Annotated in this window: 82 protein-coding genes and 1 tRNA gene (1 of these 83 cut by a window edge); 37 read left to right on the forward strand and 46 right to left on the reverse strand. The window is 66.2% G+C overall.

Annotated elements, in window-relative coordinates:
• From EB836_RS07690 to EB836_RS07710, 5 genes are all read right to left on the reverse strand, one after another.
• A protein-coding gene (locus tag EB836_RS07690) for a DUF456 domain-containing protein (RefSeq protein WP_135539113.1) crosses the window boundary here: on the reverse strand, positions 1–208 show its 5' end (the start). The gene continues 290 nt to the left of window position 1, outside the view; the window shows 208 of its 498 coding nt (coding positions 1–208); the start codon lies at positions 206–208; the stop codon falls past the left edge of the window.
• A gap of 141 nt (positions 209–349) precedes the next feature.
• Complete coding sequence (locus tag EB836_RS07695) at positions 350–1609, reverse strand: MFS transporter (RefSeq protein WP_135539115.1); 1260 nt, start codon at positions 1607–1609, stop codon at positions 350–352.
• 8 nt (positions 1610–1617) lie between these two features.
• A complete protein-coding gene (locus tag EB836_RS07700; RefSeq protein ID WP_135539117.1) occupies positions 1618–2538 on the reverse strand; it encodes a DUF3027 domain-containing protein in 921 nt (306 codons plus the stop codon).
• Positions 2538–2918: a cold shock domain-containing protein gene (locus EB836_RS07705; RefSeq protein WP_135539119.1), complete on the reverse strand. Its 381-nt coding sequence runs from the start codon at positions 2916–2918 to the stop codon at positions 2538–2540. The genes EB836_RS07700 and EB836_RS07705 overlap by 1 nt, the downstream gene beginning before the upstream one ends.
• 568 nt (positions 2919–3486) lie before the next feature.
• Complete coding sequence (locus EB836_RS07710) at positions 3487–3717, reverse strand: hypothetical protein (RefSeq protein WP_135539121.1); 231 nt, start codon at positions 3715–3717, stop codon at positions 3487–3489.
• A gap of 84 nt (positions 3718–3801) precedes the next feature.
• Between EB836_RS07710 and EB836_RS18645 the strand changes: the two genes are divergently transcribed.
• Both EB836_RS18645 and EB836_RS07720 read left to right on the forward strand, forming a co-directional pair.
• Positions 3802–5931: a helicase-associated domain-containing protein gene (locus EB836_RS18645; protein ID WP_276606432.1), complete on the forward strand. Its 2130-nt coding sequence runs from the start codon at positions 3802–3804 to the stop codon at positions 5929–5931.
• A 135-nt stretch (positions 5932–6066) separates the two neighbouring features.
• Positions 6067–7701 (forward strand): DNA repair helicase XPB, encoded by a 1635-nt coding sequence (locus EB836_RS07720; protein ID WP_135539122.1) that lies wholly within the window; start codon positions 6067–6069, stop codon positions 7699–7701.
• Between the two features lie 108 nt (positions 7702–7809).
• Here the strand turns inward: EB836_RS07720 and EB836_RS07725 are convergent, their stop codons facing one another.
• Positions 7810–8790 (reverse strand): DMT family transporter, encoded by a 981-nt coding sequence (locus EB836_RS07725; protein ID WP_135539124.1) that lies wholly within the window; start codon positions 8788–8790, stop codon positions 7810–7812.
• A 255-nt stretch (positions 8791–9045) separates the two neighbouring features.
• Here EB836_RS07725 and EB836_RS07730 point away from each other — a divergent pair, with 255 nt between their 5' ends.
• The 10 genes from EB836_RS07730 to EB836_RS07775 all read left to right on the forward strand — a co-directional run bounded on the left by EB836_RS07730 (position 9046) and on the right by EB836_RS07775 (position 18597).
• Positions 9046–9636, forward strand: coding sequence for a CGNR zinc finger domain-containing protein (locus tag EB836_RS07730; protein ID WP_135539126.1), 591 nt, complete (start codon positions 9046–9048; stop codon positions 9634–9636).
• A gap of 11 nt (positions 9637–9647) precedes the next feature.
• Positions 9648–10337 carry a hypothetical protein gene (locus EB836_RS07735; protein WP_135539128.1) on the forward strand — a complete coding sequence of 230 codons (690 nt, stop codon included), beginning with the start codon at positions 9648–9650 and terminating at the stop codon, positions 10335–10337.
• 210 nt (positions 10338–10547) lie between these two features.
• Positions 10548–11306 (forward strand): response regulator transcription factor, encoded by a 759-nt coding sequence (locus EB836_RS07740; RefSeq protein WP_135539130.1) that lies wholly within the window; start codon positions 10548–10550, stop codon positions 11304–11306.
• A 30-nt stretch (positions 11307–11336) separates the two neighbouring features.
• Entirely contained in the window at positions 11337–13298 is a 1962-nt protein-coding gene (locus EB836_RS07745; RefSeq protein ID WP_135539132.1) for a HAMP domain-containing sensor histidine kinase, read from the forward strand.
• Positions 13295–15187: a trypsin-like peptidase domain-containing protein gene (locus EB836_RS07750; RefSeq protein ID WP_135539134.1), complete on the forward strand. Its 1893-nt coding sequence runs from the start codon at positions 13295–13297 to the stop codon at positions 15185–15187. The genes EB836_RS07745 and EB836_RS07750 overlap by 4 nt, the downstream gene beginning before the upstream one ends.
• Before the next feature lie 199 nt (positions 15188–15386).
• Positions 15387–15674 (forward strand): WXG100 family type VII secretion target, encoded by a 288-nt coding sequence (locus EB836_RS07755; protein WP_135539135.1) that lies wholly within the window; start codon positions 15387–15389, stop codon positions 15672–15674.
• 247 nt (positions 15675–15921) lie between these two features.
• Entirely contained in the window at positions 15922–16668 is a 747-nt protein-coding gene (locus tag EB836_RS07760) for a PspA/IM30 family protein (RefSeq protein WP_135539137.1), read from the forward strand.
• Complete coding sequence (locus tag EB836_RS07765; RefSeq protein ID WP_135539139.1) at positions 16665–16949, forward strand: hypothetical protein; 285 nt, start codon at positions 16665–16667, stop codon at positions 16947–16949. The genes EB836_RS07760 and EB836_RS07765 overlap by 4 nt, the downstream gene beginning before the upstream one ends.
• A gap of 87 nt (positions 16950–17036) precedes the next feature.
• Entirely contained in the window at positions 17037–17948 is a 912-nt protein-coding gene (gene htpX, locus EB836_RS07770) for a zinc metalloprotease HtpX (protein ID WP_135539141.1), read from the forward strand.
• Between the two features lie 49 nt (positions 17949–17997).
• The gene (locus tag EB836_RS07775) at positions 17998–18597 is read left to right on the forward strand and encodes a hypothetical protein (protein WP_135539143.1); all 600 of its coding nucleotides are present in this window, start codon (positions 17998–18000) and stop codon (positions 18595–18597) included.
• A 266-nt stretch (positions 18598–18863) separates the two neighbouring features.
• Here the strand turns inward: EB836_RS07775 and EB836_RS07780 are convergent, their stop codons facing one another.
• The 3 genes from EB836_RS07780 to EB836_RS07790 all read right to left on the reverse strand — a co-directional run bounded on the left by EB836_RS07780 (position 18864) and on the right by EB836_RS07790 (position 20776).
• On the reverse strand, positions 18864–19082 hold the full coding sequence (locus EB836_RS07780; protein WP_135539144.1) for an RNA-binding S4 domain-containing protein: 219 nt from the start codon (positions 19080–19082) through the stop codon (positions 18864–18866).
• On the reverse strand, positions 19082–19912 hold the full coding sequence (locus EB836_RS07785) for a hypothetical protein (RefSeq protein ID WP_135539145.1): 831 nt from the start codon (positions 19910–19912) through the stop codon (positions 19082–19084). The genes EB836_RS07780 and EB836_RS07785 overlap by 1 nt, the downstream gene beginning before the upstream one ends.
• A gap of 114 nt (positions 19913–20026) precedes the next feature.
• Positions 20027–20776 carry a TSUP family transporter gene (locus EB836_RS07790; protein WP_135539147.1) on the reverse strand — a complete coding sequence of 250 codons (750 nt, stop codon included), beginning with the start codon at positions 20774–20776 and terminating at the stop codon, positions 20027–20029.
• A gap of 76 nt (positions 20777–20852) precedes the next feature.
• Between EB836_RS07790 and EB836_RS07795 the strand changes: the two genes are divergently transcribed.
• On the forward strand, positions 20853–21620 hold the full coding sequence (locus tag EB836_RS07795) for a DUF1707 domain-containing protein (RefSeq protein ID WP_135539149.1): 768 nt from the start codon (positions 20853–20855) through the stop codon (positions 21618–21620).
• Positions 21621–21708: 88 nt separating this feature from the next.
• On the opposite strand, the gene EB836_RS07800 is transcribed toward EB836_RS07795, so the two are convergent.
• The 6 genes from EB836_RS07800 to EB836_RS07825 all read right to left on the reverse strand — a co-directional run bounded on the left by EB836_RS07800 (position 21709) and on the right by EB836_RS07825 (position 27379).
• Entirely contained in the window at positions 21709–22092 is a 384-nt protein-coding gene (locus EB836_RS07800; RefSeq protein ID WP_135539150.1) for a hypothetical protein, read from the reverse strand.
• 107 nt (positions 22093–22199) lie between these two features.
• Complete coding sequence (gene groL / locus EB836_RS07805) at positions 22200–23843, reverse strand: chaperonin GroEL (protein WP_135539152.1); 1644 nt, start codon at positions 23841–23843, stop codon at positions 22200–22202.
• A gap of 527 nt (positions 23844–24370) precedes the next feature.
• Positions 24371–24574: a cold-shock protein gene (locus EB836_RS07810; RefSeq protein ID WP_025780447.1), complete on the reverse strand. Its 204-nt coding sequence runs from the start codon at positions 24572–24574 to the stop codon at positions 24371–24373.
• 307 nt (positions 24575–24881) lie between these two features.
• On the reverse strand, positions 24882–25445 hold the full coding sequence (locus EB836_RS07815) for a LytR C-terminal domain-containing protein (RefSeq protein ID WP_135539154.1): 564 nt from the start codon (positions 25443–25445) through the stop codon (positions 24882–24884).
• A gap of 2 nt (positions 25446–25447) precedes the next feature.
• On the reverse strand, positions 25448–25714 hold the full coding sequence (locus tag EB836_RS07820) for a DUF3263 domain-containing protein (RefSeq protein ID WP_135539156.1): 267 nt from the start codon (positions 25712–25714) through the stop codon (positions 25448–25450).
• A 198-nt stretch (positions 25715–25912) separates the two neighbouring features.
• Positions 25913–27379 carry an aldehyde dehydrogenase family protein gene (locus EB836_RS07825; RefSeq protein WP_135539158.1) on the reverse strand — a complete coding sequence of 489 codons (1467 nt, stop codon included), beginning with the start codon at positions 27377–27379 and terminating at the stop codon, positions 25913–25915.
• A 238-nt stretch (positions 27380–27617) separates the two neighbouring features.
• Between EB836_RS07825 and EB836_RS07830 the strand changes: the two genes are divergently transcribed.
• Entirely contained in the window at positions 27618–28319 is a 702-nt protein-coding gene (locus EB836_RS07830) for a uracil-DNA glycosylase (RefSeq protein ID WP_135539160.1), read from the forward strand.
• On the opposite strand, the gene EB836_RS07835 is transcribed toward EB836_RS07830, so the two are convergent.
• Together EB836_RS07835 and EB836_RS07840 are read right to left on the reverse strand one after the other, a co-directional pair.
• Positions 28310–30160 carry a threonine/serine exporter family protein gene (locus EB836_RS07835; RefSeq protein WP_135539162.1) on the reverse strand — a complete coding sequence of 617 codons (1851 nt, stop codon included), beginning with the start codon at positions 30158–30160 and terminating at the stop codon, positions 28310–28312. The two genes, EB836_RS07830 and EB836_RS07835, sit on opposite strands and share 10 nt — an antisense overlap.
• Complete coding sequence (locus tag EB836_RS07840; RefSeq protein ID WP_135539164.1) at positions 30157–31437, reverse strand: amidohydrolase; 1281 nt, start codon at positions 31435–31437, stop codon at positions 30157–30159. Before EB836_RS07840 ends, EB836_RS07835 begins: the two co-directional genes overlap by 4 nt.
• A 158-nt stretch (positions 31438–31595) precedes the next feature.
• Here EB836_RS07840 and EB836_RS07845 point away from each other — a divergent pair, with 158 nt between their 5' ends.
• Complete coding sequence (locus EB836_RS07845; RefSeq protein ID WP_135539166.1) at positions 31596–32459, forward strand: SGNH/GDSL hydrolase family protein; 864 nt, start codon at positions 31596–31598, stop codon at positions 32457–32459.
• Entirely contained in the window at positions 32456–33292 is an 837-nt protein-coding gene (locus EB836_RS07850; RefSeq protein WP_135539168.1) for an alpha/beta hydrolase, read from the forward strand. Before EB836_RS07845 ends, EB836_RS07850 begins: the two co-directional genes overlap by 4 nt.
• Positions 33293–33302: 10 nt before the next feature.
• On the opposite strand, the gene EB836_RS07855 is transcribed toward EB836_RS07850, so the two are convergent.
• From EB836_RS07855 to EB836_RS07865, 3 genes are read right to left on the reverse strand one after another with little or no spacing between them, the layout of a single operon-like run.
• Positions 33303–34283, reverse strand: a complete 981-nt coding sequence (locus EB836_RS07855) for a tryptophan 2,3-dioxygenase family protein (RefSeq protein ID WP_135539170.1) — start codon at positions 34281–34283, stop codon at positions 33303–33305.
• Positions 34284–34300: 17 nt separating this feature from the next.
• Positions 34301–34684 (reverse strand): protealysin inhibitor emfourin, encoded by a 384-nt coding sequence (locus tag EB836_RS07860; RefSeq protein WP_346763082.1) that lies wholly within the window; start codon positions 34682–34684, stop codon positions 34301–34303.
• Positions 34684–35808: a M4 family metallopeptidase gene (locus tag EB836_RS07865; protein ID WP_135539174.1), complete on the reverse strand. Its 1125-nt coding sequence runs from the start codon at positions 35806–35808 to the stop codon at positions 34684–34686. The genes EB836_RS07860 and EB836_RS07865 overlap by 1 nt, the downstream gene beginning before the upstream one ends.
• 165 nt (positions 35809–35973) lie before the next feature.
• Here EB836_RS07865 and EB836_RS07870 point away from each other — a divergent pair, with 165 nt between their 5' ends.
• Both EB836_RS07870 and EB836_RS07875 read left to right on the forward strand, forming a co-directional pair.
• Positions 35974–36585, forward strand: a complete 612-nt coding sequence (locus tag EB836_RS07870; protein ID WP_135539176.1) for a helix-turn-helix domain-containing protein — start codon at positions 35974–35976, stop codon at positions 36583–36585.
• Positions 36582–36866, forward strand: a complete 285-nt coding sequence (locus EB836_RS07875; protein ID WP_135539178.1) for a hypothetical protein — start codon at positions 36582–36584, stop codon at positions 36864–36866. Before EB836_RS07870 ends, EB836_RS07875 begins: the two co-directional genes overlap by 4 nt.
• A gap of 48 nt (positions 36867–36914) precedes the next feature.
• On the opposite strand, the gene EB836_RS07880 is transcribed toward EB836_RS07875, so the two are convergent.
• Positions 36915–38201: a low temperature requirement protein A gene (locus tag EB836_RS07880; protein WP_205683334.1), complete on the reverse strand. Its 1287-nt coding sequence runs from the start codon at positions 38199–38201 to the stop codon at positions 36915–36917.
• A gap of 102 nt (positions 38202–38303) precedes the next feature.
• Between EB836_RS07880 and EB836_RS07885 the strand changes: the two genes are divergently transcribed.
• Positions 38304–39653 (forward strand): MFS transporter, encoded by a 1350-nt coding sequence (locus EB836_RS07885; RefSeq protein ID WP_135539180.1) that lies wholly within the window; start codon positions 38304–38306, stop codon positions 39651–39653.
• Positions 39654–39792: 139 nt separating this feature from the next.
• Positions 39793–41805 carry an AarF/UbiB family protein gene (locus EB836_RS07890; protein ID WP_135539182.1) on the forward strand — a complete coding sequence of 671 codons (2013 nt, stop codon included), beginning with the start codon at positions 39793–39795 and terminating at the stop codon, positions 41803–41805.
• 122 nt (positions 41806–41927) lie between these two features.
• Here the strand turns inward: EB836_RS07890 and EB836_RS07895 are convergent.
• From EB836_RS07895 to EB836_RS07905, 3 genes are all read right to left on the reverse strand, one after another.
• Positions 41928–42003 (reverse strand) — tRNA-Thr (locus EB836_RS07895).
• Positions 42004–42188: 185 nt separating this feature from the next.
• On the reverse strand, positions 42189–43049 hold the full coding sequence (locus EB836_RS07900; protein ID WP_135539184.1) for a thioredoxin domain-containing protein: 861 nt from the start codon (positions 43047–43049) through the stop codon (positions 42189–42191).
• A gap of 233 nt (positions 43050–43282) precedes the next feature.
• The gene (locus EB836_RS07905) at positions 43283–45289 is read right to left on the reverse strand and encodes a serine/threonine-protein kinase (RefSeq protein ID WP_135539185.1); all 2007 of its coding nucleotides are present in this window, start codon (positions 45287–45289) and stop codon (positions 43283–43285) included.
• Between the two features lie 65 nt (positions 45290–45354).
• Between EB836_RS07905 and EB836_RS07910 the strand changes: the two genes are divergently transcribed.
• Together EB836_RS07910 and EB836_RS07915 are read left to right on the forward strand one after the other, a co-directional pair.
• Entirely contained in the window at positions 45355–46944 is a 1590-nt protein-coding gene (locus tag EB836_RS07910; protein ID WP_135539187.1) for a trehalose-6-phosphate synthase, read from the forward strand.
• Positions 46945–46960: 16 nt separating this feature from the next.
• Positions 46961–47923: a trehalose-phosphatase gene (locus tag EB836_RS07915; protein WP_167854396.1), complete on the forward strand. Its 963-nt coding sequence runs from the start codon at positions 46961–46963 to the stop codon at positions 47921–47923.
• An 85-nt stretch (positions 47924–48008) separates the two neighbouring features.
• Here EB836_RS07915 and EB836_RS07920 read toward each other — a convergent pair whose 3' ends face one another.
• Positions 48009–49100 (reverse strand): LacI family DNA-binding transcriptional regulator, encoded by a 1092-nt coding sequence (locus tag EB836_RS07920; protein ID WP_135539190.1) that lies wholly within the window; start codon positions 49098–49100, stop codon positions 48009–48011.
• A complete protein-coding gene (locus EB836_RS07925; RefSeq protein WP_135539192.1) occupies positions 49097–50110 on the reverse strand; it encodes a LacI family DNA-binding transcriptional regulator in 1014 nt (337 codons plus the stop codon). Before EB836_RS07925 ends, EB836_RS07920 begins: the two co-directional genes overlap by 4 nt.
• A gap of 117 nt (positions 50111–50227) precedes the next feature.
• Here EB836_RS07925 and EB836_RS07930 point away from each other — a divergent pair, with 117 nt between their 5' ends.
• The 4 genes from EB836_RS07930 (at position 50228) to EB836_RS07945 (ending at position 54977) form a co-directional block, all read left to right on the forward strand.
• The gene (locus EB836_RS07930) at positions 50228–51001 is read left to right on the forward strand and encodes an ABC transporter ATP-binding protein (RefSeq protein ID WP_135539194.1); all 774 of its coding nucleotides are present in this window, start codon (positions 50228–50230) and stop codon (positions 50999–51001) included.
• Between the two features lie 3 nt (positions 51002–51004).
• On the forward strand, positions 51005–52300 hold the full coding sequence (locus tag EB836_RS07935) for a DUF4032 domain-containing protein (protein ID WP_240689706.1): 1296 nt from the start codon (positions 51005–51007) through the stop codon (positions 52298–52300).
• Between the two features lie 122 nt (positions 52301–52422).
• Positions 52423–53244, forward strand: coding sequence for an SDR family NAD(P)-dependent oxidoreductase (locus tag EB836_RS07940; protein WP_240689708.1), 822 nt, complete (start codon positions 52423–52425; stop codon positions 53242–53244).
• A gap of 227 nt (positions 53245–53471) precedes the next feature.
• Positions 53472–54977: an amino acid permease gene (locus EB836_RS07945; protein ID WP_135539196.1), complete on the forward strand. Its 1506-nt coding sequence runs from the start codon at positions 53472–53474 to the stop codon at positions 54975–54977.
• A gap of 71 nt (positions 54978–55048) precedes the next feature.
• Here the strand turns inward: EB836_RS07945 and rlmB are convergent, their stop codons facing one another.
• Together rlmB and cysS are read right to left on the reverse strand one after the other, a co-directional pair.
• Positions 55049–55987 carry a 23S rRNA (guanosine(2251)-2'-O)-methyltransferase RlmB gene (gene rlmB, locus EB836_RS07950; RefSeq protein WP_135539198.1) on the reverse strand — a complete coding sequence of 313 codons (939 nt, stop codon included), beginning with the start codon at positions 55985–55987 and terminating at the stop codon, positions 55049–55051.
• A gap of 62 nt (positions 55988–56049) precedes the next feature.
• The gene (gene cysS, locus EB836_RS07955) at positions 56050–57501 is read right to left on the reverse strand and encodes a cysteine--tRNA ligase (protein WP_135539200.1); all 1452 of its coding nucleotides are present in this window, start codon (positions 57499–57501) and stop codon (positions 56050–56052) included.
• Positions 57502–57749: 248 nt separating this feature from the next.
• On the opposite strand from cysS, the gene EB836_RS07960 reads away from it, so the two are divergent.
• The 5 genes from EB836_RS07960 to EB836_RS07980 all read left to right on the forward strand — a co-directional run bounded on the left by EB836_RS07960 (position 57750) and on the right by EB836_RS07980 (position 63100).
• Entirely contained in the window at positions 57750–59309 is a 1560-nt protein-coding gene (locus EB836_RS07960) for a sodium-dependent transporter (protein WP_135539202.1), read from the forward strand.
• Complete coding sequence (locus tag EB836_RS07965) at positions 59309–59413, forward strand: methionine/alanine import family NSS transporter small subunit (protein ID WP_135539204.1); 105 nt, start codon at positions 59309–59311, stop codon at positions 59411–59413. Before EB836_RS07960 ends, EB836_RS07965 begins: the two co-directional genes overlap by 1 nt.
• A gap of 338 nt (positions 59414–59751) precedes the next feature.
• On the forward strand, positions 59752–60843 hold the full coding sequence (locus tag EB836_RS07970; RefSeq protein ID WP_135539206.1) for an S-(hydroxymethyl)mycothiol dehydrogenase: 1092 nt from the start codon (positions 59752–59754) through the stop codon (positions 60841–60843).
• Positions 60843–61514, forward strand: coding sequence for an MBL fold metallo-hydrolase (locus EB836_RS07975; RefSeq protein ID WP_135539208.1), 672 nt, complete (start codon positions 60843–60845; stop codon positions 61512–61514). The genes EB836_RS07970 and EB836_RS07975 overlap by 1 nt, the downstream gene beginning before the upstream one ends.
• A gap of 182 nt (positions 61515–61696) precedes the next feature.
• Positions 61697–63100 carry an amino acid permease gene (locus tag EB836_RS07980; RefSeq protein ID WP_240689709.1) on the forward strand — a complete coding sequence of 468 codons (1404 nt, stop codon included), beginning with the start codon at positions 61697–61699 and terminating at the stop codon, positions 63098–63100.
• Positions 63101–63184: 84 nt separating this feature from the next.
• Here the strand turns inward: EB836_RS07980 and EB836_RS07985 are convergent, their stop codons facing one another.
• Genes EB836_RS07985 through EB836_RS08000 form a run of 4 tightly spaced genes read right to left on the reverse strand, consistent with a single transcriptional unit; the run spans position 63185 to position 65824 of the window.
• On the reverse strand, positions 63185–64123 hold the full coding sequence (locus EB836_RS07985) for a hypothetical protein (RefSeq protein ID WP_135539210.1): 939 nt from the start codon (positions 64121–64123) through the stop codon (positions 63185–63187).
• On the reverse strand, positions 64120–64605 hold the full coding sequence (ispF, locus tag EB836_RS07990; protein ID WP_135539211.1) for a 2-C-methyl-D-erythritol 2,4-cyclodiphosphate synthase: 486 nt from the start codon (positions 64603–64605) through the stop codon (positions 64120–64122). The genes EB836_RS07985 and ispF overlap by 4 nt, the downstream gene beginning before the upstream one ends.
• On the reverse strand, positions 64602–65348 hold the full coding sequence (ispD, locus tag EB836_RS07995; protein ID WP_135539213.1) for a 2-C-methyl-D-erythritol 4-phosphate cytidylyltransferase: 747 nt from the start codon (positions 65346–65348) through the stop codon (positions 64602–64604). Before ispD ends, ispF begins: the two co-directional genes overlap by 4 nt.
• Positions 65342–65824, reverse strand: coding sequence for a CarD family transcriptional regulator (locus tag EB836_RS08000; protein ID WP_135539215.1), 483 nt, complete (start codon positions 65822–65824; stop codon positions 65342–65344). The genes ispD and EB836_RS08000 overlap by 7 nt, the downstream gene beginning before the upstream one ends.
• A gap of 354 nt (positions 65825–66178) precedes the next feature.
• Between EB836_RS08000 and EB836_RS08005 the strand changes: the two genes are divergently transcribed.
• A complete protein-coding gene (locus EB836_RS08005) occupies positions 66179–66730 on the forward strand; it encodes a hypothetical protein (RefSeq protein ID WP_205683335.1) in 552 nt (183 codons plus the stop codon).
• A 163-nt stretch (positions 66731–66893) separates the two neighbouring features.
• Here EB836_RS08005 and EB836_RS08010 read toward each other — a convergent pair whose 3' ends face one another.
• Together EB836_RS08010 and EB836_RS08015 are read right to left on the reverse strand one after the other, a co-directional pair.
• Positions 66894–67577 (reverse strand): response regulator transcription factor, encoded by a 684-nt coding sequence (locus tag EB836_RS08010; protein WP_135539217.1) that lies wholly within the window; start codon positions 67575–67577, stop codon positions 66894–66896.
• The gene (locus EB836_RS08015; RefSeq protein WP_135539219.1) at positions 67574–68983 is read right to left on the reverse strand and encodes an ATP-binding protein; all 1410 of its coding nucleotides are present in this window, start codon (positions 68981–68983) and stop codon (positions 67574–67576) included. The genes EB836_RS08010 and EB836_RS08015 overlap by 4 nt, the downstream gene beginning before the upstream one ends.
• A gap of 313 nt (positions 68984–69296) precedes the next feature.
• Between EB836_RS08015 and phoU the strand changes: the two genes are divergently transcribed.
• Positions 69297–69959 carry a phosphate signaling complex protein PhoU gene (gene phoU, locus EB836_RS08020; RefSeq protein ID WP_135539221.1) on the forward strand — a complete coding sequence of 221 codons (663 nt, stop codon included), beginning with the start codon at positions 69297–69299 and terminating at the stop codon, positions 69957–69959.
• 98 nt (positions 69960–70057) lie between these two features.
• On the opposite strand, the gene EB836_RS08025 is transcribed toward phoU, so the two are convergent.
• Entirely contained in the window at positions 70058–70801 is a 744-nt protein-coding gene (locus EB836_RS08025; protein ID WP_135539222.1) for a phosphoglyceromutase, read from the reverse strand.
• A 155-nt stretch (positions 70802–70956) separates the two neighbouring features.
• Between EB836_RS08025 and EB836_RS08030 the strand changes: the two genes are divergently transcribed.
• Positions 70957–72000: a bile acid:sodium symporter family protein gene (locus EB836_RS08030; RefSeq protein ID WP_135539223.1), complete on the forward strand. Its 1044-nt coding sequence runs from the start codon at positions 70957–70959 to the stop codon at positions 71998–72000.
• Positions 71997–72524 carry a GNAT family N-acetyltransferase gene (locus EB836_RS08035; RefSeq protein WP_240689711.1) on the forward strand — a complete coding sequence of 176 codons (528 nt, stop codon included), beginning with the start codon at positions 71997–71999 and terminating at the stop codon, positions 72522–72524. Before EB836_RS08030 ends, EB836_RS08035 begins: the two co-directional genes overlap by 4 nt.
• Positions 72525–72563: 39 nt before the next feature.
• Here EB836_RS08035 and EB836_RS08040 read toward each other — a convergent pair whose 3' ends face one another.
• The 6 genes from EB836_RS08040 to EB836_RS08065 form a co-directional block, all read right to left on the reverse strand.
• Entirely contained in the window at positions 72564–73217 is a 654-nt protein-coding gene (locus EB836_RS08040) for a YbjN domain-containing protein (protein ID WP_135539225.1), read from the reverse strand.
• A gap of 50 nt (positions 73218–73267) precedes the next feature.
• On the reverse strand, positions 73268–74758 hold the full coding sequence (locus EB836_RS08045) for a glycosyltransferase (RefSeq protein ID WP_240689713.1): 1491 nt from the start codon (positions 74756–74758) through the stop codon (positions 73268–73270).
• 34 nt (positions 74759–74792) lie between these two features.
• Positions 74793–75602, reverse strand: coding sequence for an alpha/beta hydrolase (locus EB836_RS08050; protein WP_135539227.1), 810 nt, complete (start codon positions 75600–75602; stop codon positions 74793–74795).
• Positions 75603–75615: 13 nt separating this feature from the next.
• Complete coding sequence (locus EB836_RS08055) at positions 75616–75927, reverse strand: DUF2516 family protein (RefSeq protein ID WP_092010787.1); 312 nt, start codon at positions 75925–75927, stop codon at positions 75616–75618.
• 184 nt (positions 75928–76111) lie between these two features.
• A complete protein-coding gene (locus EB836_RS08060; protein ID WP_135539229.1) occupies positions 76112–76585 on the reverse strand; it encodes an AzlD domain-containing protein in 474 nt (157 codons plus the stop codon).
• Positions 76582–77499: an AzlC family ABC transporter permease gene (locus EB836_RS08065; protein WP_135539231.1), complete on the reverse strand. Its 918-nt coding sequence runs from the start codon at positions 77497–77499 to the stop codon at positions 76582–76584. The genes EB836_RS08060 and EB836_RS08065 overlap by 4 nt, the downstream gene beginning before the upstream one ends.
• 66 nt (positions 77500–77565) lie before the next feature.
• Here EB836_RS08065 and EB836_RS08070 point away from each other — a divergent pair, with 66 nt between their 5' ends.
• A complete protein-coding gene (locus EB836_RS08070) occupies positions 77566–78309 on the forward strand; it encodes an XRE family transcriptional regulator (protein WP_240689714.1) in 744 nt (247 codons plus the stop codon).
• 77 nt (positions 78310–78386) lie between these two features.
• Here EB836_RS08070 and EB836_RS08075 read toward each other — a convergent pair whose 3' ends face one another.
• Positions 78387–79538: an FUSC family protein gene (locus tag EB836_RS08075; protein WP_135539233.1), complete on the reverse strand. Its 1152-nt coding sequence runs from the start codon at positions 79536–79538 to the stop codon at positions 78387–78389.
• A gap of 85 nt (positions 79539–79623) precedes the next feature.
• On the opposite strand from EB836_RS08075, the gene pepN reads away from it, so the two are divergent.
• Complete coding sequence (pepN, locus tag EB836_RS08080) at positions 79624–82683, forward strand: aminopeptidase N (protein ID WP_135539234.1); 3060 nt, start codon at positions 79624–79626, stop codon at positions 82681–82683.
• A gap of 33 nt (positions 82684–82716) precedes the next feature.
• On the opposite strand, the gene EB836_RS18160 is transcribed toward pepN, so the two are convergent.
• The 4 genes from EB836_RS18160 to EB836_RS08095 all read right to left on the reverse strand — a co-directional run bounded on the left by EB836_RS18160 (position 82717) and on the right by EB836_RS08095 (position 88226).
• Positions 82717–82890 (reverse strand): hypothetical protein, encoded by a 174-nt coding sequence (locus tag EB836_RS18160; RefSeq protein ID WP_167854397.1) that lies wholly within the window; start codon positions 82888–82890, stop codon positions 82717–82719.
• A 159-nt stretch (positions 82891–83049) separates the two neighbouring features.
• Positions 83050–84141: a C40 family peptidase gene (locus EB836_RS08085; protein WP_240689716.1), complete on the reverse strand. Its 1092-nt coding sequence runs from the start codon at positions 84139–84141 to the stop codon at positions 83050–83052.
• A 470-nt stretch (positions 84142–84611) separates the two neighbouring features.
• Positions 84612–85700, reverse strand: a complete 1089-nt coding sequence (locus EB836_RS08090) for an MsnO8 family LLM class oxidoreductase (RefSeq protein WP_135539236.1) — start codon at positions 85698–85700, stop codon at positions 84612–84614.
• Positions 85701–85901: 201 nt separating this feature from the next.
• Complete coding sequence (locus EB836_RS08095; RefSeq protein ID WP_135539238.1) at positions 85902–88226, reverse strand: HNH endonuclease signature motif containing protein; 2325 nt, start codon at positions 88224–88226, stop codon at positions 85902–85904.
• Between the last annotated feature and the right edge of the window lie 691 nt (positions 88227–88917).

Here is an 88917-nt window from a genome sequence, read left to right on the forward strand (position 1 = left end):
GAACGAGCGACGAGCTCATTCCCGCCGCGACGAGGACGGCGACGATGGCGAAGATGATCCAGGCGGTGGGCCCGCCGATGATGATCGCCCAGATGAGGACCGCGATGCCGATGAGGATCGAGCCGGGCAGCACGGGCACGATGATGCCGAGGCAGCCGACGAGGATCGCCAAGCCGACCAGCACCGAGGTGATGATGTCAGTGTTCACAAACCGTCCGTTTCCTGCGCCGAGGTGGTCCCCGGACTGCTCCGAGGTGCCCCTCGGACCGTGCCGAGGTGTCCCCGAACCGCGCCGAGGTGGTCCCCGAAATTCTATGCGACGGACCTCCGTGCCCGCCCAGAGAGTCCCTCAGGGTCGGCCGTGGTAGCTGAGATGAAGGCGGATCCGCGACTGCGGATCGCGGTGGAGCCGCAGATCCTTGGCCGTGATCATCCACAGCAGGCCCACGGCGAAGGCGATGATCCCCGAGGCCGCTCCGACGACGAGCGCCATCCGCGGCCCGAAGACGTCCGCAACCCAGCCGGCCAGGGGCGCGCCGATCGGGGTGCCGCCCATGACGACCGCCGCGTAGATCGCCATCACCCGGCCCCGGTAGTTCGCGGCCGTGGTTGTCTGCACGTAGGCGTTGGCCGAGGTCATCATCGTCAGTGAGGCGAACCCGACGAACACGAGCGAGGCGGCGAACAGGTAGTAGTTCGGCATCAGCGAGGCGACTCCGACGGCCAGGCCGAAACCTCCGGCGGCACCGAAGATGAACCGCAGTCGGGGTTTCTCCCGCCGCGCCGAGGCAAGCGCCCCGGTGACCGAACCGATCGCCATAACCGAGTTGAGCAGACCGAATCCGGACGCGTCCTTGCCGAACTCGATCTTCGCCATGGTCGCGGTGTAGATGTTGAAGTTGAATCCGAAGGTCGCGATGATGAACAGCACGACGAGCACGACCGTGATGTCCGGCCGTCGACGCAGATATTTCAGTCCCCCGAGCACACCGCCCTTGCCGCGACGCCCCGAGGGGTGCAGCCGGGATTTGTCGAGCCGGATGAGCACCGTGAGTGTTGCGGCGAATCCGAGGCCGCTGATGAGGAACACGGGGCCGGCGCCGATGACGGCGGTGAGCACTCCGGCCACGGCCGGGCCGATCATGCGGGCACCGTTGAACGAGGCCGAGTTCAGGCTCACCGCGTTCGGCAGCAGCTTCTCACCGACGAGTTCGGAGACGAAGGCCTGCCGGGCCGGGTTGTCCAGAGTCGTGAGCATGCCGAGGGTGAACGCGAGCACGTAGACATGCCAGAGCACGATGACATCGGTGATGACGAGGGCGAAGAGGATGAGGCCGATGGTGCCCAGCAGCGCTTGGGTGACCATGAGCAGACGCCGTTTGTCGAACTTGTCGACGAGGTTGCCCGCGAACGGGAACATGATGAGCTGCGGGCCCAGCTGCAGAGCCATCGTCAGTCCCAGCGCCGAGGCGTTGTTGTCGGTGAGCATGGTCAGGACGATCCAGTCCTGCGCCGTGCGCTGCATCCACGTTCCGGTGTTGGAGATCAGGGCACCGGCGAACCAGTGCCGGTAGTTCGGCTCCGACAGCGACCGGAACGTCTGGGACATCGAGTGGTTCAGCCCTCCTGGAACTCGAGTTCGCCGGAGTAGTCGTCGACGACGGCTGCCGCGGGTTCGTGGTTGGGTCTGCGCACATCGGTCTCCGAGTGGGCACCGCAGCCGGATTCGAGTCCGACCACGCGACCGTCGAAGGGCGACCAGGCATTGGCGCAGACGCCGAAGGACTTGCGCAGCGAGCCGGCGATCGGCATGAGGTAGCCGCAGCTGCCGCAGTTCGCCGATGCTCGGGAGGCGAATTCGCCTTCGGGTCCGGCGTCCGAATCCGCCCAGCGGCTGGCCGCCGCGGAGAGCCCGTCAGAGGAGAGGACGCGCTCTCGGCCGAGGCCGAACTCGAAGTTCGCGATCTGGTCGACATTGTCGGCCGAATTGTCCTCGGTCTGTTGGAAGCCCGGCTGCAGATTCGGGTCCTGGTCGAGCTTGGGCAGGGTGTCCCGCGGGCTGAGGTCTCCGGGCTCGAGGCGCTCTTCCCACGGCACCCATTCGGGGGCCGTGAGGGCATCGGGTCCTGGCAGCAGCGCGGTCTCGCAGACCGTGACCTTCTTCGCGCGCGGGGCGCGGGCGAGCACGGCCACCCACCGCCATCCGCGGTAGGTCGGTTCGGTGCACACGAAGTAGTGCGTGACCAGGCGGGTGCCCTCGGCCACGGTTCCCAGGTGTTCGCCGACGGCGGCACTGCCGGCCACCTCGGTGATGGCCGACCGAGCGATGTCGATCGCCGCGGCCAGCTGGGTGTCGAGGACGATCTTCTCCTGGCCCGACCGCGCGCGGCCGGTCTTCGCAGCGTTCGTTCCCTTACCTGCGGCGGGTGCGGCAGCGGCCGCGGTCGTCTCTGCCGCCTGTGCGGTGGCCTGTTCGACGTCGCTTTCGGCGGGCGCGGCGGTCTGCCGGGCCAGCCAATCACTGAACAGTGATGACATCAGGACTCCAAATCGTCGGCAATCGCCCGCAGCAGGCTGGCCACCTTGTTCCCGTGCGTCGGGTCCGGGTAACGGCCGTGCTGCAGTCCGTTGTTGAGGTCATCCAATACTTTGATGACATCTTCAACCATAACTGCCATGTCCACGGCCGGACGTCGGCGGGCCTTGGCAACCTTGCCGGGAGTGCTCAGCGGGCGGGCCTTGAGCACCTGTGCTCCGCGGCGGGACTCGACGACGTCGTATTCGAGGCGAGTGCCCTTCGTGACCTCGGCTCCCTCGGGAAGCACGGAGGAGTGGAGGAAGGCCTGGGAGCCGTCCTCGGCGATGACGAAGCCGAAGCCCTTTTCGGCGTCGAACCATTTCACGCGTCCGGTAGGCATGATGTCCTTTCTTCTCATCTGCCCGCTTGACTCAGCGGGCGGTGTCCCGGCTGAGGCGGGCGAGTCTGTTCTCGTCGGTACTGGTCTGGTCGGTATGGGGCGGTGCTGGTCGGTATGAGTCGGTGCCGCAGTGGCTGCGGCGGGTGTGGCAAGTGCGGCGGGGCGGTGTGCATCGGTGACCTCACATGCCGCCGCGGTGGCGGGTGCGGGACCGGGCGGGTCCACGGGTGGGGGCGGCCGCCTCGGCGAGGGTGTCAACCGCGGTGTCTGCTGCTGTGCGGGTGTCGGGCCGGTGCGGGGTTCGGAGCCGAGTTCACGGTTCCGAACTGCCCGGTCGAGTTCCTCGACCGCACCGTCCTCGCCAGGGTGTTGGCGAGCGCCGGGCGAGGTGATCGCCGCAGTCGCAGGTGAGCTGCGAGGGTGTCTCCGTCGTTCTGTGCGGTTCCCGGCCGGCCGGTCCCTGCTGCGCGATTCCTGCTGGGCGGTGACCGGTCGGGCAGGTCAGTCGACGTGTGCGCGGCTCATGCCCGGCCCCGCCTCGTCCGCGGCTTGGGGATGAGCGGTGAAATCAGCTGTGGCCCACCTCGGTCTGTCTGCGTCGGTACGCCGCTCGGACCATGGCCACACAGGCCAGAGCGATGGCGATGGGCACGAGGATCATGGGCAGGAATGTGAGGAACGAACTCGGGGTCAGCCCCATCCACGCCTGTCCGAGGACACCGATGAGGCCGAGCGCCCCGACGGCTGCGGCGACAACCGCGGCGACGACTATGGTCGTGTCGACTCGAGTGGCTGACAATGCGCGTCCTTCCTGACGGTCCGTGGGCTCAGCCCAGTTCCTGTTCTGCCCTCCATTGTACCCCTCGCGATAGACTGATCTGCGATGTCAATGACCTTCAGCCAGTGGCTGTCCCACACTGCAGATGCCGAGTTCGAGTCCTTCGTCCGGACCCGACGCGACCTCCTCCAACCCGAGTCACCGACGATCCCTGCGCTGGCCGCGGCCGCATCCTCCCGCATCGGGGTCTCCCGCGGCATCGAGGCCCTCGACGCCGAGACCCTCGAAATCTTCATTGCCCTGGCCAAGGCGGCCCGAACGGCACCGGAGATCCCGGTCGCGGACAACCCCCACTTCGACCCCGTCCGCACCGAGGCGGCTCTGCCCCGACTGCGCGACCTCGGGCTGGCCTGGCCGACCACTGAGACCGGCGCTTCGGGCGGGGACGGATCCCTGCTGGAGAAGCACCCTGTCTGGAAGATCCAGTCCGAGGCGATCACTCTGCTGCCGACCTCGGCGGCGGAATCCGCCCGCACCCACCCGTGGCAGATCGACCCGGCCACGATCGATGCGAGCACGGCTGCGATCAGCCAACCGCTCATCCACAACAGCGAACAGGCCGCCGTCGCCGAGGTGATCTCGTCCCTGCGCGGCCTCGTCGACGAGCTCGCCGCCGCCCCCATCTCCCGGCTGACCAGCGGCGGAATCTCGAAACGGGATGTGTCCCGGCTCGCCCGCACCCTCGACCTGGGGCTCGAGCAGACGATCACGCTGCTGCTGGCCGCGAAGTCTCTGCACCTCATCGGGGTCCTCGACGATGCGCTCGACCCGCAGTGGACGGCCGCCGACGATGCCGACTCCGTTCTCGCCGGCGACCGGGCCGAACTGTGGGCGGGGCTGGTCTCCGCGTGGCTTCGTGAGTCCCTCGACGTCACGCAGCTGGCGGCCGGGGCGAGTGAGAACGAACGCCTCACGGTGCTCGCGACTCCGAAGAAGGCGCTGTTCAAGGGCTACGCCCAGTCCGTGCCGGCGATGCCGCTGCTGCGCGTGACCGTCCTCTCCGTCCTCCACGACATCGGTCTGGGCATGACCCGGTCGGCGCAGTGGATCCACGCGGAGGTGCTGCGTCGGCGCCCGCTGCTGCAGGCACATGGGTCCGCCATGACCGAGGCGGTGCTCCACACATGTGTGAACCTGGGCCTGGCGACGACTCCCCTGCAGCAGCCCGACCATTTCGGGCCGAGCCGATTCGGTCTGCGCCTGGCCGCGGGGCTCGAGCGGGCGATGGTCGAGCATGCGAAGCAGGATCCCTCGATCGCGCCGCTGGGCGTCGCCGTCGAGGCTCTCGAGGTGCCCGGAGACGTCATCGCTGCGGTCACCGAGGGGCTCGGGCGGGAGGTCGATACGGTGCTCATCCAGTCCGACCTCACGGCGGTGGCGACGGGGCCGATCGAACCCCGAGTCCACCACATCCTGCGCAGGTACGCCGTCGTCGAGGCGCGTGGTCAGGGCACGGTGTACCGCATCGATGCCGAGACGATCGAAGACACGATGCAGGCGGGGCTCACCCCGGAGGAGGCGCTGAGCGAGCTCGCCGAGATCAGCGCAGAGGAGCTGCCGTCGACCTTGGACTTCCTCGTGAAGAACACCGCCTCGAAGCTGCGGCGGGTCCGAGTGGCGGGTGCCCGCGCCGTGCTCGTCGTCGATGATCCGGTCGACCTCGACGTCATCGTCTCCGATCAGACGATGCTGCCGGCCGGTCTCGAACGGCTGGCCCCGACGGTCGCGATCTCTCAGCTCGGACCGGAGCGGACGATGCACCTGCTCGAGGCCGGGGGTCATCATGCGCTGCTGCATTCGGCGGCCGGACCGGTGCGCAAGCGGAGGGTGATCACTCAGTCGGAGCCCGACGTGAGCGTGCGGCGACGTCCGCGCGTCACGGACGGCCACCTCGGCGAATACATGCGGATTCTGCGTTCGGCGCCGGCGGGGGTGCCGGAGTCGGTGAGCACCGATGAACCGCTGGGGCACATGGATCTGCTGCGGGAGGCGGCCGAGGCGAAGGAGCGGGTGCTCATCCGGATCGCGGATTCGCAGGGCCGCGAGCGCAGCATCGAGATGCTGCCGGCCACGCTCAACGCCGGGCGAGTGCGCGGAACGGTGACGTCGACGGGCGCCGAGGCGTCCCTGTCGATCGCCCGCATCGTCTCCGTCACCCCCGCAACCACCCCCTAATTGCTACCCGACGGCGGCCCAGCAACTTGGCGCGAGGTTGCTGGGCCGCCGTCGAGTAGTTCTGGGAGGGAACAATCGGGGCGGGGGACGTGTTGTCCTCTCTGGTGTCATGGCACTTCGGGAATGGGAGTTTGAATGAATGGTCCGCTGATCGTGCAGTCCGATCGGACTGTGCTGCTGGAATCGGGGCACCCCCTCGCCGTCGAGGCGGCCGTGGCGATCGCCCCGTTCGCGCAGCTGTCACGGACCCCCGAATACATCCACACCTATACGATCACCCCGCTGGGCCTGTGGAACGCCCGAGCCAGCGGTCACGACGCGGAATCCGTCGTCGACGTGCTCCTCGAGTTCGCAAAGTACCCGGTCCCGCATGAGCTCCTCGTCGATATCGTCGACATCATGGACCGCTTCGGCGTGCTCACCCTCATCGACCATCCGATCCACGGGCTCACGCTGACCTCGACGGAGACGGGGCTGCTCGACGAGCTGCACGGCCAACCCGATCTCGTCGGAAAATTCGGCAAACGCATCGATGACGAGTCTGTCCTCGTCCACCCCTCGGAGCGTGGTGAGCTCAAGCATGCGCTGCTGCAACTGGGTCATCCGGTCTCCGACCACGCCGGCTACGTCGACGGCGAAGCCCACGAGATCGCGCTCTCCGATGACGCCCACGGCGGGCAGTGGCATCTGCGCGATTATCAGAAGCAGGCCATCGACCAGTCCCTGTCCGGTGAGTCCGGCGTCGTCGTACTGCCGTGCGGAGCGGGTAAGACGATCGTCGGGGTGGCCACGATGTCCCGGGTGCAGACGACGACGCTCATCCTCGTGACGAACTCGGTCTCGGCCAGGCAGTGGAAGGATGAGATCCTGCGGCGGACGACGCTGACCGAAGACGAGGTCGGCGAATACTCGGGTTCGACGAAGGAGATCCGCCCGATCACCATTGCCACCTACCAGGTGCTCACCACGCGACGGAAGGGCTCCTACCTCCACCTCGAGCTGCTCGACGCGAAGGACTGGGGGCTGGTCATCTACGACGAGGTGCACCTGCTGCCGGCACCGATCTTCCGACTCACCGCGAGCCTGCAGGCCCGCCGTCGTCTCGGCCTGACCGCGACCCTCGTGCGCGAGGACGGTCGGGAGGATGAGGTGTTCTCCCTCATCGGTCCCAAGCAGTACGAAGTGCCGTGGAAGGAACTCGAACGGCTGGGCTACATCGCCTCGGCGGCCTGCCATGAGGTGCGTGTGCGTCTCGACGGGGGAACCCGCACCGCCTACGCCCGCGCCGACGGCGAAGACCGGTACCGGCTGGCCGCGACCTCGGACGCGAAGCTGCCGATCGTGTCCGAACTCGTCGCCGACCACCCCGGTGCGCAGATCCTCGTCATCGGCCAGTACCTTGATCAGCTCGAGGAGATCGGCGCCGAGCTCGGCGCGCCCGTCCTCACCGGGCACACCCCGGAGTCCCAGCGCCAGGAGCTGTTCCGCGAGTTCCGGTCCGGGGACATCCCCGTCCTCGTGGTGTCGAAGGTCGCGAACTTCTCCGTGGATCTGCCGGCCGCCTCGGTGGCGATCCAGGTCTCCGGAGCCTTCGGCTCACGGCAGGAGGAGGCTCAGCGGCTCGGACGGATCCTGCGCCCGAAGGAAGATCAGGGTTCGGCGACGTTCTACACCGTGGTGGCCGCCGACACCGTCGACGAACACTTCGCCGCCCAGCGCCGCCGCTTCCTCACCGAGCAGGGCTACAGCTACAGCATCGAGGTCCGCTGAGCGACGCACGCGCACCCGACCCGCCTCCGACCCCAGAACTACTTGACGACGGCCCAGCAACCTCGCGCAAGGTTGCTGGGCCGTCGTCGGGTAGCAATTGGTGGGGTCTCAGACGTGCAGTAGGTCGGTGTCCGCTGCGGTGCCTGCCTCGGACTTCGCGACGATCTGGCGGCGGGCGACGCGGCGGGCCAAGCGGGCCTCGCCCCATTTGATGAAGCCGACGCCGCCGAGGATGAACACACCGCCGAAGAGCTGGATCGGCGCCGGCATCTCGAAGAGCACAAGCCAGGCGACGATGACCGAGAACGGCACCTCGACGAGGTTGACGAACGACCCGACGGTCGCGCCGACATAGCGCAGACCGAGGATTCCGGTGACGTAGGCCCCGACGGTGAAGACAACGATCATCGCCATCGGCACGACCCACGACATCGACACTCCGCCGAAGTCCACGTCGCCGGTCACCGCGCCCCACGGCATGACGCCGACGGCCACGATGAGCGACATCGCCAGGGATCCGATGCCCATGCCCAGCCCGGTCAGCGCGACCGGCGGAATCGTGATCGTATCCTTCGCGGAGACGAGGAAATAGCTGGCCAGACACACAGCCGCGGCCATGGCCATGACGGCGCCGATGATGCTGATCGACGATCCGCGCAGGTTGAGCACGAGCAGCAGACCGACCATCGAGACGAGGACTCCGATGAACGTCACGGTCGCCGGACGGGTCCGCGTCCGCGCCCAGATCCAGAAGACGATGAGCATCGGAGCCGTCATCTCAAGCAGCAGCGCCACGGCCACGGTGAGGTGCTCGACGGCGATGAAGTAGAACCCCTGCACGCCGGCCATCGACACCAGACCGTAGGTGACGACGGTGCGCCAGTGCGTGAGCACCTCGCCCCACCGTCCGTGCAGTGCGATGAGGCTGGGGATGAGCAGCAGGACCGCGGAGCCGGCCAAGCGGATGAGCACGACCGCGCCCGGGGTCCACCCGATCGCGTACATCGTCTTTGCGATCGGCCCGGACACCGCGAAGAAGAACGCGGAGGCAAGCGTGAGCAGGAACCCTACGACGACGGTGCGACTCATTCTTGACCTCCTGAAGGGACGAAACGTTTGTGGATCGGTTGGTTCGGACGGCGGGGTTCCCCACCGAGGTGGTGCGTTGGACGAGCATCCCCTCGCCGAGGCGGCTCGACGTGGGCGTCGCCGTGCCCGTGCGATGCCCGGCCGTGCGCGTCGTTGTCGGGCACCGATGATCGTGTGGTTTCAGTATCGGCCCCGAATTTGAAATGAGTCAAATGCATTTTGGTGCTTACATGGTGTGGCAGAATGGTTCCCGCTATGGCCTTCATCTACGACATTCGCGCGAATCTCACGATGCTCGTCGACCTCCTCAACACCTCCGGGGACGTCGCCGTCGACGGCGACGAGCTGACGACAGCCGCACAACTCCGCGAATTCGCGGCTCGCCACGACTTCTCCGGGCCCCTGACGGCCACGAGGAGCGACGTCGAGGAGACGCTGCGACTGCGAGCGCGGTTCGCCGCCGCACTGGACTCGAGCATCGACGCGGAGGGCGAAGACGCGGTCGAAACGGCGACTTCGGCGGTCGTCGATGAGATCAATCTCACACTGAGCGACTCGGGTTCCGTGCCGCAATTGGTCAAACACGACAACTGGGACTGGCACCTGCACGCCACGGGCGCGCAGGCTAGTCTCGCCGACCGGGTCGCCGCCGATGTCGCCCTCGTCCTCATCGACCTCATCCGCTCCGGAGACCTCGATCGGCTGGGCCGCTGCGCCGCCGAGGACTGCCGCGCCTATCTGGCCGACTTCAGCCGCAATCGCTCGAAGCGCTTCTGCGACACCGGCAACTGCGCCAATCGCACCCATGTCGCAGCGTTTCGCGCCCGGCAGACCGAATCAGACTGAGGCACACAGCCATGTCACTGCAGCCCCTGCCGATCACCGGCCTCCGGAAACTGGCCTGCGGCTTGGCCGGCATCATCGCCACGACGAGCATGGCGGTCGGCTTCGCCCTCTCACCAATGACCGTTCTGCTGACCATCCCCGGCGAGAAGCTCAGCGCGAACCTTCCCCTCTTCGGCATCACTCTCGCGGCGACGCTCGCGTTCATCCTCATCGGGCAGGTGCTCATCCGCGCCGCGCTCGGTCGGTTCCGCACCGGGGGCAGCCTCGCACGATTCTTCCGCTATCAGCTGGCGGCCATCGGCTTCGGCGCCGGACTGGGCCTCTGCTTCACCCCTGCCACGCTGTCGGCACCACCCGGGTGGTGGGTCGCCTCCATCATCGCGGGCGTCGCACTCTGCCTTCTGTCGCTGCTGGCGTTTCGCGGCACCCGTCGCTCAGTCCTGCACAGCCCAACTCATCCGAACATCACGTTGACCGAAGGCATCGTGGTCGACCACTGGTGGGGCGCGCCCCCTCTAAGCGCGACCGCGCAGTTGGCAACCGTCCGGTTCGTCGACGAGTCCGGCCACGCGAGGTTCACCCGACACCTCATCCAGCAGAGCCCGACGGTGCTCGGCACCATGGGTCAGGTGCAGTACGACCGCCGCTTCCCCCGCCGCGTTCGGCGCTTCAGCATCCCGACCAGGCGTTCTCCCGGATAGAGTCGCACTCCCTCCGGACCGCGGCGAAGATTTCTGACCTCGAGCTGACCGCAGCCATCTTTTTCGCTGAAATCATCCCATGATTCCTGAGAACGACGACTCCGATCGGGATCGAAATCGACTTTTCTGAGAGTTTTCTTGTGAGGCAGTTCACATTCACGTTCAGGATACCTCCAGCCGACTCCCAGAAATGGCCCTCAGACTGGTCACATGACTACAGCACAGAACGATGCCGACATCGAAGCCACCCTGCTCGTTGTCGATGATGAGCCCAATATCCGCGAACTCCTGTCGACCAGTCTCCGCTTCGCCGGCTTCGACGTCGTCTCCGCCGCAAACGGCGCCGAGGCACTGCGTCTGGCCGAGCAGACCGACGTCGACCTCCTCGTCCTCGATGTCATGCTCCCGGACATGGACGGCTTCACCGTGACCCGCCGTCTGCGCCAGATCGGCATGAACGCTCCCGTCGTGTTCCTCACCGCCCGTGACGACACCTCGGACAAGATCACCGGTCTGACCGTCGGCGGTGACGACTATGTGACGAAGCCCTTCAGCCTCGAAGAGGTCGTGGCCCGCATCCGCGCCGTCCTCCGCCGCACCCGCAACCTCGAGGACGAAGAGAACGCCGTCATCGTGGCAGGCGACCTCGAACTCGACGACGACACGCATGAGGTCCGCCGATCCGGCATCCTCATCGACCTCTCCCCCACCGAGTTCAAGCTGCTGCGCTATCTCATGCTCAACACGAACCGCGTGCTGTCGAAGTCGCAGATCCTCGACCATGTGTGGGAGTACGACTTCGGCGGGGACACCGGAATCGTCGAGTCCTACATCTCCTACCTGCGTCGCAAGATCGACATCACCCCGGAGACCGACGCCGCCGGCCACCCGGTCGAGATGGAATGGACTCCGATGATCCAGACCAAGCGCGGGGTCGGCTACATGCTGCGCACACCGGAATCCAAGTAGTCGTCCAAGCAAGGACGATAGATTACATACGTGGCAAAAGAATCCCGTCCCACCCGTCCCGGCTTCTGGGAAGAATGGTCTCTGACCACCAAGCTGCTGGCCATCATGATGCTGCTCATGCTGCTCGTCCTCACGGGGACGAGCGCGTGGGTGTTGGAGAACCTGCGCGACAGCCTCGTCCAACGCACCGATGAACGTCTCATCAGCGCGTCCGAGACCCTGGCGAAGCAGGCCTACCGTGATGTGTTCCAGCCGGCCGAACTCCAGTCCGGTTCGGGCGATGACAGCGCCGAGGATGCGCCGTCGTCGACGACGATCGATTCGAATTCCTGGGATCAGCTCAAGAGCCTCCTGCCGGGAGGCTTCTATGTGCAGTTCTACAACACGGACGGCGATCCGATCCGGGATCCCGTCGCCCCGGAGCCGCAGAATCAACCGATCCTTCCGAAGATCGACGAGAAGGAAGTCTATGCCCGGGCCGGCGAGCCCTTCACCGTGGCCGGGACGAGTTCGCAGTGGCGGGCTCGGGCGATGAAGGTGAAGAACACCGACGTGCTCGTGTCCATCGCCGTGCCCTTCGACCGCGAGGTCGACAACATCAACGAACGCGCCCGCAACACGATGATCGGCATCGGGCTGCTGGCTCTGGCGATGGTCGCCGGCGTCGGCTATTGGGCGATCAACAACACGTTCCGGCCGCTGCGCGACATCGAGAAGACCGCGTCGCGGATCGCCGCCGGTGATCTCTCGCAGCGGGTGCCCAGCTATCCGCGCAACACGGAGCTCGGGCGCCTGTCGGCGGCGCTGAACACGATGCTCGGACGCATCGAGGACTCCTTCGACGGGCAGACGCGGTCGGAGAAGCGCATCCGCCAGTTCGTCTCCGACGCCTCACACGAGCTGCGCACTCCTCTGGTGACCATCCGCGGCTATGCGGAGCTGTACCGACAGGGCGCGATCACGAAGTCCGAGGACGTCGCGAATGCGATGGAGCGGATGGAGTCCGAGGCCAAGCGCATGGGTGTGCTCGTCGACGATCTCGTCGTGCTCGCCCGTCTCGATGAGCAGCGTCCCGCCGAGATCGGTCCCATCGACCTGCACAAGGTCGTCCGTGATGCCGCTGCCGATGCGGCCGCACAGGCCCCGGATCGCGACATCAGCTTCATCGGACTCGATGGTGAGGATGCGCGTCCGGTGCCGATGATCCGCGGTTCCGAATCGAAGATCCGCCAGGTCATCGTCAACCTCGCCGGCAACGCGGTGCGCCACACCCCCGAGCACGCCGCGATCGAGTTCGCCGTCGGCGTCGTCGGCCTCCCCGAGACCACCGATACCGGCGGTGCGGACAGCGGAGAGATCCGAGAAGGCGCGGCCAAGGGCCAGAACGGTCGCAGCGGGGCAAAGGAGAAACCGCGTGAGCGCGGTTTCGTCACCGGCGGGGTCCGCATCTTCCGCCGAGGCGACTCCACCGGCAGCGACCAAGCAGACACCCAACCCACCCCACAGACCGATCCGCAATCGGCCCCGCAGACCGGACCCCAGCAGGCCGCCCGACCGACAACGCCGTCCGGCGCCCAAGCGGGAGACCAGCCCGGCGCGCAGACGGGTGAACCGTCGACGGCGCAGACAGGTGCGTCGGAGCCGGCGGGCATCGTGCCCGATGTCACGGCGGCCGGCTCGATCACGGTCGATGATTCGCTGCGCGGGTTCCCCAACGGTCGGGTCCGCTTCGAGGTCCGCGACCACGGAGACGGCATCGACCCCGAGGCGGTGCCGCGGATCTTCGAACGCTTCTACCGTCTCGACGTCTCCCGGACCCGGGACACCGGCGGTTCAGGTCTGGGCCTGTCGATCGTCAAGGCGATCGTCGAGAACCATCACGGCGCGATCTCCGTGCACGAAACTCCGGGCGGCGGTGCGACCTTCCGCATCGACCTGCCCATCTCCGAATCCGGCGGCCCCACTGCGGATACACGAAAGGACGAGCGATGAGCGACAACAGCAATCCCCAGAATCCGGATGAGGGATCCACCGAGGGCCGTCGTGGGCCGAGCGCCGGCGGCCACCGGGGATCGTCTGCGGAGGTTCCGCGCACCTTTCCCAACGCGTCGCAGTCCTCCGGACCGGCCCGGGTCAGCCCACCGGTGACCCCGCCGGAACGTCGCTCCGACTACGCCCCCACTCAGGCGCAGAACCCTGTGGACGACGCTTCTCGCCGAGGCGGCTCTTCGTCCCAGCCGCCCGCCGGCCCCCAGTACGGCCCCACTCATCAGCAGGGCTCTGCGCAGCAGCAGAACTCGCCCTACCCGCAGCAGTCAATGCCCTACGGTCAGGACGAACGGCGGCCCGCCACCGGGCATCAGCCCGGCACTCAGCAGCCCGGCTATCCGCAGCCCGGCACTCAGCAGCCCGGCTATCCGCAGCCCGGCACTCAGCAGCCGGGCTATCCGCAGTCCGGCACCTATCAGCAGGCGTCCTCCCCGCAGCCGAGTTCCCCGCAGCCGAACTATCAGGAGCAGGGCGGCGGGCAGCCCCACCCCCACAGTCCTCAGTACGGGGGTGCTCAGTACGGGGATGCTCAGTACGGCGGATCGCAGCATGGTGGAGTCCCGCAGCCCGACGAACCGGGAGCCACGCAGACGAACCACGTCTACGCCGCCCCAGGAACTCTGCAGACAGGCGTCGGCTCCCAGCCGATGAACCCCTCCGGGCAGCCGGGATTCTACGGTGGACCGGGAGGCTCGGGGCCGTACGGGCCCGAGCAGCCGCCTCGGCGAGAGAAGAGGGGCCCCGGCTGGGGTGCGACGATCGCGATCGCGGCCATCGCCGCCCTCCTCGGTGGCGGTGCCGCGTTCGGCGGCAACTATGCGCTCTCGGCGCTGCAGGGCGAGGAGCCGCGCAAGGTCGCCGAACAGACGATCGAAACGCCGGACTGGACCCAGGTGGCCGAGCAGACTTCGGAGAGCGTGATGTCGATCCAGGTCGGCGCAGGCGGCCAGGTGGAGGGTCTGGGTTCGGGTGCCCTCTATGACGATCAGGGCCACGTCATCACGAACAATCACGTCGTCGCTCCTGCGGACACCCCGAACGGAGAGATCGCCGTGACGATGAAGAACGGTGAGACGACGAAGGCGAAGATCGTCGGCCGCGATCCGTCGACGGATATCGCCATCATCAAACTCGAACAGGTCCCCGACGGCGTGAAACCGTTGGACGTCGGTGATTCGAAGAAGCTGTCCGTGGGCGATCCGGTGATGGCGCTGGGCAACCCGCTCGGGCTCGCCGATACGGTGACCACGGGCATCGTCTCTGCCCTCGACCGGCCCGTGTCGACGGAGAACATCGGCGAGGATGCGACCTCGCAGGAGAAGGAGCTGACGATCACGAATGCCATCCAGACGGATGCGGCGATCAACCCGGGCAACTCGGGTGGTCCGCTCGTCAACGGCGATGGTGAGTTCATCGGGGTGAACTCGGCCGCGGCGTCGCTGAGCCAGGCCGGCGAAGGACAGCAGTCGGGGTCCATCGGCATCGGCTTCGCGATCCCCGCCAACCAGTCAGTGATGATCGCCGACCAGCTCATCGCCAACGGCAAGGCTTTGCACCCGTTCCTCGGCATCACACTGACAGACGGGCACATCAACAGCGGGGGCATCACCCGCGGCAGCGCCAAGGTGCAGTCCGTCCAGGGCGGATCACCCGCGGCCAAGGCCGGCATCAAGGACGGCGACGACATCGTCGAGGTGGCCGGAACCAAAGCGAACAACGCCATCGCCCTGCGCGCGCTCGTCCGCGCCCAGCCGGTGAACTCGCCCGTCGAGGTCACCGTGGTGCGCGGCGGTCAGGAGCAGAAGCTCGATGTGACGCTCGTGTTGAAGTAGTCGCGATCGGGTCGGGGCGGGCCGCGACTCGGGCACACGGACCTGAGGATCGCGCCGCGACTCGACCACGACGAGGGTGTGGACAGCGGTCGGCTGTCCACACCCTCTTCCTGTGCCCTTGGCGCCCGTTGACCGCGTGATGACACTGGTCTCATCCCTGCCGACCGCCGCGGGGCATCACTGACCATGAGGAGTCATCATGAGCTTCGAAGTCGACGCCGAACGCGTCCAATCCGCCGCCACCGCCACGGCAGGCACCTCCCGCAACCTCGTCTCCGAATCCGACACGATGCTGCGCAACCTGCTGGCACTGCAGGAATGCTGGCGCGGCAGCGCTGCCCAGAACTTCCAGGCCGTGATCAACCAGTGGGAATCCGCGCAGAAGCAGCTGATGGAGTCACTGAACTCCATCCACGGTGCACTCAACACCGCGGCCCGCCAATACTCCGAAGTGGAAGCCGCGAACTCGCGCCTCTTCGCTCCGTGAGAAACGACTGTTTCGCTGCGTGAGAAGCGGCTGCGCTCCCGCAGCTGAGGCCACCGCACGTCTGGTGCAGATCCCTGCCATCACGCGGTCGAAGTCTCCTTGTACTCGTGACCGGCATCTGGCAAACTATCAGCCTTTCTTAGTAGGCTGAGAGCGATAGTTCGCGGCGGTGTTGGCCAAGAATCTCCGGATGGGAGTGGATCGGCTCGGCAGCGTCGGGTCAAACCAATGCAGGAGTCGACTACGGATGAGCATCTTCCAACGGATCGCGACGATCTTCGGCGCCAAGGCCAACAAGGCTCTGGACAAGGCCGAGAACCCCAACGAAACCCTTGACTATTCGTACCAGAAGCAGCTCGAATTGCTGCAGAAGGTGCGTCGCGGCGTCGCCGACGTCGCGACCAGTCGCAAACGTCTCGAACTTCAGATCAACCAGCTCGAACAGCAGCAGGACAAGCTCTCCGGCCAGGCGCAGAAGGCCATGGAGATCGGGCGTGAGGACCTTGCTCGCGAGGCACTGACCCGCAAGTCCGGACTCACCCAGCAGATCACCGATCTGCAGTCCCAGCACGAAGGCCTCCAGGGCGAGGAGCAGAAGCTCACGCTCGCCTCCCAGCGCCTCCAGGCCAAGGTCGACGCCTTCCGGACGAAGAAGGAGACCCTCAAGGCGACCTACAACGCCGCCGAGGCGCAGTCGAAGATCGGTGAGGCCTTCTCCGGCATCTCCGAGGAGCTCGGAGACGTCGGCATGGCCGTCCAGCGTGCCGAGGACAAGACCGCCTCGCTTCAGGCTCGCGCCGGTGCCGTCGATGAGCTGCTCGCCTCGGGCGCCCTCGAAGATGTCACGGGCACGGCCAAGGACGACATCACCTCTCAGCTCGACGCGCTGTCGAGCGACAGCGATGTCGAGATGGAACTCCAGCGGATGCGCGAGTCCCTGCCGGCCGGTTCCGAGAAGGAGCAGAAGTCGCTCGAGGGTGAGGAACAGCAATGATCATCCGCATCATGGGCGAGGGTCAGTACGACGTCAACAATGTCGACCAGGACCTGCTCCAGAAGTACGACAACCAAGTCGAAGCCGCCGTGGCTGCCGGTGATGAACAGGCCGCTCGGACCGCGCTTTCGGCCCTGCACGACTACGTGACCGGCAACGGTCAGCCGGTCGCCGATGACTACCTCGGTTCGTCCGAGGCCGTCATCCCCTTCGTCGACGCCACACTGGCCGAGATCGCCGAGCTGCTCACCGGTGAGGGCTTCATCCCCGATCCGGCCTGAACAGCAGAATCGTCCACCGATGCACCCGGCCCATCGTCTTCGATTGAGATGATGGGCCGGTTCTGACATACCCAGAGAGGAACTACGATGAAGAGTCGCTTCGTCAAAGACAACGGACTGACCATGCGGATGGGATGGACGATCTTCCTCAACGGGCTCATCTATGTCATCCTCATCCTCGCCATCTGGTGGATGTTCGGCGGAAGCGTCTCCGGCGTCATCATCGCCGTGCTCATCAGCGCCGGCGCCTTCTTCTTCCAGTGGTACTTCTCCGACTCGATCGCGATGAGAGCGATGGGTGCCAAGGAGGTCAGCCCCGAAGAGGCACCCGAACTGCACACGCTCGTCGATCGGCTCTGCCAACTCTCCGACGCGACCAAACCGCGAGTGGCGGTGTCGAACTCGGCCATCCCCAACGCCTTCGCCACCGGCCGCTCACCGGAGCGCTCGGTCGTGTGCGTCACCCGCGGCCTGTTGGAGAAGCTCAACCGCGAAGAGGTCGAAGTCGTGTTGGCCCATGAGCTCTCCCACGTCGCTCACCGCGACGTCACAGTGATGACGGTTGCCGGAGTCACCGGAGTCGTCGCCGCTCTGATGATGCGCGCCGGGTACTACATGAGCTTCGGGCGCTCGAACAACAACAGCAACGGCGTTCCCATCCAACTGCTGTTCATCCTCGTCGGTGCCGTTGTCTACGGTCTGTCCTTCGTCCTCATCCGCAGCCTCTCACGCTACCGCGAGCTCGCCGCCGACCGCGCCGCTGCCATCCTCACGGGTGCCCCCTCGACGCTGGCCTCGGCGCTGACGAAGCTCAGCGGAGACATGAGCAAGATCCCGGAGAAGGACCTGCGCTCTTCCGCCTCGGCGAACCACTTGGCGCTCATTCCGGCCATCAGCGGCAAGGCCGCGTTCGGTCAGCTCTTCTCCACCCACCCGTCGCTCGAAAAGCGTCTGGAACAGCTGTCGAAGATCTCCGCGCAGCTCTCCCGCCCTGAGTGACCCTCCACCGCACCACTCGCGACCACACCACCCCCGAACTAGGAGTTCCATGGGCTTCTTCGACGCACTGCTCGGCCGCACCAAACCGAAGCGCGCCAACCTCGACGACCTCTTCGCACTGCCGCCTGCCGCGCTGACCCTGCAAGCGGCCACCGGCTTCACCCCGACCGGAGTCGGCGCTGTTGCCTTCCGCCAGGTCGAAGGAGCCGCGTTCCAGTCGGCGGAGTCCGAAAGCGTCGCCCTCATCGGTTCCGACCCGGCCGCCTCGGTGCGACAGGAGAACGACGGCTATGGGTTCACCTGGCAGGTCGTGTCGGATGAGAACGCCGAGGTGGTCAACCTCGTGACGAACATCCACGCCGTGAACTCGGCGCTGGTCAGCCAGGGCTTCGACACGATGCTGCTGTGCACCACCGCGTACTTCGTCCACCCCGACGGACGCCGGATGGCACTGGTCTACCAGTACAAGCGCGGCACCTTCTACCCCTTCGTGCAGTTGGGGCCGAAGCAGCGGGACAACCCCTTGGAGATCCAGGTCAAGGGGGTCCTCTCCGGCGAGCTGCCCTTCGAAGAGGATACGTCGAACTGGTCGGCACTGTGGGACGCCCCGGGTATGAACGACACTCCAGGCGCTCCCGAGCTGCAGTAGGCATTTCAGCTGCAGTAGGCAGTCCCAGTCCGAAGGCAGGGTCCCGTCCGAGCGCTGGGTCCAGTCCGAAGGCAGGGTCCCGTCCGAGCGCAGGGTCCCTAAGGACAGACAGTTGGAGGGCGTCCCCGCGGGGACGCCCTCCATTCACATCAGAAACTAGTCTTCAGACAGGTTCGTCGGGTCCGGCTGTCTGCTCGTCAAACCGGTTCGTCGGGTCCGGCTGTCCGCTCGTCGAACAGGTTCGTCCGGCTCGTCAGGCGAGTTCGTCAGTCCTGTTCGGCACTGATCTCGATGACTTCGCCGAGAGCTTCGACGCGGTCGCCGGGGCGGATAATCGCACCGCGGCGGGTCTCGACCTCACCGTTGACGGTGACCTCACCGTCGGCGATCATGTCCTTGGCCATGGCACCGTGTTCGGCCACACCGTGGAGTTTGAGCAGCTGACCGAGCTTGATGGACTCGCCGCGGATCTCGATCGTATCCATCAGAAGTCGAATCCTCCGGAGTCGAAGCCGCCGCCGTCGCCGCCGAACAGGCCGCCGCCATCACCACCGTCGCCCCCGAAGAAGCCACCGCCGTCACCGCCGCCCATGTCTCCTCCGGCGTCGCCCATGTCTCCTCCGTAGGCACCGTCCCAGCCGCCGCCCATTCCGCCGAAGAGCATGGCGCCCATGAGAACGCCCGGCAGCAGACCGGAACCGGCATAGGAGTTGAAATAGCCGCGGTTGTATTCGGCATAGGCCGGACCGGCCTCCCAATAGGCGCGGCGGGTGTGTCCGTCACCGGTGACGACCTTGCGCACCATCGGTTCGGCACCGACAGCCACGCGTTCGGCGTCTGCGGCGCACACGGGCACGGGGCGCAGCTGGCCTCCGGCCGGAGCCCAGTCGATGTCCTCGACCGAGGGTCCGTGCTGCGGATTGAAGAAGCAGGGCGGTCGACGCACGGGAAGGGGTTCGCCTTCGACCCGGGCCCGCACGCACTTCGCGGCATAGCGGCCGTCCTCGAGCGCCTCGGTGACGTGCCGGATATCGGTGGGCTCGTCGACCTTCGCGAGAGTCTCCTTGGCGATGTCGTAGGAATCCAGCGCCTGCTTGTAGTCCTGTGCCCCACCCGTGTCGAGGTCGACTCCCGCGGTGATGAGATCGAGTTCTGCGACCTCTTCCCCGAAGGAGGTGACGTCCTCTTCGGCGGTCTTCTTCACCTGCTGAAGTTCGGCGGCGTGCAGTTCCCGCTGACGCTGCTTCTCCTTACGGTGACCGACGAAGAATACTGCCCCGAGAACCACGAGCAGCAATAGGAATACCGTACTCACGATCTATGCCTCCCCCTATGCCTCCCCGGCTGTCTATGTCCTCGAACAGTATGCCTGACTAATCTGACAGGCGTCTGAGCCTGGGCCTGACATCCACTCAGTCCCGAACCGCGCTCAGACCAGCGCGAACACACCTTTGACCAGGGCGGCGACTCCCCCGCCGAAAGCCAACACGAGCATGCCGATCCGTGCGATCGACACGTCGATGTGCCGGGCGAGCCGATCGCCGCCGACCAGTCCTGCCACGAGCACGACCCCCAATGCGATCCAGGTGAACGGCTCCAGGTGCGGCCACACCCCACCGTGGACGATCAACTTCATCACCACCGCCGAGGCGGTTCCCACGACGAGGAACGGCTGCAGAGTCGCCGCGAAGGACCGCTGCTCCCATTTCGTCAGCACCGCATAGGCGCTGACTGCCGGTCCCCCGGCTCCGGCAGCCGCCGACATCGCACCCGAGAGCAGGCCGGCTCCCATGCGGGTGCCGATGTTCGCGGGAATCCGGCGCCCGAACCTCCCCAGAGTCAGAGAGCTGATGAGGGAGACGATGATGAGCAGACCGATGAGGATCTGCAGCGGTGGGGTGGGCAGGACCGAGGCGAGGAGCGCCCCGGGGATCGTTCCGATCACCGCGCCCAGGGCCAGGTGGCGGAAGGACGGCCAATCCACCTCGGCGAAGGTCCGGGTGAAGACCGAGAACGCGGCGACGATCCCGCAGATGTTGACGAGGATGATCCCGCTGAACGGATCGAGGAGAAGAACGAGAAACGGGCCGCTGACCAGGCCGAACCCCATCCCGGTGACACGTTGGGACAGGGCACCGAGGAAGACTGCGAAGAGGATGAGCACGACCACGGGTTCCACTCGGTCGAGTCTAGTCCAGCCCGATTCCCGGCTGATCCTCAGTCTCACCGCTGACCGCGGGGTTAGAGTATTCACCATGAATGCCAGTCCCCTCTGGTCGCGATTCAGCGCAGATCCGCGATCGTATGGGCAGGTCCGAGCCTCCGATGCCGATCGCGCGGTCGTCAGTGATGTCCTCTCGGAGGGTTATGCCCTCGGTCAGCTCGATGTCGAGGAATTCGATGAGCGCACCGAGGCGGCTGCGAAGATCAAAACGCTCGGTGAAGTCCCCGCGCTGATCGAGGACCTCGTCCTCACCGACCCTGCCGAAGTCGAACCGGGCACGCTCGACGAGACGGGACGGGCGCAGGCCCTGGCGCGTCTCGAAGAGGACCGGGTGCCGATCACGCCGGAGCAGATCGATGCAGCGGCGCAGAAGTACTATCGGGATCGGGTGCGCCGGGCCCTGCTCGGCGCCGTCGCGGGTCCCGTTGGGATCGTGCTGGCGATCTGGGCGTTCTCATCGATCGTCTCGGGGCAGGTCATCTTCTTCTGGCCGATCTTCGTCATCGTCCCCATGCTGTTGGGCGGATTGGGCCGGATCGCGCACAAGGACGAGATCATCCGCAATCGGAAGAAGGAGCTCACGCGCCGGGCCCGAGCCCACCTCGGTGACGCCGAGGCCCGACGGAAGCTCGAGCAGAGTGAGACGCCCGAGCGAGACTATGAAGCCGAGTTCGGCAGGGGGCTGCAACCGCCGCATCCGCCCCACCCGCCGTACTCCCCCGGTCAGATCTCACGTCGGGATGAGAGGCGCCGGCGCAGGTCGCGGCACCGGCATCACCGCGACAACCCTTGGGACTGAACTCAGGCAGTTCGAGGGCGACCGGCTGCGGCAACGGCGGCTGATCGCCCGATGGCCGAGGGACCTTCGCTGGAGGATCAGGTGCGTCCTAGGTCTGGAAGATTCGGATCTGCGCAAAGGCCTCCGCCTTGTGCGTGGTGAACCACATGGTGTGCGAGAAGTGACGCAGATCGTTGCTGTCGGCCTCGGTCTGCCAGTAGCCCCAGGCGGCTGCGGCTTTGCCGTGGGTGATCGCCGCTTCGAGATGACCGGTCTCGGGCACATGAGCGGACAGGGCCAGCAGCGCATCGACGACTTCGGCCCGGCCGGTGGCGGTCTCCACCGTGCCCATCCGCATGATCTGGAGGACGCAGTCGTCGGCGACCACCTCGGCGAGGGGATCCCGTGCGCCGGCGAACAGGTGCTCTTCGAAGCGGGCGACAAAAGTGTTCTTCGGGCTGTTTCCGCAGGAATCGGTGCCGGTGAAGGTCATGGGCCCAGCCTAGGCGTGCCGCGCGGGGGTGACAATGCTGCGGGCATGAAAAAGCCGTGCCGGCGCCCCTGGGGGCACCGGCACGGCCGATCGAGCAGCGGGGGCTATCAGAAGCCCATGCCGCCCATTCCACCCATGCCGTCCATGCCGGCAGCTGCGTCTGCACCTGCTCCGGCCTTTTCGGGCTTGTCGGCGACGACCGACTCGGTGGTGAGGAACAGACCGGCGATCGAGGCGGCGTTCTGCAGAGCAGAGCGGGTCACCTTGACCGGGTCGTTGATGCCGGCGGCCAGCAGGTCCTCGTAGCCACCGGTTGCGGCGTTGAGACCGAATCCGGGTTCGAGGTTGGCGACCTTGTCGGCAACCACACCGGCTTCGAGGCCGGCGTTCGTGGCGATCTGCTTGAGCGGGGCTTCGATGGCAACCTTGACGATGTTGGCACCGGTGGCCTCGTCTCCCTCGAGTGAGAGGTCGGCGAAAGCGGCCTTGCCCGCCTGGATCAGGGACACGCCGCCACCGGCGACGATTCCCTCTTCCACAGCAGCCTTGGCGTTGCGCACGGCATCTTCAATGCGGTGCTTCGTTTCCTTGAGCTCGACCTCGGTCGCGGCTCCGGCCTTGATGACTGCAACACCGCCGGCCAGCTTGGCCAGACGTTCCTGCAGCTTCTCACGGTCGTAGTCGGAGTCCGAGTTCTCGATCTCCGCGCGGATCTGAGCGACCCGACCGGCGATCTCCTCGGCGTCTCCTGCGCCCTCAACGATGGTGGTCTCGTCCTTGGTGATGACGACCTTGCGGGCGGTGCCCAGCAGATCGGTGGTCACGCCGTCGAGCTTGAGCCCGACTTCCTCGGACACGACCTGGCCGCCGGTGAGGATGGCGATGTCGGCGAGCTGAGCCTTGCGGCGGTCACCGAAGCCCGGAGCCTTGACGGCCACGGACTTGAAGGTGCCCTTGAGCTTGTTCAGCACCAGGACGGCCAGGGCTTCGCCCTCGACGTCTTCGGCGATGATGAACAGGGGCTTGTTGGACTGCTGGACCTTCTCGAGGACCGGCAGCAGATCCTTCACATTCGAGATCTTGGAGTTGACGATGAGGATGTAGGGATCCTCAAGGACAGCTTCCTGACGATCGGTGTCGGTGACGAAGTAACCGGAGATGTAGCCCTTGTCGAAGCGCATACCCTCGGTCAGTTCGAGCTCGAGTCCGAAGGTGTTGGACTCTTCGACGGTGACGACGCCTTCCTTGCCGACCTTATCGATGGCCTCGGCGATCAGTTCGCCGATCGCAGGATCTCCGGCGGAGATGCCGGCGGTCGCGGCGATCTGTTCCTTGGTCTCGATGTCGATGGCGTTCTTCAGCAGCACACCGGTGACAGCTTCCACTGCCTTTTCGATGCCGCGCTTGAGGCTGAGCGGATCAGCACCGGCTGCCACGTTGCGCAGGCCTTCGCGGACGAGAGCCTGAGCGAGCACGGTAGCGGTGGTGGTTCCGTCGCCTGCGACGTCGTCAGTCTTCTTAGCGACTTCCTTGACGAGCTCGGCGCCGATCTTCTCGTAGGGATCCTCGAGTTCGATCTCCTTGGCGATGGAGACACCATCGTTGGTGATGGTCGGTGCGCCCCACTGCTTTTCGAGCACGACGTTGCGACCGCGGGGTCCAAGGGTCACCTTGACCGCGTCCGCAAGCTGGTTGAGTCCAGCTTCGAGTCCTCGACGAGCTTCTTCGTCGAATGCAATCATCTTTGCCATAGCGGCTTAGATCCTCCCTGATGGAGTGGAGTGGGAAACCAGAGCAGTCGTCAGCGCCCGCGACGGCAGAGAGTGTGCCCGCATGTTCCATTCCACATAAGGACCACGCTCTCGAGACAACTGATGGGAACCCATCGGTTTTCACCACTACTAGATTTAGCACTCTCACCATGCGAGTGCAAATATTCGTCGCCCGCCAAGATGGACGAGAACAGTTGAGATCCGCGAGTTGTCGGCCCACGGTGAAGGCACAGAGGGCAGTTCGGCCCAGCGCGAAACGGTGGCGCGGGCCGATTGCGAGAGGCCCACTCAAAGTCGAGCAGCACGGTTTCAAACATGTGCTGTTCAACCCGAACCGTGCCGAATCGAATCTCCCGCCCTGGAGGACCCTTCCCACGCGGGCACTGAAAAGCGCCGAGCAGTTGCCTGCTCGGCGCTTTCCCCGTGCGATTGGTGCCGGTCGACCCGAAAGCCGTTCCGACGCCCCGCCGCAGCGGATCAGAAGACTGTGTTGATAGCAGTCAGTCTCAGAGGAGGGTGACGGACTCCGCCTGAGGACCCTTTTGTCCTTCTCCGACTTCGAACTGAACCTGCTGGCCCTCTTCGAGAGAGCGGTAGCCGTCCATCTGGATTGCGCTCCAGTGAACGAACACGTCCTGGTTGTCGCCTTCAAGGGTGATGAAGCCGTAGCCCTTTTCAGCGTTGAACCACTTGACGGTACCTTGTGCCATTACTTCTCCATACAGTGCAGTGCCATTGAAATCCCGTACTTCAGCCGCGATCGGGCGACCGCATCTGGAATACGGAAGCTGGCAAAACTCAACCGACCCCGCGACTTCTCTCATTGACCTCGGGAGAATAATCTCGGTGAAGCACGAATAGAACACAAGGTGCTGTGCTTGCCTAGCTGGTGCAACTCTACCGCAGGCATGCACCCCACCCCGGGCCGCTCAACACTGTTATAGATTCGTTACATAAGAGTTTTCGCCCAGTTCACACCAGGGGTTGCGGTCAAAGGACCCGACCGACCGGCTCGGACTATTCCGAGTCCCCGCCTTCGCTGGGCTCGGGGCCGCGATCGGCGATGTCCGAACAGATCACGACAGTGACATCGGCGTCGAAGTCCTCAGAGGCCTCCGTGGCCGAAACGCCCAGCGATTCGGCGACGAGCTTCGCCTGCGAGGCGTTCTCCTCGCCCTTGTAGTACACGGTCGAATCGGTGAGGTTCGTCGAATAGTTGCCGACCTGGCCGAGCTTCCAGCCCTTCTCCTCGACCGCTTCGGAGAACTTCTTCGCAGCGCCCGAGACGCCGGAGCCGTTGAGGACATCGACGGTGATCGAGTCGTCGGCGACGCTGACTTCGCTTTCGCTCGGTGAGGGTTCGGCAGAGGTCGACTCCGATGCCGCGGGGTCCTCGACCTTGGATTCGGGGTTGCCCATCGACGAAACGATGATGTTGATGGCAGCCACGACGAGCAGGACCGCGACCAGCGCGAGCACGATGACCAGCGAGATGGCACCGATGTTCGACGACGCCGCGGACTCCTGTCGATGGGCACCGCTGCGCCGGCCGGGCTCGATCTCGTCGAATTCGTCGGTCATGTCTACCTCGAGACGCGGGCTTGGGCGCGCTCGCTCTGCCGCGTGCTGCGGATCCGGCGAAGGCGCTTGACCAGCATGGGGTCGCTGGCCAGAGCTGCAGGGTTGTCGAGAAGCGAGTTCAGGATCTGGAAGTAGCTGGTGGCAGACATGTCGAAGCGCTCACGGATCGCGTGGTCCTTGGCACCGCCGTATTTCCACCACCGCCGCTCGAACTCCAAAACGGCCACCTCGAGCTCGCTCAGTTCTGAGGTGTCGTTGTTCGACGGCATAGAGGGTGTGCTCCTTCGAGAGATGTCTGTGCTTCTATATTATCGCCCGATCGACGGGACTGAAATTCCCGGCGCGCCGATCGGGCTGTGACCTCGCTCCCCACCGGGGTGAAAACGGCGTCACCCCGCCGCCCGGCATCTGTGCGATGACCGTTGCGACGGGGTGAGGAACCGGACCTTCGCGCCGATGGAGGCGAATCAGCGGATGCGGATGTTGACCTGCTTGATCTGGGTGAAGCCCTCGAGCATGCCCTCCAGCGATGCCTCGCGGCCGAAGCCGGAGGTCTTCATGCCGCCGTAGGACTGGCCGGCCAGCTGGCCGCCGCCCTGGTTGACCTGGACCCAGCCGGACTCGATGCGGTTGGCCATGGTCAGCGCCGCATCGACATCCTTGGTGAAGACGAAGGCCGCGAGCCCGAAGTCCGAGTCGTTGGCCATGTCGATGACCTCGTCGATGTCCTTCCACGGGATGACCGAGAGGACGGGGCCGAAGATCTCTTCGCGGCTGGTCTGCCAGTCGTTCTTCGCCTTCGAGAAGATCACCGGGGCGTGGTAGAAGCCGGGCTCGCCGACCTCGAGGGAATCGGAGCCGTCGTAGGCGATCTCCACGCCGTCCATCGACTTGCCCATCTCGATGTAGCTGGAGACCTGGTCGTACTGCTTCTGGTTGATGATGCAGCCGATGTCGGTGTCCTCATCGCGGGGGTCACCGACCTTCATCTTCGACACGGCATCGACGAGCTTGGACAGGAAGTCGTCGTAGATGTCCTCGTGGAGGAACAGGCGCGAACCCATCGTGCAGGACTGGCCCTGGCGGGCGAAGCGCGTCGACAGGAGCACCTGGTCGAGGGTGTCCTGGTCGTTCGAGTCGGGGAAGATGATATTCGGGCTCTTGCCGCCGAGCTCCATCGACGAATGTGCGAGACGACTGCCGGCCACCTCGGCGACGTGACGGCCGACGCTCGTCGAACCGGTGAACGAGACCTTGTCGACATCGGGGTGGACGTTGAGCGCCTCACCGATGACCGAACCCTTGCCCGTGACGACGTTGAGCACACCGGCGGGCAGGATGTCGGCGATGATTTCGGCCATCTTGAGGATCGTCAGGGGTGCGTCTTCGGCGCACTTGAGCACGATCGTGTTGCCGGCGGCGAGCGCGGCAGGGGTCTTGAAGGCGGCGATCATCAGCGGCGAGTTCCACGGCAGGATGCCGGCCACGACGCCCAGCGGCACACGCTTGGTGTACTGCAGCTGCTTGTCTCCGGCGGGCAGGGTGTTGCCCTTGATCTCACCGGCGACTCCGCCCATGTAGCGGAACAGGTCGGCCAGGGTGATCGTCTCCGGCCGAGCCTGGGTGCGGATCGCGTTGCCGGTGTCGATGGCAGTCAGCTGAGCGAGTTCCTCCGATGCCGCTTCGAGAGCATCGGCGCAGGCCAGAAGCTTCTTCTGGCGTTCCTTGAACGGTACGGCGGCCCACTCGGGGAAGGCCTTCCGCGCGGCCTTGACGGCACGATCCGCGTCGGCCTCCTTGCCGTTGGGCACCTTGGCGATGACGACGTTGCGGTCGATCGGGGTGATGACATCGGTGGTGTCACCGTCAGCGGCGTCGACCCACTCGCCGCCGATGAGCATCTTCCAGTTCCTGGCCTCTGGGAATTCCGGCATTTCGGTCCTTTCGTTCAACGATGAACTTCTTAGGGCGAGCATAACGTGTGCGCTCGGCGAGCAATACACCGGCTCAATAGGCGATCGTGCACACCCGATCTGCGCTTCGTGCACACTCGCGCACCTTCACCGAGGCGGGGCCGGCGACCCCGGCCCCTCCCCGAGGCGGCCCGACCTCTCCCACCTTCGCCGAGGCGGCACGTCCGTTCTCGTCACTGTCCTCGTTACACTCGTGCCCATGACGTCGACACCTCCGATGACCGAGATCATGTCCCCCGATTGGGCTCAGGCCCTGGCCGGAGTGGAGGAGCGCATCCATGAGATGGGCGACTTCCTCCGCGCCGAGCTCGCCGCCGGCCGCGAGTATCTGCCGTCCGGGGATGCCGTCTTCCGCGCCTTCGCCGAACCGCTGTCCCAGGTCAAGGTCCTCATCGTCGGTCAGGACCCCTATCCGACGGTCGGACATCCCATCGGCCTGTCCTTCGCCGTCGACCCCGATGTCCGGCCGCTGCCGAGATCGCTGGGCAATATCTACAAGGAGCTCGAGGCCGACCTCGGCATCGCGCCGGCACCGCATGGAGACCTGCGGGCGTGGTCCCGGCAGGGGGTGATGCTGCTCAACCGTGCGCTCACCGTCGCTCCCGGGCAGCCGGCTTCCCACCGCGGCAAGGGGTGGGAGGAGATCACGGAGCGGGCGATCGTGGCCCTGACGGAACGGGAGCAGCCGCTCGTCGCGATCCTCTGGGGTCGGGACGCTCGCAACCTTGCGCCGCTGCTGACTTCGGGCACCGCCGAGGTGGCCATCATCGAATCCCCGCACCCCTCGCCGCTGTCGGCCAGCCGCGGGTTCTTCGGTTCCCGCCCGTTCTCACGCACGAATGATCTGCTCGCGCAGAAGGGGATCGCGCCCATCGACTGGGCGCTGCCGCCTCAGGACTGATCCGCCCCGGGCTCGGGCTGTGCCTTCGTCGACACGGTCGGGATCTTCCCGGTCGTCGGGGTCTTCGCCGCACCCGGCTGGACCGAATCCATCACGGCCGTCGACGGCTCATTGCTGCGCACCGAGGCGACGGTCTTCTCCGCCGAGCTGCGGCTCTTGAGGTTCTTCAGCGGCAGCGCCAGGTAGCTGCCGAGCACGGCGCCGACGGCCAGGGCGGCATTCGCGAGGATCGCGGTGAACAGTGAGGACAGTCCCACGGCGAAGGACACGTTCTCCGAATCCGAGGCGATCTGGTAGACGGCGGTGAAGATCGACAGACCCTGGAGCAGGGTGTAGATGCCGGGAATCATGAGCACGATGGCCGGTGCCCCCAGCCGCAGAGCCAAGGGCCTCGAGAGGAATCCGGTGACGGTGGCGGCGAGGAGACTCGCGAGCACATTGTCGATGTGCAGCAGCGTCAGCGTCATCATCGTGATGTGCGAGGCCAGACCGACCAGGGCGGCGGGCAGGATGAACCGACGCCGGGCCGACATCGCCACGGCACCGGACATCGACACCACGGCGGCGGCGACCATCGACAGGATCGCCGTGACCACGTGCGGACTCGTCTTCGGCACGAGGACTTCGATATGGCTGAGCCCGATCGCCTGTCCGCACACGACGCCCAAGGCGATGCCGGAGACGATGCCGGCCAAGGCCATGAACACGCCGACCACCCGCCCGGCCGCGGTGAGAGGGAAGTTCGTCAGCGCGTCTTGGACCGCCGAATACAGCGATTGGGTCGGCAGGAGCAGGACGATGCCGGCGGCCACGAGGTACTGCGGCGAGTTGATGATGCCGATGTCGCCGGCGATCGTGGCGATGAGCGTCGCCGAGGCGGCCTGCGCCGCGGTGATGAAGAACGAGGGCAGATGGGTCCGGCCGAGCAGTTTGCCGAGCTGGAAGACGACGATGGCCATGACGATGCCCAAGGGCACCGCGACCGGTCCTCCTCCGAGCAGCAGGACGAGCGCACCGACCATGAGTCCCCAGGCGCCGGTGACGAACCATTGGGGAAACGGTCGCCGCTGAGACCGGATCGCGTCGAGGCGGCTGCGGGCCTCTTGGAATTCGAGACGACCGTCGACGAGGTCGGTGACGAGCTTGTGCACCGAGGCGAGCTTCGCGAAATGCGTGGACTCGCTCCGGTTGACCCGCATCACGGTCATGAGTCGGCCGTCGGAGGTCGAATAGTGCACGACCAGGGTGTTCGAGGTCAGGTCCACCTCGACGGTGGCCAGGCCGCACGCGGTGCAGGCGGCGATCACGGAGACTTCGACATCGCTGGTGCCGGCGCCGGCGCGCATCATCATCGCCGCGATGTCGGCGGCGAGGTCGAGGACCATCCTCGCTTCGTCCTCGCTCGGTTCGGTCGCCTGCACCGGTGCCTGGTACGGGGTGCCTTTGAGCGCGGTGACGATCGGCACCGGCTGCGTATTCGTCGTGGTGCCGGAGACGAGTTTGCCGACCGTGCGCCGGGCGACTCGCTGGGCGATCCGCTGAGACGCACCGAGGTGGTCGGTGCGCGGCTTGGACCGTCCACTGCTGCGGTTCGATTTCGCGGCTTTCGCGGCCGCGGCCTTCGCAATGTCCTCGGGCAGGGGTTCCGGCGAGGATTCCCGCAGTTCGGCCAGGCGCTGCAGGCGGGTGCGTTCGAGCAGCTCCCGCAGGGCATGGGATCCGGCCTCCGGGTTGCCGGCGACTACCGGGGACGGCGACGACCCGCGGACGGGACCGGGCGCGGTCGGTTCATCGACCCGCACCTCGGCGGTGGTGGCGTCTTCGAGATTCTCGTCGCTCACGGCTCGCAGATGAGTGTCGGGCCGTGTGAGTCGGCGACGTTCGCGGTTCCCGTCCCGGCGTCGAAGTCGAAGACTCGGCGTCCGGAGACGAACACGGTCTCGGCACGCGAGTCGAGGTCGAGCGGGTCGCCCGACCAGATGACGATATCGGCGTCGCGGCCGACGGCCAGGGACCCGAGGCGGTCCTCGAGTCCGAACATCGCGGCCGGGTTGATCGTCAGGGCTTCGATGGCGACGACCGGGTCGAGTCCTTCCTTCACGGCCAGCGCGGCCTCGTGGATGAGGAAGTTGATCGGGATGACCGGGTGGTCGGTGGTCAGGGCGATACGCACCCCGGCCCTGGCCAGGGCCGCTGCGGTGGCCAGGGTGCGGTCGCGCAGTTCGACCTTCGAACGCGAGGTCATCAGGGGGCCGAGGATGACGTCGATGCCCTTGGCGGCGATGTAGTCGGCGATCTTGTGGCCTTCGGTGCCGTGGTTGATGATCAGCCGGTACCCGAATTCCTCGGACAGGCGGATGGCCGTGGCGATGTCGTCGGCACGGTGGCAGTGCTGGTCCAGGGCGAGCTTTCCGTCGAGGATGTCGGCCAGGGTCTCCTTGACCAGGTCACGGTCGAACGGTGTGCCCTCCGCTTCGGCGTGGGCGCGTTTGGCCTGGTAGTTGCGGGCGTCGACGAAGGCGTCGCGGAGGATCTTCGCGGTGCCCATCCTCGTCGAGGGGGTCGTCTTCTTCTCTCCGTAGACGCGTTTCGGGTTCTCCCCGAGTGCGGACTTCACGGACAGGTCTTCGCTGATGAGCATCTCGTCGACGATGCGTCCCCAGGTCTTGACGAAGGCGGTGCGGCCGCCGATGGGGTTGCCGGACCCGGGTTTGATGAGGGCGGAGGTGACGCCGCCGCGCAGGGCGTCCTTGAACCCGAGTTCGGTGGGATCGATCCCGTCGAGTGCACGCAGACCGGCCCCGTTGGGATCGGTCATCTCGTTCGTGTCATCACCGGACCAGCCTTCGCCGTCCTCATGCACGCCGAGGTGGCCGTGGGCTTCGATGAAACCGGGCAGGACCCAGCGTCCTCCGGCATCGATGACCTCGGTGTCCGACGGCAGGTCGGCGGTGTCGACGGAACCGGCGACCACCTCGGCGATGCGGCCGTCGGTGACGGTGAGCGTACCCGATTCGATCGCCTCGGCGCGGTGCCCGTGCGCATCGGCGACGGGCACGATCCGTGCGTTGGTGATCACGAGATCTGTGGCGGCGGGGACCGGAACCGAACGGTACATTGTGCTCCTAGCAATGGGGACGGCGGCGTCGTCTGGCTGCGGAAACGAGTCTACGCCACTTGACGTTTCGCTCGGGTCACTCCGCCGCCCTCGTGAGTGCCCCGCGTCAGCTCCGGCGTATAGTCTTGGACAATCGTTCGAAGAGAGAAGGTTCCCTGATGCTCGAGACCATCACCTCATACGTCGCTGTCGGAGATTCGTTCAGTGAAGGGCTGATGGATCCCGACCCGCGCGGGGATGATCGGTACCGCGGTTGGGCCGACCGTCTGGCGCTCATGCTCACCGAATCGTCGATCGGCAGCCCCGATGTCTCCTATGCCAATCTCGCGATCCGCGGTCGCCTGCTCGACCGCATCCTCGACGAGCAGGTGCCGCGTGCGCTCGAGATGAAACCCGACCTGGTCAGTCTGTGCGGAGGCGGCAACGACTGCCTGCGCCCGAAGGCCGATATCGATGCTCTGGCGGCGAAGTACGAACGCGCGGTCATCGCCCTGCGGGAGGCCGGCATCGAGGTGCTCATGTGCAATGGCTTCGACACCGAGTTCAGCACCCCGCTCATCCGCGCGGTGCGCCCTCGCGTGGGCATCTACAACGCTCACCTGTGGTCGATCGCGCAGCGCCACGGCTGCCATATGGTCGACCTGTGGGGTCTGCGCTCGCTCTATGCTGTGGAGATGTGGGCCGACGACCGCATCCACCTCTCCCCCAAGGGGCATCACCTCGTGGCCGAGCAGGCCCTGGCCACACTCGAATCCGGACATTCGCTGCCGACCGAGGGCTTCGGCATTCCGGCCCGCCCGACACGGGCGATCCGCGAGGTCATGAGCGAAGAGTCCCGGTGGGCGCGGCAGTATCTGGGCCCGTGGGTCGGTCGGCGTCTGCGCGGAGAGTCCTCCGGTGACAAGCTCGACCCGAAGCTGGCCGAACTCACCCGCGTCGCCGATCTCATCGAGCGGGCACGCGACTCTGCCCGGACCGACGACGTCGACGGGGCGAACGGGCCCGGCCACGCACAGGGATGAGCAGCGAAGGCGAACGGATTCCCGCACTCGCGTCCGCCGGAGCCGAGCTCGCGGGCGCCGTGCGTGATTCGGGACCCGGCAGGACCGGCGCAGAGGCGGGCGCGGTCGAGTCGGAGATGAGCGTGCCGGCGTTCCGGTACTCCTATGGGGACTCCCCCGAACAGTTCGTCGAGGTCTACGGTGATCCGGCGACCGCCTCGGCGACGGTGATCTTCGTCCACGGCGGCTACTTCCGCCCCCGCACGGATCTCGCCCACGCCCGCCCTCTGGCCCGTGCGCTGGCCGAGTCCGGGGTGCTCGTCGCCGCCGTCGAATACCGTCGGATCGGCGAGCAGCCGCACCTGCTCGACGATGTCACCGCGGCCATCGACTCGGTGTGTGCCGCACTGCCGCGCTGGGGTGCCGGCGAGCAGGTGCGGGAGAACCTCATCGTGTCGGGCCATTCGGCCGGAGGCTGCCTCGTGCTGGCGTGGGCGTCGCACCTGCCCGCGACGGGACCGCAGATCCGTCTGCGGCCCCTGGCACCGGTGACCGATCTGCTGCGAGAGGTCGCCGGCCACCTCGGTGATGGAGCCGTGCTCGACTATATGGGGGTGCGGCCGGAAGAGGATCTCGAGGCGTATCTGCGTCACGATCCGCGGTCTCGGGTCGCACTCATCCCGACCCGGGTGAACGTGCATTCGATCCACGGGGATGCCGATGGGATCGTCGATGTCGAGTTCTCTCGCGTCTTCCCTGCCGCCCTGACCGAGCTGCCCGGAGCCAACCATGCCGATGTCATCGACCCCGAGTCACCCTACTTCGCGCAGGTGAGGGACCTTCTCCTCGAGTGAGGCCCGGCCCTCAGACCCCTTCGGGGCTGATTCCGGGGCCGTTCTCGATGCCGGTGCGGATCTCGAAGAGTTCGGGGAAGAAGGTGAGGTCGAGCGCCTTCTGCAGGAAGCCCACTCCGCTCGACCCGCCGGTTCCGCGTTTCATGCCGATGATCCTCAGCACCGTGCGCATGTGCCGGTAGCGCCAGAGTTGGAAGTTCTCCTCGAGGTCGACGAGTTCTTCGCAGCTTTCGTATTCCTGCCAGTACTTCTGCGGGTTCTCATAGATGACCCGGAAGGTCTCGAGCAGCTCTTCGTCGAAGGTGTGCGCCACCGATGTGTCCCGGTCGAGCAGTCGCTGCGGGACCGGGAGTCCGCGACGGGCGAGGCAGGCGAGGAACTCATCGTAGATGCTCGGCTCCTCAAGGTACCGCTCGAGCGTCGCACGCGCTTCGGGTTCGCCGTCGAAGACCGGCAGCATGGCTCGGTTCTTGTTGCCGAGCAGGAATTCCACTGCCCGGTACTGCCAGGATTGGAAACCGGAGGCCCGACCGAGGTGGTCGCGGAACCCGATGTACTCGCTGGGGGTGAGAGTCGCGAGGACCGACCACTGTTCGGTCAGGGTCTTCTGGATGTGTTTGACGCGGGCAATGCGCTTGAGCGCGGTCTGCAGCTCATCGGCGGCGATGAGCCGTCGGGCGTCGAGGAGTTCGTGGATGACGAGGCGGAACCACAGTTCGGCCGTCTGATGCTGGATGATGAAGAGCATCTCGTCGTGATGCTCGGGGCTGCTGACGGGGTGCTGAGCGCCGAGCAGACGATCGAGGTCGAGATAGGACCCGTAGGTCATCGTCTCCTTGAGGTCGGTGTGGACCCCGGCTTCGAGATCGCGGACGTTCTTCTCCGCCGTCGACCCGGCGGTGGGAGACTCGTTCGCTTCTGTCTGTGTGCGGGTGCGATCGTCAGTGGTCGTCCGGGCCTCGTCGCCCGGAGCGGAATTCGAATCGGTCATGGGTTCCAGCATAGGGCTCAGCCGGGTCGCCGCCTCTGCGGTTCGGTGACCTCGCGGACCTCGTCGATGAGTCGCTGCCATTCCTGCGGCATCTGCCCTTCGCCGAATCGGACGGAACCGTACCGGCTCTCGATGAGGTAGGCGAAGCGGTCGGCTCCGGCCGGTGGCGCACCGGACTCAGCTTGCGACCACGGCAGTTCGGCGACCGTGCGGCCGAGGTCCTCTCGACGACTGCTCGCATCGATATCGACCTCCCACACGAGCAGCATGCCGCCGATCCCGCCCGTGCGTTCGACGAGCAGGCGACCATAACCGTCGTCTCGCCCGTGCACAGGTTCGCTCGCGTCCCCGCGGTCGCCCCCTGCCGGGCCTCCGGCCGCGGCATCGGCCTCGCTGTCCATCACCAGCTGCTCCCTTGGTTTCCCCTGGCCGAGGCCGCGTGGGAGATGCCGACTGCTTCCCATCCGGCAACGACCGCATCGTGTACGTCGGATCCGGCACCGAACTGGTCGGCCGCCTCGGCGATGGTGAGCTGGGCGAAACCGGCGAAATCGGTCTGCTTCGTGATCTCGGACCCCGTGAGGACCGAGTACCAGACCTGTCCGGCGCTCTCCCAGGCGGAACCGCCGATGCTCGTCGCCGCGAGCGCGAAGGCACGGTTCGGGATGCCGGAGTTGAGGTGGACCCCGCCGTTGTCGGAATCGGTGGTGACGAAGTCGTCCATGTGCGCGGGCTGCGGATCCCTGCCGAGGACATCGTCGTCATAGGCCGTGCCGGGTTCGATCATCGATCGCAGGGCTCGACCGGTCACCTCGGCGGTGAAGATCCCAGCGCCGATGAGCCAATCCGCGTCCTCGGCGTTCTGCCCGGCCGCATGCTGCTGGGTGAGGGCCCCGAAGACATCGGCGCAGTGTTCGTTGAGCGCTCCCGGCTGGCCGGAGTATTCGAGGTCGGCGGTGTGGCTGATGACCCCGTGGGAGAGCTCGTGGCCGATGATCGACACGGATCCGGTGAAACCGGTGAACACCTCGTCGTCGCCGTCGCCGAAGACCATGAGGCGGCCGTCGAAGAAGGCGTTGTCGTAGTCCTTGCCGTAGTGGACGCTGGCCATGAGGGGCATCCCCTGACCGTCGAGGGAGTCGCGGGAGAACGCTTCGGAGAACAGCGCATAGGCGGCGCCGAGGCCGTCGTAGGCCTCATTGACCGGCTCATCGCTCACCGGCGCTTCGCCTTCGGAGAGGACGAGGGTGCCGGGCAGGACCTCGGTGTTCTCGGCATCGTGGATGAGGCGCTGCAGCCCGGCCCGAGCCGGAGCGGCGAGCGCGGCCTCATCCTTGTCGAGGTCGGCCGGAGGGGTGTAGCGCAGACCGGCCAGGCGGAGGTTCCGGCAGCTCTCGTCGGACATCCGGCAGCTGCGGGCTGCGGCGGCGGCCCTCGGGAAGCGCTGGGTTCCACGCTCGGCGATGGCGTCGAGGAGGTAGGGCGGGATCACGCTGCGGATGTTGACGGCACTGTGAGAGATCATGATTCCAGCGTCCCACGTTCGGCACGGATTCGGTAGGGCACGGTCCGCTCTGAGGACGGGGCGAATGCATCGTGCGTGGGAGCTCTCCGCACAGGGCGGGAATCCGTCGGAAACGAATGCAAACAAAGTATTGCAAAGCTTTCTTTGCAAGAGTATCTTTGCATTATGAGCGAGGAGATCACCCACCCCAACGGCGTCCGCGAGATCAGCACCTCAGCCCTCAAGGGCCTGGCGCATCCCCTGCGGATGGCGATCTACGATGCCCTGTCGGCGCTGGGACCGCAGACGGCGACGACCCTGGCCAAGCGCCTCGGCGAATCATCCGGCTCGACGAGCTATCACCTGCGTCAGCTCGCTCGGCATCGCCTCATCCGTGAGGTCGAAGACGAGGCGAGCGGCCGCGAGAAGTGGTGGGAGAGGATTCCCGGAGCCATGCGGGTCCCCGGTCCCGAAAGCGATTTGGATCCCTCGACCCGGACCGCTTCCCAGTACGTCAATCGGGAGCTCGTGCGCAATATGCACCGCAATTTCGAGGCCTTCGTCGACGCCGCCTACGACCAGCAGCGGATGCCGACGGCATGGGTCGAAGCCGCCGTCAGCGACACGAGCAACCTGCGCCTGACGAAGGAGCAGCTGTCGGAGATCGCCGCCGAATTCGAGAAGACCACCATGGCGCTCATCAATCGCTATCGCGGCCGCAATGATCCCGGCTCCCGCCCGGTGCAGGTCCAGTTCAACGCCTTCCCCCTGATCGATGGAGAGGAATCCCCATCATGAGCACGCTCACCGCCCCCAACCGCCCAACATTTGCCACACACCACCGCCGCATCGTCGAACGCACGGTCACCGTGACCCGTGAACTCGTCATCGACACCGGTGAGGACACGAGCACCGAAGCCACCGGCCTCGACCGCGTGCTCCTGCGCCTGGCGCTGTGGATGATCGAACGCCGCCGCATCCGCGCCCTGAGACCCCGCGTCGACTCCGCAGAGATGTCGCGCCGTGTCGATGCCGCCAAGCAGCTCCACCTCGACCGTTACCACGGCCTGCCGTTCTGAGTCGGGCCCGGCTCAGCCCGCTGGCCCGGCTCAGTCCGCGGGCCCGACTCAGCCCGCAGCCGCCTCGGTGCCGCCGGCCGCCTCGGTGCCATCAGCCGCCTCGGTGCCGCCGGCCGAGTTCGCGCCCGGGTCGGGGTCGTCCTTCGGCGGGCAGACGACGAGGACGGCGACGATGGCGATCATGAACAGGGTCGTGAGGAACGTCGGGATCGGGATGATCGGGTCGAGGAGGACGAGGACGGCGCACATGGGCACGGCGAGGTTGATCACCCAGTGGGCGCTGGCACGGATCGCAAGCAGCCACACCCCGAGGACGAACACGACGATCGGCACGGAGACGGTGAAGGTCGCCGCCACCGGATCGAGCGCGCTGACTCCCAGCTGGGAATCGACCTCGATGCCGACCCCGGCGGAGAACGCACCGGCCGCGGCGAAGATGAGGTAGTGGCCGTAGCCGTAGGTCAGCGCCGCGGGCAGTCCGGTGAGCATCCGATGGTGCGGCGGCCAGAAATAGATCCACCACAGGGCCGCGGTGACGATCAGGCAGAGCACGCCCAAGGAGATGAGCGGCACGAGCTCGTCGACCTCGGAGAAGGCTCCGAACACTGCGTTCGCCGAGGCGAGGAGGGATTCGCCGATGACGATGATCGTGAAGCAGCCGTAGCGGTCGGCGATGTGCTCCGGGTGAAGCGGAGTCGTCCCGCGGGTCTCGGCGACGACGGGGATCGCGAGCTCGAAGACGATGAGGCAGATCAGCACCGCGGTCGGGAGCGTCCCGATGACGGCTCCCGAAGAGGTGGGAATGAACAACCACGCCACCCACAGCACCTGCGCCACGGCGATCCCGCCGACATAGACCAGCGTGGTCGGCCGTGCAGGACCGGCCCGCCGCGATGCCCGCAGCCACTGCGAGATCATCACCACGCGCATGAGCACATAACCGGCGACGAGCAAGCGCAGATCCCCGTGGGCGAAGACCGGTTCGATCCCGGCGGCAAGCACGAGCACCCCGGCCATCTGCACGATCGTGAGCACCCGGTAGGCCCAGTCGTCGACGTCGAACGAGGTCGCGAACCACGTGAAGTTCATCCACGCCCACCAGATCGCAAAGAACACGAGCAGGTACTTTCCCACCCCCTCACCGAGGTGGCCCGCCGTGACCGCGTCCCGCAGGTGAGCCGAGGCGATGGAGACGGCGATGACGAAGACGAGGTCGAAGAACAGTTCGAGCGAACTCGCCGCCCGGCCCGGTTCGTTCGGGTCACGGGGGTGCATCGGCATGAGACGGAAGTGCGGCGGCGCCTTCTCTGTCCCCGGCGCGGTCGGCGTGGCCATCGGTCCTCCAGACGGTCGGTCGCGGTGCCCGTACAGTCTAAGACCGAGCGAATGTCGTGGAACGCGGCCTGCCTCGTCTGCGGCCTCAACTAAGCTTGTGGCGTGCTCAAACCCATCCTGTGGCCGGTGCTCGTGCCGTTCGCGCTCTTCGCCGTCGGCTTGGGTGCGATCATGCCGATCCTCGTCCTCGGTGCACTGTCGCTGGGCTCGACGCAGGCGTTCGCCGCGGCCATCGTCGGCATCATGGGGGCCGTGTCCTTGACGGCCACGGTGCCGGCCGGAATCCTCATCGACCGCCTCGGCGATTTCCGGGCCATGGCCGTGTCCACGGCGGCCGCGATCCTCGTCCTCAGCGCCATTGTGGCGGCCTTCATCTGGGAGTCCCCGGCCTCGCTGCTCGTCTACACGGTCGCGCTCATGCTCTTCGGTCCCGTCTCCGACGTGTGGAGTCTGGCCCGACAGGCGGTCGTCGCCGAGGTGATGCCCTCGGCCGACCTCGCGAAGGCGATGACCGCGCTCGGCGGGACTCAGCGGGTGGGCAACCTCATCGGACCGATGATCGGTGCCGGCCTCATGCTCGTCTTCCCCATCTGGTCGGTGTTCGTCTTCTCCGCCCTCACCGCCGTCGCCGCGATTGTCATCATGGCCCTGCCGATCGCGCAGATCCCGGGATTCGACGATCGTCCCTCTCCCGCCTCGGCGGGTGATTCCGACCCCGAGGCGGCCCCCACCTCGGCATCGACCGAACCGGGCGACCACGACGGGCCCTCAGCCGCCTCGGCGACCGGATCCGGACGGGGGAAGGGCCCGAAGAAGGATCGCCGCCCACCCGGGGAGGTGCGGTGGAAGTCGGTGGTGCTCGTGGGCATCACGATCATCACGCTCGCGGCCGCCCGTGCCGCCCAGCCCGTGGTCATCCAGCTGTGGGGCGTCGAGATCGGACTCCACAAATCGTCGATCTCCCTGGTCATCGCCTTCGGCGCCGGGCTCGAGCTCATCGTCATGTTCCTCGGCGCCTACATCAAGGATCACCTCGGTCGGGTCGCGACCCTCGTCGCCTGCCTGAGCATCTTCGGCACCGGGTTCGTCGTCATGGTCGCGGTGCCCGATCTGACCGGAATGGTCATCGCCGCAGCCGTCATGGCCTTCGGCAACGGTCTCGGCGCGGGGGTGAACATGACGATCGGTGCGGACCTGTCCCCGGCGGTCGGGCGGCCTCGGTTCCTCGGCATCTGGGCGATCTTCAACAACGGCGGCAAGCTCGGCGGACCGACGCTGCTCTCACTCATCATCACTGTGACCACCCTGCGGTTCGGGGTGCTCTTCCCGGGACTGCTCGCCTTCCTCGGCGCGGCGTGGATCCTCATCTGGGCCCGCCAGGTCGGGCTGCCCGGAAGGCGGCGACGCCTCGACCCGCCCCGCACGGGCGGAACCCGCGCGGGCTGCCCCTGAGTGGGACGGGCGCCGCACAGGCTCGCCCCGCAGGGGCTGAACCCGGCCACGGCACCGCGTTCGGTGAACGGACTAGGCTGGTGGTGACCGATTCGACGAAGTTCGGCTGAGAGCCCGAACAGGATCAGGAGAGTCATCGATGGAAGCACTGGACGTCGGTGGATATGTGCTGGTGAGCCTGGCCGCACTCGTCTTCCTCTTCCTGCAGTCGTGGTTCGCCGCCACCGTGGTCCGACGCGTCGTCGGCGTTCCCACCGGCTGGCCCCGCACGCTGGCCGTCGGCCTCGTCATGAGCGCCGTCGTGGCCGTGACCGTCCAGTACCTCTATCGGGCCGGCACCGGCCAGAACGTCAGCGGCCTCGACGTCTCCCCCGGAGTGGCGATGCTGTTCATGGTGCTCGCCCTCGGCTGGATCTTCGCCCTGGGCGTCGGCGCCCTCGTCATGCTCGAAGCGGCCTTCCCCACCGGATCCCTGCCCGGCCCGCAGTCGCTGTTCTTCGGGTGGAAGTCCCGCCGTCGCCGCGCCCGCCGCTATGCCCAGGTCGTCTCCATTGCCGTCAGGCACGGGCTCGGTTCCCAGCTGCGCGGCTTCGGCGGGGATTCGCCGGGCCGGGAGGTCAAGACCGCGCGGGCGCTCAAGGAATCCCTCGCCGAAGCGGGGGTGACCTTCGTCAAGCTCGGACAGATGCTCTCAACCCGCCGAGACATCCTCCCGCCCGTGTTCGTCCGTGAACTCGAGACCCTGCAGACGCAGGTCACCCCGGAACCCTGGTCGGTCATCGAACCGGCCATCGAAGAGCGGCTCGGCCGACCGATCCGCGAAGTCATCGCGCACATCAGTCCCACTCCCCTGGCGGCCGCCTCGGTGGCACAGGTGCATGAGGCGACACTGCTCGACGGCACGGAGGTCATCGTCAAGGTGCAGCGGCCGAAGGCGCTCAACCAGGTCACGCAGGACCTCGACATCATCCTGAGGCTGGCGGCATGGCTGAACAAGACCACGACCTGGGGCCGGGATCTGGGGGTGAAGTCGCTGGCAGCGGGGTTCGCGAATACGCTCGAAGAGGAGCTCGACTATCGGATCGAGCTGGACAACATGGCCAGCATCGAGGCCTCGCTCAAACGGTCGGGGAAGTTCGACGTCACCGTCCCACACGGCTACCCGCAGCTCAGCGGCGAACGCCTGCTGATCATGGACCGGCTGCCCGGTCAGCCGGTATCACGAGCTGGGGAGCTGCTGAGCGGACTCAGCGATGCCGAACGATCCCGGTTGGCGACGACGCTGCTGGGAGCCACGCTCGAGCAGATCATCGGTGACGGGATCTTCCACGCCGATCTGCACGCCGGGAACATCTTCATCACCCCCGACGGGAAACTGGGACTTCTCGACTTCGGTGCCGTCGGTCGACTCGATCCGGGCACGCAGACGTCTCTGGGCCTCATGCTCTATTCGATCGATCAGAACGACAGTGCCGGAGCCACCGACTCACTCATCGAACTGCTCGGACGGCCCGACGGGCTCGATGACCGAGAGGTCGAACGCGCCGTCGGCGAACTCCTCCTGCGCTACGGCGGAGGCACCCGTGCGACACAGGGGCAGAAGCTCTTCGACGACCTGTTCAATCTCGTGCTCGCGCATCGGTTCTCCGTGCCGGCGCCGATCAGCGCCGCCTTCCGGGCGATGGCCTCCGTGGAGGGAGCGCTGCTGACGATCGATCCGAATTTCGACGTCGTCGCCGTGTCCCGGCAGGAGGGCAACAGGCTCGTGAGGTCGAAGCTCAAAGGCACGAAGATCACCGATGAGCTCCAGCGTCGGGCGCTGCAGCTGATGCCGATGATCGACCGCATGCCCCGCCGGATCAACAAGATCACCGAGGACCTCGAACGGGGCCGGTTCTCGATGAACATGCGTGTGCTCGAGAACCCCTCCGATCGCAGCTTCCTCACCAGCCTGTTCCAGCAGCTCATCGTCGCCGTCCTCGCCGGGGCCGCCGTGGTGGGAGCGATCATGCTCATCACCAGCAATGAGGGACCGCTGCTGACGAATGACATCCGCCTGTATTCCTTCTTCGGATTCGTGCTGCTCTTCGGCGGCTTCGTGCTGAGCATGCGATCGCTCATGCTCGTGTTCAAACGCGACGCGGACGAGTAGCGCGACGACTGCGCCTCGGCTCCTCCGTCCTCGACCGAGCTTTCGGGCAGCGCGCTTCGACACACGAACACGCACAAGCCCCGCGCTCCGCTGTTTCCAGCGGTGCGCGGGGCTTGTTCTGGTGGAGCCCCCTGTCAGACTCGAACTGACGACCTTCGCTTTACAAGAGCGGTGCTCTACCAACTGAGCTAAGGAGGCGTGCCGCAGACAGAGCGTCTGCGCCTACATGATAGTAGTCCATCGGCCGCGCCTGCCACAAAACCGCGGAGACGACGATGACCGGCCCCAGCCCCGGCCGGGCGACCGGCCCCAGCTCCGGCCGGCCGGGCTAGGCTGGTTCCGGTCCGTGTCCCGTCCGGTCCCGGGCCGGAAGTCTCAGGCGATCAGCCCTTGAACTCTCCGGTCGCCTTGAGGATCTCGGCGGCCAGAGCCTGCGCGTCGCTGGTCTTGTCGGTGTGCTTGCCGTTGATGAGCACCCACGGGGTGGCTTCGACGCCGTCGTCCAGGGCATCCTGGCTCGACTTCTCGACGAACTTCTCGAAGCCCTTCTCGCTGACGCAGGACTTCACAGTCTGCTCGGAATCAGATGACAGCTTCTTCGAGGTGTCGACAGCGGCCTTCTCGGCGACCTCGAGCAGCTCTTCGTCGCTGCGCCCGTCGCCGCCTTCTTCGGGCTGCTGAGCGTAGAGGGCGTCGAAGAGGTCCATGGCCTTCTCGGGCTGGCTGTCGATGGCACACGCCGCGAGGTTCGCCGCCCGGGTCGAGTACTCGTTGCCGCTGGACATGCGGTCGAGGAACGACACCGGCTTGTAGTTGACGACGATCGATCCCTCATCGGCGAGCTTCTTGAGCATCGACGAGTTGGTCTGCTCGAAGGCCTGGCATCCGGGGCACTGGAAGTCGAGGTAGACGGTGACCGTGGCAGCGTCCTTCTTCGCTCCGGCCTCGCTCGGCGCGGGCAGGTCAGAACTCTCGCCTTCGGGCATCTTCAACGGCTGCACGAGTGCTTCGTCCTTGCCGACGGTGATTCCGTCGGCGATGTAGTTCTCGGGGTTCGCTGCAGGCTTGCTCTGCTGGAAGACGAGCACACCGACGACGGCAAGAACCGCGACGATGACGACGCCGATGCCGACGTAGAGGACCGTCTTTGCGGTTTTCTCCTTCTTCGCCTGATTCGCCGCGATCTGACGGGCGTTCGCGCGCGCCTTGTTCCGCTTATCGTCTCCGGAGCTGTTCTTCGCCATTGTTCCTCACGTTGGATCGTCTGACATCGGTGCGGCCTGGGGCCCGAACGGTTCGGGATGCCTTCCGCTCCCCGACGGCACCACTGTACCGAAACCCGTCGGGGACCGATTCCCAGAAATATTCAAGGTTCAACTACAACGTTCAACTACCTGCCGCCCGGTGAGGGCCCCTCGGCGCGGCGCACACGGCTTCGGCTCGCCCAGGCTGCATCGGCAGCACGCATCGGCTCAGCTCACACCGGGCCGGGCAGGTGATCGAAGGGGCTGATCGTCAGCGGCCACCAGGACATGGCCGCACCCGATTGAATGACCATCACGGCGAGGATCACGAGCAGCACGATCACGGCCAGAGCAATGAGACGTCCGAGCTGATTGCGGGTGGCGCCCGAGACCAGCAGCCGCGAACCGTAACGCAGACTCGACGCTCCAGGACCCACCCACAGCACGAGGGCGCCCGCGGCCCCGGCCGTCCACACCGACCACTGTTCGGAGGCTCCGCTGGGCACGACCCCGCCGATGTCGAGGCGAGTGAGCACGAGTGCGGCGGTGGCCGCGATCGCCGGCAGGATGACTGAGGCCACGGAGGTCAGGGCCGAGGCCAGGACAGCGCCCGGCGCCGAGGCGAGCGCCCGCCCGAATCCGCCCGTCTCCAATCCGCGGTCGAACCGATACCGCTGGACCTTCCGATCCAGACGCGTACCGGTGCGTGCGGCAACCGACCAGATGAGTGCGATGAGGCAGACGACCAGAGGGCTCAACGGCATGACGGCCACACCGAGCACGATGAGGCCGAAGACGACCCAACCGCCGCTGCGCACCCGCCGATAGGTCATCGGCATCCACGGTCGGCCACCGGGCTGCATCCCCTGACCGCCGGGCGCAATGCCCTGACCATCGGGTCCGCCGGGTCCGGTCCACGGACCCTGACCCTGCGGCTGCATCCCCTGACCGTTCGACCCGACGAAGCCCTGTGCCTGTCCGGGTGCCAGTCCCTGTCCGGGGTGGCCGCCCTGCCCGTGCTGGGCGAATCCGGACCGGCCGAGGTCGGCTCCGGCCAGCGGGGATTCCGGGCCGGCCTGGATATTTCCTTCGGGGCCGAGCGGCGCAGCGGTGCCCTGCTGGGGTTGGCCGGGCATCTGCCCGCCCCTGCCGAACTGGTCCGCCCCGTAGCCGGAGCCCGAATAGTTCGATGGTCGGCTGGCGCCGGGATACTGCGGCTGTCCGCCGGGAGTACCGGCGTACTGTCCTGGGTGCGGACCGCCCTGTCCCGCGACACCTGCGGCACCATACCCCGCGGCACCGCCCAGGGCCGCGCCGCCGGCGGCCGCCCCGGCCGCGCCGAATCCGGCGCCCGGCCCGTCATCGACCGCGGGCATGACAGCGGTTCCGCTCGGCGAACGCTGCACTCCCCCGCCGGCTCCTCCGCTGGGTCCCGATCCGAGCTGCGGCATCCGCCCGGATTCGATGTCGACGAGAGCGTCGAGGATCATCTGCCCCGACGGCCGTCGTTCGGGTTTCGGGTCGAGGCAGGCGGCGATGAGCGGAACGAAGTTCCTCGGTGCCCCGTCAAGATCGAATTTGCCCATGGCGACCCGACCGAGCACGGCTTCGAGGGGACCCGAACCATAGGGGTTGCGGCCGGTCGCGGCGAAGGCCATGGTCGCGGCCCACCCCCACCAGTCGGTCTTCTCGCTCGAGCTCTTGCCGTCGGCGATCTCCGGGGAGAGGTAGCCGGGTGTGCCCATGACGAGGCCGGTCGCGGTCACTCGCACTTCGTCGGCGACCTGCGCGATGCCGAAGTCGATGACCATCGGTTCGCCGTCCATGATCATCACGTTCGCGGGCTTGAGGTCGCGGTGGATGACGCCGGCCTCGTGGACGGCGTTGAGGGCGTCGAGGAGGGCGTGGCCGAAGTGGACGAGCTCATCCTCGGCGAAGGGGCCGTTGTCGCGGACGTCATCGGACAGGGTCTGCCCGTCAACGAATTCGGTGATGATGAACGGCTGCGCGGAGTCGAGCTCGGCGTCGAGGACCTCGGCGATGCGCGGGTGGCGGATGCGCCGCAGGGTCCGAGTCTCGCGGGCAAGGCGCTTGCGCGCGGTCTCGTCGTTGGCGATGTGAGGGTGCAGGACCTTGACCGCGACCGGGTTGTTTCCGCCGTCGACACCGAGGTAGACGACACCCATGCCGCCCGAGCCGAGCTCCTCGATGAGGCGGTAGCCCCCCAGTTCCTGTTCCATCACCTGGCCAAGCCTAGTCGAGCGAGTACAGTTCATTCCAAGGACCGACACAGGAGGAGGCGCAGATGAGCACCGTCAACTCTGCCGATTCACACACCGAAACCCAGTACGGAGACAGCGATTTCGTCGTGGTGGCCAACCGCCTTCCGGTTGATCGCGACCCCGAGGACGAAAGCCGAGGATGGCGCACCTCACCTGGGGGTTTGGTCACAGCGGTGGCTCCCGTGATGAAGGCCCAGGAGGGTGCGTGGATCGGGTGGACCGGGGTGCCGGATCAGGATTTCGACTCCTTCACCATTGATGGCATGCACCTGACCCCGGTGACCCTGACAAGTGAGGATGTCCGCAGGTATTACGAAGGGTTTTCCAACGCGACTCTGTGGCCGCTCTACCACGATGTCATCGTCCCGCCCGAGTTCCACCGCACATGGTGGGATGCGTATGTGCGGGTCAACGAGCGCTTCGCGCAGAAGGTCGCCGAGGTGGCTGCGGAGTCCGCGACCGTGTGGATCCATGACTATCAGCTCCAGCTCGTTCCGCTCATGGTTCGTCGTATGCGCCCCGATGTGGCCATCGGCTTCTTCAACCACATTCCGTTCCCGCCCTATGAGCTCTTCGCCCAGCTGCCGTGGCGGGACGAGATCCTGCGGGGCCTCCTCGGCGCGGATCTCGTCGGGTTCCAGCGTCCGGCGGATGCGGCGAACTTCCGCCGTGCGGTCCGTGGTCGGCTGAACTTCACGACGAAAGCCTCGACGGTCCTCGTGCCCGAGGGCGAATCCTTGGCCGCGCATGTCGTCCGCGCCGAAGCGTTCCCGATCTCGATCGACACCCCGTATCTCGAGCAGCTCGCCGAGGATCCCGACATCGTCGAACGGGCCCGGCAGATCCGCGAGGACGTCGGGAATCCGAAGGTCGTCATGCTCGGTGTCGACCGGATGGACTACACGAAGGGCATCCGGCACCGGCTCAAGGCCTATGGTGAGCTCATTGCCGAAGGCCGACTCAACGTCGAGGATGTCGTGCTCATCCAGATCGCGACCCCGTCGCGGGAGCGGCTCGAGCAGTACAAGATCATCCGGCATGACGTCGAGCTCGCGGTCGGGCGGATCAACGGAGAACAGGCCGATGTCGGATCGATTCCCGTCCGCTACCTCCACCATTCCTATCCGCGCGATGAGATGACCGCGTTCTTCCTCGCCGCCGATGTCATGCTCGTGACCGCTCTGCGCGATGGGATGAACCTCGTCGCCAAGGAGTACGTGGCGTGCCGGAAGAACGATGACGGGGCGCTCGTGCTCTCCGAGTTCACGGGCGCGGCCGAGCAGCTCAAGGGGGCGGTGATGGTCAACCCGCACGACATCGGCAACCTCAAGGCCGGAATCCTCGAAGCCGTGGAGATGGATGAGAAGACGCGCACGCGGCGGATGCGGCAGATGCGGCGGAAGGTCGATACGGACACCGTGAGTCTGTGGTCGAAGAACTTCCTCGCCGAGCTCGACCACATCAAACACAATCCCGAGGCCATCGTCCCCGACCGTCCCGTGGTGCAGAAGAGCCGGACCGCTCCCCCACCGGATACTCCGGCAGCGCCGTCGGATCGTGCGCAGCGGCCCGAGGACGCCGACTGGGTCTCCGAGATCTCCACCGCCCGCTAGAAGACACCTGGTGAGAATGGAAACGACAGTGCCCTCCCCTGCCCTGATGACCCCCGCCGAGGTGGATCTGCGTGAGCTCGTCAGCGCCGATTCGCTGCTCCTCGCCCTGGATTTCGACGGGGTGCTCGCTCCTCTGCAGGATGATCCGGAGACATCCCGGATGGTGCCGGCTTCGGCCGCGGCCATCGCCGAGCTGGCCCGGCTGCCGCACACTCGGGTGGCCTTGGTCTCCGGCCGTGACATCGCGACCCTGCAGCGGCTGACGCAGGTGCCGGAAGCGGTGTGGATGATCGGCTCCCACGGCGCCGAAGCCGATTTCGGTGCGGGTTCCGAACTCGGCGCGGGTGCTCATCTCGACGTCGAGGCTGATGTCGGCGCGGGTTCAGCGCTCACTCGGTCCCCCGAGCTCACACCGCACGAGCAGGAGATGCTCGCGGCCATCGACGCGCACATCGCTGCCTTCGAACACGCCCTGCCCGAGGCGGGAGGCTTTTCCGATGTCCTCGTCGAGCGCAAACCCTATTCGCGCACGGTGCACACGCGCGGTGTCGCCCCCGAGGTCGCGGCGGCCCTGCACGAGCACGCCACCGAGGTCGCTGAGGAGTTCCCGGCCATCCGCGTCATCGAAGGCCACGACATCACCGAACTCGCGGTGAAGCAGGCGACGAAGGGCGACGGCATCCGGCTGCTCGCCCGCGCCGGGGCACCGAGTGCGATGGGCTACCTCGGCGATGATGTCACCGACGAAGACGCCTTCGCCGCCCTCGGCGAGCTCACGGCTCCCTCCTCGTCGCCTGCAGGCGCGGGCGAAGCTCAAGCGGACTCGGCACAGCCCGCCCTCGACGCCGGCCTGACCCTCAAGGTCGGGACCGCCGCGACCGCGGCCACCTGGCGGATCGCCGATCCCGCGGCCGTCGCCGAACTCCTCGGCCGCCTCGCTCGGGAACGTGCCGAGCACCTCGGTGCCGGTCGCCACTGAACTGGACTCACCGACCCAGGGTTCGAACCGCGGTCGGGCACGGCCGCCTCGGCGAGGGGCGGGTCCGATTCCGTCCGCCTGGGCGTCAGCGGCGCTGCGGGGGAACCGCGCTGGCGCGGAGCACAAGGTCGGGGTCGACCGTGTAGTCGACGTGCACGCGCTTCTCACCGGCGGCGATCATCGTCCGGATCTCATCGATCGCCGACTGCGCCACGGTCGTCCAGTCATAGACGACCTGCGACAGCGGGGGCTGAACGACGTCGGCGTCGGGAACGTCGCCGACCGTGAGCAGCGACAGGTCCCGGGGGACGTCGAGCTTGAGTCGCTGCGCGGCCTCGAGCAGACCGAACGACAGCGAGGGAGCGCAGGCGATGACGGCCGTGCAGCGCAGGTCGAGGAGCTCATCGGCGGCGGCGACTCCGGCCATGGCACCGCCGGCGGCCTCGACGACGGGGGCCTGATCGCGGGTCGCGGGGATGTGGAGGATGCCGGCCATCGCCTTGCGGAATCCGGCGATGCGGGCCGGTGCCGCGGAGTCGCGCAGCACCGCCAGTCCGATGCGGCGGTGTCCGAGGTGGACGAGGTGAGCCACGGCGGTGTCGATGCCGCCGGTGGCGTCGAGGTAGATGCGAGAGATCCCGTCGTCGTGGCGGGCGTTCGAGATGCGAATGAGCGGCAGTCCGCGTTCGCCGAGCATCCCGGCGAGCGCTCCGGCCGCACCTCCGCCGACGACGATGGCGCCGGAGACCCTCGGACCGCCTTGGTCATCGCCGAGGATCGTATCGGCCAGAGCCGCATTGCGTTCGGCGATCGCCTCGACGTGGACGACGGCGATGCGCAGGGCGAACATCCGGTTCGTCAGGATCTCTGCCAGCCGTGAATAGGGATCGACGTTGCCGGCGGAGACGGCAGGTTTGATGAGCGCGATGAGCGGCTCCCCGGTCCCGGCTCCCGCCGGCTGAGGACGTCCGATGTGCTGGGTCTCGGGACTGTGACCGGCGGCTCCGAGGATGGCCAGCGCCTGCTGCACCTTCGCCAGCGAGGCGGCTGAGACCGAGTCGGGGTCACGCAGGGCTCGGGAAGCGGTGGCCTTCGAGACTCCCGCGGCGCCGGCGATCTCGGAGAGGCGGACGTGCCGGTGTTCGGGCTGCGGCTGGCCCGGGTGGTGGCCGGTCATTGTCTGGCCGCCGTCGTCGAGGTGCGGGCGATGAGTCGCGGGCGGAAGACCGGAGGCACCGTCGGCAGTCCGGTCGGTGTGATGCGCAGGGTGTTGAGAGTCGCGGCGATCAGCGCATTCGACAGACCTTCGACGTCGAGACCGAGAACCGTGGCAGGAGGGCCGGTGAATTTCATCGTCGGGGAGTCGCCGAAGCCGACGACAGACATGTCCCGCGGCACCTGCAGATGCCGGTTGCGCAGTCCGTGCAGTGCCCCGTGCAGCTGCAGAGCGGATTGGACGATGACGGCGGTGCAGGTCGCATCCTTGAGTTCGAGGACGGCCCGGGATCCGCCGGAGAACGACTTCGGCACGCGGGCGATCCAGTCCTCGAGGTCGAGCCCGAGGTTCCTCGCCGGGTGCTCGGCACGGAAGCGGCGGATGAGCTGCACGGCGAGTTCGCCGCTGTCGTTGCAGATCAGCCCGATCCTCCGGTGCCCGATCGCTCGCAGATGTTCGAACGCCGTCGTCATCCCACCGCCGAGGTCGAGGCGGGCGGCGATGATATCGGCACTGCCGCGCCCGGACTCACTGCTGGGCTCACCGCCGGGGTCGTCGCCACCGGCTGCGGACTGTTCGTCGACCCGGATGCAGGGGATCTCGGTATGCAGACTCGTCAGGGTCGGGGTCACGAGAGCCACGGCACCGGCATCGATCGCCATTCGCAGCGGCTCCGGATCGGTCTCGACCAACGGGCGGGTGACGAGCAGATCATGATCCTGCAGGGCCTTGGCCACCCGGGTGCAGACCTGGACCTGCCAATGTTCGGGATTGCCCGGAGCGCTCACCGCCACAAGCCGCCTCGGCGCGTCATGGAGCAGGGTCGAACGCGAGTATCCGAGCTCGTTCATCGCTTCGAGGACCTTCGTCCGCGTCGCCGCGGCAACGGCATCGCGCCTGCCGAGGACGCGAGAGACCGTGGCCAGGGACACTCCCGCCCGGGCGGCGACCTCCTCCAGCGTGACCTTCATACCTTGCAGTCTACTTTCGGCCGATGTCTGCATCTGTGCACTGTGGTCGTGCTGAGAATCACTCTACGCTTTGTCGAATAGACTGAGCACCCGACCGATCCACCCCGTAGGATAAGGGTGACTGAGCATCCCCGCCAGGTCACCGACGACCAGCTGCTCACCGATTTACCCAAAGGAGGACGTATGTCAACGGTGTCGTTGAATGGCCTCAGTCATATCTACGAGAACACGACGTCCGAATCCGTACACCCCTTCAACCTCTTCGTCGACACCGGCGAATTCCTCGTCCTCTACGGTCCTTCCGGGTCGGGCAAATCGACGATCCTGAGGATGCTCCACGGGCTCGAGACCCCGAAGACGGGCACCATCCTCATCGACGGCGTCGACATCACCCATGCCGCCGTCAACGACCGCGACGTGACCCTGGCCCTGGAGAGCTACGCCCTCTACCCACACATGAGCGTGCGCGACAACCTCGGCTTCGCCCTCCGGGTCGACGGACTGCCGGCCGAGGAGATCACAGACCGCGTCGAAACCGTGATGGACAAGATCGGCCTCACCGAGATCCTCGATTCCGTCCCCGGCGACCTCACCCAGCTGCAGCGGCAGACCGTGGCCCTGGCCCGGGCCGTCGTGCGCCGCCCGAAGGTGCTCATCATGGACGAGCCCGTGGTCAACCTCGTCCCCGAACAGCAGTCCGAGACGCTGGCGCTCATCAAGGAACTGCAGCAGGAATTCGGTCTGACCACCATCTACGCCACCTCCGACCTCGAGGACGCGAAGATCCTCGGCGACCGGATCGCCTTCCTCGACCACGGTCGGCTCATCGGGGTGGAGACACCGGAACTCGCCGAGGCGATCGCGGCGTCGATCTCCGACACGGACTCCTGAACCGTGGCGGGCACCCCGACTCCCGGTGACTCCGCGGCCGGGACCGCCGCCGCGATCGCCCGTCCCCCTGCGCCGCAGATCCACACGATCCGGGATTCCAACCATGCCCAGCTGGCCGAACTGCCCTGGCACCTGCCCTTGGCCGACTGGCCGGAGACCCTGCTCGGCGGTCTGCCCCGCGGCATCTCCCGTCATGTCGTGCGCTATGTCGAGATCGGCGACGAGGTGCTCGCGATCAAGGAGACCGAGGACAAGCAGGCGGTGCGCGAATTCGACATCCTCGGTGCGCTCGGCAACCTCGATGTCCCTCTCGTCGAACCTCGCGCCGTCGTCACCGGCCGCACCACCGCGTCCGGCCAGAAGCTCAACGGCGCACTCATCACCGCGTACCTCGAGTTCTCCCTGCCCTACCGCGCCCTCTTCTCCCGGGACCTCGCCCGGGACACCGGCGATCGCCTCGTCGACGCCCTGGCCGTGCTGCTGGCCCGCCTCCACCTGGTCGGCTTCTTCTGGGGTGATGTGTCCCTGTCGAACACGCTCTTCCGCCGCGACGCCGACGCCTATGCCGCCTATGTCGTCGACGCCGAGACCGGGGAGCTGCACGATCAGCTCTCCGACGGGCAGCGGAACATGGACCTGCGGATCGCGCGGATGAATATCGCCGGAGACTTCCTCGATCTTCAGGCCGCGGGCCTCGTCGCCCCGGAGACCGACCCGCTGGCGGCCAGCGAACGCCTGTGCGAGTCCTACAACGCCCTGTGGGCGGAGCTGACCCGGGTCGAGGAGTTCAGCGTCAACGAACGCTGGCGGATCGACGAACGCATCCGCCGACTCAATGCCCTCGGCTTCGACCTCGGCGAGCTGACCGTGACGACCGATATCGACGGCATCAGCCTGCTCGTCGAACCGAAGATCGTCGAACCCAACCACCACTCTCGGCGTCTGCTGCGCCTGACGGGCATCGGCGCCAACGAGAACCAGGCCCGCGCGATGCTCAACGACCTCGATTCCTTCCGCTCCGCCCCGGAGATCGCCGAGGTCGACGAACTCGACGAATCCCAAGCCGCCCGTCGGTGGCTCGACGAGGTCTACAAACCGCTCATCCAGGCGATCCCGCAGAACCTCACCCGCAAGCTCGAGCCCGGTCAGATCTTCTACGAATTCGCCGAACACCGCCGCACCATGGCCCGCGCCCGCCAACGCGACATCCCGACGATGGAAGCCATCGCGTACTTCATCGTCGACTACCTGGCGAACCTGCCCGACGAGATCCGCTACGTCGACAGCAAGAAGTTCTGAACACGCGCCGTTCCACAAGGTGAAACGACGAGGGCGGGGCCGCCTCAGCGGGCATACCTTGGAATTCGACGGAGGCGACGATGACGTCCCTCTCGCACCGATTCCGCCCTGGAAGGACCCCGATGACCACGAACGAGCCGATGACCACGAACGAGACCAACCCGTCGATCACCTCCCTGTTCGACCTCAGCGGACGCACAGCCGTCGTCGTCGGGGCCGGATCCGGGCTGGGCCAGGCCAGCGCCATCGGCCTCGCCGATGCCGGTGCCCACGTCATCGCCGCCGATCTCAACCTCGCCGGCGCCGAGGACACCGCCGCGCTCATCTCCGCCCGCGGTGTCGGATCCGCTGAGGCCCGCGCCGTGGACATCACGGACACGGACTCCGTCGAATCTCTCGTCGCCGACCACGCCGATGCCCAGGCCCTCGTCGTCACCCCGGGGGCGAACGTGCGCAAACGCCTCACAGCGACCAGCGATGACGAGTTCGATCGGGTCATCGACATCAACCTCAAGGGCACGTACCGGCTGCTGCGCGGGTTCGGTCGGGAGATGGCGACCCGCGGTCGCGGCTCGATCGTCACCTACGCCTCGTTCCGGGCACTGGCCATCGAACCCGGACAGGGGCTCTACGCCGCGGCGAAGGCCGGTGTCGTGCAGCTGACGAAGACTCTCGCAAGCGAGCTCGGCGGGCAGGGTGTGCGCGTGAACGCGGTGCTGCCCGGACCCTTCGACACCCCGCTCACCCAGCAGATCAAGGCCGACGAGAGGTGGTGGGGCGCCTACGCGGACAAGACCGCACTGGGCCGGTGGGGACGCCTGCACGAAATCGCCGGGCCCGTCGTGTTCCTCGCCTCGGACGCCTCGAGCTACGTCACCGGCCATTCGCAGCTCGTCGACGGCGGGTGGATGGCACAGGACGGACGGTTCACCCCCGACGTCTGAGATCTCGCCCGTCGGGCTCGACGTCTGAGATCTCGCCGGTCGGGTTCGGCAAGCGTGGTTCCCGATCGTCGGGCTCGACGTCTGAGATCTCGCCGGTCGGGTTCGGCAAGCGTGGTTCCCGATCGTCGGGCTCGCGGTGTGAGATCCGCGACGATTCATGCCGCCGATGCCCGTGATCGCGGGGCTCCCACCCGAAGAGTCATGTATTTTTATGCAAAACTATGTATATGACCGTTTCGCCTGATCCATCCACCCCGCCGACGCCCACCCCCACCGGGGTGCTGCGGCAGCTGGGACGACGCAAATCGATCAGCGCCATGACCGCAGAAGCGCAGGCCGCAGCGGAGTCCGGTGAGTCCGGTGGTCTGCGTCGGACCTTCGGCGTCTTCCAGCTGACGATGATCAGCGTCGGCGCCACCTTGGGCACGGGAATCCTCGTCATCCTCGGCGAGGCCGTTCCCGTTGCGGGTCCCGCCGTCTGGCTGGCCTTCGTCCTCGCAGGACTCACGGCGCTGCTCTCGGCAGTCAGCTATGCCGAGATGGCGGGCATGGTTCCGGTGTCGGGATCGAGCTACTCGTACTCCTACGCCACCCTCGGCGAGGGTGTGGCCTGGGTCTGCGGCTGGTGTCTCGTGCTCGAATACGCGGTCTCCGTGGCCGCGGTCGCCGTCGGAGCCGCCGACTACGTCAATGAGACCCTGCGCGTCTTCGGTCTCGAGCTGCCGGCTGCGCTGACCACAGGACCCGGTCTGGCGGACAATCCCGGCGGGGTCATCAACGTCTCCGCGCTCGTCGTCGTGGCTCTGGCGACCGTGCTGCTCATGCGCGGTGCCCGAGAGTCCGGCATCGTCAACACGATCCTCGTCTTCGTCAAGCTCGGCATCCTCGTGTTCTTCGCCATCGTCGCCTTCACCGCTTTCAAGGCCGGCAACTTCGCTCCGATGCTGCCGATGGGCGCCGCCGGTGTCACCGCGGCCGCCTCGAGCGTGTTCTTCTCCTATATCGGCTTCGACGCCGCCTCGACAGCCGGTGAGGAGGCGAAGAACCCTCGGCGTGACCTGCCGCGGGCGATCATCTTCTCGATGCTCATCGTCACCTCGATGTACGTCCTCGTCGCCGTCACCGCGATCGGCGCCCGTCACTGGCAGTGGTTCGAGTCCGCACACGCCCCGCTGGTCCAGATCGTCGAAGAGATCACCGGGTCGAACATCGCCGTGCTCGTCTTCGCCGTGGCCGCGGTGCTCGCGATCTTCTCCGTGGTCATCACGGTCCTCTACGGGCAGTCGCGGATCCTGCTGACGATGTCCCGCGACGGAATGGTGCCGAAGATCTTCAGCCGCGTCTCCCAGCGCACCGGCACTCCCCTGGTCGGCACGCTCATCATCGGCGGACTCGTGGCGCTCACCGCGGCGTTCATCCCCCTCGGCGAACTCGCCGACGCCACGAGCATCGGCACGCTCTTCGCGTTCTGCCTCGTCAATCTCGCCGTCATCTACCTGCGCTTCAAGCGCCCCGATCTCGACCGGTCGTTCAAGGTCCCCTTCGGCCCGGTCGTGCCGGCGCTGGGTGCGCTGGCGTGTGCGTTCCTCATGGTCAACCTCGGCGGTCGGACCTGGATCGTCTTCGGCGTCTGGATGGCCGTCGGTGCGCTGGTCTACTTCACCTACAGTCGCCGCCATTCCGTCGTCGGGCAGCTGTCCGAGACCAGCTATCGCACCACCGTAAACTCCTAATTGCTACCCGACGGCGGCCCAGCAACCTCGCGCGAGGTTGCTGGGCCGCCGTCGGGTAGCAATGGGGAGGGTCAGGGGCGGCGGGAGCGGGCCACCTCGTAGAGGGAGACGGCCGCGGCGATGCCGGCGTTGAGCGACTCGGTGGTCGCGGCGATCGGGATCGACACGATCTGGTCGCACTTCTCCGAGATCAGACGCGAGAGCCCCTTGCCTTCGGAGCCGACGATGATGCACAGCGGGTCCCTGGTGAAAGTCAGCTCCGGCAGCTCGACGTCGCCGTCCATGTCGAGGCCGACGACGAAAACGCCTCGCTTCTTCAGCTCATCGATGGCCCGGGCGAGATTGACGACCTGGGCGACGCGGATCCGCGCGGCGGCTCCGGCCGAGGTCTTCCATGCCGCGGCCGTCATCGAGGCGGCGCGACGTTCGGGGATGATCACTCCGTGCCCGCCGAAGGCCGCGGTCGAACGCACGATCGCACCGAGGTTGCGCGGATCGGTCACGCCGTCCAGAGCCACCAGCAGCGGAGTCTCGGCGCGATCGGCCGCGTAGTCGAGCAGATCGGAGGGATCGGCGTAGTCATACGGCGGCACCTGCAGGGCGATGCCCTGGTGGATCGCGTCATCGGTGAGCCGGTCGAGATCGGGCTTGCTCGCCTCGAGCATCGAGATCCCCCGCTGTGTGGCCAGGGTGATGGCCTCACGGACCCGGTCATCGGAGTCGATGCGCCCGGACACGTACATCGCGGTGGCCGGAACGCCTTCACGCAGCGCTTCGAGCACCGAGTTGCGCCCCGCGACCATGTTCGGCCCGAGCTCCTTCTTCTTCCGCTTCGCCTGCGCCGAGGCGTTCGCGGACTTCCGGTGCTGCGCGGCCTTGTGTGCCTTGTGGTAGACGCGATCCTCGGCCTTGGGCGTCGGCCCTCTGCCGCGCAGGCTGCGCTTGTTCTTACCGCCCGACCCCTTGGTCGGACCCTTCTTCGAACCGCCGGAGCGGGGTGTGGAAGCCATGTGATTCCTATCGGATGCGTTGGGAGTCACGGGCCTGCGCCCATGACCGAAGTTCGTGGTCCTCAGCCCTCGCCGAGGTGGTAGCGGTAACCGTCGGCCGTGTCCTCGATGATGACGCCGGCCGCGGCGAGTTCGTCGCGGATGCCGTCCGCGGTGGCATAGTCCTTTGCCGCCTTCGCCTCGGCCCTCTTCTGCGCCATGGCGGCGACGAGGGAGTCAAGCGCGGATTCGGCCTTCGCATCGGCCGCAGATGCGGTCCATGCCTCGGCGCTGGGATTGACGCCGAGGATGTCGAGCATGAGTTCGACCTCAGCGACGACCGTCGCCAGACCCTCACAATCACCTCCGGCATCGAGAAGCTTCGCCCCCTCGGTGACGGTCGCGAAGACCACAGACAGGGCTCTGGGCACACCGAGGTCGTCATCGAGGGCCGCGGCGAACTCGACGGGAACGTCGACGCTGCGTCCGGCGTAGCCGTCGGTGACGTCCGGCAGCGCGGGGGCCTGCGCGCCGAGCGTCTGGCGGGCACGCTGGAGGAAGTTCTGCAGACGCTCGAGCGAAGCCGCCGAGCGTTCCATCGCCGTGGTCGAGAAGTCGAGGATCGACCGGTAACCAGCTCCCGTGAGGAAGTAGCGCACGGCCAACGGGCTGAAGCGTTCGAACAGATCGGAGGCGAAGACCGAGTTGCCCAGGGACTTCGACATCTTGTCCCCGCCGACGTTGAGCAGGCCCGAATGCATCCAGATGTTCGCGAAGCCGTCACCGGCCGCCCGCGACTGAGCGAGTTCGTTCTCATGGTGCGGGAAGCGCAGGTCGAGTCCGCCGCCGTGGATGTCGAAGTTCGACCCCAGGTACTTCGTCGACATGGCCGAGCATTCGATGTGCCAGCCCGGACGCCCCCGGCCCCAGGGTGAGGGCCAGGAGGCGGTGATCGGCTCGGATTCCTTGTGCGCCTTCCACAGTGCGAAGTCCCGGGCGTCCTTCTTCCCCCGCAGCTCGGCGCCCTCGGACAGCTCCATGTCCTCGAGCTTCTGGTTGGTCAGGGCACCGTATTCGCTCCACGAGGCGGCGTCGAAGTAGACATCGGCACTGCCGTCGAGTGCGGGGTAGGCATGACCGGCCTCGATGAGTCGGGAGATGAGTTCGATCATCTCGGTGATGTGCCCGGTCGCACGCGGTTCGCTGCTCGGCGGGAGCACGTCGAGTGCGTCGTAGGCGGCGGTGAAGGCCCGCTCGTACTTGAAAGCGTGAGCGAACCACTCACGACCCTCTTCGGTCGACTTCGAGAGGATCTTGTCGTCGATGTCGGTGACGTTGCGGACCATCGTCACCCGGTAGCCGCTGTAGAGCAGCCAGCGACGCAGGGTGTCGAACACCGCTGCAGACCTCAGGTGCCCGATGTGCGGTTCGCCCTGCACCGTGGCGCCGCAGACGTAGATCCCCACCTGACCGTCGCGGACGGGGCGCAGTTCTTCAGTCGTGCGGCTGGCAGTGTTGTAGAGCGAGATAGTCACGCCCACAAGTCTACCGGGCTTGGTCGCTTTCCCCGTTTTCCCGCATTCGATACCAGACTGTTATGCACATCACGTGATGTACAGCACATCGCACAGTGAATTCCCAGTAAAGTGGAATCATGCAATGAAGTCCGTTGCGGGAACCTTTCTCGTATAGCGGACTTCAGACGTGCCTGCCGGTCTCACAGATGAGACTGCGAAGGCGATCCCCGGTCTCGAAGATCCGCGATCGGTCAAGAAAGGACATCATGTCGACTAAGTCATCACCCCAGAGGGAGGTCTTCGTCTCCCGCTCCGCGTTCATCTTCGCGGCGATCGGATCGGCGATCGGCCTCGGCAACATCTGGCGCTTCCCGTACGTCACCTATGACAACGGCGGCGGCGCCTTCATCATCCCCTACCTGGTCGCACTGCTGACTGCGGGCATCCCTCTCCTCTTCTTCTACTACGCCATGGGCCACCGTGCCCGGGGATCGGCTCCGCTGGCCTTCCGCATGACGCACAGAGCGGCCGAGCCCATCGGCTGGTTCGCCACCGGTGTGGCCATCATCATCGGCATCTACTATGCGGCGATCATCGGCTGGGCCGGTTCCTTCATGTTCTTCTCCCTCGGCGAGTCCTGGGGAGACGACGCGGAGGGGTTCTTCTTCACCGACTACCTCCAGATGGGCGACCCGGGCATCTCGTTCGATTTCGTTCCCGGAGTGCTCATTCCGCTCATCATCGTGTGGGTCGTCGTCCTGGGCATCCTCCTCCTGGGTGTGCAGAACGGCATCGCGGCCTTCTCGAAGATCTTCATCCCGCTGCTCATCGTCCTGTTCCTCGCCCTGGTCATCCGCTCGCTGTTCCTGCCCGGTGCTGTCGACGGCCTCAACGCTCTGTTCACCCCGGACTTCGCAGCATTGGGCGACCCAGGAGTGTGGATCGCGGCCTATGGTCAGATCTTCTTCTCCCTGTCGATCGGCTTCGGCATCATGATCACTTATGCCTCGTACCTGAAGAAGAAGACGAACCTCACCGGCGCCGGCCTCGTCGTGGGCTTCTCGAACTCCGCGTTCGAGATCCTCGCCGGCATCGGCATCTTCGCCGCACTCGGCTTCATGGCCACAGCGCAGGGCGTAGCGGTCGGCGATGTGGCGACCGACGGCATCGGACTGGCTTTCGTCGGCTTCCCGACGCTGATCTCCGAGATGCCCGGCGGAGCGATCTTCGGGTTCGTGTTCTTCGCCTGCCTCGTGTTCGCGGGACTGACCTCGCTCATCTCGATCGTCCAGGTGCCGATCCAGGCCCTGCGAGAGAAGTTCGGCGTCGGCAACAAGGCTTCGACGATCTGGGTCGGCGGAGGAATGGCGGTCATCTCGCTGCTGCTTATGCCCACGATCACCGGCCTCTACGCCCTCGACACCATGGATGCGTTCGCCAACAACATCGGCATCGTCGGCTCGGCCATCCTCGCCATCGTCGTCGTCTGCTGGATGCTGCGCATGATGCCGAAGCTCAGCGGTCACCTCAATGCGGTCTCGAGCTTCAAGCTCGGCATCACCTGGATGATCCTCATCTCGATCACCGGGCTCGTCCTCCTCTACATGCTCATCTCGCAGATCATCAACTACGCGACGAACGGCTACGAGGACTATCCGGCGCTGATCACCGGCACGTACGGCTGGGGCATGATCGCCCTCCTCGTCGTGGCAGCGATCATCCTCTCGGTCGTGAAATGGCCGAAGAAGACACTGGAGGACATGGACGTCGCGATCGCCGACTCCGTGGCCAATGAGAAGACCGAAGACAACAAGGGAGCACTGTAATGGGCACGTCAGCAATCGTCATGATGATCATCGCCATCGTCACCGTCTGGGGCGGCCTCGGCGCTGCGATCCTGCATCTGCGCAAGCACCCGGACGAAGGATGATCCGACTCGGATGACCGCCCAGCGGTGATCCGACGGCCAAGGCGGTTCGATGCTCTGCGCATCGGACCGCCTTCGTCGTCTGCGCCCGCCTCGGCCGAGCCCTCCCGGCCCCAGCCCTCCCCGCCCCAGCATCCGCCGATCTTCCCGACTCCAAGGCACGCAGGACCGAAGCGCTGCCGTCTGCAGGGATCTGCCCGCTCAGGGTCCGGACACACTGGTCGGACACAGCCTGCCTGGTTAGGGTGGACGTGTACGCACTCAGCGCCGGGGCCGACTGCGGCTGAACGCGGCAGCATGCCCCGCGATTGAAGACTCAAACCACGACAGAAGGAGACGCAATGCCACAGACCGTCAAGGGCGTCATCTCCCGCAGCAAGGGAGCGCCCGTCGAGCTCACCGACATCGTCATCCCCGATCCGGGCCCGGGCGAGGTCATCGTCGACGTGAAGTCCTGCGGCGTCTGCCACACGGATTTCCACTACCGGGAGGGCGGCATCAGCGATGACTACCCGTTCCTGCTCGGCCACGAGTCCGCCGGGGTCGTCTCCGAGATCGGCGAAGGCGTGACGAACGTCGCCGTCGGCGATTTCGTCATCCTCAACTGGCGCGCCATCTGCGGCGACTGCCGCGCCTGCAAGCGGGGCGAGCCCTGGTACTGCTTCGCCACCCACAATGCTTCGCAGAAGATGACCCTGCCCGACGGCACCGAGCTCGAGGCGGCTCTGGGCATCGGCTCCTTCGCCGAGAAGACGCTCGTCGCCGCAGGCCAGTGCACGAAGGTCCCCGAGGCGGATCCCGCCGTCGTCGGTCTGCTCGGCTGCGGCATGATGGCCGGCATCGGCGCGGCGATCAACACCGGTGAGGTCACTCGCGGCAAGACCGTGGCTGTGATCGGCGCCGGTGGAGTCGGCTGCGCTGCGATCGCCGGTTCAGCCCTGGCCGGAGCGAACACGATCATCGCCCTCGACATCGATGAGAAGAAGCTGTCCTGGGCGAAGGATCTCGGTGCCACCGATACCGTGGACACGAAGGGCATGAGCGAGGACGAGGTCGTCACCGCGATCCAGGAGCGCACCGGAGGCTTCGGCGCCGATGTCGTCATCGACGCCGTCGGACTCCCCGCCACCTGGCGTCAGGCGTTCTACGGTCGTGACCTCGCCGGCACCGTCGTCCTCGTCGGTGTGCCGACCCCGGAGATGGAGCTGACGGTTCCGCTGCTCGACGTGTTCGGTCGCGGCGGCAAGCTCAAGTCCTCCTGGTACGGTGATTGCCTGCCCGACCGCGACTTCCCGATGCTCGTCGACCTCTACCAGCAGGGTCGCCTGCCGCTGGAGAAGTTCGTGTCCGAACGGATCAGCATCGGCGACGTCGAGGCGGCATTCGACAAGATGGCCCAGGGCCAAGTCCTACGATCGGTGGTGGAACTCTGATGACTGCTATTGAACATCTCGTCACTTCGGGAACCTTCTCCCTCGACGGCGAAACCTTCGACGTCGACAACAACGTGTGGATCATCGGCGATGACTCCGAGGTCATCGTCATCGATCCCGCCCATGACGTCGATGCGATCGCCGAGGCGGTCGGATCCAGAGACGTCAAGGCCGTCCTGCTCACGCACGGTCACGACGATCACGTCGGAGTCGTCCGCGATTTCGCGCAGCGGGTCGGCAATCCCACCGTGTACCTCAACCCCGAGGACTACGTGCTGTGGGACATGACCTATGACAACTACCGCCCCGACGGCCAGATCGCCCACGGCGACACCTGGACCGTCGGCGGCGTCCGCCTCAAGGCGCTGCACACTCCGGGCCACTCCCCCGGCTCGACGTGCTTCTTCGTCGAGACCGGTCTGCCCGCTCCCGCATCGGCCGGGGCAGGACGGGCCGTCGGTCCGGTGCTGTTCGCCGGAGACACCCTGTTCAACGGAGGCCCCGGCGCCACCGGGCGGTCGCACTCGAGCTTCGAGACGATCATCGAATCGATCCGCGATGTGCTCTTCCCGCTGCCCGAGGCGACCGTCGTGCTCACCGGCCACGGTGAGTCGACGTCGATCGGTGCCGAACGTCCGGCACTCGATGATTGGATCAAACGCGGTCACTGAGGGGCTCGGTCTCACTGAGGGGCTTGGTCTCACTGAGGGGCTTGGTCCCAGTGAGAGTCCTGGTCACTGAGAGTCCTTGATGCTCTTACCGCAGCACTGAAGGATGGACGCGGGTCGCGCCCCCCCCTGACGGGGTGCGACCCGCGTCTGCGTGTTCCGGCTCCGACGGCTAGACTCGTCGGGTGCCCGAATCACAGTCTTCACAGTCCGCCGGTGCAGCGTCAGCCCCGGCCTCCGCCGCCGCGTCCACCGGTCTCAAGGCGGGGATGAAGCCCCGTCATCTGGTGATGATGAGTCTCGGTTCGGCGATCGGTGCCGGTCTCTTCGTCGGCTCCGGTGCCGGAGTGCAGGCGGCCGGTCCGGCCGTGCTCATCTCCTATGTCGTCGCCGGCCTCATCGTCATCTTCGTCATGCGGGCCCTGGGTGAACTCGTCGCCGCCGACCCGAACCCGGGTGCCTTCTCCCACTATGCGGGCAAGGCCATGGGTCCGGCAGCGGCCTTCGCCGTCGGTGCCCTGTGGTGGGTGCAGCTGTGCCTCGTCGTCGCCGCCGAGGCCACCGCGGCCGCACAGATCGCGGCCTCCTCTATTCCCGCCATCCCGCAGTGGGTCGTCGCTTTGGCGATCATGCTCATCTTCACCGCCATCAACCTCACCACCTCGGGCAGCTTCGGTGAGTTCGAGTTCTGGTTCTCGCTCATCAAGGTCGCGTTCGTCGTCCTCTTCCTCGTCCTCGGCGCCGCCTACCTCTTCGGGTGGACTCCGGCCGAACCGCCGAGCCAGATCTTCGCCGACGGTTTCACGCCCACCGGCGTCCCCGGCATCGCTGCGGGTCTCCTCGTCGTCGCGTTCGCCTTCGGCGGCATCGAGATCGTCGCGGTGGCCGCGGCCGAGACCGCGAATCCCGAACGGAGCGTGAGCCAGGCGATCAAGACGATCGTGTGGCGCATCCTCTTCCTCTACATCGGCTCCGTGGCCATCATCGTCCTCGTCCTGCCCTGGACGGATGAGAGCCTGGCCGAGTCACCGTTCGTCGCGGTGCTCAAGACCGCCGGTCTGCCGTTCGTCGCCTCCCTGCTCGCTGCGGTGATCGTCATCGCGCTGCTGTCGTCGATGAACGCGAACATCTACGGCGCCTCCCGGATGGCGTTCTCGATGTCGCAGCGATCGATGCTTCCGCGTGGGCTGGGCCGGACGAACCATCGCGGCGTGCCCGTGCCCGCGGTGCTGGCCACCTCGGCGTTCGGTTTCGTGGCCGTGGCGCTCAACTACTTCTGGGCCGCCGAGGTGCTCGGTGTGCTGCTCAACATCGTCGGCTCGACGCTCATCGTCACCTGGGTGGTGACCTTGGTTTCGCAGATCGTGCTGCGCCGTCGCGCCGAGGCGGCTGGGCGCCCCCTGCCTCTGCGGATGTGGGGCTACCCCTGGCTGTCGTATGTCACCCTGGCCGGCATCGCCGTGATCATCGGGCTCGGCTTCACGGTCGATTCCGTGCGCTTCCAGATCGTGGGCACGCTCGTCTTCGTCGTCGCCCTCTACCTCGTCGGTCTCGTCGTCACGAAGAGGAACCCGACCGCGAAGGTGTGAGCTCGGCGGGGAGGAACCCCGACCGCGAAGGTGTGAGCCCGACGGGCCCGACCTGCCCCACCGCCTATGCGCGCGCCGCTGCCTCTATGCGCGCACCGCCGTCTGTTCGTCCAGCGCCGCCAACTGCTCTTTCAGCGTCGGTGTCGGATGCCCGGATGACGCCCACCCGGTGAGCATGTCCCGTGTCTGACCTCTGTGACGGGCGAAATGTCGGCCCGCATATGCGGTGACGTCGATCGGGACGATGGTCTCCATCGTCTTCAGCACGAACCGAGCGAGGTGCCCGGAGAAGGGAACTCGCATTCCCAAACGTGTTCGGACCGCCTCGGCGGCGGCAAGCGCGGGGCGTTTCAGGTGTGATTTCAGTGCCGCCCAGTCGCCGTCTCGGATGCTCAGTTCGGCGACGAAGGGGATGAACACGGCTGGCGGTGCCAACACGGCGACGAGCGGCACGGGCTGGACGAGCCCACCGAGTCCGCGAGCCAGTGAGCGCACCCCATTCCTGCTCCCGCCGATGAGGAATCGCGGCAGCCCCGCCGGTGCCCAGTAGCGGACCTCGCGCCCGGCGGCGACTGTGCCGGCTTCGACGCGTTCGGACAGGAACGCCGGACCGACGATGACCGCCTCGGCATCGGGGAATTCCCTCTTCGCCCGCTCGAGGTCACCGTCGACCTGGCTGGTGATCGCAACGAAGCTCGGAGAGATCTCCCGAATCGCCGAGGCGACCGCCGGGTCGAGGTCGCCCGGCCGGGTGGACAAGACGATGAGATCCCAGGGAGTCGCTTCGCGCGCCCGCTCCCACCCGGTGACCGTCACCCTTCGAGTCGCCGCGACCCGATTCACTGTCCAGCCGGCGGAGCCGGAGTCGGAATCGGTCGGATCGAGATCACTCACTCGCCGCGGGTACGCGTTCCGCGGCTGGTCACCCCCGGTGCGGGAGACGACAGCGACGTCGTGGGAATCGGTGAAGAGGGCGGCCCCGGCGATGCCGATGGCGCCGGCCCCTTGGAAGAGGACTCTCATGACGGGTACACGAGGGCGGTGGCCATGGCCGCGATCCCCTCGCCGCGGCCGGTCAGCCCGAGCCCGTCCGAGGTCGTGCCGGAGACGGAGACCGAGGCCCCCACGGCCGCAGACAGTGTCTGCTGGGCTTCGTGGCGGCGACTGCCGACCTTCGGCCGGTTGCCGATGACTTGGACGGCGATGCTGCCGATCTCGACACCGGCGGACCGGACGATTCTGGCCGCCTCGGCGAGCAGTTCGGCACCCGCGGCGCCCGCGAACTCCGGGCGGTCGACGCCGAAGTGCTCGCCGAGGTCGCCGAGTCCGGCGGCAGAGAACAGCGCATCGCAGCATGCGTGGGCGGCGACGTCGGCATCCGAATGTCCGGACAGCCCAGGCTGTCCCGGCCACAGCAGACCGGCGATCCAGAGTTCGCGGTCCGGGTCGGTGGAGAAGGCATGGACGTCGACGCCGATGCCGGTGCGGGGAATGATCGCAGTCATTGCGGTCCTCCTGCGTTCGCATCGCGCATCCGGGCCAGCTGTTCGCCGAGGATGCGGTCGAGTGGGTAGGTGATCTTCAGCGCCTCCTCGTGCCCGGGCACGGCCACGACGTCGACGCCGAGGCGTTCGACCAATCCCGCGTCATCGGTCGCCGGGGCGGCCTCGGCGCGGTGGTGGGCATGGGCGCGCAGCAGGGTCGCGGTCCTGAAGCCCTGGGGCGTCTGCACCCGGCGCAGGCGTGACCGGTCGAGGTCACCGCGCAGGACTTCCGTCGGCTCCGCTCCTGCCGATTCGCTCGGCAGAGCACGCCGAACGGTGTCGATCATCGGCAGCACCGGAACGACTGCCTCGGCGCCGGATCGCACTGCCGTGTGCACGCGGGAGAACACCTCGGGCGGAGTGAGACAGCGGGCCGCGTCGTGGACGAGGACGATTTCGGAGTCTGCGGCATATTTCAAGGCGATTTGCACTGACTCGATTCGGTCTAAACCGCCTGCTACGGCTGTAATTGAAGTTTCGCATTCCGCATCAGCCATTGCCGCGGCGATTTCATCGCGTGCGCGGAAAAGAAACTCCTCGGGAGCTGCCACCACAATTGTGGAGGCGACTCCCGAGGAGAGGGTCGTCTCGAGGCTGCGGGCCAGAAGGCTCCGTCCGTGAAGACGGACGAAGGCCTTCGGCTCATTGCAACCCAGACGCGATCCCGACCCTGCGGCCGGGATGATGACACAGGTGCTCAGGATGCGAGCACTTCGTCCAGCAGCGCTTCTGCCTCGGACTCTTCCTTCTTCTCAGCCAGGGCGAGTTCGGAGACGAGAATCTGACGTGCCTTCGAGAGCATGCGCTTCTCCCCGGTCGACAGGCCGCGGTCCTGCTCGCGGCGCCAGAGATCACGCACAACCTCGGCGACCTTGATGACGTCACCGGACTGCAGCTTCTCCAGATTCGCTTTGTAACGGCGCGACCAGTTCGCGGGCTCTTCGACGAACTCTGCGCGGAGGACATTGAAGACCTTCTCCACGCCTTCCTCGCCGACGACGTCTCGCACACCGACGAGGTCGCAGTTCTCAGCGGGAACCTCGATCACTAGATCACCATGGGCGACCTGGAGCTTGAGATACAGTTTCTCCTCACCTTTGATGGATCGCTTCTTGATTTCTTGGATTGTCGCTGCACCGTGATGTGGATAGACAACAGTGTCGCCGACCTGGAAACTCATATTCTCTTCAAACCCCTTTCGCGGAATCCCAGTTTACCATGAGGCGCGCCACAGAAATCGTTCAGGGTAACGAATCTTCATGCTAGGCTCCGCCTCCCGTGGCTCGTGGGAATCGCCGATCGGCGGCCTCGCCAGCGCGAATATCGGCATCGGGCGCATTGCCGTCATCACGGATCGAGCAGATGAGCCGATCTCGTCGGGAAATGAACTTCCCATGAACTCGACCTGCGCGACGACGCCATGGGGCTCCGTTTCCTCAGCAGGCTTTCGTCCGCACCTGGGATGCGGTTCTACAGCGGGTCAAAAACCGGGTAGTATACAGACTGATCTTGTATTGCCACTTCAAGGAGCATAATGAAACGGCACAACCGCGCGGCCCTCGCCGTTGCCGCACTCGCTCTCGTTATTCCCGTCAGCGGATGTGCAAGCCTGCTGTCTCCCCATCAGACTGCCGAATACCATTACAACGGCGGCGATGGAGCCTCGGGCACAGTTGGTGACGTCGAACTCCGTGGGCTCATGCTCATCACGGACAAGTCCGGCAGCGGTCCGGCACAGCTGTTCTTCACCTTGATCAACAAGGGCGAGGACAATGCCAAGGTGTCCATCGATGTCGCCGGCACATCGGTGAGCGAATCGGTCAAGGCGGGCGACACCTTCGTCCAGGATCCGAACAGCCCCGAGACCTCGGCGAAGGAAGTCATCACGGTCGACGGTCTCGATGCCGAGCCCGGTGACCTCGTCGACGTCACTGTGAAGAGCGGCAGCGACGAGAAGACGATCCAGACTCAGCTGCTCAGCGATGTGCTCCCGTACTACAAGGAGTACGTGCCGTCCGAGTCGCCGTCGAGTGTGCCCAGCGAAAGCGCTGACGCCGCCGAAGGAACCGGCAGCGTCAACGGCTGACCTCCTCCCTCCGCGAACACGAAGGAGCCGCTCACTCGAAGTGAGCGGCTCCTTTCGCATTCACTGCCGAATCGTCGACCGAGTGCGGGCCCGGCCCGCCGACCAAGCCCAACCGAACCCAGCCCGCCGGCCAAGTCCAGCCGGTCCCGGCCCGCCGGCCGGTTCAGGCCTCGAACTTGTACCCGAGTCCGCGCACGGTCGTGAGCAGGCGCGGTTCGGAGGGATTCTCCTCGACCTTCGCGCGCAGGCGTTTGACGTGGACGTCGAGGGTCTTCGTATCGCCGACATAGTCTTCGCCCCAGATCCGGTCGATGAGCTGACCGCGGGTCATCACCCGTCCGGAGTTGCGCACGAGGATCTCGAGCAGCTCGAATTCCTTCAGCGGCATCGACAGCTCCTCACCACGGACCGACACGACATGGCGTTCGACGTCGATGCGCACTCCCCCGGCTTCAAGCACGGACTCGTCCTCGAAGTCATCGGTTTCGACATTGCGACGCAGCACCGCACGCACTCGGGCCAGCAGCTCACGCGAGGAGTACGGCTTCGTCACATAGTCATCGGCGCCGAGCTCGAGCCCCACGACCTTGTCGATCTCCGAGTCCTTGGCCGTGAGCATGATGATCGGCACGTTCGACTTCGCGCGCAGCTCGCGGCAGACCTCGGTGCCGGACGCTCCGGGGAGCATGAGGTCGAGCAGGACCAGGTCGGCGCCGCTGCGGTCGAATTCCGCCAGAGCCCTGAGTCCGTCATCGGCGACCGTCACCTCGTACCCTTCCTTACCGAGCAGATACGACAGCGGGTCCGAGAACGACTCCTCGTCCTCGACAAGCAGAATACGAGTCACGTTGTGAGCTTCCTTTGTTCGCTTTCATCGGTCAGTTCTTCGGGTGAGCCGGTCTTCTCGGCTCGGGTGGCGTCGCCGCCGTTTCCATTATCACCAGCACCGGGCGTCGTGTCGTCCACGGCGTCATTGTGCGCATCGTCGCCGGCATTCGCCGAGGCGGTGTCGTCGTCGGCATCAACCGCCGAGCCTGTCCTGCCCCGCACCGAGGCGGTGCCCGCCGGATTCGAGGAATGTTCGATGAGCACGCCTTCGGGGGCCGAATCGCTCGCCGAGTGCTCGGGCGCGGTTCCGGCCAGAGGGAGCACGATCGTGAAGGTCGATCCCTTTCCGAGCCGGCTCCACACCCGGACTTCGCCGCCGTGGGTGGCGATGATGTGCTTGACGATGCTCAGTCCCAGCCCCGTGCCGCCGGTGATCCGCGACCGGGCCGGATCGACGCGGTAGAAGCGTTCGAAGACGCGTTCGGTGTCCTGCGCAGACATGCCGATGCCTTGGTCGGTCACGGCGATCTCGACGCGTTCGTCGACGAGGTCGACCCCGACCCCGACGCGGGTGCCGTCGGGTGAGTAGTTGATGGCGTTGTCGATGAGGTTGCGCACGGCGTTGACGAGCAGTTCGTAGTTGCCCTCGATGAGCAGGTCCCGGGGCGGGGAGATCTCGATGTGGATGTTCTTGCCTTCCGCACGCGTGCGGGCCCGGTCGGCGGCGTCGTCGACCACCTCGGCGGCGGAGATCTTCTCAGTCGTCGCGGGTGCCGCGTGGTCCTGGACGCGGGAGAGGTCGATGATCTCCTGGACGAGCTGGGTCAACCGCTTCGACTCTCGCTGCATCCGCCCGCCGAAGCGTTCGACGGCGGCGGGGTCGTCGGCGAAGTCGGTGACCGCCTCGGCGAGGAGCGCCATCGCTCCGATCGGAGTCTTGAGTTCGTGGGAGACGTTGGCGACGAAGTCGCGGCGGACGGCGTCGACGCGTTTGGATTCGGTCTGGTCATCGCAGAGGACGAGGACGAAGGACGTGCCCAAGGGCGCGACGCGGGCGTGCAGGAAGCGAAGCACGGAGTCGGAGTTCTCGCGCTTCTGCTCGAGGTCGATCTCTTCGATGAGGCCCCGGGCGCGGACGCGGCCGACGACGCCCAGCATCTCCGATGATGCCAGCGAATGGCCTCTGACCAGGCCGAATGTGTACGCGGCGGGTGAGGCTTTGACGACGTCGTCGCCGGCGTCGACGACGATCGCGGCCGAGGGCAGGACGGCGAGGACTTCGGCGATGCCTTCGGGCAGGTCGTCTTCGGAATGCAGATCGGCAGCATCGCGGGAGCGTTCGCTGAAACGGAACGCGAGAATGCCCGCTATGCCCAGGCCCAGGCCGACGACGCCGGTCAGGACCGCCACTACTAAGAGATCCACAGTCTCAAGCTTAGGCGCTGTCCATCGTCTCGGTGCACCGAATTCACCGACGCGTGACCTATTTGCCGAGGAATTCACCTTCCCGACAAGCGACGTTCACCCGTCTCTGCGAAGCTGACGTCTGTGTGCCTGCGCTCCCCCACCCGAATCTGCCCGCTTCCGGGAACAGACCCGAAAGCACAGCACCCGAAAGTACAGCACCCGAAGGCACAGCCCCGGAGGCGCAGACCCGAACGCACAGATCGGGCACGCACACCCACCGACGTTCCGATGAGGAACTCCTCGCACGACCGAGAGTAAGGATCCGCCGCCAATGCGCGAAGTCTTCAGAAACGAACTGGACGATCTGGCCACCCAGCTGGTCGGCATGTCCACCAAGTCCCTCGATGCGATCCGTCTGGCCAACCAGGCGCTGCATGCGAATGACCTGGAGCTGGCTGAGCAGGTCATCGAGGCCGACGCCGTCATCGACAACATGCAGTTCACCCTCGACCAGCAGGCCGCTGAGATGCTCGCGCTGCAGGCTCCGGTGGCCGCCGATCTGCGTGCCGTCATCGGATCGCTGCGGATGTCGGCATCGCTCGAGCGGATGGGCGACCTCGCCCGTCACATCGCTCAGCAGGTGCGCATCCGCTACCCGGAATCGGCGATCCCGGAGGTCTTCGAGTCGACGTTCGCGCGCATGGGCGAGTCCGGTGAGAAGATCGCCGAGGCGACACAGCGGCTGCTGTCGAACCCTGGCCTGACCGATGTGCCCACTATCAACGCCATCGACGAGGAGCTCGACGAACTGCACCTGAGCGTGTTCGCCAAGCTCGCCGAGGTGCCTGCGGGCTCGCTGGCCCCGCGCCACATCGCCGATGTCACGCTGCTCTCGCGCTACTACGAGCGCTTCGGCGATCACGCGGTGTCGGTGTCGCAGAAGGTCGAATACCTGCTCACCGGCAATTGGGAGCCGCATCTGTCGAAGAAGTGACGGCGCCGCGAACGAAGAACGATGATCGCCGAGGCGGGCTTCCACCTCGGCGATCATCGTTTGCGTTCGGGCTGGCCAGGCGGCCGAGACCTCAGGTCTCAGCGGCCCTGGTTGGCCACTTGGCCGATGGCGGCAGCAGCGGCCTCGGGATCGAGGTAGGTGCCGCCGGGCGTGACCGGGGTGAAATCCTCGGTCAGTTCGTAGTGCAGCGGGATGCCGGTGGGGATGTTGAGTCCCGTGATATCGGCATCGGAGATTCCGTCGAGGTGCTTGACCAGCGCGCGCAGCGAGTTGCCGTGGGCGGCGACGAGCACGGTCTTGCCGACGGTGAGTTCGGGGACGAGGACGTCGTACCAGTAGGGCAGGAGGCGGTCGATGACATCGGCGAGGCACTCGGTGCGGGGCATCGAATCACCGAGGTTGGCGTAGCGAGCCTCACCGGCCTGCGAGAATTCCGAGCTGTCGGCCAGCGCCGGCGGCGGAGTGTCGAAGGAGCGGCGCCAGGTCATGAACTGCTCTTCGCCGAACTCCTCCCGGATCTCCTTCTTGTTCTTGCCCTGCAGCGCACCGTAGTGGCGTTCGTTGAGGCGCCAGCTGCGGTGAACGTCGAGCCAGGACAGGTCAGCGGCCTCGAGCGCGAGGTTCGCGGTGAGGATCGCCCGCTTGAGACGGGAGGTGTGGACGACGTCCGGGATGAGGCCCTTTTCGCGCAGCAGCTCACCGGCGCGCTGGCCTTCTGCACGGCCTTTGTCGGTGAGGGTCACATCGACCCACCCGGTGAACAGATTCTTCTGGTTCCATTCGCTCTCGCCGTGGCGCAGCAGGATGAGGTTATACGTCATGGCACCATTTTGGCACGAGAGTGCGCGGGCGTCTCCCGGGCTCGTCGCACGAGCAATCCCCGGGCCCGTGGCACGAGCGCTGCGCGGACCTGACCGGTGTCTCATCATTCGGCTCAGTGTCTCGCATCACAAAACGCCGAGAGTAGTCTGAGCGCATGTCTGACGCACCGATACACCAGTCCCCCGCGAGCTCTGACGCTCCCGCCGCCGACCGCAGCTCGATCATCGCGGTCACGGCACTGCCGGTCCTCGTCATCATCGCAGGCGTCCTCGGATTCCTCCTCCCCGAGGCGTTCACGCCTCTTGCGCCGTCGATCACTTGGGCTCTCGGCGTCGTCATGTTCTTCATGGGACTGACGCTGACCCTGCCGGACTTCACCCGCATCGCCAAGCGCCCGTGGATCGCGGTCCTCGGCGTCGTCACGCAGTTCGTGGCGATGCCGCTGCTCGGCCTCCTCGTCGTCACCGTCTATTCGCTTCCCGCCGAGATCGCCGTCGGCGTCATCCTCGTCGGCTGCGCGCCCGGCGGCACGGCGTCGAATGTCGTCACCTATCTGGCCAAGGGCGATACGGCTCTGTCGGTGTCGATCACGACTCTGTCGACGCTGTGTGCACCGATCCTCACCCCGCTGCTGACCCTGTGGCTGGCCGGTTCCTACATGGATGTGCCGTTCTGGTCGATGTTCGTCTCGATCTGTCAGACCGTGCTCGTGCCGGTCATCGTCGGCGTGATCATCCGCATATTCGCCTCGAAGTTCGTCGACCTGATCGCGCCCGTGCTGCCGTGGCTGGCGTCAGTGTCGATCGCCTACATCGTCGCCATCGTCGTCGCCGGTTCGGCCGCTTCGATCGCGACCGCCGGGGTGCTCGTGCTGCTGGCCGTGGTCACACACAATCTGCTCGGACTCGGCGTCGGCTACGGCGTGGCCGCCGCCTGCCGCCTCGACACTCCGACCCGCCGGGCTCTGTCGTTCGAGGTCGGGCTCCAGAACTCCGGGCTCGCCTCGACCCTGGCCACGACCTACTTCTCGCCGCTGGCGGCTCTGCCCGGCGCGGTCTTCAGTGTGTGGCACAACGTCTCCGGTGCCCTGCTCGCCTCGGTCTTCGCCCGCCGCCCCTACGGCAAGCCCCCGGTCGGGGCCGCTCATCGCGAAACGGCGTCGGTCGGCACCGGCCCCACCGAGGAGACCCGGGGTTGAGCACCGAGGCGGCTCCGGGCCGAGGCTTCGACTCCTTCCGTCCCGAGGTCCTCGAGGTGTCGGGACGGACGTTCACGGTCCGTCGGGCCGCCGAATCCGATGTGCCCGCCCTCATCGCGCTGCTGCGCGATGACGTCCTCGGCGCCTCTCGAGAAGCTCCTGCCAGCACAGACGCGGCCGCCTACCATCGCGCGTTCGCGCTCATCGCAGCCGACCCGAATCAGCTGCTCGTGGCCGTGGAGGAGGATTCCACTGTGGTCGGGACCTTGCAGCTGAGCCTCATTCCCAGCCTGTCCAGGCGAGGCACGCTGCGGCTGCAGATCGAGGCGGTGCGCGTCGGTGCGGCCGCGCAGGGAATCGGACTCGGCACGGCGGTCTTCGAATGGGCGCACGCCTGCGGTCGTCGCGTCGGGGCAGGCATCGCACAGCTGACGACTGACCGCTCACGCACCGATGCGCACCGCTTCTATGCTCGGCTCGGCTATGTCGCCAGCCACGAGGGTCTCAAACTCTCCCTCGATTGAGTGAGCTGCGGTTCGGATCGGGCCTGGCCGCTCTCGCCGTCAGCGTCCGTGCTCGTCCTGCGCCCTATCGGATTCCCCGCTCGACTCCGCGCTCTGCTCATCCGCGCCGTCTTCGCTCGTGGTCCGCGGGCTGCCGGCGATCGCCGTCGTCTCGGGCAGCTGCGTCTGAGAATCGTCGAAGGTGCCGAGGAATTCATTGTCCTCTCCGCTGAGCACCTTCTCGAACGCGGCGAGATTCCGCGTCGATTCTCCGCGGCTGACCCGCCACGCCCATTCCTTCTTCATCCCGGTGATGAAGCCGATGAGGAGGAGTTCGTTGAATGAGGAATCCGCCGTCGAGAGCATCGCGGCGAGCAGCGTGTCGAGCTCGTCGAGCAGATGGTCCCTGGGCACGCTCGCCCGCAGATACACATCGCCGAGGCTGTCGATCGCGAAGGCCACCGGTCCGGGCCTGAGGTTCTTCTGCAGCAGCCACCGGTTGAATGCGGCCGGGTTCTCATCGGGGTGGCGGATGACGAAGGCCTGCAGGTGAGCGGTGCGGGCGAAGACGCTGATCGCGACGTTCGTCTTGAGCTTCTTCTCCCCCGGCAGGGTCACGACGATCTCCGCGTCCTCCACCGAGTCGACGGGAACATCGTTGGCCTCGGCCCAGGTGCGCACACCTTCCAGGATCGCCTCGGTGTCGGTGCTCATGCTCTCACGCCTTTCGCTCGGCCTTCATGCTCACCGCCGACTCTAGTCCTTCAGCACGCTCCGAGGGCTTCCGACCGCCGTGATGCCGCTTCGGGCAGCTCGGATCGGCTGGAGCGACCGGTCGATTCGGGCAGTGCGTCGAGGACGGCCGCGACGGTGCGGGACCAGTCGAAGCGTTCGGCGCGCGCCGTGGCGTGGCCGGCGAGTTCGGTGCGCAGATCCGCATCGCGCAGCAGGGTTTCGATCGCCGTCGCCCAGTGGTGCGGGTTGTGGTCGGCGATGAGCAGCCCCGAATGGCCGTGTTCGACGATTTCGGGCAGTCCTCCCACCGCCGAGGCGATCGCCGGCAGTCCCGACGCCGCCGCTTCCGCGGCAACGAGTCCGAACGACTCGCTGCGAGAGGGCACGATGAGCACATCGGCGGCCCGGTAGTAGTCGACGAGGATGTGCGAGGGCACGGGCGGGCGGACTTCGACGCTGGGCTCGGAGGCGATCGCCGAGTTCAGCCCTCGCAGGTACGACGAGGACGCACCGCCGGCCCGCGGCGCCGCGGGCTGCGGCATCGCGGGCTGCGGCTTCGCGGGTTGCGGCGTCGCGGGTTGCGCTGTTGAGATCGTCGTCGCGGGCTGCGACATCGCAGGGTGCACTGACGAGATCTGCGCCGTACGTCCGGTGTCGATCCCGGAGACCGCGCCGAGGAGGATTCCGCGGGTCCGCGCGGCCAGGTGCGGGTCCCGTTCGCGCAGGTCGGCCAGGGCGTCGACGGCGACATCGGTGCCCTTGATGAACTGCATCCGCCCGACGTAGAGGACGATGGCTTCGTCGTCGGAGAAGCCGAGTCGTTCGCGGGCCGCCGATTTCGCTCCGGGTACATAGAGGGCATGGTCGACGCCGGGACGGGCGACGACCACGGTGTCCGGCTCGGCGCGCAGTTCGGTGATGAGGTCACGGCGTTCAACGGGTGTCGCGGCGACGAGCAGGTCCGCCTCCGCGGCGATCCGCTCTTCGGCTTCCAGCCGCTGGGGCCGTTCGTGGCTGGTTTCGGAGTCGCGGTTCTTCACCGCGCCGATCGTGTGCATGCTCACCGCGATGGGGGCTCCACCTGCAGTCCCACCTGTGGCCCCACCTGCAATCTCGTCTGCGACCTCACCGGCGATCTCACGGGTGCGCAGGGCCGCCTCGGCGGAGATCCAATAGTGGGCCCACACGAACTCCGCGGCGCGAAAATCCGGATGGTCGATGAGCAGCTGCGCGAGTTCGTCAATGGCATCGGCGAGCTCGTCCTTCGTCGTCGCGCCGACGGAAAGATGGTGGATGGTGATGGATTCGGAGAGTTCCATCCGCTCTCCCACGGTGCCGGCTGCATCACCCGCGCCCGTGCCGTCGAGTCCGCCCGGGTCGGCGGTGAACACGTCGACACGGTGACCGGCGGCGGAGAGCGCGCGCACCGTCTGGTCGACGTAGACGTTCATTCCACCGGCGTCACCCTGGCCCGGTTGGGCCGCGGGAGAGGTGTGGAGGGAGAGGACACAGATGCGCACGGAGACAGTCTAGCCAACGACCTCGGTCTGGTGACTATCCGAAGAATTCGCCGAGGATGCGCCGCACCTCGTGACGCCCGCGCCACAGGATCGAACCGGCCGGCAGCACCTCGAGGCGGGAGTTCGGGATCGCACGATGGATCGCCTCGGCGATGGCGACCGGATGAGCGGAATCGTCTTCGTGGGTGAGGATCAGGATCTCGCCGGGGAAGGCCCGCAGGTTCTCGGCGGCCTCGGCTGTGTCGTCGACGGCCGTTTCGAGGGCGAGTCCGAGGCCGTCGGACATGTCGGTGCCGATGAGGTTCTCGGCCTTCGCCTTCGTCCACGCCCGGGCGGGAAGCATCTGGGCCACCTCGGCGGGTTCGCGGGAGAGCATGAGATCGACGATGCCGTCGATGTCCTCGTCGGCGACCAAGCCGCGCAATTGCTCCAGGTAGGAGCGGTTGGCGGTGGCCACCTCGGCGGGGAATCCGGTGAACGAGGCGGGGAGGACGAGAGCGACCTTCTCGAGGCCGCGCACGGTTGGGTGGGCGGTGCTCAGCAGGTGGAGCAGACCCCCGGCGGACATCGACACGCCCAGGGCGCGGCTCGCCGAGGTGGTCTCCACGGCTTCGGCGAGGACCCTGCCGATCTGCGGGTAGGTCCACCCGGGACCGGGTGAGGGACGGCCGCCGTGTCCGGGCAGGTGGAGGAAGTGGCGGGTGCCGCTGATACCGGTGCCGAAAGGACGGGTGTCGCGGATCGCGCCGGCGAATCCGTGGCCGAACAGGGTGCGCGGTTCGCCGGATCCGAACGTGGCGATGTAGCCGGATTCGGGACCCGGAAGGTTGAGGTCTGGGCTCATGCGATGCGGGGGCTCAGCGGTTGCGGTAACGCGGGTCGACGGCGCGGACCTTCGGACGCACATCGGTGAGGTACACGATGCCGGCCACGAGGGCGATGATGTTGAGGAAGATCATGCTCATGCCCATCGGCGGGAGTGCGATGAGGGCGAGCGCGAGTCCGACGCCGAGGAGGATGACCCAGAACTTCTTGCTCTGCTTGTCCACGGCGCGGTAGTTCTCATCCTTGAAGCGGAGGCAGTCGATGAACGCCCACAGTTGGACGACGAATGCGGCCACCGTCAGAGCGAGAAAGACGAGACGCTGAAAGCCCGCGATGTATTCCATCCCCACAGCCTAGCAATCGCACTCGTCGAGGTCAGGCCCCGGAGGCGAATCCTCGGCGAGTGCCCACCCGCGTCCCACCGGTCTCTCAGCGCGACTGCGCGTCGATGGGCAGCAGGGCCGCATCTGGGCCGCCTCGAGCTGACCGACGGGGCTGAGGCACAGGTGGACAGCGGGGCAGACAGCCTCAGAGGACGCCGGTCATGCGGATGACCGCGCACACGGCCATGCCGATGGCGACGGCGAGCAGCATCGGCACGCGCACGATTGCGGCGAACACACCGACCCCGACACCGATGAGCCGGGCCGGGTCGGCGATGTCCTTGCCGTCGAAGATCGCGGTGGTCGCGAAGACGGCGCCGATGAGCACGACCGTGGCCCGATCCATCCACTTGGTCACCCGTTCGGTCGAGTCGGCGGGGGCGGCGTTCTCGACAGCGGCAGGGCCCGCGCCTCCGGCAGCGGTGGCGGAGTCTCCACCACCGGCGGCAGGTGCATCCGCACCAGTCGGATCCCTCTCCGCTCCCACCGAGGCGGTCACCGGAGTGCGGCGGCGACCCTTCGTGGCGATGGCCGCGCCGAGTTTCACCCCGGCAAACCGCATGAGGTAGGTTCCGATGCTCAGCGCCGCCAGGGCGATGAGGAAGTCTCCAGCGTTCATCGGCGGTCCTCCCCTGCAGTGCTGGACTGGTCGGTTCCGCGGCTGACGGTGCTGGGCCGATCGGTTCCGGGGCCGGCGGTGCTGGTGGTGGGTTGGGACGGATCCTGCCGAACAGCGGAACGCTCTGCCCCATTGCGGTCGCCATCGCGCGCATGTTGTGTCTCACGACGGCGACGCAGCGTCGAACGCACGGCCCAACCGGCCGCGACGAGCACGAACACGGACAGCGAGGTCACCGCGCCCAGGCCGAGCGGCAGCACCGGGGTCAGACAGACCGCGACGAGGATGCCGACGAGAGTCAGTGACAGCGTCGCGCGGTTCTTCAAGTCTCCGCGGATGAGGCAGAAGAGGATGATCGGGAATGCGGCGTCGAGGCCGAGCAGATCGGCGTCGATGACGTTGCCGAGCCACTGCCCGACCATGGCACCGCTGGGCCACATGAGAGCGATCGAGGCGCCCATGAGAAGGAAGGCATGCCATTTCGCACGGTCGTTTCTCCCGGTGCGCGAGATCGCGGTCGACTCGTCATTGATCCAGTGGGAGGCGATGAGGGCGCGCCAATCCTGCGGGAAATAGGGTCCGACGGCGACGCCGAAGGCGAAGTTGCGGGTGTTGACGAGCAGCCCGGCGAGGACCGCGAGGATCGGCGCACCGCCAGCGGCGATGACGCCGACGAAGGTGAATTCCGCGGCACCGCCGAGGGCGAACATCGCCAGCAGAAGAGTCTGCCACCACGCGAACCCGGAGACCGCAGAGATCGCGCCGTACGACAACGCAACCGCGATGATCGTGACGGTGACGATGGCGACGGCCCGATAAATCGAACCCGGAAGCGTCCGCTCGACGCGGCGCGCTCCGAACCGATTCCGAGTCCGCGGAAGCGCCCGCTCAGCCGTACGAAATAATGAACCCATGTTCTATACAGTGCACTCCGTGCTGTTGTTCGTCAACCCGAACGAGCTTGCCGCTATAGTGAACGTATGAGTTCTCGACGCCACGACTCCACGCCCGATGATCTCTCGGCCGATGTGTCGACCCGTCCGTCGGCCGATGCTCCGGCGGATCTGCCGGATGCGTCGGCCGGTGCGCAGGCCGATCTGCCTGCCGACGGGCAGGCCGATGTGCAGGATGCGTCGGCCGGTCTGCCGGCCGGTCGGTCGGCAGATCCCGCACCCGGACTGTCGCCGAGTGAGCAGATCGCGGCCGCGCTCAAGCGCGAACGCGTTCGTGCCGGGCTGTCGCTTTCGGAGGTCGCACGGCGGGCGGGGATCGGCAAGTCGACGATGTCCGGGCTCGAAACCGGTACCGGCAATCCGAGCCTGGAAACCATGTGGGCGCTGGCTGCCGCACTCGACATCCCCTTGGCCCGCCTGCTCGACCCGCCCCCGCACGAAGTGGCCCTGCAGCACGTCGGCGAAATGCCCAGCCTGCCGTCGACGACGGCGAACTATGTGGCCACGCTGCTGTCACCGTCTCCGGCGCACTCCCGACGCGACATCTACTTCATCCAGGCCGAACCCGGCGAGCCGAGGGAGTCTCAACCGCACCCGCAGGGAACGATCGAGCACGTCATCCTCGGCAACGGGGCAGCGCGCATCGAGGTGCTCGGGCAGTCTTTCGAACTCGGCGTCGGCGACTATCTCACCCATCCCGGAGACCAGCCGCATCGCTTCACGGCACTCGCACCCGGCACGAACGCCGTCTTCGTCGTCGAAAGCACCTGAGGGATCGGACCGCAGGCCGAGCCCGGCTCGGATTTCCGGCGCCCCCTGACGACCCGTCGCCGAGGCACGTGCGCCTTCTACTCGACGATCGGGCCTTCGTCGGCCTCGGCGGCCGTATCGTCCAGCGGCGGCAGCCGCGACTGGGCCTCGTCTCGAGTCAGCCCGGCCGCTTGGAGCAGGTCGACGGCGACGGTGCGCAGGAGCAGGACGAGGGATTCGTCGTGGATGTCCCAATCGGAGTTCGCACGCGGATCCAGGGCGCCCGCCGCTTCGGACAGGGCCGCCTCGGCGAGGGAGCGATCGGTGCCGCGCCGCAGCGCGATCTCGAGCTTCTTGGCCCCTTCGGCCAAGGAACCGACGTAAACGGCGATGACGGGTTTGTCGACGCCGAGCTCGGTGATGCCGACAACGCGGCGGGCGATCACGCGCATGGTGCGCATCGCGCGGTCGGAGAAGGTATGGGCGCGGGCGAGTCGGGTCACCTCGGCGGCGTGCCGGCGCGCGCGGGCGTTGATCTTCGCGGCTTCGCGGGAGATCCGCAGCGATGACCCCCAGGAGTCGATGATGTTCTGGGTTTCGCGGGCACGTTCGAGGGCGCGGCCGGCCATGGAGGTGTCGGCGTCCTGGAGTGCGCGTTTCATCATCGTGAGGACGTCGTCGATCTCCTCGAGCATGTCCGCGGCCAGACGCCTGGGGACCTTCCTCGCGTCGCGCGGGATGAGGAAGGCGAGCAGGATCGCGCACACCGACCCCGTCAGAGCATCAAGGGTGCGAGGGAACGGCATGGACGTGGCGGTGGCCGGAACCACGACGACGTAGACGGATTGGACGGCGATCTGGGTGATGAAGATGCCGCCGGAGTTGAGGATCGTGCCGATGACCAGCCCGATGACCAGGGTCAGCGCGAGCTGCCAGATGCCGGAACCGTAGAGGTTGACGAGCATCTCTCCCACGAGCACACCGAAGGTGGCGCCGATGCCGATCTCCAAGGCGCGTCGCAGGCGGCGGTCAGCGACGGGGCCGATTCCGACAGCGGAGGCGACCGCGGCGAGGAACGGGTACGGGTGGCCGAGCACATAGACGCAGAAGGTGTAGGCGGCGGTCGCGGCGATGGGGATCTGGATCAGCTGACCGGAGTTCACCCACACGCGCTTGAGACCCAGACGCAGGCGATGGGAGACGACGTCGAACCCTCGCCGAGGCAGTCCGCCGACCCGAATCTCTGCCATCAGTCCCCTCTGCCATTCGCCGGTGCTGTACTCAGAGTACCGGAAATATGGCATGCTAAAGTCTGTCCGCCGAGGAGGCTATTGAATGACAACGAATCTCACCCGAAACGAAGCGCAGAATCGGACACAGCTGCTCGAAGTCGATACGTACACCGTTCACATCGATGTCAGCAACGCCGAGACCGATGACCAGACCTACCTCTCCCGCACCGTCGTCGATTTCACCGCTCGTTTCGTCGATTCGACATTCATCGACCTCATCGCCGATTCCGTCACCTCTGTGCAGATCAATGGTGAGATGCTCCCTCCCGCCGAGGTGTTCGACGGTGCTCGTGTCACGTTCCCCGTCCGCGCCGGCCGCAACAGCCTGACCATCGAGGCGCAGGCTCGCTATTCGACTTCGGGCGAGGGACTGCATCGCTTCACCGATCCTGCCGACGGCAAGGTCTACCTCTATACGCAGTACGAGCCCACCGATGCCCGGCGAGTGTTCGCGAACTTCGATCAGCCCGACCTCAAAGCCGAGTTCATCTTCTCCGTGACCGCGCCCGCCCATTTCCAGGTCCTGTCGAACCGCGGCGAGGCGAGCACGGAACCGGGGCCGGGACCGCGCACGGGACAGACCGGTGACTCCACCTCGGCGGGAGTCGTCACCCACCATTTCGAGCCGACTCTCCCGCAGTCGAGCTACATCACCTGCATCACCGCGGGCCCGTACGAGGGCGCGCGGGACGAATGGAAGGATCCGCGCACCGGGCAGACGGTGCAGCTGGGCGCGTGGACGCGGGCCAGCCTCGTCGATCATCTCGATGCCGACGACATCTTCTCGATCACGAAGTCCGGCCTGAACTTCTTCACCTCCGAATTCGACTACCCCTACCCGTGGGGCAAGTACGATCAGATCTTCGTCCCCGAGTACAACCTCGGGGCGATGGAGAATCCGGGACTGGTGACGTTCACCGACAGCCTGATCTTCCGCGACAAGGTCACCGACGCCCAATACGAATCGCGCGCGAACGTCATCCTCCACGAGATGGCGCACATGTGGTTCGGCGATCTCGTGACGATGAAATGGTGGGACGACCTCTGGCTCAAGGAGTCGTTCGCCGACTATATGGGCGGACTGGCACTCGCCGAGGCCACGCGCTTCACCGACGGCTGGGTGACCTTCGCCCTGCGGCGCAAGGCGTGGGCGTACACGCAGGACCTCTACCCGACAACGCACCCGATCGTCGCCGACATCCCCGATGTCGAGGCCGCGAAGCTCAACTTCGACGGCATCACCTATGCCAAGGGCGCGTCCGTGCTCAAGCAGCTCGTTGCGTTCGTCGGCCGGGAGGCGTTCTTCGCCGGATCCCGCTTGTACTTCAAGCGGTTCGAGTACGGCAACACCGAGCTCGCGGACTTCCTCGAATGCCTCGCCGAGGCGGCTCCCGACCGTGACATCGCCAACTGGGCGGGCGCGTGGCTGGGCACGTCCGGGGTGTCCGAGCTGTCCCTGCAGCTGACCACGTCCGATGCGTCGTCGGCCGGTGATTCCTCGGCAGGAGTGGGAACCCGGCCTGACGCGAACGGCGCGGGGGCTGATGCGTATGGCACGGGGTCCCGAATGCGAGTGTCCTCGAGCACGGGGGCCCGGCTGCGCGGCCCCGGCGATGCCGGTGCCGGCCAAGCCGGTGCGAGTTCGGTCGAGAACGATTCCGGGTCTGCCGGTGCCGGCGTTGACTCGGCGTCCGCGTCCACGGTCGAGCCGCCTCGGCGAAGGTCTGGGTCGGAGACGATCACGGGTGCGATCATCACTCAGGCCGATTCGGCCGAGGGTGCGGCGCTGCTGCGCCCGCATACGTTCGAGATCGCCACGCTCGGTCGGTCGGGGCGGGAGATCGTTCCGCTCGATACGTTCCGGTTCGAGTTCTCCACGGAATCCGCCGAGGTTGAGCCGCTCATCGGGCGCAGCGCCGGTGTGATCACTCTGCTCAACTACAACGATCTCGACTATGCGCGTGTGCGCCTGGATCCAGAGTCGACGGAGGCGGCGGTCACCTCGGCGTCACGGATCACCGATCCCCTGTCGCGGGCCCTCGTGTGGTCGGCTTTGGACAATGCGGTCCGCGATGGGCTCATGCCGGTGCAGAAGTACCTCAAGGCCTATGCTCGCAGCCTCGGCAAGGAGAGCCATGCGGGGATCATGGCCGGGCTCAGTCAGACGGCTCTGACCTGCATCGATCAGTGGGTGGCGGATCGGAATTTCGATGCCGCGATCACCGGCCTGCTGGGAGCGGCGCTCGATGCTCTGGCCGCGGCGAAGGCCGGTTCCGACGCTCAGCTGCATTTGGCGAACCTCGTGCTGGCGTTGACCTCGCGGACGGCGCGTTGCGCGAGCGACAGTTCGGCCGTGGCCATGGGGCGCGGATTCGCCAGTCAGATCCTCGCCGTGCCCGTCGGCGAAGAAGTCGATCGCATGTACCCGGAGGCTCCGGTCCAGGCTGATGGCGATGCTGGTGGTGCTGGTGATTCTGGTGACGCTGGTTTCGCCGGTGATGCCGGTGGTGCTGGCGGTTCCGGTGGTGCCGGCAGTTCCGGCGGCGCCGTGCATTCGACGGCGACGCTGCCGTTCCGCGGTCTCGTCAACGATCATGCGCTGCGGTGGAATGCTCTCACGGCGCTCGTATGCCTCGGTTGGGCGGATCAGACGGACATCGCGCGGGAGAACCAGTCGGATCCGAGCTCTTCGGGCCGGCTCCATGCCGAGACGGCCAGTGCTGCGCTGCCTCTGCCGATCGTCAAGATCCGCGCTTGGGAGGCCATCCGCGAGGCGGGTGCGCTGAGCAATGACGTGCTCTCAGCCATCATCTCCGGGTTCGTCGCGCCGAGCGCGCTGCCGCTCATCGAGGGCTATGTCGACGCGTATTTCGCGGGTCTGCTCGGTTTCTGGATGGACAATTCGATCGAGATCGCTCGGCGCCTGGTGCTCGGTCTCTACCCGAAGTGGTCGATCGACGAGGAAGCCGTCGTAGAGAAGACCGATGCCTGGCTGGCGGCCAACCCGGGTGCCCCCGCGGCTCTGCGCCGTCTGGTCATCGAACGCCGCGACGATCTGGCCCGCGCGGTCTTCCTCAAGTCGACGCAGAGTTCCCGTCACTGATCCACGGGTCCGCTGCGGGCCGCGGGTTCCTGCTCACGCTCGTGCAGCTGTTCTCGCCGAGGCGGCCGTTCGCTCTCCAGCGTCGATGACATCCGTGCGTTGGAAGTGCACCGGTTCCGCGCGTTCGATGCCTACCAGCTCCGCGCGTTCATTGGACACCAGTTCCGCGCGTTCGTTGTACACCGGTTCTGTGTCTTCGTTGCGCACCAGTTCCGCGCGCGTTCGATGGACACCAGCTCCGCGCGCTTCCTGCGCAGCAGACCGGTGCACTCGACATGGACGCAGATGGCCGGTGCCCCATCGCGGGGCACCGGCCATCTGTGAGCCTGTCAGCAGCACCGAACCGTCCGGCTGCTGGCTTCGGGGTCAGAGGATCCTGCGGGCTCCGGAGAATTCGTTGCCCGTATCCCACTTCTTCCAATCGGTGACGTAGACGTCCTTCGACGCGTTCGGCGAGTGGATCATCTTGCCGTCGCCGACGTACATGCCGACGTGGTGGACGGTTCCCGTAGAAGTCGAGAAGAAGAGCAGGTCTCCGGCCTTGAGGTTCGACGACGACACGGCCTTGCCGGCCTTCGCCTGGTCTCCCGAGTCGCGAGGCAGGTCGATGCCGTGGGCTTTGTAGATCGAGTAGGTGAATCCTGAGCAGTCGAATCCGTATGCGGAGACTCCGGCCCACAGGTAGCGGAGGCCGTCGAACTGCTTCGCGGTCTTCACGAGGTCTTTGCCGCTGGGCTTCTCAGGCTTCTCACCGACGTCGTAGACGTCAACATCGTCGATATCGATCCAGGCAGCCCCTCCCCCGGGGAGAGCGACACGAACATCGTCGACGTCTTGGGCGATGAGCGGCAGGTCGACGTTGAAGCTGACGTCGGCTCCGGCGTCCTTGGTGAACTCAATGCCTTCGAGTTCGCTCTTGGGCGTGGTCACAACGGCGCGGGGCTGCGCATCGCGGAGCTTTCCGAAGCGGTCGTTCTCGACCAGTTGCTTCGTCGGCAGCCAGCCGGGGTATCCCTTCTTGTTCTTCGGGGTCTTCTGGTCCTTGACGCTGACCTTGGCCCAGCTGCCCTTGATGTCGAGGACGGTGACTTCCGAACCGTAGGTTGCCTGCGTCTCGGTCTTGCCTGTCAGGCCACGCCGCACCTCGGTGGATTTGAGGTTCTTGTTCCACTTCTTGAGGTCGACCGGATGGCTGAGGGCAGGCTTGTCCACTTTGCGCGGTGCCTTCGGGTCGGTCCACAGTGTCGCCACAGTGACATCGACGTAGGCCGTTTCGCCCTTTTCGATCTTTCCGTCGGTGATCGGTTCGAGTTCCTGGCCGGGAACGACATCAGCCGAGATGCCTGATGATTTCGCGGCGTCGGCCGAGGACAGATTACTCGACAGTGCGGGAGCACCGGCGCCGAAAACCAGTCCGACCCCAAGTGCTGCCGAAACAGCAATTTTGGTACGCATCATTTCTCTTTCGGTCTGCGGGCTGCAGGCCCGCTTGGGGGAAGTCTCCGAAGTTGCGCGAGCGCCCTCGGCGTACTGCTTTCGCTGCCGGAGCGGTCTCCCTCAAGAGGGTGATCGCACTGGCTTCGGGTCACAGCACGGTGACAATTCTACTGACTGTCTGATGACGGCCAGCATTCATGACACTGTGACAGGATAACGCGATCGGCCTGCGGTTTGAAGCCCACTTGCTCGAATCGATGCGGAGCCGAGACTTCGGCCCCGCATCGAATCGCCGGATACCACCGGATCGAGCTGCTGAGGAGGCTCTGCTCCGGTCAATACAAGTCCAACAGTTTCAGGGGCCAGGCATCAGCCGTCGGGCGCAAGGCATCGGAGGTGAGGGAGGTGAACCGACCGGCACAGAGCATCGGACGTGAGGGACGTGAGCCGACCGGCGAAAAACCTCAGGCTGCATCCGTTTCGTCCTGGAATCAGGTTTCGGCTGCTGTGTCGAGCAGTTCTGCGGCAAGGAGCTCGATCGTCTCGATTCGACCGGGATCTTCGCGCACGTCTTCGCCTTCCATTGCTCCGGCGATCGGCTGGATCATGATTTCGTCGACTTCGAAGCGCGCGGCGAGTTCCTCGAGCTGCGCGGCTGCAGATTTCGGGTCACCGATGATCCAGTTGGTCGACAGTTCTTCGCCGACCATCCGCTCACGGTCGGTCATGACCGACCGGACGTCGTCGCCTGCCAAGTGCAGTTTCTCCATGGGCCCTCCGGTGCGCAGGCGCGACATCTGGAGCAGGAATGGCTCCGAGCGCAACTGGGCTTCTTCTTCGGTGGGTGCGACGACGACGTTGGCGGTGACGAAGGTCTGCGGCTGGTCTCCGTAGCTGCCGGGGGTGAAGTTGTCGCGGTAGATCTTCATGCCGGTCGTTGCTCCGGAGGCGAAGTGGTTGGCGAAGACGTAGGGCATGCCGAGTTCGGCGGCCAGTCGAGCCGAGTACCCGGAGGAGCCGAGCAGCCACGGCAGCGGCTGGGTGCCGGGCACCGCGGCGGGGGTTGCTTTGAGTACATGTTCGCGTCCGCCGTGCAGCGGAACTCGCATCCCATCAGGCTGCATCAGGCTGAGGGTATCGATGACGTGCTGAGGGAACTGCTGCACCGGATCGATGGTGTTGCCCTCACGGTCGACCATTCGTCCTTCACCGAGGTGGCCGCGCATTGCCGCAGAAGTGACCGGGTCGGTTCCGGGCGCCCGGCCGATTCCCAGGTCGATACGATCGCCGTAGACTGCGGAAAGCAGAGCAAAGAGTTCAGCCACGGCCAGGGGCGCGTGGTTGGGAAGCATGACTCCGCCGGATCCGAGGCGGATGCGTTCGGTTCCCTGACCGAGATACATGAGCTCGGGCCCGGGCATCGTCGATGCGATGGATGGCATGTTGTGATGCTCGGCAACCCAGTAGCGGGTGAACCCGAGCCTGTCGGCAGTTTCGATGATCTGCTTCGACGCGGCAAAGGAGTCTGCGGTGGTCTGTCCCGTGCGAACAGGGATGAGGTCAAGGATGGAAAGCTTCATATCGAAGCAACAGTGTCCGCTGCGGGTTCATTCCGCTCGTGGGCAGGAGCACACATCGGCTGCGCGGACGAGCACTCGAGTGGTCGAGCGGACGAGCAGTCGAGCAGCCCAGCGGTCCAGCGGTCGCCGTTTCCGGCAACGCCCCCGGGGCGGATATCGGCCGACGCGAAGGCAGGCGTCCGGCCGACTCGCCGCCGGCGCTCACCCGAAGAGGGTCTCTCCGATCTCGCGCGCGATGAAGCGGGCGTGGAGGATCGGTTTTCTTTCGGGGTCGAATGAAGCCGGCGGCACCCACGCCGGTCGCCCATCCAAGAGCGTTATGCAGAACCAATCGGATTTGTCGATCAGGTGGTGGTGAGCCGAGCAGACCAAGGTGAGGTTGTTGACGTCGGTCTTGCCTTTGTCGGCCCACGGGACGATGTGGTGGGCTTCGCACCAGCCGGGAGGAGTGTCGCATCCGGGGAAGGTGCATCCTTGGTCGCGACTGGCGAGGACAGCCAGCTGTTTCTCAGTTGCCAATCGTCGTTCGGTTGCCAGCGCCATCGACTTGGCCTTCTCTCCCATGAGGTGAAAGAAGACCGAGCCGTTGAGCCCTTCGAGTGCCGCAGAGGTGATCGGGAATGGCGCTTCGGCTCCGGTCACCGCTTTGCCGGTCTGCTTGGCAAGGTCCTCGGCCTTGGCCGTGACGACCAGGGCGTAGGCAGCGCCGGCCTTGATGCGGTTCATCTCGATTCCGCCGATGAGACTGGAGAAGCGTTCGTAGATGCGGCGACGCACGCTCGGCTGCTGTTCGGCCATTGAGACTAGTGAGCCGTCTTCGCGCACTCCTGCTCCTTTGGGGGCTTCTCCGGTTTCGCTGACCTGCGGCGGCGAGAAGTCGAGCGAGGGGTCTCGGCAATCGGAGCGGTCTCCGCGCAGAACCTCGGTGAAGGTGTCCACGATGGACTGGTCGCTGTCGGGTGTGTCGGCGTCGCCTCCGGTCGCGACGCCGCCGTTGTCGGTCTCGGTGACGCCGTCGTTGTCGGTGTCGGTGGCGTCGTCGTTGGACGTCGCGTCGTCGCCTCCGGTGGCCTGCCCGTCGTTGTCGATGTCCGACTTGTCGTCGGTTTTGATCCGCGAAGTGAGCAGCCCGTTGAGGACTCCACCGGTCTCTGCGTCGAGGCGACCCTTGAGAGTCCAGGTTCCGTCCTTGAGCTGGCGCAGGTTGACGTTGAAGTCCTCCCGGTCGATTGTGTCTTTGGGTTCCTGCCCGTCGGGGTCGATCCAGCCGAGGATCTCCTCGAAGAGAGCGTGGATGTCGCGCACACGGACGGACGGCGCTTTCTCCACGAGCAGGCGTTCGGCCTTGAGCCGATCGTCTTCGGAGATCCTCGGCGACAGACTCTTCAGGCATTTGATGATCGTCGACGCTTGGTTGGAGGACAGGATGCCATCGCGCAGAGCCGCCGATAGCGTCGGGAACTCAGGCTCGATCGATTCTCCGCTCATGGCAGTGCGCTTACCGAGGTGTTCGGCAAGGTGGGTGCGGCGGTAGGCCTCCTGGGAGGACACGTTCAGGCGGTGCTGGACCAGCGCCCGTGTCGACTTGGCTCCGTAGTCGCGGGGAGTCCCGACCCGCTCGAATATCGACAGTGTGACGACCGACAGCGATTCGGTCAGGCGATTGAGCGTCTCAAGGCCGTCGAGCATGATCACGGCGTCGTCAGGACCCATGGGACGGGTGAAATCATGGAGTTCGCCCAGCAGGCTCTGCAGCATTTCGGCGCTGTCGGTGACTTCAGGAGCAATGTGTTTGAGGTCCGACCAGCGATAGTCGTCGAGCAGAGGGTGCGGGTGCGCTGCCCCGCCGGAGTTCACGGTCCCTGTGTCCTCGGCTCCCGTGGCCTCAACCGCTGCGTTCTCCACCGCCAGGCTTTCTGCCACGGCCCTGTGTCGCTCGGCGCGCTCCGCTTCCGCCGCGAGATCGGCTTCCTGTTCTCGCAGCTTCTGTTCGTCGAACCGCGCGAAACGAGCGTCCAATTCCGCGCTTTCGCGCTCGAGTTCCTCCCGAAGCCGCTCCGCTTCGAGCTCCTCACGCGCCTCGCGCTCTTCTCGCGCTGCACGCTGCTCTGGGGTCTCCCCTTCTTCGCGTTTCTTCTTCATCCACGCAGCCTGGCGCGCTTCGATCTCCTCGATGCACGCTTTGACCTCCGCTTCGGTCTGGGGTCGGCTGCGCCTGCGTGTCCACAGACCTTCTCCTTCGCGGAAGTCGCTTCCCTGCAGCGTCGACTGGCTCGAGGCCGAGGCTGCGTCGTCGGGATCGGACTCATCCGGCTCTTCGGCGATGGCATCGAAGCGGTCGGCAAGCGGGTGTCCGGTCAGGTCGAGACCGGCCTGCTCAAGAAGCTCCCGATAGGTCTGGCCGGAGGTGCTCTTCTCTCCAGGGGGTGTGGGTGCTGGGGAATCGGATTTGTGCGCGTCAGAGGCAGCTGGTTGAGCTGCATCGTCGCTCTGATTTTCGTGCCTACGGTCGGGGATGAGAGCCATGTTCTCTGTGTCCGTTCATCATCGTTGATGTCTTCGGCTACTTATATTCTAATCCCGGAATCGAACGGAGTCCATAGTTAAGTACGATTTATTTGAGATTATTTTCTTGATGTTCGAGTATGTCCGATTTCAAACGCGTCAGCGATGTTCATGTGCGAAGCAGTCGTGAGACCTGAGATTCGTGGATCTTGCTGTCATTTCACCTCAGCCGCTGCTCACCGTCGCCCGTTGCTGCTCATGACCGCCCATTGCCATGGTCCACCGTCGAGCGAGTGGCTTCAGCCTACGGGTCGCTCCTGACATGAGAACCCCAGCCGCCAACCACAGCAATCGCTTCGTAGCCATCCAGCCACAGCAACCGCTCCGCATCTCGCCAACCACAGCAACCGCCCCGTACCCATCCAGCCGCGGCCCCGCCGCAGGAGCTTCCACCAGTCGCTTCCCGGTGCGAGCCGCGCGATGTTCCCGTTGGCTCACGGTCACATGCATCGCAGAGTTTGCCGTTTCTGCAAATTGTCTTGCGCACCGGAGAACAAGAGGACCACACTCAAGTTGGCATCAAACTGGGGTGTCATGATTTGAGTAGACAGCAGAACCCGATGAAAGGAAACTGCTGCACATGACTACCAACCAATCCCCGCGGCGGCCCCGCAGAGAGTTCACCTCGGAGTTCAAGGCCGACGCCGTCGCG

The sequence above is a fragment of the Brevibacterium sp. S111 genome, from assembly GCF_004745075.1.
Classification (GTDB): domain Bacteria; phylum Actinomycetota; class Actinomycetes; order Actinomycetales; family Brevibacteriaceae; genus Brevibacterium.

Bases quoted from the DNA above. Each gene is read 5' to 3' on its own strand.
- EB836_RS07695 (WP_135539115.1), bottom strand. From the start codon at position 1,609: ATGTCCCAGACGTTCCGGTCGCTGTCGGAGCCGAACTACCGGCACTGG.
- EB836_RS08040 (WP_135539225.1), bottom strand. From the start codon at position 73,217: ATGAGCACCGACACCGAGGCGATCCTGGAAGGTGTGCGCACCTGGGCC.
- EB836_RS07730 (WP_135539126.1), top strand. From the start codon at position 9,046: ATGGCCTTCATCTACGACATTCGCGCGAATCTCACGATGCTCGTCGAC.
- EB836_RS08000 (WP_135539215.1), bottom strand. From the start codon at position 65,824: ATGAGTTTCCAGGTCGGCGACACTGTTGTCTATCCACATCACGGTGCA.
- EB836_RS07825 (WP_135539158.1), bottom strand. From the start codon at position 27,379: ATGCCGGAATTCCCAGAGGCCAGGAACTGGAAGATGCTCATCGGCGGC.
- EB836_RS07820 (WP_135539156.1), bottom strand. From the start codon at position 25,714: ATGCCGTCGAACAACGACACCTCAGAACTGAGCGAGCTCGAGGTGGCC.
- EB836_RS08005 (WP_205683335.1), top strand. From the start codon at position 66,179: ATGAAACGGCACAACCGCGCGGCCCTCGCCGTTGCCGCACTCGCTCTC.
- EB836_RS07750 (WP_135539134.1), top strand. From the start codon at position 13,295: ATGAGCGACAACAGCAATCCCCAGAATCCGGATGAGGGATCCACCGAG.
- EB836_RS07780 (WP_135539144.1), bottom strand. From the start codon at position 19,082: ATGGATACGATCGAGATCCGCGGCGAGTCCATCAAGCTCGGTCAGCTG.
- EB836_RS07975 (WP_135539208.1), top strand. From the start codon at position 60,843: ATGACTGCTATTGAACATCTCGTCACTTCGGGAACCTTCTCCCTCGAC.
- EB836_RS07890 (WP_135539182.1), top strand. From the start codon at position 39,793: ATGGAAGCACTGGACGTCGGTGGATATGTGCTGGTGAGCCTGGCCGCA.
- EB836_RS08055 (WP_092010787.1), bottom strand. From the start codon at position 75,927: ATGGAATACATCGCGGGCTTTCAGCGTCTCGTCTTTCTCGCTCTGACG.
- EB836_RS07900 (WP_135539184.1), bottom strand. From the start codon at position 43,049: ATGGCGAAGAACAGCTCCGGAGACGATAAGCGGAACAAGGCGCGCGCG.
- EB836_RS07880 (WP_205683334.1), bottom strand. From the start codon at position 38,201: ATGGCCACGCCGACCGCGCCGGGGACAGAGAAGGCGCCGCCGCACTTC.
- EB836_RS07860 (WP_346763082.1), bottom strand. From the start codon at position 34,684: ATGGACAGCGAGGCCGATGCCGCGGCCGGAGGCCCGGCAGGGGGCGAC.
- EB836_RS08095 (WP_135539238.1), bottom strand. From the start codon at position 88,226: ATGGCTCTCATCCCCGACCGTAGGCACGAAAATCAGAGCGACGATGCA.
- EB836_RS08090 (WP_135539236.1), bottom strand. From the start codon at position 85,700: ATGAAGCTTTCCATCCTTGACCTCATCCCTGTTCGCACGGGACAGACC.
- EB836_RS07815 (WP_135539154.1), bottom strand. From the start codon at position 25,445: ATGACCGACGAATTCGACGAGATCGAGCCCGGCCGGCGCAGCGGTGCC.
- EB836_RS07840 (WP_135539164.1), bottom strand. From the start codon at position 31,437: ATGTACCGTTCGGTTCCGGTCCCCGCCGCCACAGATCTCGTGATCACC.
- EB836_RS07910 (WP_135539187.1), top strand. From the start codon at position 45,355: ATGAGCACCGTCAACTCTGCCGATTCACACACCGAAACCCAGTACGGA.
- ispF (WP_135539211.1), bottom strand. From the start codon at position 64,605: ATGACTGCGATCATTCCCCGCACCGGCATCGGCGTCGACGTCCATGCC.
- EB836_RS08065 (WP_135539231.1), bottom strand. From the start codon at position 77,499: ATGGGTTCATTATTTCGTACGGCTGAGCGGGCGCTTCCGCGGACTCGG.
- EB836_RS07905 (WP_135539185.1), bottom strand. From the start codon at position 45,289: ATGGAACAGGAACTGGGGGGCTACCGCCTCATCGAGGAGCTCGGCTCG.
- EB836_RS07875 (WP_135539178.1), top strand. From the start codon at position 36,582: ATGAGCACGCTCACCGCCCCCAACCGCCCAACATTTGCCACACACCAC.
- EB836_RS07800 (WP_135539150.1), bottom strand. From the start codon at position 22,092: ATGACCTTCACCGGCACCGATTCCTGCGGAAACAGCCCGAAGAACACT.
- EB836_RS07865 (WP_135539174.1), bottom strand. From the start codon at position 35,808: ATGATCTCTCACAGTGCCGTCAACATCCGCAGCGTGATCCCGCCCTAC.
- EB836_RS07960 (WP_135539202.1), top strand. From the start codon at position 57,750: ATGTCGACTAAGTCATCACCCCAGAGGGAGGTCTTCGTCTCCCGCTCC.
- EB836_RS07725 (WP_135539124.1), bottom strand. From the start codon at position 8,790: ATGAGTCGCACCGTCGTCGTAGGGTTCCTGCTCACGCTTGCCTCCGCG.
- EB836_RS07795 (WP_135539149.1), top strand. From the start codon at position 20,853: ATGAATGCCAGTCCCCTCTGGTCGCGATTCAGCGCAGATCCGCGATCG.
- EB836_RS07705 (WP_135539119.1), bottom strand. From the start codon at position 2,918: ATGCCTACCGGACGCGTGAAATGGTTCGACGCCGAAAAGGGCTTCGGC.
- EB836_RS07765 (WP_135539139.1), top strand. From the start codon at position 16,665: ATGATCATCCGCATCATGGGCGAGGGTCAGTACGACGTCAACAATGTC.
- EB836_RS08025 (WP_135539222.1), bottom strand. From the start codon at position 70,801: ATGACGTATAACCTCATCCTGCTGCGCCACGGCGAGAGCGAATGGAAC.
- EB836_RS07775 (WP_135539143.1), top strand. From the start codon at position 17,998: ATGGGCTTCTTCGACGCACTGCTCGGCCGCACCAAACCGAAGCGCGCC.
- EB836_RS07915 (WP_167854396.1), top strand. From the start codon at position 46,961: ATGGAAACGACAGTGCCCTCCCCTGCCCTGATGACCCCCGCCGAGGTG.
- EB836_RS08060 (WP_135539229.1), bottom strand. From the start codon at position 76,585: ATGAACGCTGGAGACTTCCTCATCGCCCTGGCGGCGCTGAGCATCGGA.
- EB836_RS07735 (WP_135539128.1), top strand. From the start codon at position 9,648: ATGTCACTGCAGCCCCTGCCGATCACCGGCCTCCGGAAACTGGCCTGC.
- EB836_RS07755 (WP_135539135.1), top strand. From the start codon at position 15,387: ATGAGCTTCGAAGTCGACGCCGAACGCGTCCAATCCGCCGCCACCGCC.
- groL (WP_135539152.1), bottom strand. From the start codon at position 23,843: ATGGCAAAGATGATTGCATTCGACGAAGAAGCTCGTCGAGGACTCGAA.
- EB836_RS08050 (WP_135539227.1), bottom strand. From the start codon at position 75,602: ATGAGCCCAGACCTCAACCTTCCGGGTCCCGAATCCGGCTACATCGCC.
- EB836_RS08085 (WP_240689716.1), bottom strand. From the start codon at position 84,141: ATGATGCGTACCAAAATTGCTGTTTCGGCAGCACTTGGGGTCGGACTG.
- EB836_RS07850 (WP_135539168.1), top strand. From the start codon at position 32,456: ATGAGCAGCGAAGGCGAACGGATTCCCGCACTCGCGTCCGCCGGAGCC.
- EB836_RS07920 (WP_135539190.1), bottom strand. From the start codon at position 49,100: ATGACCGGCCACCACCCGGGCCAGCCGCAGCCCGAACACCGGCACGTC.
- EB836_RS07985 (WP_135539210.1), bottom strand. From the start codon at position 64,123: ATGAGAGTCCTCTTCCAAGGGGCCGGCGCCATCGGCATCGCCGGGGCC.
- EB836_RS07970 (WP_135539206.1), top strand. From the start codon at position 59,752: ATGCCACAGACCGTCAAGGGCGTCATCTCCCGCAGCAAGGGAGCGCCC.
- EB836_RS07760 (WP_135539137.1), top strand. From the start codon at position 15,922: ATGAGCATCTTCCAACGGATCGCGACGATCTTCGGCGCCAAGGCCAAC.
- EB836_RS07870 (WP_135539176.1), top strand. From the start codon at position 35,974: ATGAGCGAGGAGATCACCCACCCCAACGGCGTCCGCGAGATCAGCACC.
- EB836_RS08070 (WP_240689714.1), top strand. From the start codon at position 77,566: ATGAGTTCTCGACGCCACGACTCCACGCCCGATGATCTCTCGGCCGAT.
- EB836_RS07700 (WP_135539117.1), bottom strand. From the start codon at position 2,538: ATGTCATCACTGTTCAGTGATTGGCTGGCCCGGCAGACCGCCGCGCCC.
- pepN (WP_135539234.1), top strand. From the start codon at position 79,624: ATGACAACGAATCTCACCCGAAACGAAGCGCAGAATCGGACACAGCTG.
- EB836_RS08075 (WP_135539233.1), bottom strand. From the start codon at position 79,538: ATGGCAGAGATTCGGGTCGGCGGACTGCCTCGGCGAGGGTTCGACGTC.
- EB836_RS07720 (WP_135539122.1), top strand. From the start codon at position 6,067: ATGAATGGTCCGCTGATCGTGCAGTCCGATCGGACTGTGCTGCTGGAA.
- htpX (WP_135539141.1), top strand. From the start codon at position 17,037: ATGAAGAGTCGCTTCGTCAAAGACAACGGACTGACCATGCGGATGGGA.
- EB836_RS07965 (WP_135539204.1), top strand. From the start codon at position 59,309: ATGGGCACGTCAGCAATCGTCATGATGATCATCGCCATCGTCACCGTC.
- rlmB (WP_135539198.1), bottom strand. From the start codon at position 55,987: ATGGCTTCCACACCCCGCTCCGGCGGTTCGAAGAAGGGTCCGACCAAG.
- EB836_RS08030 (WP_135539223.1), top strand. From the start codon at position 70,957: ATGTCTGACGCACCGATACACCAGTCCCCCGCGAGCTCTGACGCTCCC.
- EB836_RS07855 (WP_135539170.1), bottom strand. From the start codon at position 34,283: ATGACCGATTCGAATTCCGCTCCGGGCGACGAGGCCCGGACGACCACT.
- EB836_RS07830 (WP_135539160.1), top strand. From the start codon at position 27,618: ATGACGTCGACACCTCCGATGACCGAGATCATGTCCCCCGATTGGGCT.
- EB836_RS07845 (WP_135539166.1), top strand. From the start codon at position 31,596: ATGCTCGAGACCATCACCTCATACGTCGCTGTCGGAGATTCGTTCAGT.
- EB836_RS07940 (WP_240689708.1), top strand. From the start codon at position 52,423: ATGACCACGAACGAGCCGATGACCACGAACGAGACCAACCCGTCGATC.
- EB836_RS07945 (WP_135539196.1), top strand. From the start codon at position 53,472: ATGACCGTTTCGCCTGATCCATCCACCCCGCCGACGCCCACCCCCACC.
- EB836_RS07740 (WP_135539130.1), top strand. From the start codon at position 10,548: ATGACTACAGCACAGAACGATGCCGACATCGAAGCCACCCTGCTCGTT.
- EB836_RS07810 (WP_025780447.1), bottom strand. From the start codon at position 24,574: ATGGCACAAGGTACCGTCAAGTGGTTCAACGCTGAAAAGGGCTACGGC.
- EB836_RS07925 (WP_135539192.1), bottom strand. From the start codon at position 50,110: ATGAAGGTCACGCTGGAGGAGGTCGCCGCCCGGGCGGGAGTGTCCCTG.
- phoU (WP_135539221.1), top strand. From the start codon at position 69,297: ATGCGCGAAGTCTTCAGAAACGAACTGGACGATCTGGCCACCCAGCTG.
- EB836_RS18645 (WP_276606432.1), top strand. From the start codon at position 3,802: ATGTCAATGACCTTCAGCCAGTGGCTGTCCCACACTGCAGATGCCGAG.